The organism is Acidovorax soli (assembly GCF_900107605.1).
Lineage (GTDB): Bacteria > Pseudomonadota > Gammaproteobacteria > Burkholderiales > Burkholderiaceae_C > Acidovorax > Acidovorax soli.
In genome coordinates this window covers 114,901-225,128 of record NZ_FNQJ01000002.1, presented here as the reverse complement: position 1 = coordinate 225,128, position 110,228 = coordinate 114,901, and the positions used below count along the sequence as shown (strand labels likewise).

The 110,228-nt window shown below is 67.0% G+C and carries 112 protein-coding genes, 1 tRNA gene and 1 pseudogene (2 of these 114 only partly in view); 63 read left to right on the top strand and 51 right to left on the bottom strand.

All coding sequences use genetic code 11. The features are described 5' to 3' along the window. On the bottom strand, positions 1–1,029 hold the 5' portion of the coding sequence (locus BLW02_RS02840) for a cryptochrome/photolyase family protein (protein WP_092696917.1). The gene continues 450 nt to the left of window position 1, outside the view; 1,029 of the gene's 1,479 nt are visible here — the first part of the coding sequence; its start codon is at positions 1,027–1,029; the stop codon falls past the left edge of the window. A 21-nt stretch (positions 1,030–1,050) separates the two neighbouring features. Between BLW02_RS02840 and BLW02_RS02835 the strand changes: the two genes are divergently transcribed. The 6 genes from BLW02_RS02835 to BLW02_RS02810 all read left to right on the top strand — a co-directional run bounded on the left by BLW02_RS02835 (position 1,051) and on the right by BLW02_RS02810 (position 5,668). Further along, the gene (locus BLW02_RS02835; RefSeq protein WP_092696916.1) at positions 1,051–1,650 is read left to right on the top strand and encodes a YqgE/AlgH family protein; all 600 of its coding nucleotides are present in this window, start codon (positions 1,051–1,053) and stop codon (positions 1,648–1,650) included. Continuing rightward, a complete protein-coding gene (ruvX, locus tag BLW02_RS02830; RefSeq protein ID WP_092696915.1) occupies positions 1,647–2,066 on the top strand; it encodes a Holliday junction resolvase RuvX in 420 nt (139 codons plus the stop codon). Before BLW02_RS02835 ends, ruvX begins: the two co-directional genes overlap by 4 nt. Continuing rightward, complete coding sequence (pyrR, locus tag BLW02_RS02825) at positions 2,063–2,584, top strand: bifunctional pyr operon transcriptional regulator/uracil phosphoribosyltransferase PyrR (protein WP_092696914.1); 522 nt, start codon at positions 2,063–2,065, stop codon at positions 2,582–2,584. Before ruvX ends, pyrR begins: the two co-directional genes overlap by 4 nt. Before the next feature lie 2 nt (positions 2,585–2,586). Continuing rightward, positions 2,587–3,549: an aspartate carbamoyltransferase catalytic subunit gene (locus tag BLW02_RS02820; RefSeq protein WP_026437869.1), complete on the top strand. Its 963-nt coding sequence runs from the start codon at positions 2,587–2,589 to the stop codon at positions 3,547–3,549. Positions 3,550–3,628: 79 nt separating this feature from the next. Then, entirely contained in the window at positions 3,629–4,924 is a 1,296-nt protein-coding gene (locus BLW02_RS02815; protein ID WP_092696913.1) for a dihydroorotase, read from the top strand. 6 nt (positions 4,925–4,930) lie between these two features. Beyond that, entirely contained in the window at positions 4,931–5,668 is a 738-nt protein-coding gene (locus tag BLW02_RS02810) for a lysophospholipid acyltransferase family protein (protein ID WP_092696912.1), read from the top strand. Positions 5,669–5,783: 115 nt separating this feature from the next. On the opposite strand, the gene BLW02_RS02805 is transcribed toward BLW02_RS02810, so the two are convergent. After that, positions 5,784–6,848 (bottom strand): ABC transporter ATP-binding protein, encoded by a 1,065-nt coding sequence (locus tag BLW02_RS02805; protein WP_092696911.1) that lies wholly within the window; start codon positions 6,846–6,848, stop codon positions 5,784–5,786. A gap of 105 nt (positions 6,849–6,953) precedes the next feature. Between BLW02_RS02805 and BLW02_RS02800 the strand changes: the two genes are divergently transcribed. Both BLW02_RS02800 and BLW02_RS02795 read left to right on the top strand, forming a co-directional pair. Beyond that, entirely contained in the window at positions 6,954–8,582 is a 1,629-nt protein-coding gene (locus BLW02_RS02800; protein WP_092696910.1) for an ABC transporter permease, read from the top strand. Between the two features lie 162 nt (positions 8,583–8,744). Beyond that, positions 8,745–10,157: a phospholipase D-like domain-containing protein gene (locus BLW02_RS02795; RefSeq protein ID WP_092696909.1), complete on the top strand. Its 1,413-nt coding sequence runs from the start codon at positions 8,745–8,747 to the stop codon at positions 10,155–10,157. 78 nt (positions 10,158–10,235) lie between these two features. Here the strand turns inward: BLW02_RS02795 and BLW02_RS02790 are convergent, their stop codons facing one another. Further along, complete coding sequence (locus tag BLW02_RS02790) at positions 10,236–11,099, bottom strand: patatin-like phospholipase family protein (protein WP_092696908.1); 864 nt, start codon at positions 11,097–11,099, stop codon at positions 10,236–10,238. A 135-nt stretch (positions 11,100–11,234) separates the two neighbouring features. Here BLW02_RS02790 and BLW02_RS20360 point away from each other — a divergent pair. Both BLW02_RS20360 and BLW02_RS20355 read left to right on the top strand, forming a co-directional pair. Then, a pseudogene (locus BLW02_RS20360) lies at positions 11,235–11,471 on the top strand (CDGSH iron-sulfur domain-containing protein); the annotation flags it as partial. Between the two features lie 63 nt (positions 11,472–11,534). Continuing rightward, positions 11,535–11,933, top strand: a complete 399-nt coding sequence (locus BLW02_RS20355; protein WP_342029659.1) for a CDGSH iron-sulfur domain-containing protein — start codon at positions 11,535–11,537, stop codon at positions 11,931–11,933. Between the two features lie 95 nt (positions 11,934–12,028). Here the strand turns inward: BLW02_RS20355 and BLW02_RS02780 are convergent. From BLW02_RS02780 to BLW02_RS02750, 7 genes are all read right to left on the bottom strand, one after another. After that, positions 12,029–12,103, bottom strand: a tRNA-Arg gene (locus BLW02_RS02780). A 106-nt stretch (positions 12,104–12,209) separates the two neighbouring features. Continuing rightward, positions 12,210–16,376: a translocation/assembly module TamB domain-containing protein gene (locus BLW02_RS02775; protein ID WP_092696906.1), complete on the bottom strand. Its 4,167-nt coding sequence runs from the start codon at positions 16,374–16,376 to the stop codon at positions 12,210–12,212. Continuing rightward, positions 16,376–18,214, bottom strand: a complete 1,839-nt coding sequence (locus BLW02_RS02770; RefSeq protein ID WP_092696905.1) for an autotransporter assembly complex protein TamA — start codon at positions 18,212–18,214, stop codon at positions 16,376–16,378. Before BLW02_RS02770 ends, BLW02_RS02775 begins: the two co-directional genes overlap by 1 nt. 4 nt (positions 18,215–18,218) lie before the next feature. Then, positions 18,219–19,406: a vWA domain-containing protein gene (locus BLW02_RS02765; RefSeq protein ID WP_092697003.1), complete on the bottom strand. Its 1,188-nt coding sequence runs from the start codon at positions 19,404–19,406 to the stop codon at positions 18,219–18,221. An 18-nt stretch (positions 19,407–19,424) separates the two neighbouring features. Next, on the bottom strand, positions 19,425–20,027 hold the full coding sequence (locus tag BLW02_RS02760; protein WP_092696904.1) for a GNAT family N-acetyltransferase: 603 nt from the start codon (positions 20,025–20,027) through the stop codon (positions 19,425–19,427). Between the two features lie 2 nt (positions 20,028–20,029). Next, complete coding sequence (locus BLW02_RS02755) at positions 20,030–20,260, bottom strand: hypothetical protein (RefSeq protein ID WP_092696903.1); 231 nt, start codon at positions 20,258–20,260, stop codon at positions 20,030–20,032. 39 nt (positions 20,261–20,299) lie between these two features. After that, complete coding sequence (locus BLW02_RS02750) at positions 20,300–21,154, bottom strand: AAA family ATPase (protein ID WP_026437852.1); 855 nt, start codon at positions 21,152–21,154, stop codon at positions 20,300–20,302. A gap of 104 nt (positions 21,155–21,258) precedes the next feature. Here BLW02_RS02750 and BLW02_RS02745 point away from each other — a divergent pair, with 104 nt between their 5' ends. Together BLW02_RS02745 and BLW02_RS02740 are read left to right on the top strand one after the other, a co-directional pair. Then, positions 21,259–21,921 carry a c-type cytochrome gene (locus BLW02_RS02745; RefSeq protein WP_092696902.1) on the top strand — a complete coding sequence of 221 codons (663 nt, stop codon included), beginning with the start codon at positions 21,259–21,261 and terminating at the stop codon, positions 21,919–21,921. 512 nt (positions 21,922–22,433) lie between these two features. Then, a complete protein-coding gene (locus tag BLW02_RS02740) occupies positions 22,434–23,327 on the top strand; it encodes a universal stress protein (protein ID WP_092696901.1) in 894 nt (297 codons plus the stop codon). 17 nt (positions 23,328–23,344) lie between these two features. Here the strand turns inward: BLW02_RS02740 and BLW02_RS02735 are convergent, their stop codons facing one another. Continuing rightward, a complete protein-coding gene (locus BLW02_RS02735; protein WP_092696900.1) occupies positions 23,345–23,779 on the bottom strand; it encodes a DUF1841 family protein in 435 nt (144 codons plus the stop codon). A gap of 175 nt (positions 23,780–23,954) precedes the next feature. On the opposite strand from BLW02_RS02735, the gene BLW02_RS02730 reads away from it, so the two are divergent. Then, positions 23,955–24,176, top strand: a complete 222-nt coding sequence (locus BLW02_RS02730; RefSeq protein ID WP_208859676.1) for a hypothetical protein — start codon at positions 23,955–23,957, stop codon at positions 24,174–24,176. Positions 24,177–24,224: 48 nt separating this feature from the next. On the opposite strand, the gene BLW02_RS02725 is transcribed toward BLW02_RS02730, so the two are convergent. Then, on the bottom strand, positions 24,225–25,022 hold the full coding sequence (locus BLW02_RS02725; RefSeq protein WP_092696899.1) for an IclR family transcriptional regulator domain-containing protein: 798 nt from the start codon (positions 25,020–25,022) through the stop codon (positions 24,225–24,227). A 92-nt stretch (positions 25,023–25,114) separates the two neighbouring features. Between BLW02_RS02725 and BLW02_RS02720 the strand changes: the two genes are divergently transcribed. The 6 genes from BLW02_RS02720 to BLW02_RS02695 all read left to right on the top strand — a co-directional run bounded on the left by BLW02_RS02720 (position 25,115) and on the right by BLW02_RS02695 (position 30,509). Beyond that, complete coding sequence (locus BLW02_RS02720) at positions 25,115–25,816, top strand: 3-oxoacid CoA-transferase subunit A (RefSeq protein WP_092696898.1); 702 nt, start codon at positions 25,115–25,117, stop codon at positions 25,814–25,816. Positions 25,817–25,845: 29 nt separating this feature from the next. After that, a complete protein-coding gene (locus tag BLW02_RS02715) occupies positions 25,846–26,490 on the top strand; it encodes a 3-oxoacid CoA-transferase subunit B (RefSeq protein WP_092696897.1) in 645 nt (214 codons plus the stop codon). Positions 26,491–26,519: 29 nt separating this feature from the next. Then, positions 26,520–27,722, top strand: a complete 1,203-nt coding sequence (gene pcaF, locus BLW02_RS02710) for a 3-oxoadipyl-CoA thiolase (protein WP_092696896.1) — start codon at positions 26,520–26,522, stop codon at positions 27,720–27,722. Between the two features lie 10 nt (positions 27,723–27,732). Continuing rightward, a complete protein-coding gene (gene pcaD, locus BLW02_RS02705; RefSeq protein WP_425285637.1) occupies positions 27,733–28,527 on the top strand; it encodes a 3-oxoadipate enol-lactonase in 795 nt (264 codons plus the stop codon). A 34-nt stretch (positions 28,528–28,561) separates the two neighbouring features. Further along, positions 28,562–29,302: an SDR family oxidoreductase gene (locus BLW02_RS02700; RefSeq protein WP_092696894.1), complete on the top strand. Its 741-nt coding sequence runs from the start codon at positions 28,562–28,564 to the stop codon at positions 29,300–29,302. A 196-nt stretch (positions 29,303–29,498) separates the two neighbouring features. Continuing rightward, the gene (locus BLW02_RS02695; protein WP_092696893.1) at positions 29,499–30,509 is read left to right on the top strand and encodes a Bug family tripartite tricarboxylate transporter substrate binding protein; all 1,011 of its coding nucleotides are present in this window, start codon (positions 29,499–29,501) and stop codon (positions 30,507–30,509) included. 100 nt (positions 30,510–30,609) lie between these two features. On the opposite strand, the gene BLW02_RS02690 is transcribed toward BLW02_RS02695, so the two are convergent. Both BLW02_RS02690 and kefC read right to left on the bottom strand, forming a co-directional pair. Continuing rightward, entirely contained in the window at positions 30,610–31,251 is a 642-nt protein-coding gene (locus BLW02_RS02690; protein WP_092696892.1) for a trimeric intracellular cation channel family protein, read from the bottom strand. A gap of 75 nt (positions 31,252–31,326) precedes the next feature. After that, entirely contained in the window at positions 31,327–33,198 is a 1,872-nt protein-coding gene (gene kefC / locus BLW02_RS02685; RefSeq protein ID WP_092696891.1) for a glutathione-regulated potassium-efflux system protein KefC, read from the bottom strand. A gap of 186 nt (positions 33,199–33,384) precedes the next feature. Between kefC and BLW02_RS02680 the strand changes: the two genes are divergently transcribed. The 3 genes from BLW02_RS02680 to BLW02_RS02670 all read left to right on the top strand — a co-directional run bounded on the left by BLW02_RS02680 (position 33,385) and on the right by BLW02_RS02670 (position 35,292). Further along, the gene (locus tag BLW02_RS02680) at positions 33,385–34,023 is read left to right on the top strand and encodes a LysE family transporter (protein WP_092696890.1); all 639 of its coding nucleotides are present in this window, start codon (positions 33,385–33,387) and stop codon (positions 34,021–34,023) included. Positions 34,024–34,131: 108 nt separating this feature from the next. Beyond that, positions 34,132–34,749: a ParA family protein gene (locus BLW02_RS02675; protein ID WP_092696889.1), complete on the top strand. Its 618-nt coding sequence runs from the start codon at positions 34,132–34,134 to the stop codon at positions 34,747–34,749. A gap of 78 nt (positions 34,750–34,827) precedes the next feature. Next, the gene (locus BLW02_RS02670; protein ID WP_092696888.1) at positions 34,828–35,292 is read left to right on the top strand and encodes a MaoC family dehydratase; all 465 of its coding nucleotides are present in this window, start codon (positions 34,828–34,830) and stop codon (positions 35,290–35,292) included. A gap of 398 nt (positions 35,293–35,690) precedes the next feature. Here BLW02_RS02670 and BLW02_RS02665 read toward each other — a convergent pair whose 3' ends face one another. Then, a complete protein-coding gene (locus tag BLW02_RS02665) occupies positions 35,691–35,990 on the bottom strand; it encodes a DUF4148 domain-containing protein (protein ID WP_092696887.1) in 300 nt (99 codons plus the stop codon). A 10-nt stretch (positions 35,991–36,000) separates the two neighbouring features. Continuing rightward, positions 36,001–36,219, bottom strand: a complete 219-nt coding sequence (locus BLW02_RS20000; protein ID WP_167544055.1) for a hypothetical protein — start codon at positions 36,217–36,219, stop codon at positions 36,001–36,003. On the opposite strand from BLW02_RS20000, the gene BLW02_RS02660 reads away from it, so the two are divergent. After that, a complete protein-coding gene (locus BLW02_RS02660) occupies positions 36,218–37,153 on the top strand; it encodes a LysR family transcriptional regulator (protein ID WP_425285636.1) in 936 nt (311 codons plus the stop codon). The genes BLW02_RS20000 and BLW02_RS02660 overlap by 2 nt on opposite strands. Here BLW02_RS02660 and trmL read toward each other — a convergent pair. Both trmL and BLW02_RS02650 read right to left on the bottom strand, forming a co-directional pair. Continuing rightward, on the bottom strand, positions 37,142–37,645 hold the full coding sequence (gene trmL, locus BLW02_RS02655) for a tRNA (uridine(34)/cytosine(34)/5-carboxymethylaminomethyluridine(34)-2'-O)-methyltransferase TrmL (RefSeq protein WP_092696885.1): 504 nt from the start codon (positions 37,643–37,645) through the stop codon (positions 37,142–37,144). The genes BLW02_RS02660 and trmL overlap by 12 nt on opposite strands. Positions 37,646–37,702: 57 nt before the next feature. Continuing rightward, the gene (locus tag BLW02_RS02650) at positions 37,703–38,425 is read right to left on the bottom strand and encodes a ComF family protein (protein ID WP_092696884.1); all 723 of its coding nucleotides are present in this window, start codon (positions 38,423–38,425) and stop codon (positions 37,703–37,705) included. A gap of 35 nt (positions 38,426–38,460) precedes the next feature. Between BLW02_RS02650 and BLW02_RS02645 the strand changes: the two genes are divergently transcribed. The 8 genes from BLW02_RS02645 to BLW02_RS02615 all read left to right on the top strand — a co-directional run bounded on the left by BLW02_RS02645 (position 38,461) and on the right by BLW02_RS02615 (position 44,718). Then, positions 38,461–39,363 carry a class I SAM-dependent methyltransferase gene (locus tag BLW02_RS02645; RefSeq protein WP_092696883.1) on the top strand — a complete coding sequence of 301 codons (903 nt, stop codon included), beginning with the start codon at positions 38,461–38,463 and terminating at the stop codon, positions 39,361–39,363. A 69-nt stretch (positions 39,364–39,432) separates the two neighbouring features. Then, positions 39,433–39,939, top strand: a complete 507-nt coding sequence (locus BLW02_RS02640) for a DUF2244 domain-containing protein (protein WP_244273599.1) — start codon at positions 39,433–39,435, stop codon at positions 39,937–39,939. A gap of 58 nt (positions 39,940–39,997) precedes the next feature. Beyond that, entirely contained in the window at positions 39,998–41,167 is a 1,170-nt protein-coding gene (gene coxB, locus BLW02_RS02635) for a cytochrome c oxidase subunit II (protein WP_092696882.1), read from the top strand. Between the two features lie 30 nt (positions 41,168–41,197). Next, complete coding sequence (gene ctaD / locus BLW02_RS02630) at positions 41,198–42,817, top strand: cytochrome c oxidase subunit I (protein ID WP_092696881.1); 1,620 nt, start codon at positions 41,198–41,200, stop codon at positions 42,815–42,817. Positions 42,818–42,828: 11 nt separating this feature from the next. Beyond that, entirely contained in the window at positions 42,829–42,939 is a 111-nt protein-coding gene (locus BLW02_RS20080; RefSeq protein WP_208859679.1) for a cytochrome oxidase small assembly protein, read from the top strand. A 10-nt stretch (positions 42,940–42,949) separates the two neighbouring features. Continuing rightward, a complete protein-coding gene (locus BLW02_RS02625; RefSeq protein ID WP_026434743.1) occupies positions 42,950–43,567 on the top strand; it encodes a cytochrome c oxidase assembly protein in 618 nt (205 codons plus the stop codon). Further along, positions 43,564–43,782, top strand: a complete 219-nt coding sequence (locus BLW02_RS02620; RefSeq protein ID WP_092696880.1) for a DUF2970 domain-containing protein — start codon at positions 43,564–43,566, stop codon at positions 43,780–43,782. The genes BLW02_RS02625 and BLW02_RS02620 overlap by 4 nt, the downstream gene beginning before the upstream one ends. Before the next feature lie 54 nt (positions 43,783–43,836). Further along, positions 43,837–44,718, top strand: coding sequence for a cytochrome c oxidase subunit 3 (locus tag BLW02_RS02615; RefSeq protein WP_092696879.1), 882 nt, complete (start codon positions 43,837–43,839; stop codon positions 44,716–44,718). A gap of 66 nt (positions 44,719–44,784) precedes the next feature. On the opposite strand, the gene BLW02_RS02610 is transcribed toward BLW02_RS02615, so the two are convergent. Further along, positions 44,785–45,006: a twin transmembrane helix small protein gene (locus BLW02_RS02610; protein WP_092696878.1), complete on the bottom strand. Its 222-nt coding sequence runs from the start codon at positions 45,004–45,006 to the stop codon at positions 44,785–44,787. 15 nt (positions 45,007–45,021) lie between these two features. On the opposite strand from BLW02_RS02610, the gene BLW02_RS02605 reads away from it, so the two are divergent. From BLW02_RS02605 to BLW02_RS02585, 5 genes are read left to right on the top strand one after another with little or no spacing between them, the layout of a single operon-like run. Next, on the top strand, positions 45,022–45,792 hold the full coding sequence (locus BLW02_RS02605) for an SURF1 family protein (RefSeq protein ID WP_092696877.1): 771 nt from the start codon (positions 45,022–45,024) through the stop codon (positions 45,790–45,792). Further along, positions 45,734–46,477: a hypothetical protein gene (locus BLW02_RS02600; RefSeq protein ID WP_092696876.1), complete on the top strand. Its 744-nt coding sequence runs from the start codon at positions 45,734–45,736 to the stop codon at positions 46,475–46,477. Before BLW02_RS02605 ends, BLW02_RS02600 begins: the two co-directional genes overlap by 59 nt. After that, the gene (locus BLW02_RS02595) at positions 46,474–47,658 is read left to right on the top strand and encodes a COX15/CtaA family protein (protein ID WP_092696875.1); all 1,185 of its coding nucleotides are present in this window, start codon (positions 46,474–46,476) and stop codon (positions 47,656–47,658) included. The genes BLW02_RS02600 and BLW02_RS02595 overlap by 4 nt, the downstream gene beginning before the upstream one ends. Beyond that, complete coding sequence (gene cyoE / locus BLW02_RS02590; RefSeq protein ID WP_092696874.1) at positions 47,655–48,551, top strand: heme o synthase; 897 nt, start codon at positions 47,655–47,657, stop codon at positions 48,549–48,551. Before BLW02_RS02595 ends, cyoE begins: the two co-directional genes overlap by 4 nt. Before the next feature lie 5 nt (positions 48,552–48,556). Beyond that, the gene (locus tag BLW02_RS02585; protein WP_167544057.1) at positions 48,557–49,168 is read left to right on the top strand and encodes an SCO family protein; all 612 of its coding nucleotides are present in this window, start codon (positions 48,557–48,559) and stop codon (positions 49,166–49,168) included. Between the two features lie 46 nt (positions 49,169–49,214). Here the strand turns inward: BLW02_RS02585 and BLW02_RS02580 are convergent, their stop codons facing one another. Together BLW02_RS02580 and rpoH are read right to left on the bottom strand one after the other, a co-directional pair. Beyond that, a complete protein-coding gene (locus tag BLW02_RS02580) occupies positions 49,215–50,210 on the bottom strand; it encodes a Bug family tripartite tricarboxylate transporter substrate binding protein (protein ID WP_092696873.1) in 996 nt (331 codons plus the stop codon). A gap of 224 nt (positions 50,211–50,434) precedes the next feature. Then, entirely contained in the window at positions 50,435–51,376 is a 942-nt protein-coding gene (rpoH, locus tag BLW02_RS02575) for an RNA polymerase sigma factor RpoH (RefSeq protein ID WP_092696872.1), read from the bottom strand. A 219-nt stretch (positions 51,377–51,595) separates the two neighbouring features. Between rpoH and cutA the strand changes: the two genes are divergently transcribed. Continuing rightward, on the top strand, positions 51,596–51,934 hold the full coding sequence (gene cutA / locus BLW02_RS02570; RefSeq protein ID WP_092696871.1) for a divalent-cation tolerance protein CutA: 339 nt from the start codon (positions 51,596–51,598) through the stop codon (positions 51,932–51,934). A 3-nt stretch (positions 51,935–51,937) separates the two neighbouring features. Here cutA and ftsY read toward each other — a convergent pair whose 3' ends face one another. Further along, positions 51,938–53,266, bottom strand: coding sequence for a signal recognition particle-docking protein FtsY (ftsY, locus tag BLW02_RS02565; protein WP_092696870.1), 1,329 nt, complete (start codon positions 53,264–53,266; stop codon positions 51,938–51,940). A 28-nt stretch (positions 53,267–53,294) separates the two neighbouring features. On the opposite strand from ftsY, the gene BLW02_RS02560 reads away from it, so the two are divergent. From BLW02_RS02560 to coaD, 4 genes are all read left to right on the top strand, one after another. Then, complete coding sequence (locus tag BLW02_RS02560; RefSeq protein WP_092696869.1) at positions 53,295–54,731, top strand: M16 family metallopeptidase; 1,437 nt, start codon at positions 53,295–53,297, stop codon at positions 54,729–54,731. A gap of 21 nt (positions 54,732–54,752) precedes the next feature. Further along, complete coding sequence (locus BLW02_RS02555; RefSeq protein WP_092696868.1) at positions 54,753–56,120, top strand: M16 family metallopeptidase; 1,368 nt, start codon at positions 54,753–54,755, stop codon at positions 56,118–56,120. Further along, positions 56,117–56,830 carry a 16S rRNA (guanine(966)-N(2))-methyltransferase RsmD gene (gene rsmD, locus BLW02_RS02550; protein ID WP_092696867.1) on the top strand — a complete coding sequence of 238 codons (714 nt, stop codon included), beginning with the start codon at positions 56,117–56,119 and terminating at the stop codon, positions 56,828–56,830. Before BLW02_RS02555 ends, rsmD begins: the two co-directional genes overlap by 4 nt. A 202-nt stretch (positions 56,831–57,032) precedes the next feature. Continuing rightward, positions 57,033–57,533 (top strand): pantetheine-phosphate adenylyltransferase, encoded by a 501-nt coding sequence (coaD, locus tag BLW02_RS02545; RefSeq protein ID WP_092696866.1) that lies wholly within the window; start codon positions 57,033–57,035, stop codon positions 57,531–57,533. A 13-nt stretch (positions 57,534–57,546) separates the two neighbouring features. On the opposite strand, the gene BLW02_RS02540 is transcribed toward coaD, so the two are convergent. From BLW02_RS02540 to BLW02_RS02515, 6 genes are all read right to left on the bottom strand, one after another. Then, the gene (locus BLW02_RS02540; RefSeq protein ID WP_092696865.1) at positions 57,547–58,629 is read right to left on the bottom strand and encodes a zinc-binding metallopeptidase family protein; all 1,083 of its coding nucleotides are present in this window, start codon (positions 58,627–58,629) and stop codon (positions 57,547–57,549) included. A 279-nt stretch (positions 58,630–58,908) separates the two neighbouring features. Beyond that, positions 58,909–59,226 (bottom strand): BON domain-containing protein, encoded by a 318-nt coding sequence (locus BLW02_RS02535; protein WP_092696999.1) that lies wholly within the window; start codon positions 59,224–59,226, stop codon positions 58,909–58,911. Positions 59,227–59,331: 105 nt separating this feature from the next. After that, positions 59,332–59,886 (bottom strand): ferritin-like domain-containing protein, encoded by a 555-nt coding sequence (locus BLW02_RS02530; RefSeq protein ID WP_092696864.1) that lies wholly within the window; start codon positions 59,884–59,886, stop codon positions 59,332–59,334. Between the two features lie 38 nt (positions 59,887–59,924). Further along, the gene (locus BLW02_RS02525) at positions 59,925–60,314 is read right to left on the bottom strand and encodes a hypothetical protein (protein ID WP_092696863.1); all 390 of its coding nucleotides are present in this window, start codon (positions 60,312–60,314) and stop codon (positions 59,925–59,927) included. A gap of 68 nt (positions 60,315–60,382) precedes the next feature. Then, positions 60,383–60,547: a DUF1328 domain-containing protein gene (locus BLW02_RS02520; protein ID WP_092696998.1), complete on the bottom strand. Its 165-nt coding sequence runs from the start codon at positions 60,545–60,547 to the stop codon at positions 60,383–60,385. 238 nt (positions 60,548–60,785) lie between these two features. After that, positions 60,786–62,150 carry a sensor histidine kinase gene (locus tag BLW02_RS02515; protein WP_092696862.1) on the bottom strand — a complete coding sequence of 455 codons (1,365 nt, stop codon included), beginning with the start codon at positions 62,148–62,150 and terminating at the stop codon, positions 60,786–60,788. Between the two features lie 120 nt (positions 62,151–62,270). Here BLW02_RS02515 and BLW02_RS02510 point away from each other — a divergent pair, with 120 nt between their 5' ends. Further along, entirely contained in the window at positions 62,271–62,903 is a 633-nt protein-coding gene (locus BLW02_RS02510) for a response regulator (protein WP_092696861.1), read from the top strand. A gap of 104 nt (positions 62,904–63,007) precedes the next feature. Here BLW02_RS02510 and BLW02_RS02505 read toward each other — a convergent pair whose 3' ends face one another. The 4 genes from BLW02_RS02505 to gpmA all read right to left on the bottom strand — a co-directional run bounded on the left by BLW02_RS02505 (position 63,008) and on the right by gpmA (position 66,667). Next, positions 63,008–63,424 carry a response regulator gene (locus BLW02_RS02505; protein ID WP_092696997.1) on the bottom strand — a complete coding sequence of 139 codons (417 nt, stop codon included), beginning with the start codon at positions 63,422–63,424 and terminating at the stop codon, positions 63,008–63,010. 113 nt (positions 63,425–63,537) lie between these two features. Continuing rightward, positions 63,538–64,290 (bottom strand): HesA/MoeB/ThiF family protein, encoded by a 753-nt coding sequence (locus BLW02_RS02500; RefSeq protein ID WP_092696860.1) that lies wholly within the window; start codon positions 64,288–64,290, stop codon positions 63,538–63,540. Between the two features lie 76 nt (positions 64,291–64,366). After that, positions 64,367–65,803 carry a S41 family peptidase gene (locus tag BLW02_RS02495; protein ID WP_092696859.1) on the bottom strand — a complete coding sequence of 479 codons (1,437 nt, stop codon included), beginning with the start codon at positions 65,801–65,803 and terminating at the stop codon, positions 64,367–64,369. A 120-nt stretch (positions 65,804–65,923) separates the two neighbouring features. Further along, entirely contained in the window at positions 65,924–66,667 is a 744-nt protein-coding gene (gene gpmA, locus BLW02_RS02490; RefSeq protein ID WP_092696858.1) for a 2,3-diphosphoglycerate-dependent phosphoglycerate mutase, read from the bottom strand. A 72-nt stretch (positions 66,668–66,739) separates the two neighbouring features. On the opposite strand from gpmA, the gene BLW02_RS02485 reads away from it, so the two are divergent. The 4 genes from BLW02_RS02485 (at position 66,740) to BLW02_RS02470 (ending at position 69,121) form a co-directional block, all read left to right on the top strand. Beyond that, complete coding sequence (locus BLW02_RS02485) at positions 66,740–67,147, top strand: rhodanese-like domain-containing protein (protein ID WP_092696857.1); 408 nt, start codon at positions 66,740–66,742, stop codon at positions 67,145–67,147. A 78-nt stretch (positions 67,148–67,225) separates the two neighbouring features. Next, complete coding sequence (gene grxC, locus BLW02_RS02480) at positions 67,226–67,486, top strand: glutaredoxin 3 (protein ID WP_092696856.1); 261 nt, start codon at positions 67,226–67,228, stop codon at positions 67,484–67,486. Positions 67,487–67,593: 107 nt separating this feature from the next. Beyond that, entirely contained in the window at positions 67,594–68,052 is a 459-nt protein-coding gene (gene secB, locus BLW02_RS02475; RefSeq protein WP_026434713.1) for a protein-export chaperone SecB, read from the top strand. Between the two features lie 55 nt (positions 68,053–68,107). Then, positions 68,108–69,121 carry an NAD(P)H-dependent glycerol-3-phosphate dehydrogenase gene (locus BLW02_RS02470; protein ID WP_092696855.1) on the top strand — a complete coding sequence of 338 codons (1,014 nt, stop codon included), beginning with the start codon at positions 68,108–68,110 and terminating at the stop codon, positions 69,119–69,121. A gap of 245 nt (positions 69,122–69,366) precedes the next feature. On the opposite strand, the gene lysA is transcribed toward BLW02_RS02470, so the two are convergent. The 3 genes from lysA to panB form a co-directional block, all read right to left on the bottom strand. Next, positions 69,367–70,620 (bottom strand): diaminopimelate decarboxylase, encoded by a 1,254-nt coding sequence (gene lysA / locus BLW02_RS02465; protein ID WP_092696854.1) that lies wholly within the window; start codon positions 70,618–70,620, stop codon positions 69,367–69,369. Positions 70,621–70,875: 255 nt separating this feature from the next. Continuing rightward, positions 70,876–71,730 (bottom strand): pantoate--beta-alanine ligase, encoded by an 855-nt coding sequence (gene panC / locus BLW02_RS02460; RefSeq protein ID WP_092696853.1) that lies wholly within the window; start codon positions 71,728–71,730, stop codon positions 70,876–70,878. A gap of 27 nt (positions 71,731–71,757) precedes the next feature. Further along, positions 71,758–72,651: a 3-methyl-2-oxobutanoate hydroxymethyltransferase gene (panB, locus tag BLW02_RS02455; RefSeq protein WP_092696852.1), complete on the bottom strand. Its 894-nt coding sequence runs from the start codon at positions 72,649–72,651 to the stop codon at positions 71,758–71,760. Positions 72,652–72,962: 311 nt separating this feature from the next. Between panB and BLW02_RS02450 the strand changes: the two genes are divergently transcribed. The 9 genes from BLW02_RS02450 (at position 72,963) to pabB (ending at position 82,506) form a co-directional block, all read left to right on the top strand. Further along, complete coding sequence (locus BLW02_RS02450; protein ID WP_092696851.1) at positions 72,963–73,937, top strand: Bug family tripartite tricarboxylate transporter substrate binding protein; 975 nt, start codon at positions 72,963–72,965, stop codon at positions 73,935–73,937. A gap of 4 nt (positions 73,938–73,941) precedes the next feature. Then, positions 73,942–74,430 carry a MarR family winged helix-turn-helix transcriptional regulator gene (locus tag BLW02_RS02445; RefSeq protein WP_092696850.1) on the top strand — a complete coding sequence of 163 codons (489 nt, stop codon included), beginning with the start codon at positions 73,942–73,944 and terminating at the stop codon, positions 74,428–74,430. 36 nt (positions 74,431–74,466) lie between these two features. Then, the gene (locus BLW02_RS02440) at positions 74,467–76,158 is read left to right on the top strand and encodes an FAD-dependent monooxygenase (RefSeq protein ID WP_092696849.1); all 1,692 of its coding nucleotides are present in this window, start codon (positions 74,467–74,469) and stop codon (positions 76,156–76,158) included. A 12-nt stretch (positions 76,159–76,170) separates the two neighbouring features. Continuing rightward, positions 76,171–76,401 carry a DUF2783 domain-containing protein gene (locus BLW02_RS02435; RefSeq protein WP_244273598.1) on the top strand — a complete coding sequence of 77 codons (231 nt, stop codon included), beginning with the start codon at positions 76,171–76,173 and terminating at the stop codon, positions 76,399–76,401. Between the two features lie 44 nt (positions 76,402–76,445). Then, a complete protein-coding gene (locus BLW02_RS02430) occupies positions 76,446–76,982 on the top strand; it encodes a VOC family protein (RefSeq protein WP_092696848.1) in 537 nt (178 codons plus the stop codon). 147 nt (positions 76,983–77,129) lie between these two features. Beyond that, entirely contained in the window at positions 77,130–78,443 is a 1,314-nt protein-coding gene (gene fahA, locus BLW02_RS02425; protein WP_092696847.1) for a fumarylacetoacetase, read from the top strand. A gap of 193 nt (positions 78,444–78,636) precedes the next feature. Next, complete coding sequence (nadC, locus tag BLW02_RS02420) at positions 78,637–79,506, top strand: carboxylating nicotinate-nucleotide diphosphorylase (RefSeq protein ID WP_092696846.1); 870 nt, start codon at positions 78,637–78,639, stop codon at positions 79,504–79,506. Then, positions 79,503–80,621: a quinolinate synthase NadA gene (nadA, locus tag BLW02_RS02415; RefSeq protein WP_092696845.1), complete on the top strand. Its 1,119-nt coding sequence runs from the start codon at positions 79,503–79,505 to the stop codon at positions 80,619–80,621. Before nadC ends, nadA begins: the two co-directional genes overlap by 4 nt. Before the next feature lie 82 nt (positions 80,622–80,703). Next, entirely contained in the window at positions 80,704–82,506 is a 1,803-nt protein-coding gene (gene pabB / locus BLW02_RS02410) for an aminodeoxychorismate synthase component I (protein ID WP_092696844.1), read from the top strand. A gap of 99 nt (positions 82,507–82,605) precedes the next feature. Here pabB and BLW02_RS02405 read toward each other — a convergent pair whose 3' ends face one another. From BLW02_RS02405 to BLW02_RS02370, 8 genes are all read right to left on the bottom strand, one after another. Continuing rightward, the gene (locus tag BLW02_RS02405) at positions 82,606–83,256 is read right to left on the bottom strand and encodes a tRNA-uridine aminocarboxypropyltransferase (protein WP_425285639.1); all 651 of its coding nucleotides are present in this window, start codon (positions 83,254–83,256) and stop codon (positions 82,606–82,608) included. A gap of 176 nt (positions 83,257–83,432) precedes the next feature. Beyond that, positions 83,433–83,792 (bottom strand): 5-carboxymethyl-2-hydroxymuconate Delta-isomerase, encoded by a 360-nt coding sequence (locus BLW02_RS02400; protein WP_092696842.1) that lies wholly within the window; start codon positions 83,790–83,792, stop codon positions 83,433–83,435. A 96-nt stretch (positions 83,793–83,888) separates the two neighbouring features. Beyond that, complete coding sequence (gene panD / locus BLW02_RS02395; protein WP_026434697.1) at positions 83,889–84,269, bottom strand: aspartate 1-decarboxylase; 381 nt, start codon at positions 84,267–84,269, stop codon at positions 83,889–83,891. An 86-nt stretch (positions 84,270–84,355) separates the two neighbouring features. After that, positions 84,356–84,730 (bottom strand): 6-carboxytetrahydropterin synthase, encoded by a 375-nt coding sequence (locus BLW02_RS02390; RefSeq protein ID WP_092696841.1) that lies wholly within the window; start codon positions 84,728–84,730, stop codon positions 84,356–84,358. Positions 84,731–84,755: 25 nt separating this feature from the next. Further along, positions 84,756–85,391, bottom strand: coding sequence for a 7-carboxy-7-deazaguanine synthase (gene queE / locus BLW02_RS02385; protein WP_092696840.1), 636 nt, complete (start codon positions 85,389–85,391; stop codon positions 84,756–84,758). Beyond that, positions 85,388–86,977: an L-aspartate oxidase gene (nadB, locus tag BLW02_RS02380; protein ID WP_092696995.1), complete on the bottom strand. Its 1,590-nt coding sequence runs from the start codon at positions 86,975–86,977 to the stop codon at positions 85,388–85,390. The genes queE and nadB overlap by 4 nt, the downstream gene beginning before the upstream one ends. Before the next feature lie 120 nt (positions 86,978–87,097). After that, complete coding sequence (locus tag BLW02_RS02375) at positions 87,098–87,943, bottom strand: segregation and condensation protein A (protein WP_092696839.1); 846 nt, start codon at positions 87,941–87,943, stop codon at positions 87,098–87,100. A gap of 64 nt (positions 87,944–88,007) precedes the next feature. Next, a complete protein-coding gene (locus tag BLW02_RS02370) occupies positions 88,008–88,214 on the bottom strand; it encodes a DUF3460 family protein (protein ID WP_092696838.1) in 207 nt (68 codons plus the stop codon). 42 nt (positions 88,215–88,256) lie between these two features. Here BLW02_RS02370 and BLW02_RS02365 point away from each other — a divergent pair, with 42 nt between their 5' ends. Beyond that, entirely contained in the window at positions 88,257–88,769 is a 513-nt protein-coding gene (locus BLW02_RS02365; protein ID WP_092696837.1) for an outer membrane protein assembly factor BamE, read from the top strand. Between the two features lie 788 nt (positions 88,770–89,557). Here BLW02_RS02365 and BLW02_RS02350 read toward each other — a convergent pair. Genes BLW02_RS02350 through BLW02_RS02340 form a run of 3 tightly spaced genes read right to left on the bottom strand, consistent with a single transcriptional unit; the run spans position 89,558 to position 94,582 of the window. After that, entirely contained in the window at positions 89,558–91,216 is a 1,659-nt protein-coding gene (locus tag BLW02_RS02350) for an acetolactate synthase large subunit (protein ID WP_092696835.1), read from the bottom strand. A 20-nt stretch (positions 91,217–91,236) separates the two neighbouring features. Continuing rightward, positions 91,237–92,862, bottom strand: a complete 1,626-nt coding sequence (locus tag BLW02_RS02345; RefSeq protein ID WP_092696834.1) for an FAD-dependent oxidoreductase — start codon at positions 92,860–92,862, stop codon at positions 91,237–91,239. Next, positions 92,843–94,582 (bottom strand): SulP family inorganic anion transporter, encoded by a 1,740-nt coding sequence (locus tag BLW02_RS02340; RefSeq protein WP_092696833.1) that lies wholly within the window; start codon positions 94,580–94,582, stop codon positions 92,843–92,845. The genes BLW02_RS02345 and BLW02_RS02340 overlap by 20 nt, the downstream gene beginning before the upstream one ends. 263 nt (positions 94,583–94,845) lie before the next feature. Between BLW02_RS02340 and BLW02_RS02335 the strand changes: the two genes are divergently transcribed. Beyond that, the gene (locus BLW02_RS02335) at positions 94,846–95,466 is read left to right on the top strand and encodes a YitT family protein (RefSeq protein WP_092696832.1); all 621 of its coding nucleotides are present in this window, start codon (positions 94,846–94,848) and stop codon (positions 95,464–95,466) included. Here the strand turns inward: BLW02_RS02335 and BLW02_RS02330 are convergent. From BLW02_RS02330 to BLW02_RS02315, 4 genes are all read right to left on the bottom strand, one after another. After that, positions 95,432–95,782, bottom strand: a complete 351-nt coding sequence (locus tag BLW02_RS02330; RefSeq protein ID WP_244273597.1) for a hypothetical protein — start codon at positions 95,780–95,782, stop codon at positions 95,432–95,434. The two genes, BLW02_RS02335 and BLW02_RS02330, sit on opposite strands and share 35 nt — an antisense overlap. Before the next feature lie 14 nt (positions 95,783–95,796). Further along, positions 95,797–97,890 (bottom strand): methionine--tRNA ligase, encoded by a 2,094-nt coding sequence (gene metG, locus BLW02_RS02325; RefSeq protein WP_092696831.1) that lies wholly within the window; start codon positions 97,888–97,890, stop codon positions 95,797–95,799. Positions 97,891–97,956: 66 nt separating this feature from the next. Next, the gene (locus tag BLW02_RS02320; protein ID WP_092696830.1) at positions 97,957–99,192 is read right to left on the bottom strand and encodes a patatin-like phospholipase family protein; all 1,236 of its coding nucleotides are present in this window, start codon (positions 99,190–99,192) and stop codon (positions 97,957–97,959) included. Positions 99,193–99,225: 33 nt separating this feature from the next. After that, a complete protein-coding gene (locus tag BLW02_RS02315; protein ID WP_244273596.1) occupies positions 99,226–99,819 on the bottom strand; it encodes a restriction endonuclease in 594 nt (197 codons plus the stop codon). A 104-nt stretch (positions 99,820–99,923) separates the two neighbouring features. Between BLW02_RS02315 and apbC the strand changes: the two genes are divergently transcribed. Next, positions 99,924–101,015, top strand: coding sequence for an iron-sulfur cluster carrier protein ApbC (gene apbC / locus BLW02_RS02310; protein ID WP_092696829.1), 1,092 nt, complete (start codon positions 99,924–99,926; stop codon positions 101,013–101,015). A gap of 13 nt (positions 101,016–101,028) precedes the next feature. Here apbC and BLW02_RS02305 read toward each other — a convergent pair whose 3' ends face one another. After that, on the bottom strand, positions 101,029–102,246 hold the full coding sequence (locus tag BLW02_RS02305) for a cyanophycinase (RefSeq protein ID WP_139285322.1): 1,218 nt from the start codon (positions 102,244–102,246) through the stop codon (positions 101,029–101,031). A 195-nt stretch (positions 102,247–102,441) separates the two neighbouring features. On the opposite strand from BLW02_RS02305, the gene BLW02_RS02300 reads away from it, so the two are divergent. The 5 genes from BLW02_RS02300 to BLW02_RS02280 all read left to right on the top strand — a co-directional run. Further along, complete coding sequence (locus tag BLW02_RS02300; protein ID WP_092696827.1) at positions 102,442–104,352, top strand: NAD(P)H-dependent oxidoreductase subunit E; 1,911 nt, start codon at positions 102,442–102,444, stop codon at positions 104,350–104,352. After that, positions 104,349–107,246 (top strand): formate dehydrogenase subunit alpha, encoded by a 2,898-nt coding sequence (gene fdhF / locus BLW02_RS02295; protein WP_208859674.1) that lies wholly within the window; start codon positions 104,349–104,351, stop codon positions 107,244–107,246. The genes BLW02_RS02300 and fdhF overlap by 4 nt, the downstream gene beginning before the upstream one ends. Positions 107,247–107,473: 227 nt before the next feature. Then, entirely contained in the window at positions 107,474–108,031 is a 558-nt protein-coding gene (locus BLW02_RS02290; protein ID WP_092696826.1) for a DUF3305 domain-containing protein, read from the top strand. Further along, positions 108,024–108,782, top strand: a complete 759-nt coding sequence (locus tag BLW02_RS02285; protein ID WP_092696992.1) for a DUF3306 domain-containing protein — start codon at positions 108,024–108,026, stop codon at positions 108,780–108,782. Before BLW02_RS02290 ends, BLW02_RS02285 begins: the two co-directional genes overlap by 8 nt. Further along, positions 108,742–110,228, top strand: partial view of a 4Fe-4S binding protein gene (locus BLW02_RS02280; RefSeq protein WP_092696825.1) — the 5' portion only. 583 nt of this gene lie beyond the right edge of the window; the window shows 1,487 of its 2,070 coding nt (coding positions 1–1,487); the start codon lies at positions 108,742–108,744; its stop codon lies beyond the right edge, outside the window. Before BLW02_RS02285 ends, BLW02_RS02280 begins: the two co-directional genes overlap by 41 nt.

Below are 110,228 nucleotides of genomic sequence, written 5' to 3'. Positions count from 1 at the left end.
ATCCACCAGCGGGTAGCCGGTGCGGCCCTCGCACCAGGCGGCAAACAGGGTGTCTGCCTCGGGGCCTGATTCCCACTGGATGGCGTCGTAGGCCGGCTTGAAGCTGTGGCCCGCCACATGGGGATGGTGGTGCAGGATCTGAAAGTAGAAGTCGCGCCAGATCAGCTCACTCAGCCAGGTGGTGGCGCCCGGGTTGCCTTCCTGCATCAAGCGGTGCGCGGTGCGCGCCAGCAGCCGGGGCGAGATGGTTCCAAAACGCAGGTGCACGCTGAGATAGCTGGGGCCCTTGATGGCCGGGAAGTTGCGCGTGTCGTCGTACCGCTCCATGCGCTCCAGAAAGTCGTCGAACAACTGCTGCGCGCCGCTGGCACCCGGGGGCAGTTGGCGCTGTGACAAGGCGGTGGTCTCGAACCCCAGTGACGCCAGCGTGGGGACAGGTTGGCCGTGTTCCAGCGGGCGAGCTGCCAGGCGGTGCGCATGGCGCTCCACAGGGTAGCTTTTCAGCTGGAAAGCGTCGATTTTCTTGAGCCAGGCATTTTTGTAGGGCGTGAACACGCTGTACGGCTTGCCGGTCTGTGTCAGCACCTCGCTGCGCTCCAGCAGGGTGTGGTCCTTGAAGGTGTGGAAAGCCCGTCCGGCAGCGGCCAGCCGCGTGCGTACGAGGCTGTCGCGTTCCAGGGCCTGGGGCTCGTCATCGTGGTTCGCAAACACGGCCTGCACGCCCAGGCTTTCGGCCAAGGCCGGAATGGCGTCACTGGCCACTGCGTGCAGCACGATCAGGCCCCCCTGCGTGTGGCCAGAGAGCGCGCGCAGTGATGCATCGAGTTCGACCAGTGACGCGCGGATGAACTCGACCCGCCGGTCCGCCCGCGGGAGGGTATCCAGGATCTCGCGGTCAAAAACAAAGGTGCAATACACCTGCTGGCACTGCGTGAGAGCGCGGTACAGTGCCGCCTGGTCGTGCGCGCGCAGGTCGCGCCGGAACCAGACAAGACCGCTGGGGTAAGAAGGCTCGGAGGAGGGCGCCATGTTCGCCGTTAAAATTGGAATATGTCTTTCGATTCTGCGCCCATCAACCTGACGCATCACTTCCTGATCGCGATGCCCGGTCTGGAGGATGAGTCTTTCTCGCGCAGCGTCATTTACCTGTGCGAGCACAGCGCACGCGGTGCGCTGGGCCTCATCATCAACAAGCCCTCGGACATCACGCTCAAGAGCCTTTTTGACAAGGTGGATCTGTCGCTGCGGCGCGAAGATCTCACCCGGGAACCGGTGTTCCAGGGCGGGCCGGTGCAGACCGAGCGCGGCTTTGTGCTGCATGAGCCCATGCTCATGGACAAGGCCGAAACCGACGAGTCGGCCTATGCCTCCACCATGACCATTCCTGGCGGCCTGGAGATGACCACTTCCAAGGATGTGCTAGAAGCCTTGTCCACCGGCGCAGGCCCCCGCCGCGTGCTCATCACGCTCGGCTATTCGTCGTGGGGTGAGGGCCAGCTCGAGTCGGAGTTGGCCGAAAACGCCTGGCTCACCGTGGCGGCCGATCTGTCGGTGATCTTCGACACCCCCGTGCCCGAGCGCTACGACCGGGCCCTGTCGCTGCTGGGCCTGCAGGCCTGGATGCTGTCGCCCGAGGCGGGGCACGCATGACCGGCTTGCCCGTTCAGCCCGCTGTTCCTGCGCATTTTCAGACCTTTCTTGCTTTCGATTTCGGCCTCAAGCGCACGGGCGTGGCCACGGGCAACCGGATGCTCAAGAGCGCCACGCCGCAGGCCACCATCAAGGCCGAGGGCGATGCCCGCTTTGTGCAGGTGGCGCAGCGCATCAAGGAATGGCAACCCGACGCCCTGGTGATCGGCGTGCCGTACCACCCTGATGGCGCGAGCCACGAAAACACCGAGCGCGCGCTCAAGTTCGGCCGCCAGCTGCGCGGGCGATTCGGTTTGCAGGTGTTCGAGGTGGACGAGCGCTACAGCACCACCGAGGCCATCGCGGGCGGTGCCAAGGACGCCGACGCTGCTTCGGCCTGCATCATCCTGGAACAGTTTTTGAGGAATCTTCCATGACCACTCCCTCCCAAGCCAGCGGGGGCAGCCTCGTGCTCGACGCCGAGGCGCTGTACCGCGAGCTGCTGCGCGGCGTGCGCAGCATGCTCACTCCCACCACGCGCCTGGCAGGCATCGCATCGGGCGGTGCCTGGCTGGCCGAGCGTCTGCAGAAAGACCTGGGCCTGGAAGGCCCGCACGGCGTGCTGTCCTCGGTCATGCACCGCGACGACTTTGCCCAGCGCGGCCTGTCGGCCAGTGCGCAGACCGCGCTGCCCTTCGACGTGAACGGCTCTGATGTGCTGGTGCTCGACGACGTGCTCTACACCGGCCGCACCATCCGCGCTGTCCTCAACGAGCTGTTCGACTACGGCCGCCCTGCCAGCGTGCGCCTGGCCGTGCTGGTGGACCGGGGCGGACGCGAGCTGCCCGTGCAGGCCGACTTTGCTGCCGCGCGCGTGGCCCTGCCCGCAGCCCAGTCGCTGGCCCTGGCGCGCGACGACAGCGGCACCTTCCAATTCCAAGTCAAAGAGGCCTGACCGTGCTGCACAAGCGCAACCCCCAACTCAACGACAACGGCGAACTCATCCACCTGCTGTCCATCGAAGGCCTGCCGCGCGACATCGTCACGCACATCCTCGATACGGCCGCCAACTTCGTCAGCGTGAACGACCGCGAGGTCAAGAAGGTGCCGCTATTGCGCGGCAAGAGCGTGTTCAACCTGTTCTTCGAGAACAGCACGCGCACGCGCACCACCTTCGAGATCGCGGCCAAGCGCCTGTCGGCCGACGTGCTCAACCTCGACATCGCGCGCAGCTCGGCAGCCAAGGGCGAGTCGCTGCTCGACACCATCGCCAACCTCTCGGCCATGGCGGCCGACCTGTTTGTGGTGCGGCACAGCGAATCGGGCGCGCCCTACCTCATTGCCCAGCATGTGGCGCCCCATGTGCATGTGATCAATGCGGGCGATGGCCGGCATGCCCACCCCACGCAGGGGCTGCTGGACATGTACACCATCCGCCACTACAAAAAGGATTTCAGCAACCTCACCGTGGCCATTGTTGGCGATGTGCTGCACTCGCGCGTGGCGCGCTCGGACATCCATGGCCTGACCACGCTGGGCTGCCCCGAGGTGCGCGTGGTGGGCCCGCGCACGCTGGTGCCGTCCGACATGGCGCAGATGGGCGTGCGCGTATGCCACACGCTCGAAGAAGGCATCAAGGACGCCGACGTGGTCATCATGCTGCGCCTGCAGAACGAGCGCATGAGCGGCGCGATGCTGCCCTCCAGCCAGGAGTATTTCAAGAGCTTCGGCCTCACGCCCGAAAAGCTGCAACTGGCCAAGCCCGATGCCATCGTGATGCACCCCGGCCCCATCAACCGGGGCGTCGAGATCGACTCCGCCGTGGTCGATGGCAAGCAGAGCGTGATCCTGCCGCAGGTCACCTTCGGCATTGCGGTGCGCATGGCGGTCATGTCCATCGTCGCGGGGAACGAAGCGTGACGCGTGGAATGAATACTCCTGTTTTCATAGCTGCTAGCGCTTACCCTCTAAGAACTAGCAGCCAATTTGGCTTGAAATCATGAAAATCCTGATCCAGAACGGCCGGGTGATCGACCCCGCCTCGGGCTTCGACCAGACCTGCGACATCGCGCTGGCAGCGGGCCGCATCGTCGGGGTGAACCGCGTGCCACCCGACTTTGCGCCCAACCGCACCATCCATGCCGCAGGCTGCATCGTCTTGCCCGGCCTGGTGGACTTGGCCGCGCGCCTGCGCGAGCCCGGCCACGAGCACGAAGGCATGCTCGAATCCGAAATGGCGGCGGCCGTGGCCGGTGGCGTGACCAGCCTGGTCTGCCCGCCCGACACCGACCCCGTGCTCGACGAGCCCGGCCTGGTGGAAATGCTCAAGTTCCGCGCCGAGAAGCTGCACCAGTCGCGCCTGTTCCCGCTGGGCGCGCTCACGCGCGGCCTGGCGGGCGAGGTGCTGACCGAGATGGCCGAGCTCACCGAATCGGGCTGCGTGGGCTTTGGCCAGGCCGAGGTGCCGCTGGCCAGCACGCAGGTGCTGCAGCGCGCGCTGCAATACGCCGCCACCTTTGGCTACACCGTGTGGCTGCGCCCGCAAGAGATGCACCTGGGCAAGGGCGTGGCCGCCAGCGGCCCACTGGCCACGCGCCTGGGCCTGTCGGGTGTGCCCGTGGCGGCCGAGACCATTGCGCTGCACACCATCTTCGAGCTGCTCAAGACCACCGGCGCCCGCGTGCACCTGTGCCGCATCAGCAGCGCCGCCGGCGTGGAACTGCTGCGCCGCGCCAAGGCCGAGGGCCTCAAGGTCACGGCCGATGTGAGCATCAACTCGCTGCACCTCACGGATGTGGACATCGGCTTCTTCGACAGCCGCGCCCGCCTGTCGCCTCCGCTGCGCCAGCAGCGCGACCGCGATGCGCTCAACGCGGCGCTGGCCGACGGCACCATCGATGCGCTGGTGTCCGACCACACGCCCGTCGATGAAGACGCCAAGACCCTGCCGTTTGCCGAGGCGGAGCCCGGCGCCACTGGACTGGAGCTGCTGCTCTCGCTGGCGCTCAAGTGGTCGCAGGACAGCGGCGTGCCGTTCGTGCGCGCCCTGGCCACGGTCACCTCCGAGCCGGCGCGGGTGCTGGGCAGCGCTTTAGGCACCTTGCAGGCCAGCGTGGGCCAGATCGTCGAAGGTGGCGTGGGTGACCTGTGCATCTTCGATCCCCAGGCCGCGTGGACGGTGCAGGACGACGCGCTGCGCAGCCAGGGCAAGCACACGCCGTTCTCCGGCTACGAGCTGCCGGGCCAGGTGCGCGCCACGCTGGTGGGCGGGCAAGTCGCATTTGAACGGAGCTGAGGTGACATGAGGGATCTGCGCGCCTGCTGGCGCCTGCTGCGTGTGCTGGGCCACATTCTCAAGGGCCTGGTGATCGTGGCGGTGCGCTTTCCGGCGCTGTCGCCCGACCAGCAGCATGCCCGGGTGCAGGCCTGGTCCATGCAGTTGCTGGCCCGTGCGGGCGTGTCGCTGCGCATTCTGGGCACACCGCCCGTGGGCGGGCCGGTGATGCTGGTGGCCAATCACCTCTCATGGCTCGACATCCCGGTCATGCACGCGGCGCGGCATTGCCGTTTTGTCTCCAAATCGGATGTGCAGGCCTGGCCGCTGGTCGGCACGCTGGCCACCGCCGCGGGCACCCTGTACATCGAACGCAACTCGCGCCGCGATGCGCTGCGCATGGTGCGCTCCATGCACGAGGCGCTGGGGCGCGGGGAGGTGCTGGCGGTGTTTCCGGAAGGCACCACGGGCGACGGGCGGGCCATGCTGCCGTTCCATGCCAATCTGCTGCAGGCGGCGGTGACGGCCAACGCCTTCGTGCAGCCGGTGGGCCTGCGCTTTGTCGACAAGGTGCGGGGTGCGACCAGTTTCGCGCCCAGCTACATCGGCGATGAAACCCTGGTGGGTTCCATCTGGCGCACCCTGCGTGCGCCCGCGATCGAGGCGGTGGTGCACTACGGCGTGCCCGAGCAGGCCGGCGGCCGGGACCGGCGCGAGTGGACGCAGCACCTGCACGACACCGTGGACCGCCTGCGCCAGGCTTGAGGCGGATTCACCATTCTCGCGCTCGCCGTGTTGTCGCGGTGTAATTTGCTGCTATTTTGATAGCTGCTGACGCTTTCCAGATAGGCGCTATCTGCCTATTTGATCCAAAAGCTCATCAGTCGCGCGCAAACGTGACCACGTGATCGACCTGCGCCCGGATGCCAATCCACTCGCCCACGGCGTGGTTGTGGTGGCTGGGCACATGGGCCATCAGGGTCTGGCCGCTGGCCAGGCGCAGCGTGTACAGAAACTCCGAGCCGCGAAACGATTTGCGCAGAATCTGCGCCTGCACGGGCGCATGGTCGTCGTGCACCACGTCATCGGCGCGCAGCAGCACATCGCACTCGCCGCCGGGGTAGCTGGCGGGCAGGGGGCATTCGGCCAGATCGGTCAGGTCGCCCAGCGGGGTCTGCGCCACCACGTTGTTGCCGCGCTGCACCAGCCTGGCGGGGGTAAAGACGCCGTGGCCGATGAAGTCGGCCACAAAGCGGGTGGCCGGCCGGTGGTAGAGGGTGTAGGCGTCGTCCCACTGGTGCAGGTGGCCTTCGTGCATGACGCCAATCACATCGCCGATCGCAAAGGCCTCGAACTGGTCGTGCGTGACGAACAGCGCCGTGGCCCCGGCGGCCTTGAGGATGTCGCGCACCTCGTGCGCCAGGCGCTCGCGCAGATCGACATCGAGGTTGGAAAACGGCTCGTCCAGCAGCATGAGCTGTGGGCGCGGGGCCAGGGCCCGCGCCAGGGCCACGCGCTGCTGCTGTCCGCCCGAAAGCTCGTGCGGAAAGCGCGCGCCGCTGCCTTCCAGCCCCACCAGTTGCAGGGCCTCGGCCACGCGGGCGGCCTGCTCGGCCCGGGGCAGCTGGTGGATGCCGAAGGCCACGTTGCGCTCCACGCTCAGGTGCGGAAACAGGGCGTAGTCCTGGAACACCATGCCGATGCGCCGCGATTCGGGCGGCACGTTCAGGTGCGCGCTGCCCACCAGCTGTTGCTTCAGGCGGATCTCGCCGGCCGATACCGGCTCCAGCCCCGCCACGGCGCGCAGCAGCGTGGTCTTGCCGCAGCCCGAGGGGCCGATCAGCACGCCGATATCGCCCGCATGCAGCCCCAGCGTGACGCCCTGGACAGCCGCCTGGGAACGGCCTGCGTAACGCACTTCCAGTTGGGAAACCTCAAGAAACATCGCTTGATTCTAGTGGGGCGGAGCGAATGCTTAAAATTCGCATTTGCATTCCTGGACGCCCCTGTGGGTCGGTAGTGCCATTCCCTCATTTGCCGAGCCCCTGCCTTGCCCCGCACCCGCTTTTCTTTATCGACCCTGCCGCTGATCCTGCTGGTGGGCCTGCTGGCCTTGCCCGTCTTGGCGCTGCTGGCGTCGTGGCTGCCCTGGGGCGGGGTGCAGGCCGATACCGGCGCCATCCTGCGCGAGATGGCCAGCACCGTGCTGCCCCGCTACCTGTGGACCACGCTGTGGCTGGGCCTGTGGGTGGGGGTGGGCGCTGCCGTGGTGGGCACCGCGGCAGCGGCGGCTGTCACGCTGTTTGATTTTCCGGGCCGGCGCACGTTCGAGTGGCTGCTGCTGCTGCCGCTGGCCATGCCGGCCTATGTCACGGCCTATGCCTACACCGACTTTCTGCAGTTCAGCGGGCCGTTGCAGGTGGCGCTGCGCGAGACCTTCGGGCTGGAGGGGCGCCTGCTGCCAGAGGTGCGCAGCCTGTGGGGCGCCATCTGGGTCTTCACCTTCTCGCTCTATCCCTATGTCTATCTGCTGGCGCGCACGGCGCTGGGCGAGCGCGCGGCGCACCTGATGGAGGCGGCACGCCTGCTGGGCGCGCCGCTGTCCCGGCGCATCGCCACCATTGCGCTGCCGCTGGCCCGCCCGGCCGTGGCGGCTGGCGTGGCACTGGCGCTGATGGAAACCCTGGCCGATTTTGGCGTGACCAGCTACTTCGGCATCCAGACCTTCACCACCGGCATCATCAAGGCCTGGCTGTCCATGGACAACCGCATTGCCGCTGCCCAGCTGTCCACCATGCTGCTGGCCCTGGTGCTGCTGCTGCTGTGGCTGGAGCACCGCGCCGAGCGGCGCATGCGCTTCACCGCCAAGGGCACCGGCCACGCGGGCGCCACCGAGGCCCAGCCCGTGCCACTGCGCGGCCTGGCGCGCGGCCTGGCCTGGGGCGTGTGCACGCTGCCCGTGTTCATGGGCTTCGTGGCACCGGTGGCCTTCATGCTGCGACCACTGGCGTCCGACTGGTCGGTGCTGCCCTGGGACCGCTTTCTCGAATGGGCCTGGAACAGCGTGTGGCTGGGGGGCATCACCGCCGGTCTGGCCGTGGCCGTGGCCCTGGCGCTGGCCTTTGCCGTGCGCCGCAAGCCCGATCTGCTGACACGCGGCGTGGTGCGGCTGGCCAGCGTGGGCTACGCCGTGCCGGGCGCGGTCATCGTGGTGGGCCTGCTGCTGCCGGTGGGCTGGCTGCAGGCGCGCGTGCCGCAGTGGGGCGTGGGCGCGCTGGTCACCACCACGGCGGTGGGCATTGTGTGGGCGTATCTGGTGCGCTTTTGCGCGGTGGCGCTGCAGTCGGTGCAAAGCGGCTATGCGCGCATTCCCCCCAGCCTGGACGACTCTGCGCGCATGCTGGGCGCGGGCAGCGCCCGCCTGATGGCCCGCGTGCACTGGCCGCTGCTGCGGCGCTCCACCGCCGCTGCGGCGCTGCTGGTGTTCGTGGACGTGATGAAAGAGCTGCCCGCCACCATGGTGCTGCGCCCCTTCAACAGCGACACCCTGGCCGTGGTGGCTTACCAGCTGGCGCGCGATGAACGCCTGGGCGAGGCGGCCCTGCCTTCGCTGGCGCTGGTGGCCGTGGGGCTGGTACCGGTGATTCTGCTCAGCCGCACGCTGCGCGCCCGCACCTGAAGCACGCCGGGAGCCGGGGCATGGCGCCCGCCCTGCGCGCCCGCTATGCTCGGGTGCCATGGGATTGCTTGCATCCGATGATTTTTCGCGCAGCGTCGCAAGGGGCCACTGGCTGCGTTTCGCCTGCGTTGCCACATGGGCCCGCGGGCTCCTGGGTGTTGCATGACCGGCCTGGTGCTGCTGTCGGGTCTGGGGCACGCCATCGTGGTGGCTGCGGGCCTGCTGGTGTATGTGATGCTGACCCGCATCGACCACCAGCGGCGCCATCCTTCGGCGGCGCTGGCGTGGGTGGTGGGCATCGTGGCTTTTCCCTATGTGGCGCTGCCCCTGTTCCTGCTGGTGGGTTCGCGCAAGTTTGCGCGGCCCTTGCGCCTGCCCCATCGGCCTGGCGATGGGGCGGTGGCCGGCCCTGCGGCGACGGGTGAGGGCCCGGCCTGGGCCACGCGCCTGCTGGCGGGCATGGACCTGGCGCCCGCCGTGCGCAATGCCCGTGTCCACTTCCACGAAGATGGCCCCGAGGCGCTGCAAGCCCTGCTGGCGCTCATCGATTCCGCCCAGCACAGCCTGGATGTGTGCACCTTTGTCTTCGGCCACGATGCGGTGGGCGCGCGCGTGGCCCAGGCCCTGACGCGGTGCGCCCAGCGCGGCGTGGCCACGCGGCTGCTGCTGGATGCCGTGGGCAGCTGGCGCACCCCGGCCGCCATGCTGCGCCAGCTCAGCCGCCAGGGCGTGCAGGTGCGCCGCTTCATGCCCATGCTGCACAACCCCATGCGCGGGCGCACCAACTTGCGCAACCACCGCAAGATGGCTGTGGCCGACGGGGCACGCCTGTGGAGCGGTGGGCGCAACCTGGCCAGCGAATACTTTGTGGACCGCCCGGACAGGCCCGCCTGGCTGGACCTGAGCTTCGATGTCGAAGGCCCGCTGGCCGCGCTGGCCCAGGCGCAGTTCCGGGCCGACTGGCGCGCGGCCACGGGCCGCGTGCGCTTTACCCGCCACCTGCCGCCTCCGCGCCATGCGCTGGTCGGCCCGCCCGGCGGTGCGCTGGCCCAGTGGGTGCCCAGCGGCCCCGACCAGCCCGACGACACTGCCTATGCCCTGCTGCTCACGGCGGCCTACCACGCGCAGCGGCGCATCGTGGCGATCACCCCGTATTTCGTGCCCGACGAGGCCTTGCTCGACGCCTGGTGCATTGCCTGCCGGCGCGGGGTGCAGGTGCACCTGATCGTGCCCGCCCGCTCCAACCACCGCCTGGCCGATTGGGCCCGCGAACGCGCCCTGCGCCAGCTGGCCGCCGCGGGCGCGCAGGTGTGGCTGGCCCCCGGCATGGTGCATGCCAAGGCGGTGCTCATCGACGACAGCATGGCGCTCACCGGTTCGCTGAACCTGGATGCGCGCAGCCTGTTCCTCAACTACGAAAGCATGACGGCCTTTTACGAGCGTGCGCAGGTGCAATGGCTGTCTGACTGGTGCGCCCGCCAGATCGCCACGGCCCAGCCGCACCATGCGCGCCAGCCGTCGTGGCTGCGCGACATCGCCGAGGGCGTGGTGCGGGCGGTGGGATTTCAGCTGTAGAAACTCCTGAAAGAAGAGCAGCCGGCGCTGGGTGGGAAAGCAGTAGGTGGCGAAATGCCCTGGATTTCTCTTGATCGCTCAATGCCCGTGCGCCAGCAATGCAGGCGCGAACTGCGAACGTTGCAGCCCACCGGTTTCCAGCCAGCGCCGGGTCTGCGCGGTGGCGCGTTCGATCAATGTGGCGGCCTGGGAAAAATCGTAGGGCGAGGCCGACAACGGGCACAGCGGTGGCACGACGATGATCTCTGCCTGCGTGTGGTACTGCTCGAATTCGTCGGCCAGCTGGTGTGCAATGACCAGGGTGACGGCATGCAAGGCATTGGCGATGGCGCTGCGCGGCGGCGTCTGGAGCGCGCAGGCAAAGCCCGTGGGCAGCACGATCACGCGCCGCGCGCCCAGTCCGACGGCCACGCTGATCGGCGTATTGCTGGCAATTGCGCCGTCGATAAGAAACTGCCCCTCGATGCGCACCGCGGGGAATACGGCGGGGATCGCACTGCTGGCCAGTACGGCTGCGACAGCCGGGCCGCGCGAAAGCGCTACCGTTCCACCGCCTAGCTGGTCGGTGGCGACCACATGCACCGGCACGCGCGCCTGCTCCAGCAACCGAAAAGGCAGGCATTGTTCGAGCAGGCCGCTCAGCCCCGACGGATCGACCGCGAACCCGCCGCTGCCGGTGCGGGCCAGCAGATTGCGCCACGCGATCGGAAACACCATGCTGCGGCGCAGCCCGCACCAGATGGCGGCCAGTCGCTGCAGGCCGGCCCCATCGGGCGCTCCGGCAAAGTAGGCGCCATTGATCGCGCCGACCGACGAGCCCACCACCAGATCGGGCCTCAGCCCATGCGCGACGAGCGCGTGCAGCATGCCGACCTGGATCGCGCCGAAGCTGCCGCCGCCGGCAAGCACCCAGGCAGTCGTGGGGGTGGATGAATCAGCCATGGCGACCTCCAGGATGGCGTCGGCCCGGCCCGTAACAGGGGCACGACTTGTGCTGGCGCCGCGAATGGCTACAGTAGCAGCACGGCGCCGATCCGTCATCCTCTGCCGGACGCACATGCCACAAGGAGGCCACCGATGGATTCCGAAAAACCCGCGGGCGCGCAGGTGCGCATCACCAGCAATGGTCCCTATCTCGTCGCGGGCAAGCTGCCGTTGCGCAAGCAGACCATAGGCACTAATACCGAAGGCGAGTCGGTCGAATGGGTCGCGGCGGTGCCCTACCCCGAACAGATGCAATACGCGCTGTGCCGCTGCGGGCACAGCGGCAACAAGCCGTTTTGCGACGGCAGCCATGCCAGGGTGGGCTTCGACGGCACGGAAACCGCCAGCCGCCGCCCCTATCTGGAACAGGCCCAGCGCATACCAGGCCCGGCCATGTCGCTGACCGATGTCGAGGCGCTGTGTGCATCGGCCCGCTTTTGTGATCCCCATGGCAAGGTATGGCACCTGGTCCGCGAATCACAGGTCCCGGCAGCGCGCGCGCATTTTGCGCGCCAGTGCGGTGATTGCCCCTCGGGGCGCCTTGTGGCCTGGGCCAATGCCACCGGCCAGCCGGTGGAGCCGCAGTACGCGCCTTCGGTGGTGTTGATCGAGGACCCGGCCATGGCTTGCTCGGGGCCCATAGGGCTGCGTGGCGGCGTTCAGCTGATCGGCGCTGACGGTTTTGAATACGAGGTGCGCAACCGCATGACGCTTTGCCGCTGCGGTGCGTCCAGGAACAAACCATTTTGCGACGGCAGCCATGTCAGCACCGGCTTCAGCGACGAGCGCTGAATGTGCGGGCGAGGTCGCGGCAGGTGGGGGAATGCCCGCAAGCCAGAGCACACGCGGATTCTGGATGTTTTGGGATGCCGTGTGAGGCGATCCGCTGGTCCCCTCAGCAGGAATCGAACCTGCATCTAGCGCTTAGGAGGCACTCGTTCTATCCATTGAACTATGAGGAGCAAGCAGGCGCGGATTGTACGCGTTCCGGTGCTTCTGTATTGATAGCTGGTAGCGCTTTTCGCAAGGGCGTCAAGAGCGTATTTGGCTTGTAAAGCGGCGCCCGGATCAGTCGTAACGCACGGTGTAGATGATGTCCACCGCGCTTTTTTCGCCCGTCTGGCCGCGCAGGGTGAGGCGGCGCGAGAGGTCGTAGAAGATGTACAGCGTGCCCAGCGTGCCCGACAGGCTGCGCTCGTAGGTCACGTACATGTCCTTGGACAGGCGCTTGCCGAAGGTCAGCGCGGCGCTGGCGGCGTCTTCGCCGGCGCCGGAGCCCTTGAAACCGATCTCGTCCAGCCCCAGGCGGCTGGCCACCTGGGCGGTGGGGTTGCCGCTACCTCCGCCGCGGCCCAGCAGGGCGAGGGCCGCCTGCTGCAGCACGGCGGCCTCGGCACCGCCGTTGGCCGCGTCGCGGCCCAGCACCACCCAGGAGAGCTTTTCGGCGTCGGGCAGTTCGGGGTCGGAATACAGCCGCACGCGTGGCGCCAGGGCCGTGCCGGTGACCTGCACCCCGGCGCGCACGCTGATGTTGGGGCGCAGCGCCAGGATGTCGAGCGCGGGGTTGTTGTAGGGGCCGTTGAAGCGGATCAGGCCCGTCTCCACGTCCAGCATCTGGCCCCAGGCGCGGTAGCGGCCTGCGTCGGTGCGCACCTCGCCGGTCACGCGGGGCGGGGCGCCGGGCACGGTGCTGCTGCGGATGTCCAGCTCGCCGGTGAGGCGGGTGGTGATGCCCTGGCCCTGCAGTGCGAAGTCGCGGCCCAGGTTGAGGGTGATGGCCACGGCGGGCGGCCGGGTGGTTTCGGCCTGCGCCGCTTTCTGGTGGGCGCGGCCGGCTGCCTGGGCCTTGGCCTGGGCTTCGCGGTCTTTCGCGGCCGAGCGCACCACCACGTCCGAGCCCAGGCGGGGCGCCGATTCGTCGGGCAGGATGACGGTCGCGCGGTCGGTGGTGAGCTTGCCGCGCAGGCTGAACTGGCCTTGCTGCAACTGCGCCTGCACCTGGCCTGACACGCTGACCTGGCGGTCGGCGCGCACCAGCACCTGCAGCGCGCGGGCCTCGGCGGTGATGTCCATGGCCATGCCCGACAGGCCTGCGCCGGGCTCACCCCAGGTAAGGCGGCCCGAGCCGGTGAGGGTGCCGCCGTCTTGCGGCGCGGGCGTGCGGTTGCCGCTGAAACCCGCAATGCGCGCGTTGCTGCCGCGCCCGCCCTGCAGGCGCAATTCGGTCAGCTCCAGCTGGTTGCCCCGCAGCGTGGCGCGCAACTGGCCGTTTTGCAGATCCACCCCATCGACGACGGAGCGCACGGCCAGGCCATCGGCGCCCAGCGTGCCAGCCCAGTGGGGGGCGTTGCGCGTGCCCGACAGGGTGGCGTTGGCATCCAGGGTGCCGCGCACGCGCCAGCCTGGCGGGGCCAGGGCCGACCACACGCCCACGTCGGGCAGTCGGGCGCGCACGCTGGCGGCCAGCGGTGCGTCGGGCGCCCAGGTGGCATCCGCCAGTGACTCGCCCAGGGTGAGGCGGGTGCTGGCGCTGGCGTCGATCTCGCCGGCGCGCTCGCTGGCCCAGAGCAGGCGTGCGCGCAGGGCCTGGTCCTCGGCCTCCAGCGTCAGCTCGGCCTGGTACACGCCAGCGCGGTTGCCGGGCGGGGGGGCGGTGATGGCAGTGGGGCTGCCCGCGCCGGTACCCTGGCCGCTGCTTTGCAGCACCGTGACCGGGGTGGCTTCGCCCGTGAGGATGTGCAGGTCGCCGCTGGTGCGCCGCAGGCTGGCCTGGGCGCGCAGGGCGGCGCCGGCATCCACCTTCCACTGGCCTTCCAGCAGCATGTCGCCGCCCAGGCCCAGGCGGGCCAGCAGCGGCTGCACCGGCTGGCCGGCCACGGCCGGCGCGCCTTCCAGCCCGAGGGCATCCAGCCAGGCAAAGGGCAGGCCCTGCAGGCGGCCCTGGCTTTGCAGGCGCATTGCCGTGCCGGGCCCCGATTGGTAGCGCAGGGGCTGCCATTGCAGCGCCACGCTGCCGGGCAGCGGGCCGGTGAGGCGGGCCTGACCGGCCGCCGCCTGCAGCACCACCCCGCCGGGTGCACTGGTGGCAGGGCCGACCTGCGCCGAAATGGCCAGGGGCTCGGCAAGCGCCAGGGTCCAGGGGCCGGGGCGTTGGGTGTCTTGCACCTGGACCCGCAGCGTGTTCACCTGCACCTTCCACAGCGCAGCGGATGCCAGCCCGCCCGCCACGCGGGTGTGCAGCGTGGTCTGCAGCGGGCCCGTGCGCAGCTGGCCGTCCAGTGCCAGCGTGGCCTGCACCAGCGAGCCCGACAGCTGCGCCTGCAGCGATTGCACCTGCACGGAGGTGGGCACTGCGGTGGTGCCGTCGCCTGGCGGCAGGGTCAGGTCGAATTGCGGGGCCGACAGCGTGGCCTGGAGCGTGAACGGGGCCTTGTCCGCCGGCGGCGCCTTGCGCTCCCGGGCGGCCTGCAGTTGCTCTGCCAGGCTTTGCCAGCCGCCCGTCCAGCGGCCGGCCAGTTGCGCCTGGCCCTTGAGCGCAACGCCTGGCAGCGCGGCGGCCAGGCCCGGCAACTGGGCCAGCCAGCGCTGGGTGCGGTCGGCGTCGGTCCACTGCAGCTGCAGCTCGCCGGCGCCGGTGCGGGGTGCGAGAGCCCCCTGGGCGTGGGCGCTGGCGCCGGGCACCGTGAGCTGCATTTGCCCTTGCACGGCGATGGCGCCCAGCGCCACCTGCAACCCGGTGGCTTGCAGCCGCGCCTGCATGGCATCGACCAGCAGGCGATCCAGCCGCACGGTGCCGCCGCCTTCCTGTGCCTGCCATTGCCCCCTGGCCTGCAGGGTGTTGATGCGCAGCGCAGGGCCACGCGGCGCGCGGGCCTGGCCGGCCCCGATGTCGGCCGTGAAGGCCACGCTGCCGTTGCCCTGGGTTTGCGCCACCACGCTGCCGGACAGGTGCGCGGCGGCCAGTGCCGAGTGCAGTGCCTCGGGGGGCAGTTGGCGCAGCTGGGCTTGAGCGTCGATGGCGCCGGTGGCGGGCGTGTAGTGGCCCTGCAGGGTGGCCGTGCCCTGGCCCACGCTGGCCGTGGCGCCGGGAACACTCCAGCGTGTGCCATCCCAGGTGGCGCTGGCCGCGAGGGCGGTGAGCGGCAGGCGTGATTGGTCCCACGGGCCTGCCAGTGCATTCTGGATCTGCGCCTGCACGGCCCAGCCCGGCGCTGCCGTGGGGCCGGCCTGCAGCGTGCCGTGCAGCAGCGTGGCGGGGGCCTGGGGCCACAGCGTGGCCAGGTTGACGGCACGCAGCGCGGCTTGCACTTGCTGCACGGGCTGGGGCACCCACGGGGCCAGGGTGGCCTGCAGGTCGGCCTGCATGGCTTCGGGCGTGGCGGCTTCGGCGGACTGCGGGGTCTGGGCGGTCTGCGCGACAGGGCGCAAACGGGCCTCCAGCTGCAATTGCGCCGCCGCGCCGGACAGCGTGCCCTGGAGCGTGGCGTGGGCCTGCACCTGCACGCTGGTGCCGCTGCCGGGTACGGCTTGGTGCAGATTGCCGTCCACCGTGGCGTCGAGCGCCATGGGGGCCTGGGCGTCCAGGGTGGCGCGGGCGATGTAGCGGCCCTGGGCCAGCGCTACATCGCTGATCGACAGATGGTGCTGGTGCCCGTCAAAGCGGTAGTCGCCCACCAGCGCTGTTGTTTCGACGGCCGGTGTGCCAGCCCACTGCAGGCGATCGATGCGAAAGGGCAGGCCGATCTGCAGCGGCAGCACCAGTGTGTCGAGCGGGGTCGGGGATTCAGCGCTCGGCGGGCCCAGCGGGGTGATCGCCAGGCGGGCGGCATGCACCTCGCCCAGTTCCAGGCGCCGCTGCAGCAAGGGCGCCAGCTGCCAGCCCACACGGGCATCGCTGACTTCCACGCGCAGCGTGGGGCTGCTCCAGCGCAGCCAGCCAATGCGGCCACCGCTGCGCAGCGAGCCGCTCACCTCGCGGCTTTCCAGCGTCTGGCCGGCAGGCAGGTACAGGGCTGCGCGTGCCAGCAGGGTCGCCAGGGAACTGTCGCGGCCCGACCACCACCAGGCCAGCGTGCCGGCTGCCAGCACCAGGGCGCACAGGCACACCAGCAGCCAGCCCGTGAGGCGCAGTGCCTGGTGCGTCCGCAGGCCACGCGCGGGCGCAGTGGAGGGCGTGGCACCGCCCGCCGAAAAGTCTGCCGGGGGTGCGCGCCGGGCTGGTGGCTTGTGGCGCATCAGAAGCTGAACCCCAGGCGCAGATGCAGCCGCAGCTGTTTTGCCTGCACGCCATAGGCCAGGTCGGCCTGCAGCGGGCCCACTGGGCTGCGCCAGCGCACACCGGCGCCCACGCCAACGCGGGGGGCCATGTCGCCCACGCGGTCGGCCACGGCGCCGGCATCGACGAACAGCGCGCTCTCCCAGTCGGTCAGGGCGCCGTTGTAAACAATGGGGCGTTGCCATTCGGCGCTGGCCAGGGCCAGGTAGCGGCCGCCAAAGAGCTGGTTGTTTTCGGTGCGGGCGCCGATGGCGCGGTAGCCATAGCCGCGCACGGTGGTGTCGCCGCCGGTCAGGAAAAGCTGGGTCACCGGGATTTGCGCGGCCTGGCGTGCCAGCACGGCCCCGGCTTCGGCCCGCAGGGCAACGCGGGCATTGCGTGCGCCGCCGGTTTCGGCCTGCACGCGGCCTGCCGCCAGGAACGCTTGCCAGCGCAGCAGCGCGCGCACAAACGGGTCGCGCTCGGGGGTGAAGGTGGTGCCTGCTCCCAGTTCCACCGCCAGCCCGTGCCCGCGCGTGGGCGCCACGGTGCTGTTGAAATAGCGGCCCGTCCAGCCGTAGTTCAGGGTCAGCGCCGTGGCCGAGGACGGAGCGTTCAGGCCCTGGCTGTTGGCGTAGTCGTATTGCAGAAAATAGTTGCGGTCGATGCGCGTGCTGCTTTTGCTGCGGCCGGTGCGCAGGCGCGCGCTGTTGACCTCGTAGTCGCCCGTGGTTTCGCGCTGCCCCTGGGCCGAGGCAAACCAGCGCCAGCCGTTCTCGTCGGGCAGATCGGTCCACTCGGTGCCTGCCAGCTTGGTCTTGCGGTCCAGCGACAGCTTGCTGACCGCACGCCAGCCCACGCCGGGCAGCTGGTTGTGGATGTGGTCCATCGAAAGGCGCGGGCCGCTGTCGGTGGACAGGCCGGCGCCAAACACCAGCTTTTGCAGCCGCGCCTCGCGCACCTGCGCCACCACGGGGGCTGATTGCGGGTCGGTGCCTTCGGTGTCGAGGGTGAGGAACACTGCGTCGTAATAACCGCTGCTGGCCAGGCGCAACTGCGTGTCCATCAGCGCGGCCTCGTCATAGAAAGCGCCGGTGGGCAGGCGGGCCAGGCGCCGTGCGCCATCGGGGTCGTAGCGTTCGCTGCCCTCAACCACCAGCGGGCCGAAGCGGTAGGCCGGGCCGGTGTCGTAGGTCACGCTCAGCGCCGCCTGGTGGGTGTCGGCATCCACCTCGGCCCGGCTTTGTGCAATGCGGGCCGTGGGGTAGCGCCGCACCTGCAGCTGGCGCAGGCCGTCGGTCTTGGCGCTGTCCCAGGCCGACTGGGTGAAGGGCTCGCCGGGCTGGAGCGACCAGTTGCGCTGCAACCTCTCTTGCCGGCGTGCGCGGTTGTCGGTGTCTTCGTCGGTGCGCTCGGCCACGGTGATGCGGGTGCTGGCAATGCGGGTCTGCGGGCCGGGCTCTACCGTTACCGCCACGGCGTGCAAGGCGGCGCTGCTGGCCGGGGTGTCGGTCATCACCACCGTGATGGTGGGCGCAAAGTAGCCCAGCGTGCCCAGCAGTTCGCGCGCGTTGGCGTCGGCGGCGGCCAGCAGGCGCTGCAGCTCCAGATGGCGCTCCAGGGTCTCGCGCACACCATCGGGTGCGTTCACTTCGAGCGTGAAGGCAGACAAGGCGGAGCTGTCAGTGACCGGAATGGCGGCAGCATCTGCGGCGGCATCTGGTTCGCCCCGGGGCAGGAGACTGCAGCCTTGCAGGCACACCACGCAGAAAAACAGCAACGCCGGCCATCGGGCCGGCGTTGGAGGCGCAATGGGCATGTGCTTATTTTGACAGCAGCCGCATGGTTTCTTCCAGCCCCTTGAGTGACAAAGGGTACATGCGGTTGCCGATGAGCTGCTGGATGATGCTGATGCTCTGGCGGTACTGCCACACACCCTGGGGTTCGGGGTTGATCCAGGCAAACTTGGGGAAAGCGTGCGTGAGGCGCTGGATCCACTCGGCGCCGGCTTCCTCGTTGTTGTATTCCACGCTGCCGCCGGGCTGCAGGATCTCGTAGGGGCTCATGGTCGCGTCGCCCACGAAGATCAGCTTGTAGTCCTTGTTGTACTTGCGGATGATGTCCCAGGTCGGGAATTTTTCGGCAAACCTGCGGCGGTTGTTCTTCCACATGAAGTCGTACACGCAGTTGTGGAAGTAATAGAACTCCAGGTGCTTGAACTCGGTCTTCACGGCACTGAACAGTTCTTCCACGCGCTGGATATGTTCGTCCATGGTGCCGCCCACGTCCATGAGCAGCAGCACCTTCACGTTGTTATGGCGCTCGGGCACCATCTTGATGTCCAGGTATCCGGCGTTGGCTGCCGTGCTGCGGATGGTGTCGGGCAGGTCCAGCTCCAGCTCATGCCCCTCGCGCGCGAACTTGCGCAGGCGGCGCAGGGCCACCTTGATGTTGCGCGTACCCAGTTCCTGCTGGTCGTCGTAGTCCTTGTAGGCGCGCTGCTCCCATACCTTCACGGCGCTCTTGTTCTTGCCAGCACCGCCAATCCGGATGCCCTGGGGGTTGTAGCCGCCGTGGCCAAAGGGCGAGGTGCCACCCGTGCCGATCCATTTGCTGCCGCCCTCGTGGCGCTCTTTCTGTTCTTCGAGGCGCTTCTTGAGCGTCTCCATGAGTTCGTCCCAGCCCATCTTTTCGATGGCGGCCTTTTGCTCGGGCGTGAGTTCGTTCTCCAGGATCTTGCGCAGCCAATCGGCGGGGATCTCCTTGGTGAAGTCGGCCACCATTTCGACGCCCTTGAAGTAGGCGCCGAACGCCCGGTCGAACTTGTCGTAGTGCTTCTCGTCCTTGACCAGCGTGAGGCGCGAGAGGTTGTAGAAGTCGTCCAGGCTCCACGCATCGTCCGACTTGGGGCCCACCACGCCGGCCTGCAGGGCTTCGAGCAGGGTGAGGTATTCCTTGACCGAAACCGGCAGCTTGGCAGCGCGCAGGGTGTAGAAGAAGTCGATCAGCATGATTCTGGCCTCCGGCACTTACCGGGTAAGCGCATGACGCTCTAAAAGATATAGCAACTGTGCCCGGGCCTCGGGCCACTCGCCCGCGCGCATGCTGTACATCACCGTGTCGCGGATGGTGCCGTCGCGGCGCAGCGCGTGGCCGCGCAGCACGCCATCCTTTCTGGCGCCCAGGCGCTCGATGGCGCGTTGCGAGGCAAAGTTGTAGTTGTCGGTGCGCCAGCCCACCACATGGCAGCCCAGCGTGTCGAAGGCGTGGCCCATCATGAGCAGTTTGCAGGTGGTGTTGACATGGGTGCGCTGCACGCTTTGGCAGTACCAAGTCCAGCCGATCTCCACGCGGCGCACCGCAGGCACGATGTCGTGGTAGCTGGTGGAGCCCAGGACCTTGCCCGTGGCGTCTTCGACCACGGCAAAGGCAAAACGGTTGCCCTGCTCGCGCATGGCGAGCGCGCTTTCGATGTAGGCGCGCGTGCCCTCGGGCTCGGGCACCGAGGTGATGCGCAGCTTCCACAGCTCGCCATCGGCCGCCGCAGCGGCCAGGCCCGCTGCGTGGACGAGTGCCAGCGGCTCCAGGCGCACGCCACGGTCGCGCAGGATGACGGGTTCCACCAGCGCCATGGTCACTGCTCCGATTTCGTGCGGCGGCTGGCGCGCCAGCGCCGCGCCGCATGCAGGCCCAGGCCCCCGCCCAGGCCCACCAGCGCGATGCCCGCCAGGCTGGCGGTGCCGTAGCCTGCGGCAAAGATGTCGAAACCCAGCCACCGGCCCAGCCAGAAGCCTGCCAGCGCGCCGCCGACAAAGCCCACGGCGTCGGATGCGCCTTCCATCAGCAGTCGTTTGGTGTCAGTCATGCAATAAATTGAGTAGGGGGTGGCTGTGGTGCGCGAAGCTCATCGGTTTCGCTGGTTCATGAACACCAGCTTCTCGAACAGGCTCACGTCCTGCTCGTTCTTGAGCAGCGCGCCCACCAGCGGGGGCACAGCCACCTTGTTGTCGGCGCTTTGCAGCGCCGACAGCGGTATGTCTTCGGCCACCAGCAGCTTGAGCCAGTCGAGCAGCTCGCTGGTGGAGGGTTTCTTTTTCAGGCCCGGCAGATTGCGCACGTCGTAGAACGTCTTCATCGCCACGCCGAGCAACTCGCTCTTGAGCGTGGGGAAGTGCACGTTGACGATCTGGCGCATCGTGTCGGCTTCGGGGAACTTGATGAAGTGGAAGAAGCAGCGGCGCAAAAACGCGTCGGGCAGCTCCTTTTCGTTGTTGGAGGTGATGAACACCAGCGGGCGGTGCTTGGCCTTGATGAGCTCGCGCGTTTCGTAGCAGTAGAACTCCATGCGGTCGATTTCGCGCAGCAGGTCGTTCGGAAACTCGATGTCGGCCTTGTCGATCTCGTCGATCAGCAGCGCCACGGGCCGGTCGGCCGTGAAGGCCTGCCAGAGCACGCCCTGCACGATGTAGTTGCGGATGTTCTTCACGCGCTCGGCGCTGTCGCCATCATTGAGCTGGCTGTCGCGCAGGCGGCTCACGGCGTCGTATTCATACAGGCCCTGCTGCGCCTTGGTGGTGGACTTGATGTGCCACTGCAGCAGCGGCATGTCGAGCGCCTGGGCCACCTCCTCGGCCAGCATGGTCTTGCCGGTGCCGGGCTCGCCCTTGATGAGCAGGGGGCGCTGCAGCGTGATGGCGGCGTTCACCGCGAGCATCAGGTCCTGGGTGGCGACGTAGTTCTGGGAGCCTTGAAATTTCATGAACGAAACACCGGAATGTTGATGGATGGGCTTGACAAGCGCTGGCTATAATCGCCGACTGATCAGAGCCCCGAGCTGAACCTTCACACGATTGTGCGCGCAAAATGAACAAGACGTTGACCACGATATTCGCCCTGGCTGTCGCTTCCGTGACGGCGATTGCCCAAGCCCAGGAAACCAAAGGCGATGTCGAAGCCGGCAAGCAGAAAATTGCGATGTGTATCGGGTGCCACGGCATTCCGGGTTACCAGTCCAGCTTTCCCGAAGTGCACAAGGTGCCCATGATCTCGGGCCAGAGCGGCAAGTACATTGCTGCCGCGCTCACCGCCTACAAGAAGGGCGAGCGCAAGCACCCCACCATGCGCGGCATTGCCGATTCGCTGACCGAGCAGGACATTGCCGATGTGTCGGCCTACTATGAGCAGCACGGCAAGACCGGCGCCGAAGTGGCCGCCAAGCCAGGCCGCGAACCCAGCGTGCAAGTGGCCGAGCTGCTGAAAAAGGGCGCCTGCGTGTCCTGCCACGGCGACAACTTCGCCAAGCCCATCGACCCGTCCTATCCCAAGATCGCGGGCCAGCATGCCGACTATCTGTTTGTGGCGCTCAAGTCGTACAAGGTGGAAAAGAACGCCCATGTGGGCCGTGGCAACGCCATCATGGGCGGCATCGCCAAGCAGTTCACCAACGCCGAACTGAAGGCGCTGGCAAGCTATGTGGGTTCGCTGGATGGCGACCTGCACACCGTGCCGCAATCGCGCTTCCGTTGAGCTGAGCACCTCAGGGTCTGGCTCCGCCGACCCACGCCATTCGCCAAGAGCCCGCAGCCAGCGGGCTCTTTTGTTTCTGCCGGCAGGCAGGGTGCCGGCAATCGCAGCTGCCGGTTTATCTGGCACGCTGCGCAGGGGCTTGGTTGCCCATTGGGGGTCTCGTTGGTAAAGTGACCCTATGCATATTCTGGTTTTTCCCGCCTGTGTCCGTGCCGCCGAGTCGTCCAAGACGGCTGCGCTGCCCGCACGCGCCGTGCAAAGGACGGGTGTTCAGAAACCAGCTTCGCCGGCCGCAGATTCCTAGGCCCGGCGGTTTCTTCTTCCCAAGAGCGTCATCGAACCACCGCCGGGCAGTGTTGCCGGACCAGCGCGCGCGCATGTCGTGCTGCCGCGATGGAGCTTCCGGCTTCCCTCCGCTCACGTTCCGTGGCTTTTCGTGGCGTGGGCGCATGGATGGCGCAACCCAGCGCGGCGCCCTGCGCCGGCCGTTCGTACGCTTACCGGGAAGTTTCATGCACCTCCGATCCATTGTCGCCCTCACCGATTTTTCTGCCGCCGCCGAGCAGGCGATGGACCGTGCCGCCATGGTCGCAGCCAGCCACCATGCGCGCTTGCGCATCCTCTACGGCACCGACATGCCCGACCCCAAGTTCACCGATCCGCACGCGCGGCTGGAGCAGCGGGCGCGCCAACTGGCCCGGCGCCATGGCATTGCCGTCGTTGCAGGAGGGCGGGGCACCGGCGACGTGGTGATCGATGCGCTGGCCGCAGCGGCGGGCGCTGACTTGCTGGTGATGGACCGGCGTGCGCATTGCAGCTGGATGCACCTGCTGCGGAGCTCGCCATGGGTGCGGGTGCTGCGCGGCAGCCGCTGTCCGGTGCTGATCGTGCAGAACACGCCCAAGGGTGCCTACCAGCATGTGCTGGTTGCGGTGGATTTCTCCGAGGCCGCAGGGGCGTTGGTGCGGTATGCCGGGGGGGTGCAAGCCGAGGCGCGGCTGGAGCTCTACCACGCCATTGACCGCCGCGACGAGGCCAGGCTGCGCAGCGCCGAGGCATCGATGCAAGCCATTCAGAGCTATCGCGCAGAAGTGCGGGAGCACGCACGCCGCAAGATGCTGCCGCTGGCCACCGCTTTTGACACCCGCCGCAACCGGGTCGCCACGGTCATCGGGGCTGGCGATCCTGCGTGCCAGCTGGCGGTGCAGCACCAGGCTTCTGGTGCCGATCTGATTGCCGTCGGCCATACACGCCGCTGGGCAGCCTTTGCGTGGTTGATGGGCAGCGTTGCGGTGCGGCTGGTGGGCGGCGTGCAATGCGATGTCCTGGTGTTTCCCCGCGACTATGCGCTGCAGCAAGGGCGCATGGCGGCGCCCAGGCGCGCGGTTTCCGGTGTGTCTGCCTGACGCCTTCGCTGGCGCGCTCAGTCCCGTGTGGCGCGGCGCTGCACGCAGGCGATGTAGGCATCGCCGTCCGGCGGGCGGCCTGCGCGCTGGCTCTCCCACAGCATCTGGCCCAGGCAGTCCATGGTGGCGTGGTGGGCGTCGTGCAGGGAGTCCAGCCGTGCCGTGAGCAGCTCGACCGCCTGGCGGATGCCGCGCGGCTGGTCGATGCTGCACTGCTCGCTGATCGACAGGTGCATCGACAGGTGCAGGAAAGGGTTGGTCTGCTCTGGTGTTTCGTCGTAGTTGCGCGCCGCGGCGGCGTCGGCATCGGCCAGCTCGGCGTGGTATTCGGGGTGCTCGGCGATCCACAGGCTGGCCAGGGTTTCGATGGCCTCCATGGGCTGGCCGCTCAGGGTCTTGGCGTGCACCGCGCAGAGGAAGCGGCGCACGTCGGCTTGGGACGGGTTGAACATGGCGCTGAGCGTAGCACGCAGATACGCCGGCAGCAGCAGGGCACCGGCGCGCGCCCTTGCGGTGGCGTCCTACACGCGCCGCTGCTGCGCGGGCCTACAGTGGCCGGGCACAGGCGGGGAAACCGGGGGCAATGCCGTGCCTTTGTCCAACAGCCCCGGATGTGGGAGATAGGCCATGAATGCACTGCGCCTGACCGGAGTGGTCCTGATCGTGCTGGGGCTGGCCGGCTTTTTTACCGGCGGTTTCAGCTTTACCAAAGAGACCACCCAGGCCAAGCTCGGCCCGCTGGAACTGACCGTGAAGGACAAAGAGACGGTGAACGTGCCCCAGTGGCTGAGCCTGGGCGCGATTGCGCTGGGCGCGGTGGTGCTGGTGCTGGGCTTTCGCAAGCCTTGAGCGGGCGTTCTGCGGGCCTGTCTCGTGCTCCCGCTGCACGCAGGGCGGTCAGCCGTGCTGGGTGCCCAGCATGCGCGAGATGGACTGCGCGGCCCGCAGCAGGGCGGGCAGCATGGTGGCCTGCATGACCTCGGCACTGGAGCGGTTGGCCTGGCCGCTGATATTGAGGGCGGCCACGGTCTGGCCCGCGCGGTTGGTCAGCGGTGCGGCAATCGAAATCAACCCTTCTTCGAGTTCCTGATTGATCAGGCACCAGCCCTGCGTGCGTGCCTGGCGGATGCGCTCCAGCAGGGTGGGCATGTCCATCACGGTGTGCTGGGTGAAGCGCTGCGGGATCAGGCCCTGCAGCCGCGCCTGCAATGCGTCGTCGGGCAGGCCGGCCAGCAGCACCCGCCCCATCGATGTCCAGGCGGCAGGCAGGCGCGAACCCACGCCCAGGTTGGTGCGCATGATCTTGTGGGTGGGCAGTCGCAGCACATAGACGATGTCGAGGCCGTCGAGCACGGCCGCCGAGCACGACTCGCGTACCTGCTCCACCAGTTCTTCCATCACCGGCTCGGCCAGGTCCCAGATGGGCATGGACGACAGGTAGGCAAACCCGAGATCGAGGATGCGCGGGGTGAGGCGAAACAGCCGGCCATCGCTTTCCACATAACCCAGCGTCTGCAGCGTGAGCAGGATGCGCCGGGCGCCCGCGCGGGTCAGCCCGGTCTGTGCGGCCACCTCGCTCAGGGTCTGCTGCGGCGCGCTAGCGCTGAACGAGCGGATCACTTCCAGTCCGCGCGCGAAGGACTGCACGTAGCTGTCGCCTGGTCTGGGGCTGGCAGGAGGGGTATTGGTGTTCATGGAGTGCCCGGCATATAATTCTTTATGCGAACATTTGTTCATTATAAGAACAAATGCGGGCGATTTTTTTGCTACTTCCCGGAAGACTTTCCATGATCAACAAGATAGCGGACTCGGTGGCGCAAGCCCTCTCGGGTGTGAAGGACGGGGCCACCGTGCTGATTGGCGGCTTTGGCACGGCGGGCATTCCCGACGAGCTGATCGAGGGGCTGATTGCCCATGGCGCACGCGACCTGACCATCGTCAACAACAACGCCGGCAACGCCGAACAGGGCGTGGCGGCGCTGCTCAAGGCGGGCCAGGTGCGCAAGGTCATCTGCAGCTTTCCGCGCCAGGCCGACAGCTATGTGTTCGATGGCCTCTACCGCAGCGGCAAGCTCGAACTGGAGCTGGTGCCGCAGGGCAACCTGGCTGAGCGCATTCGCGCCGCCGGTGCTGGCATTGGTGCATTTTTCTGCCCCACGGCCTATGGCACGGAATTGGCCAAGGGCAAGGAAACCCGCGAAATCAACGGCAAGCACTACGTGCTGGAGTACCCCATTTACGGCGACGTGGCCCTGATCAAGGCCGAAAGAGGCGACCGCTGGGGCAACCTCACCTACCGCATGTCGGCACGCAACTTCGGCCCGGTGATGGCCACCGCCGCCAAGACCACGATCGCCACGGTGCACGAGGTGGTGGAGCTGGGCGCGCTCGACCCCGAAGCCATCGTCACGCCGGGCATCTATGTGAGCCACGTCGTGAAGATCGCCCGCGTTGCCACGCAGGCCGGTGGTTTCAAGAAATCTGCATGAATCAGGCCTCTGGCGCAAAAGGAGCGAGCGTGAGCAGCTATCAAAAACGTAGTAAAGAAGAGTTGGCCCAACGGGTGGCGCAAGACATCCACGACGGCGCCTATGTCAACCTGGGCATCGGCCAGCCGACCCTGGTGGCCAACCACATCCCCGAGGGCCGCGAGGTCATCCTGCAAAGCGAGAACGGTATCCTGGGCATGGGCCCGGCGCCGGCAGCGGGCAGTGAAGACTACGACCTCATCAACGCCGGCAAGCAGCCCGTCACCCTGCTGTCGGGCGGAGCGTTCTTCCACCATGCCGACAGCTTTGCCATGATGCGCGGCGGCCACCTCGACATCTGTGTGCTGGGCGCCTTCCAGGTGTCAGCCACGGGCGACCTGGCCAATTGGAGCACGGGCGAGCCCGGCGCCATTCCCGCCGTGGGCGGCGCCATGGACCTGGCCATCGGCGCCAAGCAGACCTGGGTCATGATGGACCTGCTCACCAAGCAGGGCGCCAGCAAGATCGTCGAGCGCTGCACCTACCCGCTCACCGGCATCGGCTGCGTCAAGCGCATCTATTCCGACCTGGCCACGCTGGCCTGCACGCCGCAGGGGCTCCAGCTCATCGACAAGGTCGAGGGGCTGGAACACGCCGAACTCGAACGCCTGGTCGGTCTGCCCATCCAGGCCTGAATCTTCCCTCCACACCACCGAACACACCCATGACCCAAGCCTTCATCTGTGACGCCATCCGCACCCCCTTTGGCCGCTACGGCGGCGCGCTGTCGAGCGTGCGCACCGACGACCTCGGCGCCATCCCCCTCAAGGCGCTGATGGAGCGCAACCCCGACGTGGACTGGGCCGCCGTGACCGATGTGCTCTATGGCAACGCCAACCAGGCCGGCGAGGACAACCGCAACGTCGCCCGCATGTCCAGCCTGCTGGCGGGCCTGCCCATTGAGGTGCCGGGCGCCACCATCAACCGCCTGTGCGGTTCGGGCCTGGATGCCGTGGGCACGGCCGCGCGCGCCATCAAGTCGGGCGAAGCCGGCCTGATGATTGCAGGTGGCGTGGAAAGCATGAGCCGCGCCCCGTTCGTGATGCCCAAGGCCGAGACCGCCTTCAGCCGCAACAACGCGGTGTATGACACCACGATCGGCTGGCGCTTCGTCAACAAGCTGATGAAGGCGCAGTACGGCGTGGATTCCATGCCCGAAACCGCCGAGAACGTGGCCACCGACTTCGGCATCGAGCGCGAGGCGCAGGACCGCATGGCGCTGCGCAGCCAGCTCAACGCCGTGGCTGCCATCCAGGCCGGCCACCTGGCGCGCGAGATCGTGTCCGTGACCATTCCCCAGAAGAAGGGCGACGCCATCGTCGTCAGCCAGGACGAGCACCCGCGCGAGACCAGCCTGGAAGCGCTGGCCAGGCTCAAGGGTGTGGTGCGGCCTGACGGCACCGTCACCGCCGGCAACGCATCGGGTGTGAACGACGGTGCCTGCGCGCTGCTGCTGGCCGATGAAGCCAATGCCGCCAAGTATGGCCTCAAGCCCCGCGCCCGCGTGGTGGGCATGGCCACGGCCGGCGTGGCGCCGCGCATCATGGGCTTCGGCCCCACGCCCGCCACGCAGAAGGTGCTGGCCCAGACCGGCCTGACCATCGACCACATGGACGTCATCGAGCTCAACGAAGCCTTTGCCGCCCAGGGCCTGGCCGTGCTGCGCGCCCTCGGCCTGAAGGACGAAGACGCCCGCGTGAACGCCTGGGGCGGCGCCATTGCGCTGGGCCACCCGCTGGGTGCCAGCGGCGCCCGCCTGGTGACCACCGCCGTGAACCGCCTGCACGAGCACGGCGGCAAATACGCGCTGTGCACCATGTGCATTGGCGTGGGGCAGGGCATTGCCGTCATCCTCGAGCGGGTCTGAAGCCATGTCGATGCAAACCATTGACACTGCGGCTGGCCGCTTTCGCGTTGCCCTGGACGGCCCGGCCGATGCACCCGTGCTGGTGTTTTCCAACTCGCTGGGCACCACGCTGGAGATGTGGGATGCACAGGCACAGCGCTTTGCCCAGACGCACCGCGTGCTGCGCTATGACACGCGCGGCCACGGTGGCAGCGTGGTATCGCCCGGCCCCTACAGCTTCGACCAGCTCGGCGGCGATGTGGTGGCGCTGCTGGATGCGCTGGGCATTGCCAAGGCCAGCTTTTGTGGCATCTCCATGGGCGGCCTCACCGGCCTGTGGCTGGGCGTGCATGCAGGCGAGCGCCTGAGCCATCTGGTGGTGTGCAACAGCGCCGCCAAGATTGGCACGGCCGAAGGCTGGCAAACCCGCGCCGCGCTGGTGCGCGACCAGGGCAAGGCGGCCATGGCCGAGCTGGCCGCCTCGTCGCCCGGCCGCTGGTTCACCGAGCCCTTCATCGCGGCCCAGCCCGCGCTGGTGGCCCGTGCGCAAGGCTGGATTGCCGGCATCGCGCCCGAGGGCTACGCCGCCTGCTGCGAAGCCCTGGCGCAGGCCGATCTGCGGGGTGCCATCAGCGCCATCCGCGTGCCCACCCTGCTGATTGCCGGCGCCAGCGACCCGGTCACCACCGTGGCCGACGCCCAGGCCATGCAGCGCGCCATCGCCGGCGCGCACCTGGCTGAGCTGCCTGCCTCGCACCTGTCCAACCTGGAAGCTCCCGCCGCGTTCGCAGATGCGCTGGCGGCCTTTCTGGCCACGGGGGCCTGAGCCACCCGCGCGCGCGCAACGTACCGGAACCCGCATGAGCTACCCCCACACCAGCCCCGCAGGCGCGCCTGAGCGCGTGCTGATCACCGGTGGCGCCGCCGGCATCGGCGCCGCCATTGCCGAGCGCTGCCGCGCCGAAGGCTACCTGCCGGTTGTCATCGACCGCATGGTGGATGGCGTGCACGGCGGCTTGCGCGCCGACCTGTCGGATGCGGCAGACACCGCGCGGGCCTTGCAAGAGGCACTGGCCGGCGGCCCCATCACCCGCCTGGTCAACAACGTGGGCGTGGTGGTGCCAGCCGATGCCGAGCACCAGACCATGGCCGAGTTCGACCTGGCCGTGTCGCTGAACCTGCGCTGCGCCTTCCAGTGCATGCAGGCACTGCTGCCGGGCATGAAAGCGGCCGGCTTCGGGCGCATCGTCAACATGTCCTCGCGCGCTGCGCTGGGCAAGGAGCTGCGCACCGCCTACGCCGCCACCAAGGCCGGCCTGATCGGCATGACCCGCGTGTGGGCGCTGGAGCTGGGCCAGCATGGCATCACGGCCAACGCCATCGGTCCCGGCCCCATCCGCACCGAACTGTTCGATCGCGCCAATCCGCCCGACGCACCGCGCACCCGCGCCATCGTCGAATCCGTGCCCGTCAGGCGCATCGGCACGCCCGACGATGTGGCCCATGCCGCCAGCTACCTGCTGGACGCGCGCAGCGGCTTCGTCACGGGGCAGGTCCTGTACGTCTGCGGTGGCATGACCGTCGGCGTGGCAGGGGTCTGACCGCATGGCAGCGCCTGCTGTCGAAGAACACCATGGGCTGCACCCTGGTGAACCCGTTCCTGGTGGACGCGATCTGCATCGCGGCCATCCTGATCCGGCCCCATCTGTGAGGCCTTGACCCTGCCTGTTGCGCCGGGGCGCGCACACGCCCTTTGCAGCAGGCCCCATTCTCCCGAGCAAGACAGAGGAAATCACCATGACCCATTCCACCCGCCGCACCTTCCTGGCCGGCCGCCGCCAGGCCCTGGCTGTCCTGGCCAGCCTGGCCGCCGGCACGGCCGCCCTGCCGGGCGCCGCCCTGGCACAGGCCTACCCCACCAAGCCCATCTCTATCGTTGTGCCTTTCTCGGCCGGCGGCACGACCGACATCCTGGCACGACTGGTGGGTCAATACCTTTCGACTGAGCTGGGCCAGCCAGTGGTGGTGGAAAACAAGGCCGGTGCAGGTGGCAACATCGGCGGACAATATGCTGCCAAGGCCGCAGCCGATGGCTACACCCTGTTCATGGGCACCGTGGGCACGCACGCCATCAACGCCAGCCTGTACAAGAAGATGCCCTTTGATCCCATCAAGGACTTCGCACCGCTGACGCGCGTGGCCAATGTGCCCAACCTGCTGGTGGTCAACCCCAAGCAACCGTTCAAGACGGTGCCCGAAATGATCGCCTATGCCAAGGCCAACCCCGGCAAGATCAACTTCGGCTCCCCCGGAAACGGCGCTTCGCCACACCTCTCGGGTGAGCTGTTCAAGTCGTTGGCCAAGGTGGATCTCACGCACATCCCCTACAAGGGCAGCGCACCGGCTGTGACCGATCTGCTGGGTAACCAGATCGCCATCATGTTTGACAACATGCCATCGGTGATCCCTCATGTGCGTTCGGGCAAGCTGCGCGCCATTGCCATCACCACTTCCAAGCGCTCGGCGGAGTTGCCCGATGTACCGACCATCGCCGAAGCCGGTGTGCCAGGCTATGAGGCCATGTCGTGGTTTGGCATGTTTGCGCCAGCCGCCACGCCCAAGCCGGTGCTGGACAAGCTCACCGGCGCGCTGGCCAAGGTGCTGGCCAACCCCGAGGTGAAGAAAAAGATTGCTGACCAGGGTGGCGAGCCCGTCAATGAGACCCCGGCCCAGTTTGCCACCTTCATCAAGTCGGAATCGGCGAAGTGGGGCAAGGTGGTCAAGGAGTCGGGCGCAAGTCTGGACTGACCGCAACCCGGTTGCTTTGAAATGGATAGCTGCTGGCGCACATGCATGGTGCGCCAGCAGCTATTCTTGTTTCAAAACGCCTGGCGCACGCGCCGCGCGCTCATACCCGCCACGCCGGCAGCTGCCAGTTGCGCCACAGCGCCAGCCCGCGCAGCCCGGCCGTCACCAGCACGCAGGCCAAGAGCGCGGCCCATTCGGGCGCCTGGAACTGGCGCAGCACCACATCGACCCAGCCGCCGGCAAAGGCGCACAGCGCATAGGGGCGGTGGTCGCTGAAGGCCTGGGGCACCTTGTTGCACAGCACGTCACGCAGCACGCCGCCGAACACCCCGGTGATCAGGCCCATCATGACGGCAATGAGCGGCGGCATGCCCAACGCCATGGCCGCATCCACACCGATGGCAGCAAACAGGCCCAGGCCAATCGCGTCGGGCAGCAGCATGGCGCGCTCGGTGGGCTGGAAGTGGCGCTGGCGCATGAACAGCATGGTGCCCACGCACAGTGCCAGGATGCCCCAGACATAGCCCGTGTGGCGCACCCAGAAGAAGGGCCGCTGGTCCAGCAGCAGGTCGCGCAGCGTGCCGCCGCCAAAGGCGGCCACGAAGGCCACCACGCACACCCCTACCGCATCCATGCGCTGGCGCGCGGCGGCGATCATGCCCGACAGCGCAAAAGCGACGGTGGCCGCGACTTCCAGCACAAAGCGCAGGGTGTGTATCCACGGGGTTTCTGGCAGGTCCATGGGGGGATGGTGCGGTGGCGGTTCTGAATGAATTAGCTATTGAATATATAGCTGTCGGCGCTTTTTTCTAAAGCGTCAGAGGCCATCCTGGCTTGACTCCCGTGGCAAGCCCTCGGGGGCGGGGCCTTTGGCCGGGGCGGCATCGGGCGTGCGGTGCTCCTGGCGCTCCTTGGCCATCTGATCGGCCAGCTGGCTGCGCCCTTCGCGGGCCACGGCGATGTATTTGGTGCGGTCCTTGTGGTGGGGGTACATGCGGTCGACCAGGGCGATGTTGTGGGTGCGAAAGCGCTGGGTGATGGCCGTGGCCTCTGCGGGCGGCAGGCCCATCAGCTCCAGCACCGTGTGGGCGCTTTGCAGGCTCGACTCGAACAGCTCGCGCTGCACCAGCGTCACGCCTGCGTCGCGCAGATTGTTCCAATGGGTGATGTCGCGTGCGCGGGCCACGATTTGAAGGTGTGGGAAGTGCCCGCGTGCCAGCTTGGCGATCTTGAGGGATTGCTCGGGGTCGTCCACCGCCACCACCAGGATGCGTGCGTGCTCGGCGCCGGCAATGCGCAGCAAATCAAGGCGTGTGGCGTCGCCATAGAACACGCGGTAGCCAAAGGTGCGTGCCACTTCCAGCATCTCCACGCTGTGGTCCAGCACGGTGGTGGGAATGCCCTGGGCCAGCAGCACGCGCGAGACGATCTGCCCGTAGCGGCCAAAGCCCGCGATGATGATGGGCGCTTCCTGCGGTTCGGAGATTTCCTCTGCCGCCGGGGCCTTGACATGTGCATGGCGGCGCAGCAGCGCGCGGTCCAGCAGCACCAGCAGCAGCGGGCTGATCAACATCGACAGCGCCACGGCGCCAATGAGCAGCGAGGCGGTTTCGGCCGCGAAGACCTTGGCACCCGCAGCGGCCTGGAACACCACGAACGCAAACTCGCCGCCCTGCGCCAGCAGCAGCGTGAACACCGGGCGCTCCTGGTAGGGAATGTTGACGAGCTTGGCCAGCGTGTAGATGACGATGGCCTTGGCCGCCAGAAAGCCGGCCAGGATGGCCGCCATGAGCCCGGGTGAGCGCAGGATCACGCCGAAGTCGATGCCCATGCCCACGGCGATGAAGAACAGCCCCAGCAGCAGGCCCTTGAAGGGCTTGATGTCGGCCTCCAGCTCGCGCCGGTATTCGCTGTCGGCCAGCAGCACGCCCGCCAGAAATGCGCCCAGCGCCATCGACAAGCCCACCAGCACCATCAGGTAGGCCATGCCCACCACCAGCAGCAGCGCGGCGGCGGTGAAGATCTCGGGCGTCTTGCTCTTGGCGATCCAGCGCAGCACGGGGCGCAGCAGCAGGCGCCCGCCGAGGATGATGGCGCCGATCACGCCGACGATCTTGAGGGCCTCCAGCGCCAGATCGCCGGGAGAGTGTGTGGCGCCGGCAGCCCCGGCCGCGCCCAGCAGCGGCAGCAGGGCCAGGATGGGGATGGCCGCCACGTCCTGGAACAGCAGGATGGAAAACCCTGCCTGCCCTCCGGGTGTGCGCAACAGGTTGCGTTCGGCCAGCGACTGCAGCGCAATCGCCGTGGACGACAGCGCCAGGCCCAAGGCGCCCACCAGGCTCACGCGCCAGGGCAGGCCGGCCAGCGCACCCAGCGCAAACAGCAAGGCCGCACAGCCCAGCACCTGCGCGCTGCCCATGCCAAAGATGGGGCGGCGCAGCGCCCACAGCCGGCTGGGTTGCAGCTCCAGACCCACCAGAAAGAGCATCAGCACCACGCCGAACTCGGCAAAGTGCAGGATGTCCTGCACATTGCTGACCAGCGCCAGGCCCCAGGGGCCGATGGCGATGCCCGCCGCCAGGTAGCCAATGATGGTGCCCAGCCCGAGCGCCTTGGCGATGGGAACGGCCAGCACCGCAGCGCCCAGGTACAGAAAGCCGTAGGTGAGCCAGGTGGGTGCGTGTTCCATGGGGTGTGTGCGGTGGCGGCCTGTCAGCGCAGAGTCTGGCACTGATTCTGGCACCTGTGTTGATTGCTATTTTTATAGTAGCTTGTAGCGCTTGTGGGGTAAGCTTTGGTGGGTATTTTCGTTCATATCCATGGGGCCGTGCAGCCGGTTGCTAAGATGCTTGCCATTCTTGTGTAGGGCTTCTTCATGGACTTGCAGATCTGGTTGGCATTTTTTGCGGCATCGTGCCTGATTGCGGTGTCCCCGGGCTCGGGGGCTGTGCTGTCGATGAGCCATGGCCTGTCGTATGGCGTGCGCAAGACGGGCGCCACCATCGCCGGGCTGCAGGCCGGACTGCTGATGATCTTGCTGATTGCCGGTGCGGGCGTGGGCTCGCTGCTGCTGGCGTCCGAGCTGGCTTTCAGCGTGGTGAAGGTGCTGGGCGCCTGCTATCTGATCTATGTGGGCTGGAGCCAGTGGCGCGCGGGCGAGGCCTCGCCACTGCACGGGGACGAGGCGGCACCTGCCGGCCCGTGGCAAAAGCGTTTTCTGACGGGTTTTCTGACCAACGCCACCAACCCCAAGGGCATCATCTTCATGGTGGCCGTGCTGCCCCAGTTCATGACCGATGGCCGCCCGCTGTGGATGCAGCTGCTGGTCATGGCCGCCACCACCGTGGCGGTGGACGTGACGGTGATGCACGGCTACGCTGCCGGGGCCAGCGCGCTGCGCCGCCTGATGCGCAGCGCCAGCGCGGTGCGCACCCAGAACCGCGTGTTTGGCGGGCTGCTGATGGCGGTGGGTGCGGGGCTGTTCTTCGTCAAGCGCGGCGGACAGCATGCCTGAGCGGAGCGGTTGCTTTTATTTGGATCGCTGTGCGCGCTGGATGCATGAGCGCCAGAGGAATTTTTCGCTCCAATTGTTTTTCAACCTGTGATCCCGGGAGGATGTGCCATGCCAGTGGTCGTTGTCGCCAATCCCAAGGGCGGCGTGGGCAAGTCCACGCTGTCCACCAATGTGGCCGGCTATTACGCCCGACAGGGGCATCCGGTGATCCTGGGCGACACCGATCGCCAGCAGTCCGCCCGCCTGTGGCTGGGCCTGCGCCCGCCCGCCGCACGCCCCATAGGCGCCTGGGACGCCAGCGCCGACGAGATCACCAAGCCGCCCAAGGGCAGCACGCACGCGGTGCTCGACACCCCGGCGGGCCTGCATGGCCGGCGGCTGAGCGATGTGCTCAAGCTGGCCGACCGCATCATTGTGCCGCTGCAGCCCAGCGTGTTCGACATCTTCGCCACGCGCGCTTTCCTGGACCAGCTGGCCGAGCACCGCCATGGCGCGGGCGTGCAGGTGGGCATTGTCGGCATGCGGGTGGACGCCCGCACCAAGGCCGCGGAGCAGTTGCACCACTTTGTCGACAGCCTGGGCTTTCCCGTGCTGGGCTATCTGCGCGACACGCAGAACTATGTGCACCTGGCGGCGCACGGGCTCACGCTGTTCGATGTGGCGCCCGCACGCGTGGCGCGCGACCTGGAGCAGTGGCAAGGGATTTGTTCCTGGCTGGACGCCTGAAAGCCAGCCCGCAGCGGCGGTGCCTTGCTGTCGCTTGCCCGACACGCCCTGCGCGGGCCGCAGCGCTACATTGGCTGCATGAAAACCTTTCGCTCCTACTCTGAAGTCAGCGCCTGCGTGGGCCAGGAGGTCGCCGTGACCGACTGGATCACCATCACGCAGGAACAGGTCAACCTGTTTGCCCAGGCCACGGGCGACCACCAGTGGATCCATGTGGACCCCGAGCGTGCCCGGGCCGGGCCGTTTGGCGCGCCGATCGCACATGGTTTTCTCACGCTGTCGCTGATTCCGCGTTTTTTTGAGCAGGGGCTGCGCATCGAAGGTGCACGCATGGGGGTGAACTACGGGCTGAACCGGGTACGCTTCACGGCGCCCGTGCCTGTGGGCAGCCGCCTGCGTGCGCGCCTGGTGCTGCGGGCCACCGAAGCCCTGGCGCCCGACGGGCTGCAGATGACCTGGCTGGTGACCGTGGAGCGCGAGGGCGGGGACAAGCCGGCGTGCGTGGCCGAATCATTGGCGCGCAGTTACGGCGCAGCGCCTTGAGGTGGTTTCACCTCCGGTCATTTGGAGCGGCCCTCAGAGCCTGTTCACGATCTCCCAGGGGTCGCGCAGCGGTCTTTGCGCGATGGGATGCAAGGCGCGGTGTGCAGTGGATAGCCCGGCTATCCACAAGCGCCGCAACGCCGCAGACCGCCCGCAAAGACCACTGCCCGATGGGTTGGAGCGAAATCGGGCGACAAGGCCGCCCCGGCCGCTTGCATGGGCACGAGCCCATGCGGCGCACCCGAAGCATCCACTCATCCCGATTGCGCTCCAACGCGATCCCCTGCGAGATCGTGAACAGGCTCTCAAAGCACAAGGCCTGCCGGTGCGCGCCGGCAGGCCTTGTCGTTGCGGGGTGCAGCGCGGCAGACGGCCGGCAGTCTTGCCGCGCCATGGCGTCACTGGTTACCGGTGACAACGGAGTTGGTCGTCGCTGCGGGCATCGCCTCTGCCTGCACGGGGCCCGGGGTGTTGCCCAGTGGCGCCGGTATGTTGTACCACTCGCGGTCGCTGGGCATCGTGCCTGCCTTGCGGGCTGCCACCAGCTCGGCAATCACGGTCTCACGGGTCAGCGTGCTCGTGGTGGTCAAGGGATAGTTGGACCATTCGCTATCGCCGGGCAGTGCGGAGTCCGCCTGGGCGGCCAGCGCGCCGACGGCCAGGGCGGCGGCGATGGGCAGGGTGGGGTATGCATTCATGACGTTTCCTTCAAAAATGGAGCCATTTGCTGCGGGCCAGGCCGGGTTTTGCCCCGGTCTTGTCCGGCCTCGGTGAGCGCCCGCGCATGTGCAACCCATCGATGAAAGCCACTGTATAGAGGGGTATCCCTTGGTGAAATGGCAATGCGGGCAATGAATGGTTCTTAAAAATGAAATAATCAATGCTCGAATAACACTTTGTTGCCAAAATGGACAGATTGTTGACCATGCGTGTGTTTCAGGCCGTCGTCGAAGAGGGGGGCTTTGCTGCTGCGGCACGGTTGATGGAGTTGTCGCCCCCCGTCGTGACCAGGCTGGTGGCCGATCTGGAGCACCACCTGGGCACACGGCTGTTGCAGCGCACCACCCGCAAGCTGGCCTTGACCGATGCCGGCGAGGCCTATCTGCAGCGGGTGCGCGCCATCCTGCACGAAATCGACGACGCCGAGGCCGCCGCCGCGTCGAGCACCCGCGACTTGCGCGGCACCATTCGCGTGCTGGCGGCCCCCTTGCTGGCCACGCACTTTCTTGCACCGCTGCTGGCGTCGTGGCATGTGCTGTATCCCACGCTCATGCTCGATATCCTGGTGGATGCGTTGCCTGCGTCGCGGGTGGACGAGTTTGATGTCACTTTCATGGTGGCTGGGGAGGACTACGATGGCAATATCGTGGCCCGGCCCATGGCCCATTGGGAGGCCATCGTCATTGCTGCACCTGCCTATCTGCAGCGCATGGGTGTGCCTGCCGAGCCCGGCGATCTGCAGCACCACGAATACCTGCGTTATTCAGGCCAGCTGGTTCGCTCCCGGAGCGGCATCGCGCAACGGTTGCGGTTGCGGCCCGTGCAGGGCGCGGGCGCGGCGCAGGAGGTGAAGGTGCCGGTGGTGCTGCAGTCCGTCAGTGCAGGCGTGCTGCTGCGCGCCGCGGTGGACGGCATGGGCGTGGCCGTGATGTCGCGGTTGCTGGCGGGCCCCCATCTGGCCAGCGGTGCGCTCGTGCATGTGTTGCCTGACTGGATTTTTTCCCGCTACGCCGTGTATGCCGCGCTGCCGTCGCGCCGCATGGTGCCAGCCCGCACCAAGGTGTTTCTTGATTTTGTCAGCGAGCACGCGCAGCATCTGGCGTCCTCGCGCCCTGAAGGCGGCAGGGTGTCAGAGCAATGATTCCAGCGCGGCTGCGGCCGTCACGCGGGGCATGCCGAAGCTGTTCTGGCGCCAGGCTTCGAACACGGTCACTGCGACGGCGTTGGAGAGATTCAGGCTGCGTTGCCCGGCCACCATGGGCAGACGCACGCGCTGCGCGGGCGGGAAGGTTTCGCGCAACGCGGTGGGTAGGCCCCGCGTTTCCGCACCGAACACCAGCCAGTCGCCGGGGAGAAAGCAGGTGTCAAAGGCGCTCTGGCTGCCGTGCGTGGTCAGGGCGAACATGCGCGTGGGGTCGGGCTGTGCGCTGCGCAGGAAGGCGGTCCACCCCGGATGCCGTTGCACCTGGGTGTATTCATGGTAATCCAGCCCGGCGCGGCGCATCAGCCGGTCTTCCATCGAAAAACCCAGGGGCTCGATCAGATGCAGCGTGCAACCCGTGTTGGCCGCCAGGCGAATCACATTGCCGGTATTGGGCGGTATCTCGGGTTCGACCAGGACGATATGGAACATGGCCTGTATTGTCCTGCGGACGCACGGATCTGCGCAGCGCCCTCGTAAACAAAGGTTTCAGGCCTGTTCGGTGCGCGCCACCACCAGGGCCGTGATGTGTGCCGCACCCGCCTGGCGCAGTGCGTGGGTGGCCGCATTCAGCGTGGCACCGGTCGTCATCACATCGTCGAGCAGAACAATGCGCTGTCCTTGCAGGGTGGCCGCGCGGGTGGGCTCGACGGCAAACGCGCCCTGCAGGTTGCGCAGACGCTGGCTGCGTGGCAGGCCACTTTGCGCCTCGGTGGCGCGCAGCCGCAGCAGCAGCGTGGCGTCCACCTTGGGGGCGGCGAGGTGATGGGCCAGCAGGGCGGCCTGGTTGAAGCCACGTTCTTGCAGGCGCGCTCGCGACAGGGGCACCGGCAGTACCCGGTCGGCAGCTTCCAGCGCCGGCTCCACCCAGGGCGTGCTGCGCAGCAGCGTGGCCAGCGCCGCAGCCCAGCTGGGATCGCCGCGGAACTTGAATTCGGCGATGGCGCCGGCCCAGGGGTAGGCATAGTCCACTGCGGCCAAACAGGCATCCAGCGCTGGTGGCTCGCGCAGGCAGGCACCGCATTCCGACACGCCATCGGGCACCGGCAAGGCGCAGCGCGTGCAGCGTGCGCGGGGCTGCGCAAACCGGGCGGCACAGTCATCGCACACGCGCCGGGCCGGCCAGGCGTGGCACACGGCGCACTGGCTGGGCAGGTGCCCGACCAGCGCGCCGATACGCCGTGATGTCCCTGCCAGCATCTTGTGAAGCATGGGGTCAATATACTCGTCTGCCCATCTTTGCCACCATGTCCACCGAGCATCCTCCCACCATCGATCCCGTTGCGGCCGCCCGCTGGCACGCCGCAGCGCCGGCCCAATCTCCCTGGCTGCATGAAGAGGTGGCCCGGCGCATGGACGACCGCTTGCAGTGGATTCGCCTGGCTCCCGCCGCCTGGTGCCATTGGGATGCGGTGCGCGGGGGGCTGCAAGGCCATGCCTTGGTCAGTGCCCGTTATCCCCAGGCGCTTTGCCAGGTGACGGAAACATCGCCGCACTGCGTTCCTGCCGCAATGCAGGCACTGGCCCGGCCCTGGTGGAGTCCGACGCGATGGAGTGCGGGGCGCCCGCGTTTCGGCCTGCCGCAGGAGGGGAGCGTGCAGATGCTCTGGGCCAACATGGCACTGCACATGGCGAGCGATCCGCAGGCCCTCATCGCCCAATGGCATCGCGCGCTGGCCGTGGACGGCTATCTGATGTTCTCGTGCCTGGGACCGGACACGGCCAAGGAGCTGCACGCGGTGTATGCCGCTCTCGGCTGGCCGCCCGCCGGCCATGCCTTCACCGACATGCACGACTGGGGGGACATGCTGATGCAGGCCGGCTTTGCCGAGCCGGTGATGGACATGGAACGCATCCGGCTGACCTTTGCGACGCCGCAGCGCCTGTTGCAGGAGCTGGCGGACCTGGGGTGCAACCTGCATCCTCAGCGTTTCCCTGCGTTGCGCGGACGCCACTGGCGCAGCCGCCTGCATGAAGTCTTGCAGGACCAGTTGGGGGATGCGGAACACGACGGGCAACTGGCGCTGACGTTCGAAATCATCTATGGCCATGCCTACAAACCCAGGCCCCGGGTGCGGGTGAGTGCCAGCAGCGCAGTCTCCCTGGAGGACATGCGCTCCATGCTGCGTGAAGGCGGCATGAGGAGTTGATTCGTCGCGTCTTGTCAATGATCTGGCGCAAGGGGCGCTACAATTCTCGACGTTTGAGGATTGATGTCCTTGGCGCGCCGTATCGGTGCAGTGGCCATTTGCGAGGCAGTTGCGTTGACAAGTCTGATTTTTCGTTTTGCTACGGTGTCTGGTCAACGAATTGACTGGCAACTGGCCCGCAATGGCTTGGCGGAACGTGAACGGATGTGGCAGGGCACCTTGCTGCTGGCAATGGTCCTGCTTTTCTGGATGGTTGGCAACCGGTGGGACATGCCTTTGGGTTGGTTGGCCGCTGTTGCGGCAGGGGCGGTGTTCGTCCGGTACGGCCGCCATGCAGCGGATGGCGACAGAATTTGGCTGCAAGGCTCGCGCCTGGTGGTGGAGAGGGAGACAGCAGGCAGGCTGGAGCGCGCCGAGTTTGACCGGAGCCGGGTTCGGGTCGAGCCCAAAACCGCAGACCGTTCGCTGATCAGGCTGTCTGCGCAGGGTCGGTCGGTCGATGTGGGGCGCTTCGTGCGCCCCGAGCTTCGCCAGGCCCTGGCATCGGAGATCCGCATGGCCTTGCGCGCTGCCTGACCTCAAGCAGGTGCGCCAAGTGATTGGTTAAATTGAGGCTTAGAAGTAAGTGAGAACTATGAAGAGCATTTCCAACAAGCTGGCTTCTCTGCTGCTGACTGCCGGTGCATGGATGGGCACCGCTGCCCATGCCGTTCAAGACCTGCCCGGCGGCCCTGCGGTCAATCAGCTGAACCTGCATCCTCCTGTCACCAAGATCGCCGAAGAGCAGCATTTCCTGCACTGGATGATGCTGATCATCTGCACGGTGATCTTCATTGCGGTGTTTGCCGTGATGTTCTATTCGATCTGGAAGCACCGCAAATCCCGGGGCGCCAAGTCGGCCAATTTCCACGAGTCCGTCACGGTGGAAGTGGTCTGGACCGTCATCCCTTTCATCATCGTGATCCTCATGGCCCTGCCGGCCACGAAGGTCCTGGTGGCGCAGAAGGACACCACCAATGCCGACCTGACCATCAAGGCCACCGGATACCAGTGGAAATGGGGCTACGACTACATCACGGGCGAAGGTGAGGGCCTGGCTTTCATCTCCACGCTGGACAGCAGCCACCGCGCCATGTCCGACAGCGGCAACGTGAGCGAAGCACCTGCCAACTACCTGTTCAAGGTGGATAACCCGATGGTGGTGCCGGTGGGCAAGAAGATCCGCATCATCACCACCGCCAACGATGTGATCCATGCCTTCATGGTCCCGGCTTTCGGTATCAAGCAGGATGCGATCCCCGGTTTCGTGCGCGACACCTGGTTCCGCGCCGAGAAGGTGGGGGACTACTACGGCCAGTGCGCCGAGCTGTGTGGCAAGGAGCATGCCTACATGCCCATTCATGTGAAGGTGTTGTCTACTGAGGACTACAGCCAGTGGGTGGCCGACCAGAAGAAGAAGGCGGCCTCCAAGCTGGACGACCCCGCGAAGGTGTGGGCACTGGACGACATGCTCAAGCGTGGTGAAAAGATCTATGCCGCCAACTGCGCAGCCTGCCACCAGGCCAACGGCAAGGGCGCTGGCGCCATCAAGCCGCTGGATGGTTCCGCCATCGTGCTGGATGCCGACCATGCCAAACAGATCCAGGTGCTGCTCAAGGGGGCGAACAACGGTGCCATGCCCTCATGGGCGCAACTGAGCGACACCGATATCGCTGCAGTGGTCACCTACACCAAGAACAACTGGTCCAACAAGACCGGACAGCTGGTGCAGCCAGCGGAAATCGTGGCCCAGCGTGGCAAGTAATCACCGCCCCAGAGCATTGAGGAATTCAAAATGAGCGCAGTTCTCGACAACCACGGGCACGCACACGACAGCCACGACCACCATGCACCGTCCGGCTGGCGCCGGTGGGTGTATGCCACCAACCACAAGGACATCGGTACGCTGTACCTGCTGTTCTCGTTCACCATGCTGATGATCGGTGGCGTTCTCGCGCTGCTGATCCGTGCCGAGCTGTTCCAGCCAGGCCTGCAGCTGGTCAACCCCGAGCTGTTCAACCAGCTCACCACCATGCATGGCCTGATCATGGTGTTCGGCGCCATCATGCCGGCCTTCGTGGGCTTCGCGAACTGGATGATCCCGCTGCAGATCGGAGCGTCGGACATGGCCTTCGCGCGCATGAACAACTTCAGCTTCTGGCTGATGATTCCTGCCGCGCTGATGCTGGTCAGCTCTTTCTTCATGCCCGGCGGCGCACCCGCTGCCGGCTGGACGCTGTATGCGCCGCTGACGCTGCAGATGGGCCCCTCCATGGACGCCGGCATTTTCGCCATGCACATCCTGGGCGCCAGCTCCATCATGGGCTCGATCAACATCATCGTGACCATCCTCAACATGCGCGCCCCCGGCATGACACTGATGAAGATGCCCATGTTTGCCTGGACCTGGCTCATCACCGCCTACCTGCTGATCGCCGTGATGCCCGTGCTCGCTGGCGCCATCACCATGACGCTGACCGACCGCCACTTCGGCACCAGCTTCTTCAACCCCGCCGGCGGCGGCGACCCGGTGATGTACCAGCACATCTTCTGGTTCTTCGGCCATCCCGAGGTGTACATCATGATCTTGCCGGCCTTCGGCATCATCAGCCAGATCGTGCCCGCTTTTGCGCGCAAGAAGCTGTTTGGTTACGCCTCCATGGTGTATGCCACCTCGTCGATTGCCATCCTGTCGTTCATCGTCTGGGCGCACCACATGTTCACGACCGGCATGCCCGTGACCGGCCAGCTGTTCTTCATGTACGCCACCATGCTGATCTCCGTGCCCACGGCCGTGAAGATCTTCAACTGGGTGGCCACCATGTGGCGCGGTTCCATGACGTTTGAAACCCCCATGCTGTTTGCCGTGGGTTTCATCTTCGTGTTCACCATGGGCGGTTTCACCGGCCTCATCCTGGCCATGGCGCCTATCGACATCCAGCTGCAGGACACCTACTACGTGGTGGCCCACTTCCACTATGTGCTGGTGGCCGGTTCGCTGTTCTCCATGTTTGCCGGCGTGTACTACTGGCTGCCCAAGTGGACTGGCGTGATGTATTCCGAAACCCGTGGCCAGATCCACTTCTGGGCTTCGCTGATTTTCTTCAACATCACTTTCTTCCCCATGCACTTCCTGGGCCTGGCCGGCATGCCACGCCGTTACGCCGACTACCCCATGCAGTTTGCTGATTTCAACGCCATCGCATCGGTGGGTGCCCTGGGTTTCGGCCTGGCGCAGGTGTATTTCTTCCTCGCGGTGGTCGTTCCTGCGATGCGTGGCAAGGGTGCCAAGGCGCCGCAAAAACCCTGGGACGGCGCGGAAGGTCTGGAGTGGGAAGTTCCTTCGCCAGCACCGTTCCACACCTTTGAAAATCCGCCCAAGCTGGACGCCACGGCAACCCGCGTGATCGGCTGAAAGGCATGTCCATGACACCCGAGCAAAAAAAGAGCAATCTGCGCATGGCGCTGATCCTGGCGTCCGTGGTTGCCGTCTTCTTCGTCGGGTTCATGGTCAAAGTCGTTCTGCTGTCCCGCTGAGCACCACGCCATGAGCATTCACCGCGAAAACGCCAAGATGGTGGGCAAGCTGGCCGTGATAGCGGCGGGCATGTTCGCCTTCGGCTACGCGCTGATTCCGATCTACAAGCACATCTGCGAGCTGACCGGCATCAATATCCTGTCGCTGTCCGAGCGGCAGGTGCCGGGCAACGGCGTGGCTGGCAAGGACGTGAAGGTGCCCGCCAACACGCAGGTGGACACGAGTCGCACCATCACCGTGGAGTTCGACGCCAATGCACGCGGGCCTTGGGATTTCAAGCCGGCCCAGCGTTCGGTGAAAGTGCATCCCGGCGAGCTGACGACGGTGATGTACGAGTTCCAGAACGTGCAGAACCGCCGCATGGCCGCGCAGGCGATTCCCAGCTATGCGCCTCGGCAGGCGGCGGCGCACTTCAACAAGCTCGAGTGCTTCTGCTTCAACCAGTACATCCTGGAACCGGGCGAGAAGAAACAGTGGCCTGTGGCCTTCGTGATCGATCCGCGGCTGTCCAAGGATGTGACGACCATCACGCTGTCCTATACCTTCTTCGAGGTGGGCGGAAAAACCCCGCAGGCTCCCGAGTCCACGGCTGCCGTCTCCCTTCAATCCGTGCAGGAGGGTTCATGAGTTCCGTCCATCCCTCGGATTCCGGCGTGCAGCGCAAGGGTTCCCTGTTGCGCACGGTGCGTGCGGTGGCCTGGTCACTGATCGGTCTGCGCAAAGGCAGTGAATACCAGCAGGACCTGCAAAAGATCAACCCCCTGCACATCATCGTGGTGGGGTTGGTGGCGATCTTCCTGCTGGTGCTGTCGCTGATCGCGGTGGTGAACTGGGTGGTCTGAGCCATCGCCTGCCTGCCAACCCCATAACAAAGATTTTGAGATTCAGGAGCTGAAATGAGTGCATCAACCCACGGCACAACACCGTACTACTATGTGCCCGCAGAGTCGCGCCATCCCGTGATGGCGGCCGCAGGCCTGTTTTTTGTGATCCTGGGCGCAGCCCAGTGGATCAACGGCCACAACTGGGGCAAGTATTCCCTGGCCGCTGGCCTGGTGTGGTGGCTGTTTGTGCTCTACCAATGGTTCCGCGATGCCGCCCGTGAAAGCGAAGGCGGCCTCTACGGGCACAAGATCGACCTGTCGTACCGCTGGAGCATGAGCTGGTTCATCTTTTCGGAGGTGATGTTCTTCGGCGCCTTCTTCACGGCCCTGTGGTGGGCGCGTTCGCACTCGGTGCCGGCGCTGGGCAGCCTGGACAATGCCATGCTGTGGCCCGACTTCAAGGCGGTGTGGCCCAGCATTGCGGCAGGTGCTACGGCATCCCCTGCCGGCATCGTGGAGCCCTTCCAGACCGTGGGACCTTTCTGGCTGCCCACGATCAACACGGCATTGCTGCTGAGTTCGGGTGTGACACTGACGATTGCCCACCATGCACTGCGTGAAAACCACCGCGGCAAGACCATTGCGTTCATGTGGGCCACCGTGCTGCTGGGCTTTGTCTTCCTGTGCGTGCAGGGTTATGAGTATTTCCACCTCTACACCGACCTGAACCTCAAACTCAGTTCGGGCGTGTTCGGCTCCACGTTCTTCATGCTGACCGGTTTCCATGGTTTCCACGTGTTCCTGGGCATGCTGATGCTGCTGGTCATCACCTTGCGCCTGCAAAAGGGGCACTTCACGGCCGACAAGCATTTCGGCTTTGAGGGCGCTGCCTGGTACTGGCACTTTGTCGATGTGGTGTGGCTGGGCTTGTACATCCTGGTGTACTGGATGTAAGACGGCCATGCAGTATCCAAGAAAGCGCCGCAAGGCGCTTTTTTGTTGAATGCAATGGTGTCTGTCTTACCGCGTGGCGGGCAGTCCTGTCGGCTGGATGTAGCCCAGTTGCCATGCGAGCAGGATGCAGATGAACAGAACGATAGAGAGCCCCACCCGAAATGCGAGGGCCTTGGCCATGTGGTTGTCCTTGGCCTTGTCGTTGCGCCCGTTGCGCATCATGAAAAAAAGGGCAGAGGCCAGACTGGCGAGAATGGCAAGAAACGCCACAGCGACAAGATATTTCATGGAGCACATTATCCCGTGACACCCGTTCCACGCACCTGGGGCCTGCGTTTCTGGCTGATCACCGTGGCTGCCGTGGCCGCCATCCTGGTGACCGCCTCCTTGGGGCGCTGGCAGCTGTCGCGCGCCGCGCAAAAACAGGAACTGCAGTCGCTGCTGGACCAGCGGGCCGCCTTGCCCCCCATCGACAACCAGCAATTGCGTGGGCATGCTGGCGAGGCGGATGGCGTGCAGGACCTGATCCATCGGGCGGTGCTGCTGCAGGGGCGCTGGGTGCCGGAGCACACGGTGTACCTCGACAACCGGCAGATGCAGGGCCGTCCCGGTTTTTTTGTGCTGACACCGCTGCGGCTGGAGGGCAGCGATGCGGTGGTGCTGGTCCAGCGCGGCTGGGTGCCTCGCAACTTCCAGGACCGCCAGCAGCTGCCCCTGGTCCAGACAGCGCCAGGTGTGGTGCAGTTGGCCGGGCGCATCGCACCGCCGCCGTCGCGCCTGTACGAGTTCCAGGGTGCCGACAGTTCGCAGGGGTCTTCCCGCATCCGGCAAAATCTCGACCTCACCGCCTTTCGCACCGAGACAGGCCTTGCGCTGATGAATCTGTCGGTGCTGCAGGCTGGCCCCGCCAGCGAGGGCCTGCAGCGGGACTGGCCCGTGATCGGTGCCGGCGTCGATAAACACTACGGTTACGCATTCCAATGGTTCGGGCTCAGCGGCCTGATTGCAATTCTCTATGTCTGGTTCCAACTCGTCCGACGCTTCCTTCGCCCGCGCCCCCGGCCTCTCGCCTGAGGCAGGAGGGGACCATCCCCTGGGTCTCACGGTGCACAACCTGCCCGAGGCCGGCAGCGCCGTGGCCCATGCCCAGAACACCCGCCACGGGCGCTGGAAGATGCTGGCGGTGCTGCTGGTCTGCGCCGCCCCGGTGATCGCCTCGTACTTCACGTACTACGTGGTGCGCCCCGACGGCCGCCGCAATTACGGAGAACTGGTGCAACCGCAACGCCCCTTGCCCGACCTGGCCACGGCCACGCTCGATGGCGCGCTCGGCCAGCTGCCGGCGCTCAAGGGCCAATGGCTGCTGGTGAGCGTGGCAGGCGGGGCCTGCGATGCCCAGTGCCAGCAGCACCTGTATCTGCAGCGGCAACTGCGCGAAAGCGTGGGCAAGGAGAAAGACCGTGTGGACTGGGTCTGGCTGGTGACCGATGCCGCCCCCCTGCCGGCGGACCTTTCTGCGGCCCTGCAAAAAGCCACGGTGCTGCGGGTCGATGGCGGGGCGCTGGCCCAGTGGCTCGAACCCGCAGCGGGACATGCGCTGGCCGAGCACCTCTACCTCGTGGACCCCATGGGCAACTGGATGATGCGTTTTCCGGCCGGCATGGATGCTGCCGGGGCCGCCAAGGCCAAGCGCGACCTGGAGCGCCTGCTGCGCGCGTCGTCCTCCTGGGATGAGGCCGGACGGCCAGGGCAACCCTGATGGATTCCCAACCGCTCTACGACCTGGCGCCGCTGGCGCAGGTGATGCTGCTGGGCACCATGATCGCGCTCGGACCCCTGGCATGGGTGGCCTGGCGCAACCGGGGTGGCAATCGGGGGCGCCGTCTGCAGGCCTTGACGGTGCTGACGCTGTTCCTGACCTTTGATCTGGTGCTGTTTGGCGCCTTCACCCGGCTCACCGACTCCGGCCTCGGCTGCCCTGACTGGCCGGGTTGCTATGGCAGTGCCAGCCCGGTGGGTGCGCGGGCGGACATCGCGGCCGCACAGCAGGCCATGCCCACCGGACCGGTGACGCACGGCAAGGCATGGGTCGAAATGATCCACCGCTACCTCGCCACGGGCGTCGGGGTCTTGATCATCGTGCTCACCGTATCTGCCTGGGTGCAGTGGCGGCGGGCCAGGGCCGGTGGCGGTGCGCAACGGCCCGTGATGGGGCCGTGGTTGCCCACCTTCACCCTGGTGTGGGTCTGCCTGCAGGGCGCGTTTGGCGCGCTCACGGTCACCATGAAGCTGTTTCCAGCCATCGTCACGCTGCATCTGGTGGGAGGCCTCGTGCTGCTGGCATTGTTGTGCGTGCAGGCGGTGCGCCACACGCAGGCGGCCAGGGGCGTGCAGCCTGCCGTGCTGGCGGCGCCGATGCGCATGGGTGTGTTCGTCACCGGCGCCCTGGTGGCGCTGCAGATCGTGCTGGGCGGCTGGGTCAGCACCAACTATGCGGTGCTGGCCTGCACGGCCTTTCCCACCTGCCAGGGCAGCTGGTGGCCGGTGATGGATTTCGCGCAAGGGTTCCAGATCTGGCGGCCGCTGGGGCTGCTGCAGGACGGCAGCCACATCAGCTTTGCCGGCCTCACGGCCATCCACTATGCGCACCGCCTGATGGCCTATGCGGTGCTGCTGGCGCTGGCCTGGCTGGCCTGGCGCCTGCACCGGGCCGCGGCGCTGCGCGTGCAGGCGCGGTGGCTGGCGGGCCTGGCCCTGCTGCAGCTGGCCACGGGCCTGAGCAACGTGGTGCTGGGCTGGCCCCTGCTGGCGGCCGTGCTGCACACGGGGGGCGCTGCGGCCCTGGTGGTGGTGTTGACCTGGACGGCCGCGTCCAGCCGGACGGCCCGCACACCCCTTGAGTCTTTGGCACCCTCGCGTGCATCGAGAGTTTCCGCATGAGCATCGCCTCCACCCTTTCAGCGCCCTCGCGCTTTTCTCAGTTCTACGCGCTGACCAAGCCGCGCGTGGTGCAACTCATCGTGTTCTGCGCGCTGATCGGCATGGTGCTGGCCGTGCCGGGCCTGCCCACGCTGCGGCAGCTCTCGCAGATGGCGCTGGCCTGTGCCGGCGTGTGGCTGGTGGCGGGCGCTGCCGCGGCCTTCAACTGCATCGTCGAGCAGGGCATCGATGCCCGGATGAAGCGCACCTCCTGGCGGCCCACGGCCAAGGGCGAGCTGTCCAACACGCAGACCCTGCTGTTCTCGGCCTTGCTGTGTGGGGCCGGCTCGGCCTTGCTGTATTTCTGGGTCAACCCGCTGACCATGTGGCTCACCTTCGCCACCTTCGTGGGCTATGCGGTGGTGTACACGGTGATCCTCAAGCCGCTGACGCCGCAAAACATCGTGATCGGCGGTGCATCGGGCGCCATGCCTCCCGTGCTGGGCTGGGCGGCCATGACGGGCGATGTGGGCCCCGAGGCTTTGATCCTGTTCCTCATCATCTTCCTGTGGACGCCGCCGCATTTTTGGGCGCTGGCCCTGTACCGGGTGGAGGACTACCGCAAGTCGGGCCTGCCCATGCTGCCGGTGACGCACGGCAACGAGTTCACGCGTCTGCAGGTGTTTCTGTACACGCTGATCCTCTTTGCGGGCTGCCTGATGCCTTTCATCTACGGCATGAGTTCGTGGATCTACCTCGTTGCCGCCGTGCTGCTGAGCGCCGGATTCTGTGGCTACGGCTTTGCCCTGTGGCGCCATTACTCGGACGCCCTGGCGCGCAAGACCTTTCGTTTTTCCCTCATCCACCTGAGCGTGCTGTTTGCCGCGCTGCTGGTGGACCACTATGCGCTGTGAACACCATGCACAAAAGAAATGCCCTTCAATTCATCGCTATCAGCGCTTTATCCATAGGCGCTGGTGCCCTGTTGACTGCCTGTTCTGAAAAGAAGACGGAGTTTCGCGGGGTGGACATCACCGGGGCTGACTACGCACGCGATATTCCGCTCACCGACCACAACGGCCAAAAGCGCAGCCTGCAGGACTTCCGGGGCAAGGTGGTGGTGGTGTTCTTTGGCTACACCCAATGCCCTGATGTGTGCCCCACCTCCATGCAGGAGCTGGCCGAGGTCAAGCAGATGCTGGGCAAGGACGGCGACCGCCTGCAGGGCATCTTCGTCACCGTGGACCCCGAGCGCGACACGCCCGCGGTGCTGAAGGCCTACATGGCCAACTTTGATCCGACCTTCCTGGCGCTGTCGGGCACGCCCGAGCAGATCGCCGCCGTGGCCAAGGACTTCAAGATCTACTTCAAGAAGGTCGATGGCAAGACCCCCACCAGCTACACCATGGACCATTCGGCTGGCAGCTACGTGTACGACACGGTCGGCCGCCTGCGCGTTTACAACCGCTATGGCAGCGGTGCGCAGGCCCTGGGCGCCGACGTGCGCGCCCTGCTGCAGGAAGCCGGTTAACGGGGCGACCAAGCAGGCCGACTGCGCCAGCCCCTGGTCCGGCGCCTTATTCGGCCTTGATGCCTTGTGATTTGATCACTGCGCCCAGCACGCGTGCATCGGTCTGGATGCGTTGGGCCAGCCCCTCGGCGGCGGTGCCGGTCACCTGCCAGCCTTGCTGGAACAGCTTGGCGCGCACGTCCGGGCTGCGGGCGATGTCGCTGAACAGCGCCGACAGGCGCGCCACCACCGGCGGAGGCAGCGAGCGGGGGGCGGCTACCGCGTTCCAGATTTCGAGGTTGAAGTCCTTCACCCCTGCTTCGGCCAGGCTGGGAACTTCAGGCACCAGCGTGCTGCGCCCGCTGGAGGTGATGCCAATCACACGCAGCTTGCCCGCGCGGGCCTGCGCGGCCGCCATGGCCGGGGGCAGCAGGGCCAGCTGGATCTGGCCGCCGATGATCGCGTTGATGACCTGCGGATTGCCCGCATAAGGCACATGCACGGGGTGGAGGGCAGCCTTGCCTTTGAGCAGCTCCATGCCGATGTGGGCCACCGTGCCAACGCCTGGAGTGCCATAGCTCCAGCGATCGCCGCTGGCGCGTGCGGCCGCAAAAAACTCCTGCGCGGTGGCACCCGGCGCGTTGACCGGCGCGGCCAGGGCCAGCGGGGCCGTGGCAATCAGGCTGATGGGCGCCAGGTCCTTGAGCGGGTCGTAGTTGACCCTGGGGTTGATGAGTTTGGCAATCGTCAGGTTGCCATTGATCATGACGCCCAGGGTGTGGCCATCCGTGGCCTTGGCCACGGCATCGGCGGCGATGTTGCCGCCCGCGCCCACCTTGTTATCCACAATCACCGGCTGCCCCAGGGCCTTGGCCAGCGGCTCGGCCAGGGTACGCGCCACCAGGTCGGGGGATGATCCGCCCGGAAAACCTACCACCAGCTTGACGGGCTTGCTGGGCCAGCCCGGTGTCACCGGAGCCGCGCTGGATTGTGCAAGGGCGGGGCTGCAGGCCGCGGCAAGGGCCAGTGCCAGCGCGGCGCGGCGCAGGGGGGACGGGGTCATCGAGAAATCTCCGGTCAGGGGCGGGTATCAAGCGCGTTGCCAACACCTCAAAAAAAAACGCGCAACCAGGTTGCGCGTCCAATTATCCTTGCCGCCTGCATCTGCGAACAGCCACCGCTCATACGGTCTTGCATTCAAGCGGATAACTAGGCGGGAAGCCGCAGACAGTGCTCTGGCACGGCAAGGCGAACCAACTATCGTTTACGTTTGAAGGCAAAAATGTATCAGGCGTATTCGGCCAGCGCGGCCTTCATCTTCTTCATGGCGGCCACTTCGATCTGGCGGATGCGCTCGGCGCTCACGCCATACACGGCGGCCAGCTCGTGCAGCGTCATGCCGCCCGAACCATCGTCGTTGACCTTGAGCCAGCGCTCTTCCACGATGCGGCGGCTGCGCTCGTCCAGGCTGGCCAGTGCCGTGGCAATACCGTCGGTGGCCAGCGCATCGCGCTGGCGCGACTCGATCATGGCGGTGGGCTCATGCGAGGCATCGGCCAGGTAGGCAATGGGGCCAAAGGCCTGCTCGCCATCGTCCGACGGCGCGGGGTCCAGCAGCACATCGCCACCCGACAGGCGGGTTTCCATCTCGATGACTTCTTCGCGCTTGACATTGAGCTGCGCCGCCACCGAGTCGATTTCGCGGTCCGACAGGGTGTCGCGGTGCGTGCTGGCATCGGTTGCCGCCGCGTCGGCCTTGAAACCCTGCTTCATGGACCGCAGATTGAAGAACAGCTTGCGCTGCGCCTTGGTGGTGGCCACCTTCACCATGCGCCAGTTCTTCAGGATGTATTCGTGGATCTCGGCCTTGATCCAGTGCATGGCGTAGCTCACCAGGCGCACGCCCTGGTCGGGGTCGAAGCGCTTGACGGCCTTCATCAGGCCCACGTTGCCTTCCTGGATCAGATCGCCATGGGGCAGGCCGTAGCCGAGGTACTGGCGTGCAATCGACACCACCAGGCGCAGGTGCGACATCACCAGCCGGCCAGCGGCGTCCACATCGTTGTGATCGCGCAGCTGGCGGGCGTAGATTTGCTCTTCTTCATGGGTAAGCAGGGGCAGGCGGTTGACGGCCGAAATATAGGCGTCCAGGTTGCCCAAGGGCGGCACCAGCGCCCAGGGATTGGCGGGCGCCAGGGTCGTCGTTGCGGTTCCAGATGGCAGTGTCATTCCGGGAATCCTTTCCTCTAGGCCTTCATGTTAGCACTCTGTTGGAGGGAGTGCTAAGTCCGGAGTTCCCGTCCGGTTGTTCCAAAGTGCCTGGTTCTAGGTGTTTCTATCAAATTTGCCTTGAGTGAAATGCCAGAAAGATTTTGTAGCTATTAATAGATGAGCATTTGAAGGCCTGTTTACACTGCCCTTTGTTCCTTTTGCAGGCAGGAGAGTTCCATGGCGACAGGCGTTGATCCGGCGGATATCAGCATGGTCACCACCACGGTGGCCAGCGCGGCAGATGCGCGCCGGCTGGCGCAGGCGGTCATGCAGGCGCGGCTGGCGGCCTGTGTGCAGGTGCAGGCCATCACCTCGCACTACCACTGGCAGGGCGCCCTGCAGGAAGAATCGGAGTGGCGGCTGGACTGCAAGACCATGCCGCGCGCCACCGCCGCATTGCTGGCGCTGCTGCAGGCGCTGCACCCCTATGCGCTGCCGCAGCTGGTGGTGCAGACGCTGCAGGCCACGCCGGCCTATGTGCGCTGGGTGGATTGCGAGGTGGCCGCCGGGGTGTGAGGTTCAGGTCAGCAGAGCCTGCGCGAATTCGCGCGCGTTGAAGGTTTCCAGGTCTTCGAGCTTTTCGCCCACACCGATGAAGTACACGGGAATGGGGCGCTCCTGCGCGATGGCGGCCAGCACACCGCCCTTGGCCGTGCCGTCGAGCTTGGTCACGACGAGGCCGGTGAGCTGCAGCGCATCGTCGAACGAGCGCACCTGGGCCAGCGCGTTCTGGCCGGTGTTGCCGTCTATCACCAGCAGCACCTCGTGGGGCGCCGTGGCGTCGGCCTTGGTGACCACGCGGCGGATCTTCTTCAGCTCTTCCATCAGGTGCAGTTGCGTGGGCAGGCGGCCGGCCGTATCCACCAGCACCACGTCCTTGCCGCGCGCCTTGCCGGCGGTGACGGCATCAAAGCTCACGGCGGCCGGGTCGCCGCCTTCCTGGCTGACGATCTCGACGGTGTTGCGGTCGGCCCATACCCCGAGCTGTTCGCGCGCGGCGGCGCGGAAGGTGTCGGCCGCCGCCAGCAGCACGCTGGCCCCTTCGCTGGCCAGGTGCTTGGTGAGCTTGCCGATCGAGGTGGTCTTGCCCGCGCCGTTGACACCCGCCACCATGATCACGGTGGGCTGGTGCTCGCCAATCACCAGGGCCTTTTCGAGCGGGCGCAGCAGATCGGCTAGCGCATCGGCCAGCAGGCCCTTGACGGCGGCGGGGTCGGTGGTCTTGCTGTCTTTCACGCGGCGCTTGAGGTCTTCCAGCAGGTGCTGCGTGGCCTTGACGCCGGTGTCGGCCATCAGCAGGGCTTCTTCCAGCTCTTCATACAGGGCATCGTCGATCTGGGTGCCGGTGAAAACGGTGGCGATGCTGGAGCCGGTCTTGCGCAGGCCGGCCTTGAGGCGGTCGAGCCAGCCCTTGCGTTCGGCGGGCGTGGGCGGCGGCTCGGTGGCCATGGGCGCCAAAGGCAGGGGCGGCACGGCGACGGCGATGGGTGCGGCCGCCACCATGGGCGAAACGGGGGTGGACACGGGCGCCGGCACCGGCAGCTCGGCCGGCGGCGGTGCGGCCACAGGGGCTGCTTTCGTTGCGGGGGCAGGTGGTTTGGCGGCAAACGGGTTGCGCAGCCAGCCAAGGCCACCGCTGGCCGCCGGCGGGGCCGGTGGGGGCAGGGTGGTTGCGGAGGGCGTTGGCAATGGCGCGGACTGCGTGACCGGGGCGGCGGGTGCCTGTCCGGCGGGTGGCATCACCGGCGGTGGCGCGGGCACGGCAGCCGGTGCAGCAGGGGTTGCAGGCGCAGCCGCAGCGGGCTGCGCGGGCGTGGGGGCGGGTTTTTTCTTGAAAAAACTGAACATTGGCGGGTACTTAGAATCACTCCATTCTATGAAACGTGCTTTCACCCTTCTGGGCCTGCTGGCCTGCCTGAGTGCCGGGGCGCAATCCCCGGTATCCACCACCCCTGCCGCGCACTTGCCAGCGGCCCCCACGGCCACGGCTTCCGGGGCGCAGCAATTCACGCTGGCCAACGGCATGCAGCTCATCGTGCAGCCCGACCGGCGGGCGCCCACGGCGATGCACATGGTGTGGCTGCGCGTGGGTTCCATGGACGAGGTCGATGGCACCTCGGGCGTGGCCCATGTGCTCGAACACATGATGTTCAAGGGCAGCAAGACCGTGCCGCCGGGCGAATTTTCGCGCCGCGTGGCGGCCTTGGGGGGACAGGAAAACGCCTTCACCAGCCGCGACTACACGGGCTACTACCAGCAGATTCCCTCCAGCCGGCTCGAAGACGTGATGCGCCTGGAGGCCGACCGCTTCGCCCACAACCAGTGGCCCGACGCCGAGTTCAAGAAAGAGATCGAGGTGGTCAAGGAAGAGCGCCGCATGCGCACCGAAGACCAGCCCCGCGCCGTGCTGGCCGAGCAGCTTTTTGCGACCACTTTCATCGCCTCGCCCTACCGCCGCCCGGTGGTGGGCTGGATGAGCGACCTCGATGCCCTGACGCCCGAGGATGTGCGCAATTTCCACCGCCAGTGGTATGTGCCCGGCAACGCGGCCGTGGTGGTGGCCGGTGATGTGGACGTGGCCCGGGTGCGTGCCCTGGCCGAAAAATACTATGGCCGCCTGCCCGCCCGCGCCGTGCCGGCGCGCAAGCCGCGCGTCGAGCCCGTGCAGCAGGGGCTTCGCCGCATTGCCGTCAAGGCACCTGCCGAGCAGGCCTACGTGGCCCTGGCGTTTCGCGTGCCCGGCATGGAGCGCGTCGAGGCGCTCACCGACGGCGACCGCGATGCCCTGGCGCTGATGGTGTTGTCGGCCGTGCTCAGTGGCTACGACGGCGCCCGCCTGGAGCGCGCCCTCAGCCAGGGCCCGCAGCGCGTGGCCGACAGCGCCAGCAGCTCGGCCATGGTGACCGGGCGCGGCCCCAGCCTGTTCCTGCTCAGCGGCGTGCCAGCCGAGGACAAGACGGCGCAGCAGGTCGAAGACGCCCTGCGCGCCGAAGTCGCCCGCGTGGCCCGCGAGGGCGTGAGCGAGGCCGAGCTGTCACGCGTCAAGACCCAGTGGATTGCCTCGACCGTGTACCAGCGCGACTCGGTGCACGGGCAGGCCCAGGACCTGGGCAGCAACTGGGTGCAGGGGCTGCCGCTTGATGCGGAAGAGCGCCTGCTGGCCCTGCTGCGCACCGTGACACCCGAGCAGGTGCAGCAGGTGGCGGCCCGGTATTTTGGTGACGACCAGCTCACGGTGGCTACGCTGCTGCCGCAGCCGCTGGATACCAAGCCCCGGCGCGCCGCACCGGCCGCGGGTGCCCCACGCCACTGAATCCGCACCCCGAGGCATTGCATGATGACTATGAAAAAAATAGCTGCCCGCGCTTTAATGAGCGCGGGAGCCCTTCTTGTGGCCAATTCAGCCTGGGCGCTGCTGCCCATCCAGCACTGGACCGAGGCCAGCGGCGCACAGGTCTGGCTGGTGGAAAGCCCCGTCATCCCCATGGTGGATGTGCAGCTCGACTTTGATGGTGGCAGCCGCCGCGACCCGGCCGATCAGGCGGGCCTGGCCGGTGCCGTGGCTTCCATGGCCTCCAAAGGCGTTCTGGGCATGGCCGCAGGTTCCGGTGTTGCCGAGGGTGCGCCGCTGGATGAAAACGCGCTGGGTGAGGCCTGGGCCGACCTGGGAGCCAGCTTTGACGCCAGCGCCGGCAGCGATGGACTGCATTATTCGCTGCGCTCGCTGACCGACCCCGCGCTGCTGCAGCGCGCCGCTTTGCTGGCCGCCCGCCAGATGGGCGAGCCCAGCTGGCCGGCCGATATCTGGCAGCGCGAACGCGCCCGCTGGAGCGCCAGCATCAAGGAATCCCGCACCCGCCCCGCCACCGTGGCGGGCGAAGCCTTTGCCGCCGCCGTGTATGGCAGCCACCCCTACGGCTACCGCGCCACCGAAGACACGCTGGCGCGCATCGAGGTGGCCGACATGCAGGCCTTCCATGCGCGCACCGTGGCCGCCTGCCGCGCGCGCGTGAGCATCGTGGGCGCCGTCAACCGCGCGCAGGCGCAGACCCTGGTGGCCACGCTGCTGTCGCGCCTGCCGGCGCGCACGGCTGCAGAATGCGCGCCGCTGCCGGACGTGCCCGAGGTGGCCGCGCTCAGCGCGCCGGCCGAGCAGCGCATTCCCTTTGCCTCGGCCCAGGCCCATGTGCTGATCGGCCAGCCCGGCTTTGCGCGCCGCGACCCCGACTTTCTGGCGCTGCTGGTGGGCAACCACATCCTGGGCGGCGGGGGCTTCACTTCGCGCCTGACCAACGAGGTGCGCGAGAAGCGCGGCCTGAGCTACAGCGTGTACAGCAGCTTTGCGCCCGGCCTGCATGCGGGCGCGTTCAGCATCGGCCTGCAGACCCGGCCCGACCAGGCAGCGCAGGCCGTTCAGGTCTCGCGCGATGTGCTGGCGCGCTTCGTGCGCGAAGGCCCCACCGAGACCGAGCTGCGCGCCGCCAAGGACAACCTGATCGGCGGCTTTGCGCTGCGCATCGACAGCAACAAGAAGCTGCTGGGCAACGTGGCCAACATCGCCTGGAACGGGCTGCCGCTCGACTACCTGGAGCACTGGACGGCACGCGTCGAGGCGCTCACCGTGGCCGATATCCGCGCCGCCATGGCACGCAAGCTGCAACCCGAGCGCATGGTCACCGTGGTCGTGGGAGGCCAGCCATGAGCCGCTCCAGCCTGCGCCTGGAAACCCTGCCCGGCGGCCGCCTGGCCCGTCCGGCCAGGAACGTCCCCGCGGCCGAGCCCGACGACGCCAAGGAGTCCAAGAACACCAAGGCAGCCAAGAGCAGCGCCCGGAAAGACGCAGCCCCCCAGGCTGCGGGCGAAATCCGCATCATCGGCGGCCAGTGGAAGCGCACCCGCCTGCCCGTGGCCCAGCGCCCGGGCCTGCGTCCCACGCCCGATCGCGTGCGCGAAACCCTGTTCAACTGGCTGGGCCAGGACCTGACCGGCTGGCATTGCCTGGATGCATTTGCCGGCACTGGCGCGCTGGGGCTGGAGGCGGCTTCGCGCGGCGCTGCCGCCGTGCAGCTGGTGGAAAACGACGCCACCCTGGTGGCCCAGCTGCACAAGCTGCAGGCCCGCCTGGCGGCCACGGCCGTGCGTGTGCAGCGCGGCGACGGCATTGCCGCGCTACGGCAGGTAGCGCCGGCCAGTCTGCACCTGGTGCTGCTCGACCCGCCGTTTGACAGCGCCTGGTTCGAGCCGGCCCTGCAGGCCGCCGCCAAGGCCGTGGCGGCAGACGGCTTCGTTTACCTGGAGGCGCCGCAGGCCTGGACCGACGAGGCACTGGCCCCGTTCGGGCTGGTGGTGCACCGCCACCTGAAGGCGGGTGCGGTGCATGCGCACCTGCTTCAGCGGCGCCTGGCGGGCTGACGGTACAGTACTCGGTAGCTATAAAAATAGTAGCTTATTGCGCTTTCTATATAAACGCCAGAGTCGTATTTTCTTGAAAAAAAAGGGGGCATGCACTGCGCCTCCTGCGCGTTGCAGTGCGCTGCATAATCCGCCCACGCGGCCCGGCCGGCCCCTGTGGGCCGGGCCCCAAATCCATCTGCCCACCAGGAGACCCCAGCCCATGGCACCCAACGTGCTCGCCATCTACCCCGGAACCTTCGATCCCATCACGCTGGGCCATGAAGACCTGGTGCGCCGCGCTGCGAAACTGTTCGACCGGGTGATCGTTGCCGTGGCCATTGCCCACCACAAAAAGACCCTGTTCAGCCTGGACGAGCGCATGGACATGGCGCGCGAGGCGCTGCGCGACTGCCCGCAGGTGAGCGTCGAGCCTTTTGATGGCCTGGTGACCGAGTTCACCGCTGCGCGCGGCGGCACGGCCATGCTGCGCGGCCTGCGCTCGGGCACCGATTTCGACTACGAATTCCAGCTGGCAGGCATGAACCGCGCACTGGTGCCGCACATCGAGACGGTGTTCCTCACCCCCAGCAGCCAGCACCAGTTCATCAGCAGCACGCTGGTGCGCGAAATTGCCCCGCTGGGCGGCGACGTGGCGCAGTTCGTCTCGCCCGGGGTGCATGCGCAACTGATGCGCAAGCTGAACCGTGCAGCGTCGGCCTGAGAGGCTGAGACTTTCAGCCTGCGGGGGGCTGCATCAGCAAGTCGTGCGCAAAGCGCAGTTTGCGCAGCGCGCCGGGCGACAGGGCAAAGGGGTAGGCGTCGCTCTGCCCCAGGCTGCGGTTCAGGCTGTTGAGCAGCAGGGTCAGGGGCACCCACTGGCGCACCATGTCGTCAAACGCGGGTCGCGGGCTGGCAAAGGGGTCGCTCACCTGGTGGCGCTGGGCGGCATGCGGGTCGGGCACGGACAGGCTGGTCTGGTAGCTGGCCGCCGTTTCGAGCAGGTCCACCATGTGCAGGTAATGCGCCCAGGTTTCGGCCCAGTCCTCCCAGGGGTGTGAGGCCGCGTAGCTGCTCACATGGTGCGGGCGCCAGTCGCCCGTGTCGCTGCCTTTGGCGTAGTGGGCACGCAGGGCGGCGGCGTAATCGAGGCGCTCATCGCCAAACAGGCTGCGAAAGGCCTCCAGGCAATGGCCGTCGCGCACCAGCTGGTCCCAGTAGAAATGGCCCGATTCATGGCGCAGGTGGCCAATCAGGGTGCGGTAGGGCTCGCCCAGCGCTACGCGCCGCCGCGCGCGCTCGCCGTCGTCGGCTTCGGCCACGTTGAGGGTGATGGTGCCGCCATGGTGGCCGGTGAGGACGGGTGGCCCGCCGGGCCAGTCCGCCAGAAACTCGAACACCGGTCCGGACCGGCCCGGCGCGGGCTCCAGCCCCAGGCGGGCCAGCGTGTAGAAAAGCTGGCGCTTGGCCGCTTCGATCTGCTTCCATCGGCCCAGGTTGGCGGGTTCGGAGAGATCGGGCAGCACGCGCGTCTGGCGGCACGACACACACAGCGGGGAGAAATCGTGCGCCGGCAGGGCGAAATTGCAGGCGTCGTAGGCGGCGTGGTTGGCGCACAGGCGATAGAGCCGCCCGCTGCAGTCCGCACTGCCGCGCAGCCCCATGCGGCGCCACAGGTCCGGCCCGTCCTGCGGGGCCGGGGCCAACGCCGCCATGCAGAGCAGCTCGGGCACAAAGGCGAGCGTGCTGCCGCAATGCATGCATTGCACGCTGTCAAAAAAAACCAGATGACCGCAATGGTCGCAATTGAATACCCGCATGGTGTTGCAGCTTAACCCCCGGCGGTCGGGCGCGCCGCGGGCAGACGAGAAAGCGCGGCGGCCAGTCAAAAAGGGCACCAGCACCGAACCAGATGGTTCGGTGCTGGTGCCCTTTTTCTGCCACGCCCCGCCGCACGGCTTGCGCCGCTACCGACAGGATCGTGCGCGAACGCTCATACGGTTTTGCCTTCAAACGTATAACTTCGTTGGTTCGCCTTGCCGTGCCAGAGCACTGTCTGCGGCTTCCCGCCTAGTTATCCGCTTGAATGCGAGACCTTATCAGGGGCGCACAACAATGCTGTTGCGCACTTCCTTGACGTTCCTGGTGTTGCGGGCAATGGCTTCCGCCTGGTTCTTCTCGGCTTGCGACTTGGCAAAACCCGACAGCTGAACCGTGCCGTTGAGCGTTTCGACGCTGATGGCGGTAGCGGACACCGTTTTGTCTTCCGCCATCTTGGCCTTGACGGCGGTGGTGATGCCCGCATCGTCGATGTAGGCGCCAGCGGTTTGCTGGTTGCGCGCCACTGCGCAGCCCGTGGCGGTGACGACGGTGATGGCTGTGGCTGCGGCAAAGGCGAGGGCACGTGCGTATTTCATGGTGTATTCCTTCAAAGAGTGGAGACGCGGGTGCGAGGGAAAATCACAGCTTGCCGGCTTGTTGCACCCTCCGTGACCGGCTGGCTGTCGTGGCGCTGGAACGGGCTAGGTTCCCAGCAAATCCTTGAGTTCGTCGGCATGTTCTTCTTCGTCGGCCAGTATGCCTTCGAGCATGCGTTTGGTGGTGGGGTCTTTGTCACCAATCAATGCAATCATCTGGCGGTAGGCCTCCACGGCAATGCGTTCAGCCACCAGGTTGGCTTTCACCATGGCCTGGAGGTCCGACGAGGTGTCGTAGTCGGCATGACTGCGGGCGAGCAGGGTGTCGGGCGCAAAGTCGGGCTTGCCCCCCAGCTGCACGATGCGCCGGGCGAGCAGGTCGGCGTGGGCCGCTTCTTCGGTGGCGTGCACCATGAGCTCCGCCGCAATGGCGGGCGAGGTCATGCCGTGGGCGGTGAAGTGGTGGCGCTTGTAGCGCAGCACGCAGACCAGCTCGGTTGCCAGGGCGTCGTTGAGCAGGCGCACGATGTCGTCGCGATGCTGGCTGAAGGCGGGTGTGACCGCACCCTCATCCAGATGGCTGGTGGCCGCGGCTTTCAGGGCTGTTTCGTCCAGTTCCATGCCGGCCGCATGGGAGGGCAGAGGGCTGAGTTTGTTCATGGAGACACTTTCAATGGGGCGAAAAGCTCCGTGGTCGTTCAGGGGTTGCGGCGGCGTGACATCAGCAGCACAGCGGCTGTCACGGCGGCGCCAGCAGCGGCGGCAATGGCCACGGACTTGCCCGGCTGCTGCGTGACATAGCGTGTGGTGGCGTCAGCAGCCTGCTGGACCTGGTGGCGTGCGCGGGCACTGCTCTCGGCGCAGAAGTCGATGCTGCGCGTGGCCAGGTCGTGGGCGCGGGCGGCCAGATCATTGATGACCGGGCTGGCTTCACGGCGCAGTTCGCGCACACCGGATTCGGCCTTGTCCAGGGATTCCCTGGCTTTGTCGCGTGTCGTCTGTGCTGCGTCCTGGGCGCTTTGCAGCACGTTATCGGCGAGACTGCGCGCCCCGTCCGCAACTTTGGTCGTGGTGGATTCGGTATTCATGGGTACTCTCCGAAGATGTAAAGGGTTGGGGAACGCAATGGCTGTCGCAGGACGGTGGAGTGCGGGGATCAGCCCTTTTTCAGCAGGCCCAGCACGAACGTCACGATGGCCATGATCACGAACACAAAGAACAGGATCTTGGCGATGCCTACGGCGCCTGCCGCAATGCCGCCAAAGCCGAACACAGCGGCGATGAGCGCGATAACCAGAAAGACAACGGCGTAGTGCAGCATTTCCATCTCCTTGAAGCTCGGTGTTGCCGTAAGTGAGGTGGCGCCAGGAATTGAGCGCCTGAGATGTACTGTAGGCAGAGCGGGCCGCCGCGCATGCCGGTGGCTGGCGCTCGCCCTTGTCGGCACCTGGAGGGCTGCCTTGTAGGACGCAGCCGACGGTGCCATCCCGCCTGAACGCCCAGCGCAGGCCGCAGCATGCCGTGGTGCCGTGGTGCCGTGGTGCCGGGGTGCGGGTAATTCAGCGGGGCTTGGGCAGAACGGCCGACACCAGGGTGCCGTTGCCCGGGCGGGAGGTGATGGTCAGCCGCCCGCCGGCGGCCTCCACCCGGTGGCGCATGCCGGCCAGTCCATGCGACGCAATGCCCACGCTGGCCGGGTCGAAGCCTGCGCCATCGTCGCGCACCTGCACCGTCACATGGGTAGGGTGGTTGTGCACGGTCACCAGCACCTTGGTGGCCTTGGCGTACTTGCTGATGTTGGTGAGGGCTTCCTGCACCAGCCGGTAGACCGTCAGCTGGGTGGCCTCTGTCAGCTGCACGGACTCCAGACTGGTCTCGATCTCGATCCCGGCGGTCTCGGCATGTTCGCGGGTCAGGATTTCAAGGGCCGTCGCCAGCCCCAGGTTGGACAGCGAGGAGGGGCGCAGGTCCTCGATGATGCGGCGCTTGAGGGCAATGCCGCTGTTGAGCGTTTCGGTCAGGTGCCGGAGGCGTTCGGCAACTTCGGGGGCCTGGTGGTCGATCTTCGACTTGAGCCGGGCGACGTCGAGCTTGGCGGCGGTCAGCAAGGCGCCCAGTTCGTCGTGCAGTTCGCGCGCCAGGTAGCCACGTTCGTCCTCGCGCACCTGCTGCAGGTGGCTGGCCAGCTCGGACAGCGAGGCGGTGCGCGCGCGGACCAGGCCTTCGAGCCGCTCGCGCTCACGCTCCAGCACTTCCTGTTCGCGCTGGTTCACCTCTTGCAGGGTGCTGGCCTGGCGCAGGTACATGTAGAACGCCAGCAGGCCGACGGCTGTCACGGTCGCAATGCCGATGCGCGACAGCATCAGCGATTGCACAATCTGGCGGCGGCTCTCCTGCACCCTCTGGGCACTGCGATCGATCAGCACATGGGCCTGTTTGCGGATCGACTCCATGTGCTCCTTGCCCACGTCGGTGAACAGGATGAATTTCCAGGCATCCTCGTTGCCCTGCCGGCGCAGGCGCAGGCTCAGCTCCATCTCGGCCAGCTTGCGCGAAACCTCGCGCGACAGATGGGCAAACTGCTGCAGTTCATCGGGCGACTTCAGATACCGGTTGCGCAACTCGTCCAGATTGGTCTGCACCGTGACAACTGCCTTGTCGTAGGGTTCGAGGTAGGTTTCGTTGCCGGTCAGCAGGTAGCCGCGCTGGCCGGTTTCGGCGTCCAGCATGCTTTGCAGCAGGCGGTTGACCGCATTGCGGGTCTGCTGTCCCTCGTTCATGGCTTCCACGGCTTCCTGCGAGCGCATGTGCCCGGCTTCGTTGATGCCGATCAGCACCAGCGCAGCCAGCAAGGCAAAAGGCAGGCTGAAGGCCATCGTGCGGCTTTTTCTGAGCCAGTGCCGGGAGTTTTCTTTAAACGTCATGCGGGGTGCTCGGATAATCGCGGGGAACTGCTACGCTGTCGCCTGCGGTGCAGGTGGCGGCGCAAGCCTGTGCAACAACAACGACCTGGACGTGGCATGGCCGCTCCCTGAAAGAAGCTCATGATCAAGATCGGTATTGTGGATGACCACGCGATTGTTCGTACCGGGCTGCGGCAGTTTCTGTCGGAGCATGTCGACTTTCGCGTGGAGGGCGAGGCGGGCAACGGCCGCGAAGCCATCGATCTCGTGCGCAACCATGAAATAGACGTGTTGCTGATGGACCTGTCCATGCCGGGCCAGAGCGGGCTGGATGCGCTGGCCATGCTGCGTGCGAAGGCGCCCGACATGGGCATTCTCATCCTGAGTGGCTATCCCGAAGAGCATTACGCCATCAACCTGATCCGCCAGGGTGCCAGCGGTTACCTCAACAAGGAGTGCGAGCCTTCCGAGATCGTCGAGGCCATTCGCACCATTGCGCTGGGGCGGCGCTATCTCACGCCCGCCGTTGCCGAGCTGCTGGCGCAGCAACTGAACCGCAAGGACGATGCGCCGCCGCATGAGCAGTTGTCGGAGCGGGAATTCCAGGTGTTCCTGAAACTGGCCAAGGGCGAAACCGCCGGAGACATCGCCAAGGACTTGTCGCTGAGCGTGAAGACCGTGAGCACCTACCGCACGCGGCTCATGGAAAAGATGGCGCTCTCGTCCAACAGCGATCTGACCTATTACGCGCTGAAAAACCGGCTGATCGACTGAAGGGCGGGTCCCCCGGCCCCGTTGGCTGCGCGGGCAGCGCTGGTCCCGCGGTGGCCGTGCCTTGTCAACGCCGCCCCGGCACGGTTTGCGCAGGGCAAGGGGCTTCACGGCATGTCCGGCCGGGGCTGCTGATCCGCTGCGCTGTGTGCCTTGCTGCTGTGCTCGATGCAGTAGTCCACCAGGGCGTCGATTTCGTTGGACTTGTCGAACACCGCATCCACGCCAAGCTGCGCGCAGCGCATGCGCACATCGGGGGTGGCATAGTTGCTCAGGACCACCATTTTCTGGCCCGGCTGGCGGGCCCGGCATGCCGCCAGCACACCGAGGCCACTGCCCTGGCGCAGGAACAGATCCACGATCGCCAGATCCCACTGAGCGCTGTGGGCGGTCAGCCACTCCTTGCCTTCGTCTTCGGTGGCGCTGGCGCCGACCGCCTCCACGCAGGCGAGTTCCTCCAGCGTTCCGATCAGATTTTCCCGAATCGTGGCGTTGTCTTCAACAATGTAGGTACGCAGTTTCACAGCCTGATCCATGGGTGCGACCGGTGCGGATGTGCTGGGGTCGAGCCGTTAATTTAACGGGGGCGGTGCGGCAATTCTGCCAGCCACCACAGGCTGAGGGCGTAGGACGTTTCTTACTTCAACGCCGCGCACACCGGGCAGTGGGGGTGCCGGTTCAGGTGCATGGTGCTCCACTCCATGGCGCGACCATCGAGCATGAGCAGGCGCCCCGCCAGCGAGGGCCCCGCGCCGGACAGCAGTTTCAGCGCCTCGGCGGCCTGCATGGCACCCACCACGCCAACCAGCGGTGCAAACACCCCCATGGTAGAGCACTGCACCTCTTCGAAAGCGGCATCGGGCGGGAACACGCAGGCATAGCACGGCGAGACCGCATCGCGCGGGTCCACCACGGTGATCTGCCCGTCAAAGCGGATCACGGCCCCGGCCACCAGGGGCTTGCCATGCCGCACACAGGCGGCGTTGATCGCGTGGCGCGTGGCGTAGTTGTCGCTGCAGTCCAGCACCACGGTGGCCTGGGGCACCAGCGTGTCGAGCAGGGCGGCATCCGCGCGCGCCTGCAGCGCCGTGACCCGAACCTCCGGGTTGATGGCCGTGATGGCCTGCGCCGCCGACGCCACCTTGGGCTGCCCCACACGGGCGGTGGTGTGGGCAATCTGCCGCTGCAGGTTGGTCAGGTCCACCACGTCGTTATCGACCAGCGTGATCTGCCCGACACCGGCCGACCCCAGGAACAGCACCGCCGGCGAGCCCAGGCCCCCCGCGCCGATGATCAGGGCATGGCTGGCCAGGATGCGCTCCTGCCCTTCGATGCCAACCTCGTCGAGCAGGATGTGGCGGGAGTAGCGCAGGAGCTGGTCGTCGGTCATGGTGTGTGCGGGAGCGTGGCGCGTGAAAAAGGCCGGGCTTCGCTGGAAGCCCGGCCTCGGTGGCAGCAGAACTGTCTCAGTTCTCTTTCTTTTCTTCCTTGCGTTCGGTCAGCGTCTTGCTGACCAGCACGGGGCGGCCCTTGAACTGGTTCAGGGCCTGCGTCAGCTGGAAGTCCTTGTCGGAGCCGAACTCGGGGATCTTGCGTTCCGCCACCGGCTTCTTGGCTTCTTCCTCCAGGCGCTTGCGGGCTTCTTCGCGGGCTTTTTCGCGGGCCTCGTCCTTTTGTTCCGCGCCTTGGCCGCTGCCCAGGTGCTTGTCGAGGTCAGCCTCGCGCATGCGCAGTGCGGCAAACACATTGCCTTCTTCCGACTCGTCGATCATCACGTCGGGCACGATGCCCTTGGCCTGGATCGACTTGCCGCTGGGCGTGTAGTAGCGGGCCGTGGTGAGCTTGAGGCCGGTGTCCGGACCCAGGGGGCGCACGGTCTGCACCGAGCCCTTGCCAAACGTCTGGCTGCCCATGATGGTGGCGCGCTTGTGATCCTGCAGGGCACCGGCCACGATCTCGCTGGCCGAGGCGGAGCCTTCGTTCACCAGCACGATCAGCGGCACTGTCTTGAGCGCTGCAGGCAGCCGCTTGAGCGGGTCGCCGCTGCTGCGGCGCTGGTAGAACTCGGGCGCGGCCTTGTAGGTGGCCTTGCTTTCGGCCAGCTGGCCGTCGGTACTGACCACGGTGACGTTGGCCGGCAGGAATGCCGCCGAGATCGCGACGGCCGCATCGAGCAGGCCACCGGGGTCGTTGCGCAGATCGAGCACCAGGCCCTTGAGCTGCGGGTCCTGCTTGTAGATTTCCTCGACCTTGCGCACGAAGTCATCCACCGTGCGTTCCTGGAACTGCGACAGCCGTACCCAGCCATAGCCCGGCTCCAGGAGCTTGCCCTTGACCGACTGGGTCTTGATCTCTTCCCGCGTGATGGTGACGGGGAAGGTGCGGCTTTCGTCCTTGCGGAAGATGGTGAGCGTGACCTTGGTGGCGGGCTCGCCGCGCATCTTCTTGACTGCGTCGTTGAGCGACAGGCCCTTGACGGCGGTTTCGTCGATCTTGGTGATCAGGTCGTTGGTCTTGAGCCCGGCGCGAAAGGCGGGAGAGCCCTCGATGGGCGAGACGATCTTGATCAGTCCGTCTTCCTGCGTGATCTCGATGCCCACGCCCACAAAGCGGCCCGAGGTGCCTTCGCGGAATTCCTTGAAGGACTTCTTGTCGAAATACTGCGAGTGCGGGTCCAGGCTGGCGACCATGCCCGAGATGGCGTCGGTGATGAGCTTTTTGTCATCCACCGGTTCGACGTAATCGGTCTTGACCAGGCCGAACACAGCGGACAGCTGCTGGATTTCTTCCAGCGGCAAAGGCGCCATGGCGCCGCGCGCCACCGTCTGCAGGGACACCGTGGTCAGCGCTCCAGCCACCACGCCGATCGACACCCACCCTGCAATTTTGAGTTTGTGGCCCATAGAACACCTTTACCGCTTCGTTTCAATATACAACTTTGGAAGGGCCGCGCCCGCTGCAGTTCCGCGCGGGTACTTGCTTTCGCAGGATTTTTCGGGTTTTTGCCCGGCTTTACGCCGACTTCACGCCTTGCCCTGTGAAGCCACGGCGGCCGCAGCCCTGGCAGCGGCCTCGGCATCGCCCAGATAGTAGTGGCGGATGGGCTTGAGGTCGGCGTCCAGCTCATATACCAGCGGAATCCCGTTGGGAATGTTCAGGCCCACGATATCGGTCTCGGAGATGTTGTCCAGGTACTTCACCAGCGCGCGGATGGAGTTGCCGTGCGCCGCCACCACCACCCGTTTGCCCGAGCGGATGGCGGGTGCCATGGCCTCGTTCCAGAACGGCAGCACGCGGGCCACGGTGTCTTTCAGGCACTCGGTCAGGGGTACGTTCTCGGCCGCCACGCCGGCATAGCGGCGGTCGCTGCGCTCGCTGCGGGGGTCGGTGGCTTCCAGTGCTGGCGGGGGCGTGTCATAGCTGCGGCGCCACACCAGCACCTGCTCGTCGCCGTACTGCTTGGCCATGTCGGCCTTGTTCAGGCCCTGCAGGGCGCCATAGTGGCGCTCGTTCAGGCGCCAGTCCTTCACCACGGGCAGCCAGGTGCAGTTCATTTCATCGAGCGCGTACCACAGGGTGTGGATGGCGCGCTTGAGCACGCTGGTGAAAGCCAGGTCGAATTCGTAGCCTTCGGCCTTGAGCAGTTTGCCGGCCGACATGGCCTGCGACACCCCGGTGGGCGTCAGGTCAACGTCTGTCCAGCCGGTGAAGCGGTTTTCAAGGTTCCAGGTGGATTCGCCGTGTCGGATCAGAACGAGTTTGTGCATGGTGTCCCTAGGGAAAGCGGGTCAAAACCATACATTTTAGAATTACGCGGTTTGCCAACCCAAGGAATCTTCGTGAAATTCGTTATCGACAACTGGTATCTGGTCCTCGTGGCACTCGCTTCGGGCAGCATGTTGCTGTGGCCGCTGCTCAAGAACGCCAGTGGTGGATCGCTCACGCCCGCGCGGGCCGTGCAGCTCATCAACCGGGAGAAAGCCGTGGTCATCGACGTGTGCGAGACCGAAGAGTTCGCTGCCGGCCATGTGGGCGGCGCCAAGAATGTGCCGCTGGGCCAGCTCGAAGAGCGCCTGCCCACGCTGGTGAAGAACAAGGCCCTGCCGCTGGTGCTGGTGTGTGCCAGCGGCGCCCGCGCCAACCGTGCCGTGGCCATGGCCAAGAAGCTCGGCTACGACAACGCCCAGGCCATGGCCGGTGGCCTCAAGGCCTGGCGCGAGGCCAGCCTGCCGGTAGAAAAATCCTGAATTGCCCCCAGTTATGCGATAGCCGACAGGCTTTTGACTGGTTTTGTTGCCCTACAGGAAAAAACAGGAAGGACCGCCATGCAACCCGTAAAGATGTACACCACCGCCGTCTGCCCCTATTGCGTCCGCGCCAAGCAGATACTCAAGGCCAAGGGCGTCGAGCAGATCGAAGAGGTCCGCATCGACACCGACCCCGCAGCACGCAGCCACATGATGGAGATCACCGGCCGCCGCACGGTGCCCCAGATCTTCATCGGTGACACCCATGTGGGTGGGCACGACGATCTGGTGGCGCTCGACGGCCGCGGCGGGCTGATGCCCCTGCTGGGCGCCGCCTGATCGGTTACCCGGGCGCTGCATAATGCAAGCCCATGTGCCCGCTGCGGGAGCTGCTCCCCGGCGGGTTTTGTTTTGCTGAAATTTTGTTAGAGCAGAGAGACTTCACCATGGCCGATCAAGAAAACCCCGTGTTCCAGATCCAGCGCGTCTACCTCAAGGACATGTCCCTGGAGCAGCCCAATTCGCCCGGCATCCTGCTCGAACAGGAGCAGCCCAGCGTGGACATCCAGCTCGGCGTGGAAGCCACCCCCGTGGCCGAAGGCATCTTTGAAGTCGCCGTCACCGCCACGGTGCAGACCAAGGTCAAGGACAAGACCGTGTTCCTGGTCGAGGCCAAGCAGGCCGGAATTTTCGAGATCCGCAACATCCCCGAAGACCAGATGGGCCCCATCATGGGCATCGCCTGCCCGCAGATCGTGTACCCCTACCTGCGCGGCAACGTGGCCGACATCGTGAACCGCGCGGGCTTCCCGCCCGTGCACCTGGCAGAAATCAACTTCCAGGCCATGTACGAGCAGCAGCAGGCCCAGGCCGCCGGCGAACCTTCGCCCATCATCACCCAGTGATGCGGTTCAGAGGCCATTTTGGCCTCTGGCGCTTGATGCATAAGCGCAAGCAGCTATGAACATAGTCGTACTTGGTGCAGGTGCCTGGGGCACGGCACTGGCCATGGGGGCTGCCCGGCAACCGGGCGGCCATGCCGTCACGCTGTGGGCGCGCGATGGCCAGCAGGTGGCCGACATGCAGGCGCAGCGCCAGAATGCACGCTACCTGCCGGGCATTGCTTTTCCCCCCGCGCTCGCGGTATCGGGTGCCGACCCGCTGGCGCTGGCGTGCTCGGCCGATCTGGTCATCGTGGCCACGCCCATGGCGGCGCTGCGCGCCATGCTGCGTGCCCTGCGCGGCTGCACGGCCCCCGTGGCCTGGCTGTGCAAGGGTTTCGAAGCGGTGGCATCCGCCGATGCAGGGTCTTTTGGGCTGCTGGCGCACGAGGTGTGTGCGCAGGTTGCTCCTGATTTGATAGCTGGCGTGCTCAGCGGCCCCAGCTTTGCACAAGAGGTGGCGCGCGGCCAGCCCACGGCGCTGGTGGCGGCCAGCCGGCACGCCGTGGTGCGCGATGCGCTGGTGGCCGCCTTTCACAGCCCCAGCCTGCGGGTGTATGCCAACGACGACATCGTGGGCGTGGAGGTGGGCGGTGCGGTGAAAAACGTGCTGGCCATTGCCACCGGCCTGTGCGATGGGCTGAACCTGGGGCTGAATGCGCGCGCGGCCCTCATCACGCGCGGCCTGGCCGAAATGACCCGCCTGGGCGTGGCGCTGGGCGCGCGGCCCGACACCTTCATGGGGCTGTCGGGCATGGGCGACCTGGTACTCACTGCCACGGGCGACCTGTCGCGCAACCGCCGTGTGGGCTTGCTGCTGGCGCAGGGCCAGAGCCTGCAGCAGGCGGTGGATTCACTGGGCCATGTGGCCGAGGGCGTGTACTGCGCCCGCACCGTGGCCCAGCGTGCTGCCGGGCTCGGTGTGGACATGCCCATCACCCAGGCGGTGGTGGCGCTGCTCGATGGCCGCCTGGCCCCGGCCGATGCCGTAGGCCTGCTGATGGGGCGCGATCCGGGTTCCGAACTGCGCTGATCGGGCGGGGCGCTGCCGACCGGCGCCCCCGGTGCGTGTTCAGAACACGCCAAACAGCATCAGCAACAGCAGCACAGACAGCGGCACTCCGAGCAACCACAGAATGACAGGCATCACCATCTCCTCGACAAAGTGATGCCTTGACCTTACCGGCGTGCGCCCGCGCCCCGTGTGCGCCTGGGTTGCGCCGTGGCGTAGGGCTTGGCCTACCCGCTGGCTGACCGGCGGTCAGCGCGCCGGCGGACTTACAGCCCCAACTCCAGCGCCAGCAGTTCTTCCACCGTCTGGCGACGGCGGATCAGGCGGGCCTGGCCGCCATCGACCAGCACCTCGGCGGTCAAAGGCCGGGTGTTGTAGTTGGAGGACATCGAGGCGCCATAGGCGCCCGCGTCGTGGATGACCAGCAGATCGCCCACCTGGGCATCCGGCAGGTTGCGCGGCAGCACCACGCCGCCGTCGCCCTGCGTGAACACGTCGCCTGACTCGCACAGCGGCCCTGCCACCACGCTGGGGCGGTGCGCAACCGTGCTGCCGTCGCGGCGCAGCACGTTCATGGTGTGGTAGCTGCCGTACATGCTGGGGCGCATCAGCTCGTTGAAGCCGGTGTCTAGCAGCATGAAATGGTTGTTGCCGGCATCCTTGGTGGCACGCACCTCGCCCAGCAGCACGCCCGACTCGGCCACCAGAAAGCGGCCGGGCTCGATCTCCAGGCCCAGCGGGTGGCGCACGATGGCTTCGGCCTGCTGGCGTGCGGCATCCCACAGGCCGTGGTAGTGCTGGGTGTCGATCACCGGATCGCCATCGCGGTAAGGGATGGACAGGCCGCCGCCGGCCGAGATGGCGTGCAGGTCGTGCCCCGCGGAGTGCGTGGTGCGCACCAGCTCCACCATGGCGCCGCACACCTGTTCGAGGTGGCGGTAGTCCACGCCCGAGCCGATGTGCATGTGCAGCCCCGCCAGCTTCAGGCCATGTTGGCGGATGGCGGCCAGCGCGTCCGGCAGGTCGGTGTGCCAGATGCCGTGCTTGCTGTGCTCGCCGCCGGTGTTGGTCTTGTTGCTGTGGCCATGGCCAAAGCCGGGGTTGATGCGCAGCCACACGGCATGCCCTGGCGATGCCGCGCCCAGCTGGTGCAGCATGTCGATGGAGCCGGCGTTCACCGGCACGCCATGCTCGACCACGCAGGCCAGCGTGGCCGCATCGAACAGGTCGGCGGTGAACACGATCTCCGACGGCCCGTCGCCTTGCTGGCCGGCCTGGTAGCCGGCGGCCAGCGCGCGCAGGATCTCACCGCGCGAGACCGCGTCCACCTTCACGCCCTGCGCGCGCATCAGCGCCAGGATGTGGATGTTGGAGCAGGCCTTCTGCGCAAAGCGGATGGTGTCGAAGTTGGACAGCTGCGCAATGCGCTGGCGGATGGTGGCCGCGTCATACACCCACAGCGGGGTGCCAAACTGGTCGGCCAGGGACCACAGTTGTGCAGGCGAGAAGGGGTTGGACATGGGGTGATCCGGGTGCAGGGAAAAGGCGCAGGGGTGCGGTGGATCAGGCAATTGATCCGGGTCGTGGAAGTTTACCGGGCATTCGTGGTGGCCGGCGCCCCATGCCCTGATGGCCGACGGCGCCCGCACCACCTGCCGCAGGTGCTGGCTGGCAAGGTTGGATGTCTTGACTCCAGTCTGTTTCTATCCCTTGTTCTGTCAGCGCCAGCAGCGGCGCCCGCTGGGCGGTGTGCCACCCCAAGGGCCGGGCGTTGTTTAGAACTCCCGGTTGTCGATCAGCCGCGTGGCCCCCAGCCGGGCGGCGCCCAGGGCCACCAGCGTCCCGGGTGCATCACCTGGCGTGGCCGGCTGCAGGTCCAGGCGGCGGCGCACCGCCAGGTAGTCGGGCAGCCAGCCGCGCGCGCGCAGCTGGTCCAGCGCCTGCTGCTCCAGCTCGGCCGGGTGCAGCGTTCCGGCGGCCTGCGCCGCGACCCAGCGGTCGCACAGCTGGTGCAGCGCCTGCGACAGCGCCACGGCTTCCTGGCGCTCCTGCGGGCTGAGGTAGCCGTTGCGCGAACTCAGGGCCAGGCCGTCAGGGGCGCGGCTGGTCTCGCCCGCCACCACCTCGATGGGCAGTGCAAACTGGCGCACCATCTGGCGGATCACCATGAGCTGCTGGTAGTCCTTGCGACCAAACACCGCCGTGCCACCGCCGGTGGCGCCAAAAACGCAGCTGAAAAGCTTCATCACCACCGTGGCCACCCCGGTGAAGAAGCCGGGGCGGAACTGGCCTTCGAGCGGGTCGGCCAGCTGCGGATCGGGCTGCACCTTGAAGGTCTGCGGTTCGGGGTAGAGGTCGGTTTCGCGGGGCGCAAACAGCACATCGCAGCCGGCGGCCTGCAGCTGGGCGCAGTCGGCATCCCAGGTGCGCGGGTAGCTGTCGAAGTCTTCGTGCGGCAGAAACTGCAGGCGGTTCACAAAGATGCTGACCACGGTGCAGTCGCCCAGCGGCCGGGCCTGGTGTACCAGCGCCAGGTGCCCCGCGTGCAGGTTGCCCATGGTGGGCACGAAGGCGGGGCGGCGGCCGGCCAGGGCGGCGCGCAGTTCGGGAATGGAGCGGGCGATGAGCATTTTGGGGATCTGGGTGGGAGAGGGGCCTTACCAGGCGTGCAAGGCGTTGTCGGGGAAGCGGCCCTGCTTGACGGCCTGCACATAGGCCTCCATGGCGCCCCGCACGCTGTCGGCGTCCTGCATGAAGTTGTGTACGAATTTGGCCATCTTGCCCAGGTTCATGCCCAGCATGTCATGCAGCACCAGCACCTGTCCGGCCGTGCCGTTGCCCGCACCGATGCCTATGGTGTGGCAGTGGCGCAGCTCGGCGGTGATCTCGGCAGACAGTGCGGCGGGCACCATCTCCAGCACCAGCATGGCGGCGCCGGCGTCCTGCAGTTCCAGCGCCTCCTTGCGCAGGGTGCGGGCGGCGTCTTCGGTCTTGCCCTGCACGCGGTAGCCGCCCAGGGCGTGCACGGTTTGCGGCGTCAGGCCCAGGTGGGCGCACACGGGCACGCCGCGCTGCACCAGAAACTCCACCGTGGGCGCCGTCCAGCCGCCGCCTTCGAGCTTGACCATGTGCGCGCCGGCCTGCATCAGCACGCAGGCGTTGCGCAGGGCCTGTTCGCGGGACTCGTGGTAGCTGCCATAGGGCAGGTCGGCCACCAGCCAGGCCGTGCCCTGCACGCGGTGCAGGCCGCGTGCCACGCTGGCCGTGTGGTAGGCCATGGTGTCGAGCGAGACGCCCACCGTGCTGGGCAGGCCCTGGCAGACCATGCCCAGCGAGTCGCCCACCAGAATGCACTCGATGCCGGCCGCATCGGCCACCGCGGCAAAGGTGGCGTCGTAGGCCGTGAGCATGGTGATTTTTTCTCCAGCCTCGCGCATCTGCGCCAGGCGCGGCAGGCTGATGGGCCGGCGCAGGGGCAACGGTGATGCGGGCGGCAGCGTGCCATACGGCGTGGCGTGCGGGGGCGCCTGGAGCTGGGCAGGATCAGTCATGAAGGTCCCATGGCAAAAAAGTGCCGCGAGTCTATGCCATGTCCACGCCGCCAGGCGCCTGGCCGGTCTTGTCCGGCCGACAGAGCCCGTCATTCACCTGCCCGCCCCAACGCACCGGGTCCCGCACCTGTAAGGGATGGTCGCTTGATGTAACAGGTTGCATTTGCAACCATTAGGGTAAATATCTAGTTGCGCGCGCAACCAAATTGAATACATTTGTTGCGCCAGATCAAAGCCGCGTGCGTTTACCCGGTGGCGGTTTTGGTGTCGTTGTTCCAGCTCAACCCATCCTGCCCGATTCCGAGGTTTTCATGCGCAACTTTTTGCCCACCACCCGCCGACTTTTTGCCCTGGCTGTGCTCACGGCCTGCGCGGCTGCGGCGGCCCAGACCTATCCCTCCAAGACCGTCGAGTGGGTGGTTCCGTACCCTGCTGGCGGCGGCACCGATGTGGTGGCCCGCACGCTGGCCGAGTCCATGGGCAAGTGGCTGGGCCAGCCCATCATCATCAACAACAAGCCCGGCGCGGCCACCAACATCGGTGCGGAGTACGTCGCCCGCGCCAAGGCGGATGGCTATGTGCTGATGTCCGCCGACACCGCCACGCTGGCGGCCAACCCGTCGCTGTACACCAGGCTGGGCTACAGCGCAGAAAAGGACCTGGCCCCGGTCGGCCTCACGGTGCGGTTCCCGATGATCCTCGTGGTCAACCCGCAGGTGCCCGCCAAGACGCTGCCCGAATTTCTGGCCTGGGCCAAAGCCCAGAACGCCGCCAACTACGCATCGCCCGGTCCGGGCAGCCCGCACCATCTGGCGGCCGAGCTGTTCCGCGAGAAAACCGGCAACCGCTTCACCCATGTGCCTTATCGTGGCGCGGCCCCTGCGGTGCAGGATGTGGTGGCGGGCCAGGTGCCCTTCATGTTTGTGGACACGGCCAGCGGCTACCAGTTCGTGACGACCGGCAAGCTGCGTGCCATCGGCATCGCCAGCGCCAAGCGGGTCAAGAACTTCGAGGACATCCCGACGCTGCAGGAGCAGGGTCTCCAGGGCTTCGAGGCCTACGCCTGGCAAGGCCTGGTGGTGCCTGCCGGCACCCCCAAGGACGTGATCGCCAAGCTCAATGCGGCCTTGCTGGCCGCCATGGACAGCACGGCCGTGAAGGCTCGCCTGCAGGCGCTGGGCCTGGAGTCCATCCCCAGCTCGCCCGAGCAGATGGCCCGCTATTGGGCCGATGAGCGCGCCAAGTGGGGCCAGGTCATCAAGGTCGGCAGCATCAAGCTGGACTGATCCCATGGCCCGGTCCTCCCGTTCCACCGCCCCCCAGGCCGAAGTGGCCGCCGACCCGTTCGAGGTGCCGCTCAACCGCTCGTTCACCTACCGGTTCCACCACCTGGGCAAGCTGTCCGACCCGGTCAGCCACCAGGCTTATCTGGACGAGGCAGGCCTGTCGCTCAGCGATGGCCGGTGCCTGACCACCATCGGCACCTTCGAGCCGCTGTCGGTCAAGGACCTGGCGCGCCTGTCCAACCTGAACAAGAGCCAGGCCAGCCGGGCTGCCCAGGCGCTGGTGGACCAGGGCCTGGTGTTCAAGCAGGGCAGCGAGGCCGATGGCCGTGGCGTGGTGCTGATGCTCTCGCCGCAGGGCCGCGAGCGCTGGCAGGCCGCCAACCAGCTCGTGGTGCGGCGCAACCGCGAGATCTTTGGCTGCCTGAAGCCCCGCGAGCTGGCCCAGCTGGGCCAGCTGCTCGACCGCCTGGTCGCGCACAACGAGCGCGGCTGACCGGCCGCCCCTTCCTTTTCTGATTCACGACCGACCATGCACCAGCCCACCACGCAAGCGCGCTCTTCCATCTACTACCCCTACCAGGTCCACGCTCCGTGGCTGGCCTCGCAGCATCCGGCCCAGGGCAACCACCCGGTGGCGATCGTCGGCTCGGGTCCCTCGGGCATGGTCACGGCGCTGGAGCTGGCACGCCACGGCGTGGCCAGCGTGGTGCTGGAGTCCGAGCTGCAGGTCTCGCAGGGCAGCCGTGCCATCGTGTTCACCCGCCGTTCGCTGGAGATCCTGCAGCAGGTCGGCGTGGCCCAGCGCATGGTGGACAATGGCCTGCCCTGGCGCTTTGGCAACTCGCACTACCGGGGCCAGCGCGTGTTCCGCATGGAAGCGCCGCACGACGCGGACGACCGGTTTTTCCCCATGCTGAACATCCAGCAGCAGTACATGGAGGAATACCTGCATGACGCCTGCCAGGCCGAGCCGCTGGTCGATTTCCGCTGGGGCAACAAGGTCACGCAGGTGGCGCAGGATGCCAGCGGCGCCACACTGGAGGTCGATACCCCCGAAGGCCCCTACACGCTGTGCGCCGACTGGGTGGTGGCCGCGGACGGCGGCCGGTCGGGCATCCGGACCGCGCTGGGGCTGCAGATGGAGGGCGCCTCGTACGAAGGCCGCTTCGTGATTGCCGACATCCGCATCGACCTGCCGCTGCCCACCGAGCGCCTGGCCTTTTTCGACCCCGACTGGAACCCCGGCAACACCGTGCTGATGCACCGCGAGCCGCACGGCATCTGGCGCGTGGACTACCAGCTGCCCGAGAACGAAACCCCCGAAGACGCGCTGCAACCCGCCGCGCTGGCCGCCCGCATCAACGCCTTGCTGGCGCAGATCGGCCACGGCGACAAGGCCTGGGAGATGGACTGGAGCTCGGTCTATTCGGCCCGCACGCTGACGCTGCCCGACTACCGCCATGGCCGCGTGCTGTTCACCGGCGACGCGGCCCACCTGCTGCCGATTTTTGGCGTGCGTGGTGCCAACACCGCGTTTCAGGATGCGCAGTCGCTGGGCTGGCACCTGGCCTTTGCCATCAAGGGCGTCGCCAGCGACGCCTTGGTGGACAACTACAGCCGCGAACGCGTGGGCGCCGCCCGGGAGATCATCGAAGAGTCGGGCAAGAGCACGCGCTTCATGACGCCGCCCACGCGGGGCTTTCGGCTGCTGCGCGATGCCGTGCTGTCGCTGTCGCTGTCGCAGGCGTTCGTGCGCCCCCTCTACCACTGGCGCACCTCGCGGCCGCACGAGTACACGCATTCGGCGCTCAACAGCCCCGGCGACGACAACGCCCTGTTCAGGGCCGGCCCGGCCCATGGCGCACCGCCGCAGAACATCCGCCTGTCGGCCAGCGACTTCCTGCTGGACCACCTCGGCGGCGGCTTTGACCTGCTGTATTTCACCGAGGCTGCCGCCGTGCCCGAGGCCCTGCTGGATGTCGTGAACAGCGCCCGCGCCCGGGGCGTGCCGCTGCGGCTGACCGCCGTGGGGGCCAGCGCCCCCGTGGCCGGCGCCGACCAGACCCTGGCCGATGCCGATGGCCATTTCCGTGCGCGCTACGGCGTGCCCGCCAGCGGGGCCGCCTACCTGCTGCGCCCCGACCAGCATGTGTGCGCCCGCTGGCTCACGCTCGATGCCACCCGCCTGCAGGCGGCCCTGAACCACGCACTGCCCCAGTAAGGAGACCGCACCGTGTCCCAGTCCCAGCCTTCCACATCGTTTCCAACGCCCGTACCGGGCCAGCCTGCCCTGGGCATCGCCGGGCTGGAGCAGGTCTATGACCAGCTCGCCACCGCCATCGACCAGGCCGGCCCCGACAAGGCCGAGCTGTTCCTGGTCAAGCTCGCACTGCTCAACGCCCAGGCGCTGGGCGACGCCGAGACGTTTGGCCGCCATCTGCAGGCGGCCTTGCAAGACCTGTAAATCCCGAAATTTTTGTTTCCCCCACGCCCCCCAAGGAGACCGCCATGCTGGTTCAGAAAATTCACCACGTCGCCTACCGCTGCAAGGATGCCAAGCAGACCGTGGACTGGTACGTCAAGCACCTCGACATGCAATTCGTGCTGGCCATCGCAGAAAACGAAGTGCCCTCGACCAAGGCCCCCGATCCGTACATGCATGTGTTTCTGGATGCCGGCAACGGCAACGTGCTGGCGTTTTTCGAGCTGCCCGGCCAGCCGCCCATGGACCGCGACCACAACACCCCCAGCTGGGTGCAGCACCTGGCGCTCCGGGTCGATTCGATGGACACGCTGCTCGCCACCAAGGCCCGCCTGGAAGCAGCCGGCATTGAAGTCGTCGGCCCCACCGACCACACCATCTTCAAGAGCATCTATTTCTTTGACCCCAACGGCCACCGCCTGGAGCTGGCCTGCGACATCGGCACGCCCGAGATGTACGCCAAGCTCGATGCCGTGAAGTGGGAGATGCTGCAGGAGTGGAGCGAAACCCGACGCGCCCCCAAGCACGCCGCCTGGATGCACGACGGCAGCATGGCGCAATAAGAGCGGCTAACAAAGCCCTTCTGGCGTCGTTGCCGCGTCTTGCCGTACGACTCGTACTGCCTGCGACACAGCGCCTAGCCAGAACCGCTGCGCTGGGTTGTGTTACCCGCTCTCAACCCCGTCCCACCGAACCTGCTTGCCCCACCCATGACCTTTCTGAACGAAACCCACGACCCGCAGCTGCGCTGCTGGCTGCCCTCGGCCCATGCGCCCGGTACCGACTTCCCCATCCAGAACCTGCCGTTCGCGGTGTTTCGCCGCCAGGGGCGCTCCGAGCCCTGGCGTGGCGGCGTGGCCATTGGCGACCAGATCATCGACATGGCGGCGCTGGCCTCTGCGGGCGTGCTTTCGGGCGAGGCCCAGGTTGCGGCCCAGGCCGCAGCCAGCGACAAGCTCAACGCCCTGATGGCCTTGGGCCACAAAGCCTGGAGCGCGCTGCGCCTGGCACTGTCGCGCGCCTTGCGCGAAGGCGCGCCGCAGCAGGCCGCTCTGGCCGCCTGCCTGGTGCCCCAGGCCGGGGCCGAATACGACGTGCCCGCCCGCATTGGCGACTACACCGACTTCTACACCTCGGTGCACCATGCCACCAACATCGGCAAACAGTTTCGCCCCGACAACCCGCTGCTGCCCAATTACCACTGGGTGCCCATCGGCTACCACGGGCGGGTGTCCAGCATTGGCGTGTCGGGCCAGGCCTTTCCCCGGCCCAAGGGCCAGACCCTGCCGCCGGGTGCGCAGACACCCTCGGTCGTGCCCAGCAAACGCCTGGATATCGAGCTGGAGCTGGGCATCTTCGTGGGCGAGGGCAACGCCCAGGGCGACGCCGTTCCCATCACCGAAGCCGAGCAGCATGTGTTTGGCATCTGCCTGCTCAACGACTGGTCGGCCCGCGACATCCAGGCCTGGGAATACCAGCCCCTGGGCCCGTTCCTGTCCAAGAACTTCGCCACCACCATCTCGCCCTGGATCGTGACGCTGGAGGCCCTGGCACCGCACCGCGTGGCCTTTGCCCGCTCCGAGGGCGACCCCGCGCCGCTGCCCTACCTCGACAGCCCCGCCAACCGCGCGGGGGGCGCGTTCGACATCCAGCTGCAGGTGGGCCTGCGCACGCCGCGCATGGCTGCGGCCGGGCAGGGCGATGCCAGCATCTGCCGCACCAGCTACCGCCACGCCCACTGGACCGTGGCGCAGATGCTCGCGCACCACACCGTCAACGGCTGCAACCTGCAGCCCGGCGACCTGCTGGGCAGCGGCACCCTGTCGGGCCCCACGCTCGATCAGGCGGGCGCGCTGATCGAACTGACCACCGGCGGCAAGAACCCGCTGCAGCTGCCCGGCGGAGAGCAGCGCGTGTACCTGGAAGACGGTGACGCGGTCGTGCTGCGCGGCTGGTGCGAAAAGCCCGGTGCAGCGCGCATCGGCTTTGGCGAATGCTGGGGCACGGTGCTGCCCGCGCGCTGATACGGTTTTGCCTTCAAACGTAAACGATAGTTGGTTCGCCTTGCCGTGCTAGAGCACTGTCTGCGGCTTCCCGCCCAGTTATCCGCTTGAATGCAAGACCGTATGAAGCGGCGCGAGGGCGCACGCCATGCCCGGGGCATGGGGAAGCCCGGGCAGCCGTGCGGCGCGTGCCAATGCCGCTATGCTCCCGCCCATGACAATTCCGATCGACGATTTCAGCAACGCGGCCGTGGCCGCCCTGGCCCGTGCCGATGTGGCACGCGCCCTTGACGAAGACGTGGGCAGCGGCGACCTGACCGCTGGCCTGATAGCGCCCGCCCGCCGCACCCGCGCGCGCATCCTGGCACGCGAAGCCGCCGTGATCTGCGGCGCGCCCTGGGCCGAGGCCGCCCTGCGCGCGCTCGACCCTTCCGTGCAGCTGACCTGGCGCGTGGCCGAGGGCCAGCGCTGCGCCCCCGACCAGGTGGTGCTCGAAATCGAGGGCAATGCCCGCGCACTGCTCAGCGCCGAGCGTACGGCGCTCAATTTTCTGCAACTGCTCAGTGCCGTGGCCACCAAGACTGCCACCTATGTGGAGGCGGTGGCTGGCACCAAGGCCCGCATCGTGGACACGCGCAAAACCCTGCCCGGCCTGCGCCTGGCGCAAAAATATGCCGTGCGCGTGGGCGGCGGCACCAACCATCGCATCGGCCTGCACGATGCCGTGCTGATCAAAGAGAACCACATTGCCGCCGCCGGCGGCGTCACCGCCGTGCTGCGCGCCGCCGAGCAGGTGGCCGCACAGGCGAAGTTCATCGAGATCGAGGTCGAAACGCTGGCGCAGCTGGCCGAGGCGCTGGACGCCGGCGCCACCATGGTGCTGCTGGACAACATGCCGCTGCCCCTGCTGCGCGAGGCCGTGCGCATCAACGCCGGGCGCGCCATTCTGGAGATTTCGGGCGGCGTCACGCTGGCGGGCCTGCGCGAACTGGCCGAAACCGGCGTGGACCGCATCTCGATTGGCACCCTCACCAAGGACGTGAAGGCCACCGATTTCTCGATGCGCCTGCAGGAGCTGGCATGAACACCACCATCACCCTCAAGGAAGTCGATTACGAGCAGCCTGCCGAAGGCGGCGTGTGCACTACCCGCCACGCCTGGGCGCGAGTCCCCGCCGAGCTGTCGCAGGCAGAGCGCGCGGCCACCAAGGACAGGATCCGCCGCCTGCTCAAGGAAAAGAACGCGGTGATGGTGTCGCACTACTACGTGCACCCCGACCTGCAGGACCTGGCCGAGGAAACCGGCGGCATCGTCAGCGACTCGCTGGAGATGGCGCGCTTTGGCCGCGACCACGCCGCGCAGACGCTGGTGGTGAGCGGCGTGCGCTTCATGGGCGAGACGGCCAAGATCCTCTCGCCCGAGAAAACCATCCTCATGCCCGACCTCGATGCCACCTGCTCGCTGGATCTGGGCTGCCCCATCGAGGAGTTCAGCGCCTTTTGTGATGCGCACCCCGATCGCACCGTGGTGGTCTATGCCAACACCAGCGCCGCCGTGAAGGCCCGCGCCGACTGGCTGGTGACCAGCAGCTGCGCACTCGACATCGTGCGCGCCCTCAAAGGCCAGGGCCAGAAGATCCTGTGGGCACCCGACCGGCACCTGGGCGACTACATCCGCCGCGAAACCGGCGCCGACATGGTGATGTGGAACGGCGCCTGCATCGTGCACGACGAGTTCAAGGCCTTCGAGCTGGAATCGCTCAAAAAAGAGCACCCGCTTGCCAAGGTGCTGGTGCACCCCGAAAGCCCCCCCGACGTGATCGCCTTGGCCGACGCCGTGGGTTCGACCTCGGGCATCCTGAAGGCGGCACGGGAGATGGATGCGCGCGAATTCATCGTCGCCACCGACAACGGCATGATGCACAAGCTGCGCACCCTGAACCCCGGCAAGCTGTTCTACGAGGCGCCCACCGCCGGCAACAGCGCCACCTGCAAAAGCTGTGCCCACTGCCCCTGGATGGCCATGAACGGTCTGGCCGGTGTGGCCCAGGTGCTGGAAACCGGCGCCAACGCCATCCAGGTGGACCCGGCCATCATCCCGCGCGCGCGCCTGCCGATTGACCGCATGCTGGCCTTCACGGCGGCGCTGAAAAGCGGCCAGCCCACCCCTGGCCTGGTGCCGAACATCGGCGCGGCCTGATGCCCGTGTCCGTGGTGCCGGGGCGCGAATGCTCTGTGGGTAATAGCTGTCAGTGAAATACCTGTAAGCGCTGGAGGCCGATTTGACTCCCACTGCGCTCATCGACTTCACCCATCCGCATGACCGCGGCGCGCCGCGCCTGCGCCACGCCTTTGGCGCGCCGCGCCAGGTGCTGCAGACCCATGCCCTGCATGAAGTGCGTGGCGTGCTCGATGCCGTGCATGCCGCCGCGCAGCGCGGCCAATGGTGCGTGGGCCATGTGCGCTACGAGGCTGCCGCCGCCTTCGACGCCGCCCTGCAAACCCAAGCCGCCGACGGCCCGCTGGCCTGGTTTGCCGTGTACGACGCGCCCATGCCCTGGCCCGCCGAGGATGCGACCGAGGAGGCTGCCGCCGCGCACATCGCGTGGACCGGTGCCCCCGACCGCGCCGGTTTTGACGCCGCCATCGCCCGCATCCAGCAGGCCATTGCTGCGGGTGAGTTCTACCAGGTCAACTACACCGCGCCGCTCACCGGTGCCTTCCAGGGCAGCCCCGCTGCACTGTTTGCGGCGCTGCAGCGTGCCCAGCCCGGCGGCTACGCGGCGCATATCGACGCGGGCGGCGAGCAGGTGCTGTCGGTCTCGCCCGAATTGTTTTTTGACTGGCAGGACGCGCCCGGTGGCGGCCACATCCTCACGCGCCCCATGAAGGGCACGGCAGCGCGCGGCGCCACACCCGCAGAAGACGCCGCCCAGGCCGCCCACCTGCGCGCCTCGCCCAAGGAGCGCGCCGAGAACGTGATGATCGTGGACCTGCTGCGCAACGACCTCTCGCGCATCGCCCAGCCCCACAGCGTGCGCGTGCCCGCGCTGTTCCACACCGAGGCCCTGCCCACCGTGTGGCAGATGACGTCGGATGTGCAGGCGCGCACCCGGCCCGGCACCACCTTGGGGGATGTGTTTGCCGCGCTGTTCCCCTGCGGCTCGGTCACCGGTGCGCCCAAGGTACGCGCCATGCAGATGATCCGGGCGCTGGAGGCCGCGCCGCGCGGCATCTACTGCGGCGCCATTGGCGTGGTGCGGCCTGCGGGCGCGGCTGGTGCGGATGGCTGCCACGGCGTGGCCGCCACCTTCAACGTGCCGATCCGCACCGTGGTGCTGCGCACCGGGGCCGACGGCACCACCACCGCCACCTGCGGTATCGGCAGCGGCATCACCTCGGGCGCCACGGCCGATGCCGAATGGGCCGAATGGCGCCACAAGCGCGCTTTTGCCCTGCGCGCCAGCGCGCCGTTCGACCTGCTCGAAACCCTGGCGCTGCAAGCAGGCCGGTTCCGCCATCTGGGCGATCACCTGGCCCGCCTGCAAAGTGCGGCCGAGCATTTCAACCGCCCGTTCGATGCCGCCGCCGTGCAGCACTGCCTAGATGCGCTGGCCGCCAGCCACCCCGCCGGCGCATGGCGCGTGCGCCTGCTGTTGGGCGAGCGTGGCCAGCCCCGCGCCGAGGCCTTTGCCCTGCAGCCCACGCCCGAGCCCGTGCGCCTGCAGCTGGCGCAGCATCCGCTGGCCGAGGCGCAGGGCGAATTCGTGCGCTACAAAACCACGCGCCGTGCGCACTACGCGGCATTTGCGCCCACCACGCCCGGTGTGTTCGACACCGTGCTGTACAACGAGGCGGGCGAGATCACCGAAAGCACCTTCGGCAGCATTGCCATGCTGATCGATGGCCGTTGGGTCACGCCACCGCTGGCCTGTGGCCTGCTGCCCGGCGTGGGCCGCGCCGTGGCACTGCGCGAGGGGCGGCTGACCGAGGCCGTGGTGCGCCTGGCCGATGTGCCGTGCGTGCAGGCCTGGGCTTTCATCAACAGCCTGCGCGGCTGGCTGGCGGCCGAGCTGGTGCCCTGATGTGGCGCGTGTTTTCTGGCTCTGGCGCTTATCTGTAAAGCGCTGATAGCGCTTGTCTTTGTAGTATTCGGGTCAATCAGATGCGTTCGTCGCCCGCAGCTACCGGCCCTGCCAGGCCGCCTGCTGCGCTACAAATCCATCGAACGAGGCCAGCAAGGGCGCAAACCGTTCGGCGTCGGCTTCCAGTTGCGCCAGCGCTGCGCAGGTGGCTTCCAGGGTGGAGAGCTGGTGCGGCTGGCGTGCGGTGCGGATGCGGTAGCGCGAGGCGGGCAGTGTCTGCAGCGGCAGGCGCGGCAGCTGCTGCAGCAAGGGGTTCCGGTGCAGCATCTTGCGGCTTTTGCGCCAGGTGCCGTCGAGCACCACCAGGCGCAGCCGCTGTGGCCTTGGCAGCCAGGCGGGGTCCAGCGGCGGTGGGGTGGCCAGGCCGAGGGCGGCGTCTTGGGGCGCCTCGGGGTAGAGCAGCAGGGTGCGGCGCGAGGGGGCTGACGCGTCCGGTGCACCCCAGGGCGCGGCCAGCAGCGGCTGCAGCACGCCGGGGTCCCACTGTTCGCCGGTCTCCATGCGGCTGTGCGGCAGGCTCAGGTGCAGCAACCGGGCCGTGCCTTTGGCTTCGTGCACCTCCAGCGGGTGCTGCAGGATCAGCACCTCGGTGCGGTGCTCCACGGGCGTGACCCACCGGCAGATGCAGGCGCTGTGCGGGCGCAGGCAGGCGGGGCAGCGCGGGCGGCTGGCGGGATGCTGGTGCACTATCAAAAAAAGAGCCGCAGGCGCTTTATCAATAAGCGCTGCAGCCTTGGCTGATCAAAAAATAGTGGTGAAGTGGCTTATTCCGTTGCCAAACCATTCGTGTCTAGGCGCGAAGCCGCAGACAGTGCTGTAGCACGGCAAGGCGAAGCAACAACGACACGGATGGTTTGGCAATGGAATTACAGCCGCTCTTTGACGTAGGAGCCCCGGTCCATGTCCACGATTTCCACGCTGAGCTGCACCATCACGCCGGCCGGCTTGGGCGTGAGGCGGCGCAGCACCTCGGCCACGCGCTCGGACAGGTCTTTCTTGGCCTCGGGCGTGCGGCCAGAGAGCAGGCGCAACTGGGCGTGCACAAAGGCGCGGTTGGCGGGGGCGGTGCCCACGGCAAAGCTGTCCACCAGCACGAAGCGGCTTTTGAGGTCGGCCTCGTCCAGCACTTCGGGGCTGCTGGTGACGGCCTGGTTCAGTTCGGTGAGGGCCTGCGCTTCGGGGAAGCCGGCGAGGTTTTGCGAGTATTCAACGATCAGGTGGGGCATGGCGTGTTCTCGGGTTGGGGGTAGGGCAAGGAAGGATCGGAGCGCGGGCCATTCTGCGTGGTCTGGGCCAAACCAGGGGATTCTTTCAGATTGTTGTCAGAGCGCCTGCGTGGGCACGGCGTGGCGCAGGGCGGTCTGGCGGTTGCGGTCATCGACGAACACGAGCTGCGGTTCGTGCGTGGCCACCTTGTCTTCGGGCACCTGGGCAAACGCCGCAATGATGAGCAGGTCGCCCACGGCGGCGCGGCGCGCGGCCGAACCGTTGACGGAGATCATGCCGCTGCCGCGCTGGCCCTTGATGGCGTAGGTGATGAAGCGTTCGCCGTTGTTGATGTTCCAGATGTGGACCTGTTCGTTTTCCACGAGGTTGGCGGCATCCAGCAGGTCTTCGTCGATGGCGCACGAGCCTTCGTAGTGCAATTCGCAGTGCGTGGTGGTGGCGCGGTGGATCTTGGATTTGAGCAAGGTGCGGAACATGGGGGTTTCCTGGCAATGAAGTCGGTGAAAGCGAAAAGAACGGGGCCTGGCGGGACGGATGCGCTGCTGCGACGGCGGTTGGTGCGTCAGTGCGTGGAGAAGTCCAGCACGCAGCTGTCGCCCAGCGCCTCGCGCCACACGCGCACGCGGCTTACGCTGGCGCGCAGGACGGCGGGCAGCGCCTGGGCGATGAAGACGCACAGGTTTTCGAGCGTGGGCGTGCCCAGGCCGGGCACGTCGTCGAGCATGTGGTGGTCGAGCTGCTCGCGCACCACGGCCAGGCCCTGCCGCAGCAGGCCCAGGTCCAGCACCATGCCCGTGGCGGGGTCGCGCGCTCCGGTCAGGAACACTTCGGCATGGTAGGTGTGGCCGTGCACGCGGCGGCTGCCTTCGGCCTCGATCTCGCGGCGCAGGGTGTGGGCGGCGTCGAAAAAGAAGCGCTGGGAGATGGTGAACAACATACGGGAACCAGAAAAGAAAACCGCGTCACCGGATGCCGGTGAGCTTGTGGGTCTGCAGGCTCAATCGCCATGCAGGGTGGGCCAGGCAGGCGTCAATGCAGGCGGCGGTGTTCTGGCGCTGCAGCAGGCCGTCCATGGGCTGCAGAAAGCGGTGGGTGAAATGCGTGTCCTGCTCCAGCGCCTGCAGGTCAAAGCCGGGCTGGGGCCAGACGAGTTTCAGCTCCTGCCCGCTGCGCTGCACCCAGGGGGCGCCTGCCTTGGGACTGATGCACAGCCAGTCGATGCCATTCGGTGCAGCCACGGTGCCGTTGCTTTCGACCGCGATGCGGAATTGCTGCGCATGCAGTGCGTCGATGAGTTCGCTGTCCACCTGCAGCAGGGGCTCGCCGCCCGTCAGCACGACCAGGCGGTGGCCCGCGCCTGCGGGCCATTGGGCGGCGATCAGCCCGGCCAGTGCGGTGGCCGTCTCGAATTTGCCACCCAGCGTGCCATCGGTGCCCACAAAGTCGGTATCGCAGAACTGGCAGACGGCCTGCGCCCGGTCCTGCTCGCGGCCCGTCCAGAGGTTGCAGCCTGCAAAGCGGCAGAACACGGCGGGCGTGCCCGCCTGGCCGCCTTCGCCTTGCAGGGTATAGAAGATTTCCTTGACGCTGTAAGTCATCGGGGCACCGGTGGTACGAGGAGCGTAGGCGCGGCTGGCGCGGCCACCTCGGGGTAATCGCGGCTGAAATGCAGGCCCCGGCTTTCGCGGCGCAGCTGGGCGCTTTTCACGATCAGGTCGGCCACCTGCACCAGGTTGCGCAGCTCCAGCAGGTCGCGCGTGACATGGAAGTGCGCGTAGAACTCCTGGATCTCGCCCTGCAGCATGGCAATGCGGTGGGCGGCGCGCTCCAGGCGCTTGTTGGTGCGCACGATGCCCACATAGTCCCACATGAAGCGGCGCAGCTCGTCCCAGTTGTGGGAGATGACGACGGACTCGTCGGCGTCGGTCACGCGGCTGTCGTCCCATGCGGGCACGGCGGGCAGCGCGGCGGTGGGGGCTGCGGCAATGGCATGGGCGGCGGCGCGGGCAAACACCATGCATTCCAGCAGCGAGTTGCTGGCCAGGCGGTTGGCGCCGTGCAGGCCGGTGCAGGCGACCTCGCCCACGGCGTACAGGCCGGGCAGGTCGGTGCGGCCGGCCAGGTCGGTCAGCACGCCGCCGCAGGTGAAGTGCGCCGTGGGCACCACGGGGATGGGCTCCTTGGTGATGTCGATGCCGAGCGATGCGCAGTGGGCCAGGATGTTGGGAAAGTGCTCTTGCAGGAACGCCGGGCTCTGGTGCGAGATATCGAGGTGCACGCAATCGAGGCCGTGTTTTTTCATCTCGAAGTCGATGGCTCGGGCCACCACGTCGCGCGGGGCCAGTTCGGCGCGCGGGTCGTGGTCCAGCATGAAGCGCGTGCCACCCGCCGAGGGGGGCAGCAGCAGCCTGCCGCCCTCGCCACGCACGGCTTCGCTGATGAGGAAGGACTTTTCGTGCGGGTGGTACAGCCCCGTGGGGTGGAACTGGATGAACTCCATGTTGGCCACGCGGCAGCCCGCGCGCCAGGCGGCGGCAATGCCGTCGCCGGTGGCGGTGTCGGGGTTGGTGGTGTACAGGTACACCTTGCCCGCGCCGCCCGTGGCCAGGATGGTCTGTGGTGCGCGGAAAGTGACGACATCGTCCGTGCCACTGTCCAGCGCATACAGGCCCAGGCAGCGGTTGCCGGGCAGGCCGAGCTTGCGCGTGGTGATCAGGTCCACCAGCGTGTGCTGCTCGAACAGGGTGATGCCGGGCGTGGCGCGCACCACGTCGATGAGGGTGCGCTGCACCGCCGCACCGGTGGCGTCGGTCACATGGGCGATGCGGCGCGCGCTGTGGCCGCCCTCGCGGGTCAGGTGCAGCTGGTCGCCTTCGAGCGTGAAGGGCACGCCCAGACGGCGCAGCCAGGCAATGGATTCGGGCGCGTTCTCCACCACGAAGCGCGTGGTGGCCAGGTCGCACAGGCCCGCGCCGGCCACCAGCGTGTCTTCGATGTGGGCGGCAAAGCTGTCATCGTCGGCCAGCACGGCGGCAATGCCGCCCTGGGCCCAGGCGCTGGAGCCGTCCTGCAGCTGGCGCTTGGTGATGACGGCCACGCGGTGCGTGGGCGCCAGGTGCAGGGCCGCCGAAAGACCGGCGAGGCCGCTGCCTACGATGAGAACGTCGAATTCATGGGACTGCATGGTGGTTTTCTGGGGGCTGCGCAATGGGCGCTGCACTACGCCAGTGCCACCGTGGAACTGGCTTTGCCAGGCCACGGGTGGCGTCCCCCTGGGGGGAAGACGCGGAGCGGCGCAGAGGGGTCATGCCGGTGTATAGGCCAGCCGGACGTAAATGGGGGCAAAGGCCTCGGCCTGGGTGATCTCGATCAGGGTCTCCTTGGCCAGCTCCAGCAAGGCGATGAAGGTCACCACCAGCACGGTGCTGCCGCTGGCGGGCTCGAACAGTTCTTCAAACTCGACAAAGCGGCGCCCCTGCAGGGTTCTGAGCACCATGCTCATGTACTCGCGCACGCTCAGCTCTTCGCGGGTGATCTTGTGGTGCTGCACCAGCCGGGCGCGTTTGAGGATGTCGTGCCAGGCTTCCTGCAAATCCACCACATGCACATCCGGAAAGCGCGGTTGCATGCTTTGCTCGATGTACACCTGCGCCTTCACAAAGTCACGTCCGTATTGCGGCAGTTGCGCCAGGCGCATGGCCGCCGTCTTCATCTGTTCGTATTCAAGCAGGCGGCGCACCAGCTCGGCGCGCGGGTCTTCAGCCTCTTCACCGCCCTCCTGCTTCTTGGGTGGCAGCAGCATGCGCGACTTGATCTCGATGAGCATGGCCGCCATCAGCAGGTATTCGGCGGCCAGCTCCAGATTGCGGCTGCGGATCTCGTCCACATACACCAGGTACTGGCGGGTGAGGCCGGCCATGGGAATGTCGAGGATGTTGAAGTTCTGCTTGCGGATCAGGTACAGCAGCAGATCGAGCGGGCCTTCAAAGGCTTCGAGGAAGACTTCAAGCGCGTCGGGCGGGATGTACAGGTCTTGCGGCAGCGCAAACAGCGGCTCGCCATACAGGCGGGCCAGCGCCACCTGGTCCACCACGTCGGGCATGGCGCCCGGTGCGACGGCAGTGGCTTCTGCGGGGCTGGCGCTGTGCATGAATTGCTATGCAATCAATAGCTTTTAACGCTTGATGGTAAAGCGTTGAAAGCCATTGTGATGCTCAATCCGCGTTGGTCTGGTAGACGTAGGGCTTTTGCGCCACCTGGGCTTCGCGGTACTCGCCCCAGATCTTGCGGTCCACCTGCTTGTCCCACAGCAGGGCACGGCCGGCGCTTTGCTGCGCATCGAGCTCGGGCTTTTGCACCTTGAGCTGGTTGATGAACTGGGTGGCTTCGGACTGGTAGTCGGGGCGGCGGAAAATGGACATGAACTGATAACCTCTCTTCCTTGATTTTACCGGGAGCCTTTCATGTCCTTTCATTTCAGTGCCCTGGCCGTTGCGGCGGCAGCCCTCGGCCTGGTGGCCCTTGCCGGATGCGATGCCCAGCGCATCAGTGAGTTGCAGCCCGGTGTTTCCACCGAGGCCGACGTGCGCGACCGCTTCGGCGCACCCGAAACCATCTGGGACGAGGCCGATGGCGCACGCACCCTCGAATACAACCGCCAGCCCGCCGGCCAGATCAATTACATGATCACCGTGGGCGCCGACGGCCGGCTGGTGGCCGTGCGCCAGGTGCTCACGCCAGAGAACTTTGCCCGCATCACCCCCGGCATGGACATGGCGCTGGTGCGCCGCAGCCTAGGCAAGCCGGCCAAGGTCACGCCGTACCGGTTGAGCGGTGAAACCCACCACGACTGGCGCTTTGCCGAGCCGCCCAATATTCCCAAGGTGTTTACGGTGGTGACCAAGGATGGCAGCACGGTGCTGCGCACGATGGTGGGGCCGGATATGGATGCGCCGGAGAACAAGGGGGGGAGTTGAGTTTTTTGGGTTTTTGCGCTTATTTAGTGGGCGCTGGTAGCTATTGTTTTTATAGTTGATGATTTGCTTGGGTTGAAGGCGGAGGCCGGGTCTCGGCCCGGCGGCCGACTTACTTTTCTTTGCTTCGCCAAAAGAAAGTAAGCAAAGAAAAGGCGACCCTGCTGTCTGCGACCCTGCGCTGCGCTTCGGGCAGCCTGCGGTGCTCGGTGCTGGCGGGGTCTCGCTCGAACTCGCGCCTGCGGCGCTCAGACAATCGCGAGCCCTGATCCACCATCCCCTGCGCGCCGCAGGCGCAGCCAGAAGGGAAGGGAAAGCGAAACATCCATTCGGGCCATCGCTGCGCTCGGCCCAGCCTGTGCAGCGCGTGGCGCTTACGCCCGCGAGATGGGGCCGAGCAACGCGATGGCCCGAATGGATGTTCGGCTGTTGGGCCGTTCCACCTCATCTGGCTGCGCCTGCGGCGGGGCGGTTGCGGGGTGGCATGCGCGCTAGTGCGCGCATGCTTCGTCCACTGACTCGCCGTGGCTGTCCGAGCGCAGCGCGCCAGCGCGTAGCGAGTTCCACGGCGCACCCCACAACCGCCCCGCCGCAGGTCTGCCCCGAAGGGGTCGCAGACTGTGGGTCGCCTTTCTTTTGGGTACGTTTCTTTGGCGAAGCAAAGAAAAGTACCTCGCCCGCCGGGGCGAGACCCGGCCTCTGCCCTCAGCCCAAGCAAGCCAAGCAAGCCATAAACTACAAAAACAATAGCCGCTACCGCAATCCCACAAAGCGCCAGAGCCCAAAAACCGTCAAGGCGCAATCTTCCGTTTCAGCGCCCGCGCCACCGCCGGCGGCAAGCTCGGCAGCGAGCGCAGCAGCCACGGCAGCAGCCTGCGCTTGAGGCCGCTGAGCGACTGCGGCACCATGGCCTCGATCAGGTGCGGCCCCGGCGTGGCCAGGGCCTGCTCCAGCGCCCGCACAAACTCCTCGGCCGTGGTGGTGCGCACGCTGTGCACGCCCATGCCCTGGGCGAGCTGGGCGAAGTTCAGCACCGGTCCGGCCAGGTCCAGCTGGGATCTGGCCTTGGCGCCCACTTCCTCGGCGCCCACGCGCTCCAGCTCCACGTTGAGCACCGAGTAGGAGGCGTTGTTGAAGATGATGGAAACGACCTTGAGCTGCTCGCGCGCCATGGTCCACAACGCCTGGACGGTGTACATCGCGCTGCCATCGCCAATCAGTGCCAGCACCTGGCGATCGGGGCAGGCGATGGCCGCGCCGACGGCGCCCGGCAGGCCCTGGCCGATGGCGCCGCCCGTGAGCGTGATGAGGTCGTGGCGCGGCGCGCCGGCGGTGAAGGGGGCGAGCATCAGCCCCGAGGTGATGGCCTCGTCGATGACGATGGCGTTCTCGGGCAACATGTGGCCCACGGCCTTGCACACCTTCTCGGCGGTGAGCTTGCCGCGCGGGCGGCCCGGGCGGCTGGCGGTCTGCAGCGCGGGTGGGGCCTGTGCGGCGCCCAGCGCATCGACCAGCTGGCCCAGGCTGGCGGCCGCATCCTGCGCCGGGGTGGAGAGCGTGTGCACGGTGCAGCTGTCGGGCACGAGGTCGCTCTTTTTGCCCGGGTAGGCGAAGAAGGACACCGGTGCCTTGGCGTCCACCAGCACCAGGTGCTCGATACCGGCGAGCTGCACCCCGGCCAGCTCGGCCAGGTAGGCGATGCGCTCCACGGGGGGCAGGCCCGCGCCGCGCTCCAGCCGGGTCGGAAACACCTCGGCGAACACCTTCACGCCGCTGTGCGCGGCGATGCGCGCGGCCGCCAGCAGGCCGGGCGCACGCAGTGCCTGGCCGCCCAGCAGCAGCGCGGCCTTGGGGCCCGCGCGCAGCGTCTGGGCGATGGCCTGCACCGTGGCGTCGTCTGCCGCTGCGGGGCGCGGCGGCGGCGGGGGCGCGCAGGGCACGCCACCCTCGCCCCACGACACGTCTGCGGGCAGGATCAGCGTGGCCACCTGGCCGGGCAGGCCACGCGCGGCGGCGACGGCGTCCACGGCGTCCTGGCAGAGCTGCGCCGTACTCTGCGATGTGCGCACGAAGCCGGGCGAGACATTGCGCGCCACGGTCTCGATGTCGGACTGCAGCTGCGCGTCGTAGGGCACGTGGTAGCTGGCATGGTCGCCCACGATGTTGACCACCGGCACCTTGCCCTTGCGCGCGTTGTGCAGGTTGGCCAGGCCGTTGCCCAGGCCACAGCCCAGGTGCAGGAGCGTGGCGGCGGGCTTGCCGGCCATGCGCGCGTAGCCGTCGGCCGCGCCCGTGGCCACGCCCTCGAACAGGGCCAGCACGGCGCGCATGCGCGGTTCGCTGTCGAGGGCGGCGACGAAGTGCATTTCGCTGGTGCCGGGGTTGGTGAAGCAGACCTCGACGCCGGCATCGGCCAGGGTCTTCATCAGGGCTTGGGCGCCGTTGGGCATGGAAGTCTCCTGGGGTTGGGTCAGCAGAGGCCGTGGCCCGTGGTGATGGAACGCGCGGCGGCGCGGCCGGTGAGGATGCAGCCGGGCAAAAAAGTGCCGTCGAGCGAGCGCTTGCCACTGGCGCCACCGCCGCCAAAGCCCGCGGCCTCGCCCACGCCGTACAGGCCGTCGATGGGCTGGCCGGAACCATCCAGCACGCGGCTGAGCAGATCGGTCTGCAGGCCCCCCAGGCTCTTGCGCGTGATGAGCTGCATCTGCACGGCGATGTAGGGCCCCGCGCCGGGTTTTTGCAGCGGCGCGGGCGCGCAGGTACGCAGCTTGTCCGGCCCCCACTGGCGCGCGTGCAGGATGCGGCGGATCTGGTCGTCGTTGTGCAGCCTGGCGCCCCTGGAAAAGTTGGCGTCGAAGGCGTCGGCCGTGGCCTGCAGCACGCCGGGCTGCACGTCCTGGGTGCCGGTCAGCGCGTTCATCTTGGCGGCCAGGCCGGCCAGCGTGTCGTCCACCAGGAAGTGCCGGCTCTCGGCGGCCATCTGTTTCACCAGCCGGTGGTTGCCCCGCAGCGTTTCCTTGAGGAACTGGGGGAACTGCATGTCGCGGATGCGCTGGTTGTGCTCGGCGCCCGAGATGGCGAACTCCTTGGCCGCGATGCGCCAGTTCAGCAGGTGCCAGGTCCAGGGTTTCTCTTGCTGCGCCACGCGCTGGCACAGCCAGTGGGTGTCAAAGCCCGTCACCAGCGGCTCGGGGCCGATGCGCCGGCCGCTGTGGTCGAGCCACAGCGCCGATTTGCACGGAATGGCGGACAGGCCATGCCCCTCGAAATGCGGGAAGGGGTGCGGAAAGCCGGCGGCGTAGTTCCACATCTCGCCCGCATGGGTGATGCGCGCACCCAGGCTGTCTGCCACCCAGTGGTGCATCTGGCCGTCAGCGAACGGGTGGGCGCCGTTGAGCATCGTGGCGGGCAGGGGGCGGTCCTTGGGCCAGTTGGCGCGGGTCTGCGCGTGGCCGCCGTTGATGCCGCCCATGGCCAGCACCACCACGGGGGCCTGGAGCAGCCGCTCGGCGCCGGTGTCCTCGTTCACCGCCAGCACGCCGGTGGGCCGGCCCTGCTGCAGGTCGAGCGCGGTGGCGCGGTGGCGGTGCAGCAAGGTGAGCCGCCCTTTGCCCGATTCGCCCGCCGCTTGCATCGCGGCAATCATGCGGCGGGTGAGCTCGCGCGACGTGCCCCAGACGATGTGGTAGCGCGGCACGCTGTTGCCGTCGCCGTGCATGCCGCGCTCCACCCAGTTCACGGCGGGCATGAACTTCAGGCCCTTGGCCAGCAGCCAGTCATAGACCTCGGTGCGCGAATGCTGCACGTAATGCGCGGCCCACTGGCGGGGGAACACCTCTTCGGTGCCCAGTTCGCCAAAGCGCAGCCAGTCGGCCAGCGCGCGTTCGGGCGTGTCGGGGATCTTCATGCGCGCCTGCAGTGGCGTGCCCACCAGCGCCATGCCGCCAAAGGCCCACAGGGCCAGGCCACCCAGGCGCTCGGGCGTGTCGCGGTCGATCAGGGCGACCGACTGGCCGGCACGCAGGCACTCCAGTGCGGTGACGATGCCGGCCAGCCCGCCGCCGACGATCACCACATCATGGTGCCGTGCCTGCATGGGGTGTCTCCTCCCGGTCCTTGTGGTGGGCATCGGTGCCGGCCGCCTGCGCCGCATTCTGCTCGGCCAGCCGGGCGCTGAAGCCCGATCGCTCCATCAGCGAGCGCGGCTGCTCCTGCGCATCCAGCACGCTCAGCACGCCGCCGCGCTGGCCCACGGCCTTGAGGATCTGTTCCAGGCCTTCGAGGCCGGTGGTGTCGAGCGCGAACAGGTTGCGTGCGTCCAGCAGCACTTCGGGGTTGTCGGGGCCGGCTTCGATGGCCTGCACGATGGGGTCGATCTTGGCCGCTGCGCCAAAGAACAGCGCGCCGTGCAGGCGCCAGGCCATGCGGGGGCGGGGGCCAGCCTCCAGTGCGAGGCCATCGGTACCGGGGGTGGACGCGGACTCGGGTTCGGCGCGGAACAGCGCGCTCATGCGCCGCACAAACAGCACGCAGGCCAGCCCCAGCCCCACCTCCACGGCCACCGTGAGGTCGAACACCACAGTGAGGAAAAACGTGCCCAGCATCAGCAAGCGGTAGTGGTTGCTGAAATGCCGCAGGCGCACAAACTCGTGCCATTCGCCCATGTTCCACGCTACATGCAGCAGGATGCCGGCCAGCACCGCCAGCGGAATATGCAGCGCCAGCGGCGCAGCCACCAGCACGATCACCGCCAGCGTGGCTGCATGCACCATGCCGGCAATGGGGCTGCTGGCGCCCGCCCGCAGGTTGGTGACGGTGCGGGCAATGGTGCCGGTGGCCGGCATGCCGCCGAAGAACGGCACCACGAAATTGGCCACGCCCTGGGCCATGAGTTCCTGATTGGGGTCGTGCTTGCGGTAGTGCGGGTCAGTGGCCACCTGGTCGGCCACGCGCGCGCACAGCAGCGATTCGATGGCGCCCAGCAGCGCAATGGTGACGGTGGGCGTGACCAGCAGGCGCACCGTCTCCCACGAAAAATCGGGCAGCGCAAAGGCCGGCGGCTGCTGCGGAATGCCACCGAACCGGCTGCCGATGGTCTCCACCGGCATCTCCAGCCAGCGCGCCAGCGCCGTGAGCGTGACCAGCGCCACCACGGGCGCCGGAATGCGGGCAAAGCGGCGCACGGTGTGGCCCTCGGCCACGCGCAGCACCGGTGAGCCGTGCGCGAACAGGCGCGGCCACACAAACAGCCCGCTCAGGCAGGCAGCGCCCAGCGCCAGCGCGTAGGGGTTGATGCTGCCCATGTGCAGGGCCAGTGTGTGCACCTGCGAGAAGAAGTTGCCGGGCATCTTGTCGATGGCCAGTCCCAGCCAGTCCTTGAGCTGCGACAGCGCAATCAGCACCGCGATGCCGTTGGTGAAGCCGATGACGATGCTCACCGGCACGAAGCGCACCAGGCTGCCCATCTTGAACATCCCGAGCAGGAACAGCAGCACGCCCGCGCAGGCCGTGGAGATCAGCAGGTTGGCCACGCCGTAACGCTCGACGATGCCATAGACGATGACGATGAAGGCACCAGCCGGCCCGCCGATCTGCACGTTGGTGCCGCCCAGCAGCGCAATCAGAAAGCCGCCAATGATGGCCGTCCACAGCCCGGCTTCGGGCTTGAGCCCGCTGGCGATCGCAAACGCCATGGCCAGCGGCAGTGCCACGATGCCCACGGTAACGCCCGCACCCAGGTCGGCCAGCCAGCGGCTGCGGCTGTAACCGCGCAGGGCATCGAGCAGGCGGGGGCGAAAGGCGGGCGAGAAACGCATGGATGGACAGGGCGCGGGTGGCCAGCGAAGGCAAAAGCCGGTGGCCCAGTGTAGTGAGCCGGTAACAAAGCACAACCGCTGCGGTCGTACCCTGCTGGCGCGTGTTTTTTGTTGATGCTATTTAATTAATAGCATAATACGATCTTTGCATAAGCGATACAGGCATTTTTTCCAAGATGCCATGGCGGGCTTTGCCAGCGCCGCGGTCAGCCGCTCCATGGCCTGGCGCGTTGCTTGCTTGCACTTCTCTCGTGAACTCTTCCATGCCTGACAACTCCCCTTCGCCTTCCTCCCTGCGCCACGGCACGTTCGAAGACGTGCAGGCACTGTTTGCCGGCACGCTGTTCGTGGCCATGGCGCTCATGCTGTTCAACCAGGCAGGCCTGCTGGTGGGCGGCACGGCGGGGGTGGCGTTCTTGCTGCACTACGTCACGGGCATCTCGTTCGGCAAACTATTCTTTGTGGTGAACCTGCCGTTTTACTGGTTCGCCTGGACGCGCATGGGGCGCGAATTCACGATCAAGACTTTTGTCTGCGTGGCCCTGCTGTCGCTGCTGGCCGAGCTGTTTCCGCATGTGATGCATGTGGACTACCTGAACCCACTGTTTGCATCGTTGCTGGGCGGGCTGCTGCTGGGTACGGGCTGCCTGTTTCTGGCGCGCCACCGCTCCAGCCTGGGTGGGGCCACGGTGGTGTCGCTGTACCTGCAAAGCCGCTACGGCATGCGCGCCGGCAAGGTGCAGATGATGATCGACGGCACCGTGGTGCTGCTGGCGCTGTTCGTCGTACCGGTGGAGCGGGTGGCGTATTCGGTGCTGGCGGTGCTGGTGATGAGCGGTTTTTTGTGGATCAGCCACCGGCCGGGGCGCTATACGGGGGAGTGAGCGGGGGTGGATTTGACGGGGGCTGTGGGCCCGGCAGCGCGGGTGGTGCGGATTGCGCTCCGGGCGCCGGGTGGATGGATTCCCTGATCTGGATGCCGCTGTTGTCTGCCGCTGCCTCGTCACTGGACATGGCATCGACGGCCATTCCCACGCCCTTGCCCACCACCTTGGCCGTGCCCACGGCCGCATCCGCTGCCAAGCCCACGGCGGTGGCCGTGACGCTGACGGCCGTGGTGGTTACCGCCACCACTGTGCAGCCGGTCAGCAACTGCGGCAGCAGCAAGGTGCCCACCAGGGTACAGGCCAGACTGCGCATAAGACGGGCCGCTTTCAGCGCACGCGCATGCCGGGCGTGGCGCCGGGCCAGGGATTGAGCACGTAGATGCCGGGGTTGGCCTTTTCGTCGCCATGGCTGGCGGCCAGCACCATGCCTTCCGACACGCCAAACTTCATCTTGCGCGGCGCCAGGTTGGCCACCATCACGGTGTGCTTGCCGATCAGGTCGGCGGGCTGGTAGGCGCTGGCAATGCCGCTGAAGACATTGCGCGTGACGGGATTGCCCTGCGGGTCAGTGCCTTCGCCCACGTCCAGCGTCAGGCGCAGCAGCTTGGTCGAGCCCTCCACGGCCTCGCAGTTCACGATCAGCGCAATGCGCAGGTCGATCTTCGTGAAATCGTCGATGGTGATGGTGGGGGCCAGCTCCTCGCCGCCGGGGGCTGCGGTTTCAATCGTTGCCTGTGCTGGAGGCTCAAACAATGCTTCCAGCTGCTTGGCATCCACGCGCTGCATCAGGTGCTTGTACTCGCCGATCGCATGGCCCTTGCCCAGCATGGTGGTGGCGTCGGCAAAGGAGAAGGGCGGCACCTTGAGGAAGGCCTCGACCTGCGCGGCCAGCGCGGGCAGCACGGGCTTGAGCAGGATGGTGAGCAGGCGGAAGGCCTCGATGCAGGTGGTGCACACGTCCTGCAGGCGGCCTTCCATGCCGTCCTGCTTGGCCAGCTCCCAGGGCTTGTTCTGGTCCACGTAGGCATTGACGCGATCGGTCAGCAGCATGGTCTCGCGCAGGGCCTTGCCGTATTCGCGCTCGGCCAGCAGCTCGATGATGGACGGGGCCAAGGTGCGCAGGTGGTCCAGCAGCGCATCGCCGTCGGCCGACACTTCGCCGAGCTGGCCGCCAAAGCGCTTGGCGATGAAGCCGGCCGCCCGGCTGGCGATGTTGATGTACTTGCCGATCAGGTCGCTGTTGACGCGGGCCATGAAGTCGTCGGCGTTGAAGTCGATGTCTTCGTTGCGGCTGCTCAGCTTGGTGGCCAGGTAGTAGCGTAGCCATTCGGCGTTCATGCCCAGGCCCAGGTACTTGAGCGGGTCCAGGCCGGTGCCGCGGCTTTTGCTCATCTTCTCGCCGTTGTTCACCGTGAGGAATCCGTGCACGAACACCGAGTCGGGCACCTTGCGGCCGCTGAACTTCAGCGTGGCGGGCCAGAACAGGGTGTGGAAGGTGACGATGTCCTTGCCGATGAAGTGGTACTGCTCCAGCGCCGGGTCGGCCATGTAGGCCTCGTAGTCCTGGCCGCGCTTATCGAGCAGGTTCTTCAGCGAGGCCAGATAGCCGATGGGGGCGTCGAGCCATACGTAGAAGTATTTGCCCGGTGCATCGGGGATCTCGATGCCGAAGTAGGGCGCATCGCGCGAGATGTCCCAGTCGCCCAGGCCCTCGCTGGTCGTGCCGTCGGGGTTGGTGCGCACGGTGAACCATTCGCGCACCTTGTTGGCCACTTCGGGTTGCAGGCGGCCGTTTTGCGTCCAGTCTTCCAGAAAGGCCACGCAGCGCGGGTCGGATAGCTTGAAGAAGAAATGCTCCGAGCTTTTGAGCACCGGCTTGGCGCCCGACAGTGCCGAGTAGGGGTTGATCAGATCGGTGGGCGCATACACGGCGCCGCAGACCTCGCAGTTGTCGCCGTACTGGTCCTTGGCGTGGCACTTGGGGCATTCGCCCTTGATGAAGCGGTCGGGCAGGAACATGTTCTTCTCGGGGTCGAAGAACTGCTCGATGGTGCGCGTCTCGATCAGGCCGTTGGACTTGAGGTCGCGGTAGATGTCTTGCGCGAGCTGGTGGTTTTCGGGTGCGTCCGTGCTGTGCCAGTTGTCGAATTCGATGTGAAAACCGTCCAGGTACTGCTGGCGCCCGGCGGCGATGTCGGCCACGAATTGCTGCGGCGACTTGCCGGCCTTCTCGGCGGCGATCATGATGGGCGCGCCGTGGGTGTCGTCGGCGCCGACGAAGTTGACCGCGTTGCCCAGCAGCCGCTGCGTGCGCACCCAGATGTCGGCCTGGATGTATTCCATGATGTGGCCGATGTGGAAGTTGCCGTTGGCATAAGGCAGGGCGGTGGTGACGAAGAGTTTGCGTGCGGAGGACGTCATGGAAGCGGCTTTCTCGGGCGGAACCCGCAATTTTAGGCGCTCTGCGGTGGGGGTGCAGACCCGGCGTCAGGTGTATGGCCGGGTGCGCAGTTCGGCGCCCGTGTCCTTCCAGCCAAAGAAGTGGCACACCTCGGCCCGCCGGGCCAGGGTGTCCTTGCGGCCCAGGGCCATCAGTTCCTGGGTGTAGCCCCGTTCGAACAGCAGGTAGCTGGCCAGCGCCGCGCCGCGCACATCGGCCATGTTCGATGTCACGCCCAGGGCGCCCAGCATGGCGCGCACGGGGCCGGGCAGGTCGCCCACATGGCGGGCCGCTATGGCGTCGAGCCGCTGCGAGGGGGCGATCACCAGCAGCTCGATGGGCCGCAGCGCACTGTGGGAGCGTTTGTCCTCGGAGATGAGCGACAGCGTCTGGTTGATGCGTTTGACCCGCTCCACATCGACCGACAGCGCATCCAGAAAGATGTTGGACAGCGCATGCCCGGCAATCTGCGCCAGCGATGGGTACCCGGGCGAGGGCGTGGCGGCGCTGTCGCCTTGGGGCTCGTGCATGCGGCCCGCGCCGATGACCAGCACGCGCTCGGCCCCCAGGTGGATCGCTGCGGCGATGGGGGCCGACTGGCGCATGGAGCCGTCGCCAAAGTATTCGGTGTGGCCATCGATGGCGAGCCCCTTGGCCGGAAAGACGAAGGGAATGGCCGAAGACGCCAGCAGGTGCTCGTGCGTGATGCGGGCGCGCACCGCCTTGCGCTGCGAGCGCACCCAGGGCTGTTCACCGTCGGCCACCTCGAAAAAAGTGACATGCTCGCCCGAGCTGTAGCTCGATGCCGTGACCGCCAGTGCCGTGAGGTGGCCTTTGTGCATCAGCCGGGGCAGGCGCATGAGCGGCACCATCTTGCCCAGCAGTTTTTCGAGCGGTGCATTGTCCAGCAGCGAGCGCGGGCGCAGGCGGCGCCAGCGGGCCAGCGCCCAGCCCAGCGACACCAGGGTGAGCCAGCGGGCACCGCTGCGCATCACGCTGAACGGATCCGCGCCGTATACCTGGCCAGCGTGGAACTGGCGCCACACGCGGGCGATGCGGCGCACGGTGCGGTCGAAATCGTCGGCGCCGCAGGCCAGTGCGGCGGCGTTGATGGCCCCCGCCGAGGTGCCCGTGATGATGGGAAACGGATTGGGCTGGCGGCTGGCGCCGCAGGCGTGGCGCAGGTCGGCAATGGCTTCGAGCACGCCCATCTGGTAAGCGGCCCGGGCGCCGCCCCCGGTGAGGAGCAGGCCTGTGCGGGGCGATGGGGTGGCGGTCGGCATGGTGCGGCGGGCCGGCTTGTGCGGGGCGCTGGATCAGGCCTTGGCGAGCAGCAGCGCGGCCAGGGCGGCGTCCTGCACGATGGTGATGCCGTTGTCGCGCGCATACAGCCGGGCGTTGTCGCTCAGGCCGCCCTGTGCCAGCACATACAGGCCCGTGGGAGCGCCGCGCTGGTCCATGGCGGCGCGCAGTTCGCGCAGCGGCTCCACGCCATGGGTGACGGCTTTCCAGCGGCGGGCGCTGGCCAGCGTGGTGCTGCCGTTCTTCGCCAGGCAGAAATCGGCAGCACCGTTGCCCGGCAGGCGCTCCACGGTGTAGCCCGCGCGCGTCCAGGCGGCCACGAGCGCACTGGCAAAGTCACGCCAGGGCATGCGGGCCGCTGTGTCGAGCATTCCGGACAGGTGGGCGGGGCTGGGTGCGCGCAGCTGCTTCCAGGCGGCAATGCAGCCCACCACGAAGATGGGAAATCCGGCCAGCGCACCCACCACGAAATACTCCCTGGGCAGCAGCGCACCTGCCGCCAGGACGATGACGCCCACCACCACGAAGCTGACCCACCACGGCGAGCGCAGCAGCATGGCAAACAGGGATTTCTCGGCCATCTTGAATTTCACGGAGGTCCTTTTCATTCGGTTTCACGGGATGTCGCCTGCGGTGGGGCGTGCGCATTGTCCTTCAGACAACGGGGGAACAGCGCTTGGATAGACTACCGGCCTCTTCTGGAGTTTATTGAATGGCAGTCACCGAACAGGGCCTCTTGGCCGCACTTTCCAGCGTGCTGGACCCCCACACAGCCCAGGATTTCGTCAGCACCCGCGCCCTGCGCAATGTGCAGATCACTGGCGGCGATGTGGCCTTTGATGTGGAGCTGGGTTACCCCGCCAAGAGCCTGGTGCCCGAGTTGCGCCGCAGCCTGGTGGCCGCCGCCAAGGGCGTGGCCGGGGTCGAAAACGTGTCGGTCAACATCACCACCAAAGTGGTGGCCCATGCGGTGCAGCGCGGTGTGCAGCTGCTGCCGCAGGTCAAGAACATCATTGCCGTGGCTTCGGGCAAGGGCGGCGTGGGCAAGAGCACCACGGCCGCCAACCTGGCCCTGGCCCTGGCCGCCGAGGGCGCCAGCGTGGGCGTGCTCGACGCCGACATCTACGGCCCCAGCCAGCCCATGATGCTGGGCATCAACCGCCGCCCCGAAAGCGACGATGGCAAGACCATGGAACCGCTGGAGAACTACGGCGTGCAGGTCATGTCCATCGGCTTCCTGGTGGACCAGGATGAGGCCATGATCTGGCGCGGCCCCATGGCCACGCAGGCGCTGGAGCAGCTGCTGCGGCAGACCAACTGGAAAGACCTCGACTACCTCATCATCGACATGCCCCCCGGCACCGGCGACATCCAGCTCACGCTCTCCCAGCGCGTGCCCATGACAGGCGCCGTGATCGTGACCACGCCGCAGGACATCGCGCTGCTCGATGCCAAGAAGGGCATCAAGATGTTCGAGAAGGTGGGTGTGCCCATCCTGGGCATCGTCGAGAACATGGCCGTGCATGTGTGCAGCAACTGCGGCCAGGTCGAGCACATCTTTGGCGCCGACGGCGGCAAGAAGATGGCGGCCGAGTACGGCATGGATTACCTGGGCGCGCTGCCGCTCGACATGAGCATCCGCCTGCAGGCCGACAGTGGCAAGCCCACGGTGGTGGCCGATCCCGATGGCGACGTGGCCAGGATCTACAAGAAGGTGGCGCGCGATGTGGCGGTGAAGATCGCCCGGCAGGCGAAAGACTTCTCCAGCAAGTTCCCAACGATCTCGATCAGCAAGAACACCTGATCGCCATGGTGCATCAGTAGGGGTTGGCCGGCAGCAATGTGCCGTTCATCACGCCCACCGACTGGTAGATGGGGAAGCCCGACCAGTCGGTCAGGTTGATTGACGCAGCGGAATTGGCGAGTTTGCGAATCACCACCGATGACGTGGGCACTTCCAGGGGCTTGCCCGCAGCGCACACGGTCGGCCCCAGCGTTACGTTGATGAAGTACACCGCGCTTTCCGTGGTGGTGGAGATATTGGTCACCCGACTGCCGCTGTAGGTGAGGTCAGGGTTGCGCTGCACCAGCAGGGCGGCTTCCACGCCAATGCCGATGCCCCGGGCTGTGTTGTTGCCCAGCACGCCGCCAGGGCAGCCAAATTCTTGCAGGCCCGCACCGGGGTACGTGCCGATCAGCCGGGAGACAAAGGTGACCAGGCGGCCCATGCGATCGCGTGAATCCAGGTGCGAATCGGTGATGGTATTGGCCAGCGCCGGCGGTGCGATGAAGCCGCCCACCGTGCTCAAGGGGTTGGGGTCCAGCGTCACGTAGCTGTTGTAAGGGTTGCTCAGCGCTTGCGTGGAGGTGACGGTGCCATTGAGCGCGGCAAAGTCAAACCCGCCCAGCACGGCCAGTCCCGCACTGGTGCCACCAATGGGCACGTTCTTTTGCATCAGGCCGTTCAAGGTCGCCTCCAGCGCCTGGCCTTTCCAGTAGCGGATGTAGTTGGCCTGGTCACCGCCGGCAATCCACACTGCATTGGCCCGGGCCAGCACGGTGTTGACAAAAGGGTCGTTGGCCGCCGCGGTGCTGGGAATCACCAGCGTTTCGACCGAACTCAGGCCCAGCGAAGCCCCGCCAACCCAGCCGTCCCGGACCACGGAGTCCATGGCCGACTTGCGGCCGCTGTAGTAGATGTAAGGGTTGTAGCCGTCATCGCCCGAGGCACGGATCACCACAAGGCGGCCACCAGTGCCCGGCGCCACCCCGGCGCGCTGGATCATCCACCGAAAGGCATCGTCCACATCGGGCCCACCGCCCATCAGTACATACGACGGGTGGGGTTGTGACTGGCTGACCGTGGGCACCACATCGGGGTTGCCCTCGGCGTAGTACTCATAAGCCGTTTTGACTGGCTTGGCCTGCGCGGCGCCGAAGCTTGCGCCGAACACCAGGGTCAGCAGGGTGAGGGCGAGCTTGCACCAGGACGCACTGCGCCGCGAAGCGGCCTTCTGCAACGGGAATCGAGCCATGGCATCTTCCTGTCAAAAGTGTGAGAAACCCACTCTACGGTGCCGGGGCATGTTTATTGTTAATTGATGTCATTGTTGTGACCATATGTTTCATGTGGCTATGATCTGTGGCCTGTCCCGGTACCCTGCCATCCATTTTGAAATTCTGAAAGATGGGGCCCCTTTGCCGAGGCCTGTTCAACCGAGACAACACCCATGCCGCCATCACCTGTTCCGCCTGCCGTAGCCTCGGTCGCAACGCTCGCCACCCCCGATGACCTGCGCGCCAGCCTTCGTCGCGCCAGCCAGCTCAAGGGCCGCCAGCCTGAAGGCGCCGCGATGGCCGAGTTGACCGCGTTGCTGGGTGATCCACCGGCCGAGGGCTTTCGGCGCGACCTGCTGATCGAACATCTGCACCGCCTCAACGACCACTTTGGCGTTCTGCACGACCGGCACCTGGTAGCGCTGGCCAAGCAGATGCATCTGCCCATGGCCGAGGTGTACGAGGTGGCCAGCTTCTACCACCACTTCGAGATCGTGCGCGGCGACCAGGCCCAGGCACCGCGCCTGGTGCTGCGCGTGTGCGACAGTCTGAGCTGCGGCATGGCCGGCGCGCGCGCGCTGCTGGCCGCGCTGCCCGAGCGCCTGCGTACGGCCGGGCAGGGCGATGTGCAGGTGCAGGCCGTGCCCTGCGTGGGCCGCTGCGAACAGGCGCCCGTGGCCGTGGTGCACCAGTGCCCGGTGCCACACGCCACGGTCGATGGGGTGTTGGAAACCATCGATTTGAAGCCCTATCGGTCGGTAGCGCTACATCCCTATGCACAGGGGGCTGTCAATTTTGATGTTGCAGCGCTGGCCGGGCGCAGCGTGCCTGCGCCGCCAGAAGGCGTCAGCCCCGCCCATACCGACCTCGCCACCTACCGCGCGCACGGCGGTTACCAGACGGCCGCTGCACTGGTGAATGGCGAAATGGACGCCGAGGCCGTGCTTTCAGCCATGGAAGACTCGGGCCTGCGTGGCCTGGGCGGCGCGGGTTTTCCGGCGGGCCGCAAGTGGCGCATCGTGCGCGAGCAAGCTGCTCCTCGCCTGATGGCGGTGAACATCGACGAAGGTGAGCCCGGCACCTTCAAGGACCGCACCTACCTGGAGCGCGACCCGCACCGCTTTCTGGAAGGCGTGCTCATCGCCGCTCAGGTGGTGGGCACCGAGTCCGTCTACATCTACCTGCGCGACGAATACCACGGCTGCCGCGCGCTGCTGCAGGCCGCGCTGGACGACCTGCGCGCGCAGCCCCCATGCCCGCTGCCGCACATCGAGCTGCGCCGGGGCGCGGGTGCCTACATCTGCGGCGAAGAGTCCGCGATGATCGAGAGCATCGAAGGCAAACGCGGCGAACCCCGCATGCGCCCGCCCTACATCGCGCAGGTGGGCCTGTTCGGCCGGCCCACGCTGGAGCACAACTTTGAAACCCTGTACTGGGTGCGTGACATCGTGGAGCGCGGCCCGCAGTGGTTTGCCAGCTTTGGCCGCCACGGCCGCAAGGGCCTGCGCAGTTTCAGCGTGAGCGGCCGCGTGAAGCACCCCGGCGTCAAGCTCGCGCCGGCGGGCATCACCGTGCAGGAACTCATCGACGAATACTGCGGCGGCATGTTGGATGGCCACCAGCTCTACGCCTATTTGCCGGGCGGCGCCTCGGGCGGCATCCTGCCCGCCCGCCTGAACCAGATACCGCTGGACTTCGACACGCTGCAGCCCTATGGCTGCTTCATCGGCTCGGCCGCCGTCATCGTGCTCAGCCAGCACGACAGCGCGCGCGAGGCGGCGCTGAACGTGATGCGCTTTTTTGAACACGAGAGCTGCGGCCAGTGCACGCCCTGCCGCGTAGGCACGGCCAAGGCGGCCACGCTGATGGAAGCGCCGCAGTGGGATGAAGAATTGCTGGACGACCTGGCGCAGGTCATGGCCGATGCGTCCATCTGCGGCCTGGGCCAGGCGGCGCCCAATCCCATCCGCTGCATCCACAAATACTTTGCGCACGAAGTGGGCGAGGGGCCGTGGCCGGGTGACCTGCCCAAGCCGCGCAACAGCCCGCTGGCCGAGCAACTGCCCGCAGGGGTGAAGCCATGAGCGCCGTGTTCACCTCTGCCGCTGCGCTGCCCGGCGTGGCGTTCGAGCTGGACGGCCGGCCCGTCACCGCCCAGCCCGGTGACACCATCCTCAAAGCCGCGCAGCGCCACGGCGTGGAGATCCCGCACCTCTGCTACACCGACGGCCTCCGCCCCGACGGCAACTGCCGCGCTTGCGTGGTGGAGATCGCGGGCGAGCGCACGCTGGCCCCCAGCTGTTGCCGAGCGCCGACCGAAGGGATGAAAGTGCAGGCCGCCAGCCCGCGCGCGCGCAAGAGCCAGCAGATGGTGGTGGAGATGCTGCTGTCCGACATGCCGGACGTGGGCTACCAATGGAATGATGACCAACCAGATACTCCTGAATTGATAGCTGGTAGCGCATGCGCATCTGGCGCTACAGGCGAATTGGATTCAAAAACTGCCCCAGCAGCAGGCCAGCACGGCGAACTGAGCGCCTGGGCCGACCGCCTGGGTGTGGCCGTGCGCCCCGCGCTCAAGGCGCTGCACCGCGAGCAGCCTGCGCCCGACTTGAGCCACCCGGCCATGGCCGTCCACCTCGACGCCTGCATCCAGTGCAACCGCTGCGTGCGCGCCTGCCGCGAGGAACAGGTCAACGACGTGATCGGCTACGCCCTGCGCGGAGCCCACAGCAAGATCATCTTCGACCTTGACGACCCCATGGCCGAGAGCACCTGCGTGGCCTGCGGCGAATGTGTGCAGGCCTGCCCCACGGGTGCGCTCAGCCCCAAGACGCACATCGGCTCGCAAAAAGTGGACCGCAAGGTCGATTCGGTCTGCCCGTTCTGCGGCGTGGGCTGCCTCATCACCTACAACGTGCGCAATGAAAAGATCATCAGCGTCGAAGGCCGCGACGGCCCCGCCAACCACGGCCGCCTGTGTGTGAAGGGACGCTTCGGCTTTGACTACGCCCACCACCCCGACCGCCTGACGGTGCCGTTGATCCGCAAGCCCGGCGTGCCCAAGGAGGTGCGGCCCTACGGTGCTGACTGGCGCGATACCTTCCGCGAAGCGACCTGGGACGAGGCGCTGGACCTCGCAGCAGGCCAGCTCAAGAGCCTGCGCGACACGCACGGCACCAAGGCCCTGGCGGGCTTTGGCTCGGCCAAGGGCAGCAACGAAGAGGCCTACCTGTTCCAGAAGCTGGTGCGCACCGGCTTTGGCAGCAATAACGTGGACCACTGCACGCGGCTGTGCCACGCCTCCAGCGTGGCCGCGCTGCTCGAAGGCGTGGGCTCGGGGGCGGTGAGCAACCCGGTGAACGACGTGGAGCATGCCGGGCTGATCTTCGTGATCGGCTCCAACCCCACGGCCAACCACCCGGTGGCGGCGACCTGGATGAAGAATGCGGCCAAGCGTGGCGCCAAGATTGTATTGGCCGACCCGCGCGTGACCGACATCGGCCGCCACGCGTGGCGCACGCTGCAGTTCAAGGCCGACACCGACGTGGCCATGCTCAACGCATTGATCCACACCGTGATCGACGAAGGTCTGGTGGATGAGGCCTTTGTCCACGACCGCACCACCGATTTCGAGGCGCTCAAGGCCAACGTGATGGGCTGCAGCCCCGAGGCCATGGCACCCGTGTGCGGCATCCCGGCCGAGACGCTGCGCGAGGTGGCGCGTGCCTTCGCGCGGGCCAAGGCCGCGATGATTCTGTGGGGCATGGGCGTGAGCCAGCATGTGCACGGCACCGACAACGCGCGTTGCCTGATTGCGCTGTGCGCCGTCACCGGCCAGATCGGCAAGCCAGGCTCGGGCCTGCATCCGCTGCGCGGCCAGAACAACGTGCAGGGTGCGAGCGACGCGGGGCTGATCCCCATGATGTTTCCCAACTACCAGCGCGTGGACAACGCCGAAGCGCACGCGTGGTTCGAGAATTTCTGGGGCACCCCGCTGGACGAGGCGCCGGGATACACCGTTGTCGAGATCATGCACAAGGCCCTGGCGCCTGACACCGACCCGCACAAGGTGCGCGGCATGTACATCATGGGCGAGAACCCCGCCATGAGCGATCCCGACCTGAACCACGCGCGCCACGCGCTGGCCAGCCTGCAGCACCTGGTGGTGCAGGACATCTTCCTGACCGAAACCGCCTGGCTGGCCGACGTGGTGCTGCCCGCCAGCGCCTGGCCAGAGAAGACCGGCACGGCCAGCAACACCGATCGCATGGTGCAGATGGGCCGCCGCGCGCTCAATCCGCCGGGCGATGCGCGGCCTGACCTGTGGATCATTCAGCAGATCGCCAAAAGGGTGGGCCTCGGCTGGAATTACGAAGGCGACGAATCCGGCGTGGCCGCCGTGTACGACGAAATGCGCCAGGCCATGCACGCGAGCATCGAGGGCATCACCTGGGGTCGGCTGGAGCGCGACTCCAGCGTGACCTACCCCTGCCTCACGCCGGATGACCCGGGCCAGCCCATTGTTTTCAAAGACCAGTTCCCCACGCCCACGGGGCGCCTCCAGCTCGTGCCAGCCAGCTTGATCCCGGCGGCCGAAACGCCCAACGCCGACTATCCCCTGGTGCTTATCACCGGCCGCCAGCTGGAGCATTGGCACACGGGCAGCATGACGCGGCGCAGCACCGTGCTCGATGCCATCGAGCCCATGGCCACCGCGTCGCTGCATGGCGACGAACTGGCGCGGCTGGGCGTGGCGCCGGGTGCGCTGGTGGGCATCCGATCGCGGCGCGGCATGGTGCAGGTGCGCGTGCGGCGCGACGACGGCACCCCGCGCGGCACGGTGTTCATGCCGTTCGCGTATGTGGAGGCGGCGGCCAATCTGCTGACCAACGCGGCGCTGGACCCGTTCGGCAAGATCCCGGAGTTCAAGTACTGCGCAGTGGCCGTGGAACGGCTGGAAGGGGCTGCAAGCTGAGAAGGTGTGAACGAACCCGCCATACCCGCTCATCCCGCCAAAACACACCCGCTCGTCGTTACAAATGCTCGCCATAGCCCGAGCTATGGCTGCGCTTTGCGTCTAGATCGGGCGCGTTTTGGCGGCCTGCTCGGGCACGCCGGATTCATTCACACCCTCTGAGGCCACTCAAGGGGCTTTGCAGGCCGTGCTGACCCAGGCCGCGCGCCGGGGTAAAGTCTGCGCCCATGACTGAGCGCCCCTACACCGACGTTGCCGTGATCATGCGGTGCGAGCACATAGCCAACCGCTGGCAGCCCTGGCGGTGGTCGCTGGCCGAGGTGGTGATCAATGAGCCCGCCTTTGGCACCGAGCCGCGCCAGATCCTTCAGGACGAGCGCGAGCAGCGCTGGCTGTTCCCGGGCTTTCGCGTGGAGCTGTTCCGCGACGACGCCGAGGGCTACCACCTGAATCTCACGTCGCCAGCCCCCTGCTGGTTTGTGATGTGGCGCCGCGATGAAGACCCCGGCAGCGGCGAGATTCCGCTGGCCCGCCCGGTTGCAGTGAGCCTGAGCTACCACGACGCGGGCCGCTGGCTGGACGCACAGGAAACGGTGGAACAGGTGCCTGCGGCACCCGAGGTGGTGGAGGCACTGCGCGCCTTCGTGGCCGAGCATTACCAGCCCGAGCCCAAGCGCCGCAAGCGCCCCGACAGCTTCCGTTCCTTGCAGGACCGGTTTGGTAATCCGGCCTCCGTGACCACCGAAAAGCAGCGTGGCGGCGGTGGAGGAGGAGGCCATGGCTGACGGATTTCTCGGACGCTGGTCGCGCCGCAAGCAGGATGTGCTGGCGGGCAAGCCCGTGCAGGACCCGCCGCCGCCCGCGCCAGCCTCGCAGGTGGCCAATCCCGCACCCGTGCCCGCTCCGGCTGCTGCTGGAGCAGCCACCGCCGTACCCGCAGCCCCCACCCCGGATGCGCCACCACCGCCCACCTTGTCGGATGCCGAGGCCCTCACCCCCGCCTCTGACTTCAAGCCCTTTGTGGACCGTGCCGTCTCGCCCGAAGTGCGCAACCTGGCCATGAAGAAGTTGTTTGCCGATCCGCACTTCAATGTGATGGATGGCCTCGATATTTACGTTGGCGATTACACACAGCCCGATCCGCTGCCTGCCGGGATGCTGCGCAAGTTGACCAGTGCCCATGCGATGGGCTTCTTTGACCATGAGAAGAAGGCCAACGCCGAGGCATCGCCCGATGCGTTGGTGGACGGCGCCACCGCAGAGGCAATCGCAGACACGCAAGCAGATGCAATAGCCCCTGCCATTGCTCAGCCTCGGGATGATGCGGAGGGGCAAACCTCTCCAGACGTGGCACAGTCCGGGGTCTGCAACGCTATTCCTAGCGGCCCCTCCAGCGAGCTTGCGCTGGCCACCGACTCCGCGCAGGATGCGGTGGCCATGCCAGCCAGCCACACAGAACATGACCACGACGCTCCTCTGCGACTGCAACCAGACGATGCCCCTCAACGCAAAGGCGTTGGGCGCGGCGCTGCATGAAGACCTGACCCTCCACTCCACCCTGTGCCGGCGCGATGCGGGTGCCTTCCAGAAGGCCATCCAGTCGGGTGACGATGTGGTGGTGGCCTGCACGCAAGAGCAGCGCCTGTTTGGCGACCTGGGCCAGCAGACCGAGGGGGCGGTGTCCCCCATCCGGTTTGTGAACATCCGCGAAACCGGTGGCTGGAGCCGCGATGCCGCCAAGGCCAGTCCCAAGATCGCAGCGCTGCTGGCGGCGGCCCGGTTGCCTGATCCACCGCCCGTGCCCACGGTCACCTACAAGAGCACGGGCCGCCTGCTCATCATCGGACCGCTCGACCAGGCCGAGCAGGCTGCAGCCCTGGTGTCGGACGTGCTGGATGTGACCCTGTTCACGCAGGGCCCTGGCAACGCCGGGGGCGCACAGGCACGGCGCTTTCCGGTGCTGGGCGGGCGCATCACGGGCCTCACGGGTTGGCTGGGCGCGTTCGAGCTGCAATGGAAGGCCGACAACCCCATCGACCTCGACCTGTGCACGCGCTGCAATGCCTGCGTGGCGGCCTGTCCCGAGAACGCCATTGGCCTCGACTATCAGATCGACATGGCCGCCTGCCAGTCGCACCGCGCCTGCGTGAAGGTGTGCCAGGTGGCCGGTGCCATCGACTTCACGCGCGACGCTGCCGTGCAGACCGAGCGTTTTGACCTGGTGCTGGACCTGCGCTCGGCCACTGCCACGCCCACCTTCCTGCAGCACGCGCTGCCGCAGGGCTATTTCCGTTGGGATGGGCGCGACCTGTCGGCCCTGCTCCAACTGCGCGAACTGGTGGGGGAATTCGAGAAGCCCCGATTCTTTGCCTACAAACAAAAGCTCTGCGCCCACAGCCGCAACGAAACCGTGGGCTGCAACGCCTGTGTGGACATCTGCTCGGCCGAGGCCATCAGCAGTGACAAGGGCCGCCAGCAAATCAAGGTGAACCCCAACCTGTGCGTGGGCTGCGGCGCCTGCACCACCGTCTGCCCCACGGGTGCGCTGACCTATGCCTACCCCAGTGCCACGGAGCAGGGCACCAAGCTCAAGACGCTGCTGTCCACCTACACCGCCGCAGGCGGCAAGGACGCCGTGCTGCTGCTGCACAGCCAGGAGCGCGGCCAGGCGCTGGTGGAAGAACTGGGCCGTGCGGCGCAACTGAAACTGGCGCAGGGCGTGCCCGCCCACGTGATCCCGGTGGCGCTGTGGCACACGGCCAGCACCGGCGTGGACCTGTGGCTCAGCGCCATTGCCTACGGTGCCTCGCAGGTGGTGGTGCTGACGACGCAGGAGGAGGCGCCGCAGTACCTCGATGGCCTTCAGGCACAGATGGATGTGGCGCAAGCCATTCTGCGTGGGCTGGGCTACACCGGCACGCACGTGCAGCTGCTGCGCGCCACGCACCCCACCGAGCTGGACGCCGCATTGCAGGCCCTGGG

Bases quoted from the DNA above. Each gene is read 5' to 3' on its own strand.
- BLW02_RS02835 (WP_092696916.1), top strand. From the start codon at position 1,051: ATGTCTTTCGATTCTGCGCCCATCAACCTGACGCATCACTTCCTGATC.
- ruvX (WP_092696915.1), top strand. From the start codon at position 1,647: ATGACCGGCTTGCCCGTTCAGCCCGCTGTTCCTGCGCATTTTCAGACC.
- pyrR (WP_092696914.1), top strand. From the start codon at position 2,063: ATGACCACTCCCTCCCAAGCCAGCGGGGGCAGCCTCGTGCTCGACGCC.
- BLW02_RS02815 (WP_092696913.1), top strand. From the start codon at position 3,629: ATGAAAATCCTGATCCAGAACGGCCGGGTGATCGACCCCGCCTCGGGC.
- BLW02_RS02810 (WP_092696912.1), top strand. From the start codon at position 4,931: ATGAGGGATCTGCGCGCCTGCTGGCGCCTGCTGCGTGTGCTGGGCCAC.
- BLW02_RS02805 (WP_092696911.1), bottom strand. From the start codon at position 6,848: ATGTTTCTTGAGGTTTCCCAACTGGAAGTGCGTTACGCAGGCCGTTCC.
- BLW02_RS02795 (WP_092696909.1), top strand. From the start codon at position 8,745: ATGACCGGCCTGGTGCTGCTGTCGGGTCTGGGGCACGCCATCGTGGTG.
- BLW02_RS02790 (WP_092696908.1), bottom strand. From the start codon at position 11,099: ATGGCTGATTCATCCACCCCCACGACTGCCTGGGTGCTTGCCGGCGGC.
- BLW02_RS20355 (WP_342029659.1), top strand. From the start codon at position 11,535: ATGTCGCTGACCGATGTCGAGGCGCTGTGTGCATCGGCCCGCTTTTGT.
- BLW02_RS02775 (WP_092696906.1), bottom strand. From the start codon at position 16,376: ATGCGCCACAAGCCACCAGCCCGGCGCGCACCCCCGGCAGACTTTTCG.
- BLW02_RS02770 (WP_092696905.1), bottom strand. From the start codon at position 18,214: ATGCCCATTGCGCCTCCAACGCCGGCCCGATGGCCGGCGTTGCTGTTT.
- BLW02_RS02765 (WP_092697003.1), bottom strand. From the start codon at position 19,406: ATGCTGATCGACTTCTTCTACACCCTGCGCGCTGCCAAGCTGCCGGTT.
- BLW02_RS02760 (WP_092696904.1), bottom strand. From the start codon at position 20,027: ATGGCGCTGGTGGAACCCGTCATCCTGCGCGACCGTGGCGTGCGCCTG.
- BLW02_RS02755 (WP_092696903.1), bottom strand. From the start codon at position 20,260: ATGACTGACACCAAACGACTGCTGATGGAAGGCGCATCCGACGCCGTG.
- BLW02_RS02750 (WP_026437852.1), bottom strand. From the start codon at position 21,154: ATGAAATTTCAAGGCTCCCAGAACTACGTCGCCACCCAGGACCTGATG.
- BLW02_RS02745 (WP_092696902.1), top strand. From the start codon at position 21,259: ATGAACAAGACGTTGACCACGATATTCGCCCTGGCTGTCGCTTCCGTG.
- BLW02_RS02740 (WP_092696901.1), top strand. From the start codon at position 22,434: ATGCACCTCCGATCCATTGTCGCCCTCACCGATTTTTCTGCCGCCGCC.
- BLW02_RS02735 (WP_092696900.1), bottom strand. From the start codon at position 23,779: ATGTTCAACCCGTCCCAAGCCGACGTGCGCCGCTTCCTCTGCGCGGTG.
- BLW02_RS02730 (WP_208859676.1), top strand. From the start codon at position 23,955: ATGAATGCACTGCGCCTGACCGGAGTGGTCCTGATCGTGCTGGGGCTG.
- BLW02_RS02725 (WP_092696899.1), bottom strand. From the start codon at position 25,022: ATGAACACCAATACCCCTCCTGCCAGCCCCAGACCAGGCGACAGCTAC.
- BLW02_RS02720 (WP_092696898.1), top strand. From the start codon at position 25,115: ATGATCAACAAGATAGCGGACTCGGTGGCGCAAGCCCTCTCGGGTGTG.
- pcaF (WP_092696896.1), top strand. From the start codon at position 26,520: ATGACCCAAGCCTTCATCTGTGACGCCATCCGCACCCCCTTTGGCCGC.
- pcaD (WP_425285637.1), top strand. From the start codon at position 27,733: ATGCAAACCATTGACACTGCGGCTGGCCGCTTTCGCGTTGCCCTGGAC.
- BLW02_RS02700 (WP_092696894.1), top strand. From the start codon at position 28,562: ATGAGCTACCCCCACACCAGCCCCGCAGGCGCGCCTGAGCGCGTGCTG.
- BLW02_RS02695 (WP_092696893.1), top strand. From the start codon at position 29,499: ATGACCCATTCCACCCGCCGCACCTTCCTGGCCGGCCGCCGCCAGGCC.
- BLW02_RS02690 (WP_092696892.1), bottom strand. From the start codon at position 31,251: ATGGACCTGCCAGAAACCCCGTGGATACACACCCTGCGCTTTGTGCTG.
- kefC (WP_092696891.1), bottom strand. From the start codon at position 33,198: ATGGAACACGCACCCACCTGGCTCACCTACGGCTTTCTGTACCTGGGC.
- BLW02_RS02680 (WP_092696890.1), top strand. From the start codon at position 33,385: ATGGACTTGCAGATCTGGTTGGCATTTTTTGCGGCATCGTGCCTGATT.
- BLW02_RS02675 (WP_092696889.1), top strand. From the start codon at position 34,132: ATGCCAGTGGTCGTTGTCGCCAATCCCAAGGGCGGCGTGGGCAAGTCC.
- BLW02_RS02670 (WP_092696888.1), top strand. From the start codon at position 34,828: ATGAAAACCTTTCGCTCCTACTCTGAAGTCAGCGCCTGCGTGGGCCAG.
- BLW02_RS02665 (WP_092696887.1), bottom strand. From the start codon at position 35,990: ATGAATGCATACCCCACCCTGCCCATCGCCGCCGCCCTGGCCGTCGGC.
- BLW02_RS02660 (WP_425285636.1), top strand. From the start codon at position 36,218: ATGCGTGTGTTTCAGGCCGTCGTCGAAGAGGGGGGCTTTGCTGCTGCG.
- BLW02_RS20000 (WP_167544055.1), bottom strand. From the start codon at position 36,219: ATGGTCAACAATCTGTCCATTTTGGCAACAAAGTGTTATTCGAGCATT.
- trmL (WP_092696885.1), bottom strand. From the start codon at position 37,645: ATGTTCCATATCGTCCTGGTCGAACCCGAGATACCGCCCAATACCGGC.
- BLW02_RS02650 (WP_092696884.1), bottom strand. From the start codon at position 38,425: ATGCTTCACAAGATGCTGGCAGGGACATCACGGCGTATCGGCGCGCTG.
- BLW02_RS02645 (WP_092696883.1), top strand. From the start codon at position 38,461: ATGTCCACCGAGCATCCTCCCACCATCGATCCCGTTGCGGCCGCCCGC.
- coxB (WP_092696882.1), top strand. From the start codon at position 39,998: ATGAAGAGCATTTCCAACAAGCTGGCTTCTCTGCTGCTGACTGCCGGT.
- ctaD (WP_092696881.1), top strand. From the start codon at position 41,198: ATGAGCGCAGTTCTCGACAACCACGGGCACGCACACGACAGCCACGAC.
- BLW02_RS20080 (WP_208859679.1), top strand. From the start codon at position 42,829: ATGACACCCGAGCAAAAAAAGAGCAATCTGCGCATGGCGCTGATCCTG.
- BLW02_RS02625 (WP_026434743.1), top strand. From the start codon at position 42,950: ATGAGCATTCACCGCGAAAACGCCAAGATGGTGGGCAAGCTGGCCGTG.
- BLW02_RS02620 (WP_092696880.1), top strand. From the start codon at position 43,564: ATGAGTTCCGTCCATCCCTCGGATTCCGGCGTGCAGCGCAAGGGTTCC.
- BLW02_RS02615 (WP_092696879.1), top strand. From the start codon at position 43,837: ATGAGTGCATCAACCCACGGCACAACACCGTACTACTATGTGCCCGCA.
- BLW02_RS02610 (WP_092696878.1), bottom strand. From the start codon at position 45,006: ATGAAATATCTTGTCGCTGTGGCGTTTCTTGCCATTCTCGCCAGTCTG.
- BLW02_RS02600 (WP_092696876.1), top strand. From the start codon at position 45,734: ATGTCTGGTTCCAACTCGTCCGACGCTTCCTTCGCCCGCGCCCCCGGC.
- cyoE (WP_092696874.1), top strand. From the start codon at position 47,655: ATGAGCATCGCCTCCACCCTTTCAGCGCCCTCGCGCTTTTCTCAGTTC.
- BLW02_RS02585 (WP_167544057.1), top strand. From the start codon at position 48,557: ATGCACAAAAGAAATGCCCTTCAATTCATCGCTATCAGCGCTTTATCC.
- BLW02_RS02580 (WP_092696873.1), bottom strand. From the start codon at position 50,210: ATGACCCCGTCCCCCCTGCGCCGCGCCGCGCTGGCACTGGCCCTTGCC.
- rpoH (WP_092696872.1), bottom strand. From the start codon at position 51,376: ATGACACTGCCATCTGGAACCGCAACGACGACCCTGGCGCCCGCCAAT.
- cutA (WP_092696871.1), top strand. From the start codon at position 51,596: ATGGCGACAGGCGTTGATCCGGCGGATATCAGCATGGTCACCACCACG.
- ftsY (WP_092696870.1), bottom strand. From the start codon at position 53,266: ATGTTCAGTTTTTTCAAGAAAAAACCCGCCCCCACGCCCGCGCAGCCC.
- BLW02_RS02560 (WP_092696869.1), top strand. From the start codon at position 53,295: ATGAAACGTGCTTTCACCCTTCTGGGCCTGCTGGCCTGCCTGAGTGCC.
- BLW02_RS02555 (WP_092696868.1), top strand. From the start codon at position 54,753: ATGATGACTATGAAAAAAATAGCTGCCCGCGCTTTAATGAGCGCGGGA.
- rsmD (WP_092696867.1), top strand. From the start codon at position 56,117: ATGAGCCGCTCCAGCCTGCGCCTGGAAACCCTGCCCGGCGGCCGCCTG.
- coaD (WP_092696866.1), top strand. From the start codon at position 57,033: ATGGCACCCAACGTGCTCGCCATCTACCCCGGAACCTTCGATCCCATC.
- BLW02_RS02540 (WP_092696865.1), bottom strand. From the start codon at position 58,629: ATGCGGGTATTCAATTGCGACCATTGCGGTCATCTGGTTTTTTTTGAC.
- BLW02_RS02535 (WP_092696999.1), bottom strand. From the start codon at position 59,226: ATGAAATACGCACGTGCCCTCGCCTTTGCCGCAGCCACAGCCATCACC.
- BLW02_RS02530 (WP_092696864.1), bottom strand. From the start codon at position 59,886: ATGAACAAACTCAGCCCTCTGCCCTCCCATGCGGCCGGCATGGAACTG.
- BLW02_RS02525 (WP_092696863.1), bottom strand. From the start codon at position 60,314: ATGAATACCGAATCCACCACGACCAAAGTTGCGGACGGGGCGCGCAGT.
- BLW02_RS02520 (WP_092696998.1), bottom strand. From the start codon at position 60,547: ATGCTGCACTACGCCGTTGTCTTTCTGGTTATCGCGCTCATCGCCGCT.
- BLW02_RS02515 (WP_092696862.1), bottom strand. From the start codon at position 62,150: ATGACGTTTAAAGAAAACTCCCGGCACTGGCTCAGAAAAAGCCGCACG.
- BLW02_RS02510 (WP_092696861.1), top strand. From the start codon at position 62,271: ATGATCAAGATCGGTATTGTGGATGACCACGCGATTGTTCGTACCGGG.
- BLW02_RS02500 (WP_092696860.1), bottom strand. From the start codon at position 64,290: ATGACCGACGACCAGCTCCTGCGCTACTCCCGCCACATCCTGCTCGAC.
- BLW02_RS02495 (WP_092696859.1), bottom strand. From the start codon at position 65,803: ATGGGCCACAAACTCAAAATTGCAGGGTGGGTGTCGATCGGCGTGGTG.
- gpmA (WP_092696858.1), bottom strand. From the start codon at position 66,667: ATGCACAAACTCGTTCTGATCCGACACGGCGAATCCACCTGGAACCTT.
- grxC (WP_092696856.1), top strand. From the start codon at position 67,226: ATGCAACCCGTAAAGATGTACACCACCGCCGTCTGCCCCTATTGCGTC.
- secB (WP_026434713.1), top strand. From the start codon at position 67,594: ATGGCCGATCAAGAAAACCCCGTGTTCCAGATCCAGCGCGTCTACCTC.
- BLW02_RS02470 (WP_092696855.1), top strand. From the start codon at position 68,108: ATGAACATAGTCGTACTTGGTGCAGGTGCCTGGGGCACGGCACTGGCC.
- lysA (WP_092696854.1), bottom strand. From the start codon at position 70,620: ATGTCCAACCCCTTCTCGCCTGCACAACTGTGGTCCCTGGCCGACCAG.
- panC (WP_092696853.1), bottom strand. From the start codon at position 71,730: ATGCTCATCGCCCGCTCCATTCCCGAACTGCGCGCCGCCCTGGCCGGC.
- panB (WP_092696852.1), bottom strand. From the start codon at position 72,651: ATGACTGATCCTGCCCAGCTCCAGGCGCCCCCGCACGCCACGCCGTAT.
- BLW02_RS02450 (WP_092696851.1), top strand. From the start codon at position 72,963: ATGCGCAACTTTTTGCCCACCACCCGCCGACTTTTTGCCCTGGCTGTG.
- BLW02_RS02445 (WP_092696850.1), top strand. From the start codon at position 73,942: ATGGCCCGGTCCTCCCGTTCCACCGCCCCCCAGGCCGAAGTGGCCGCC.
- BLW02_RS02440 (WP_092696849.1), top strand. From the start codon at position 74,467: ATGCACCAGCCCACCACGCAAGCGCGCTCTTCCATCTACTACCCCTAC.
- BLW02_RS02430 (WP_092696848.1), top strand. From the start codon at position 76,446: ATGCTGGTTCAGAAAATTCACCACGTCGCCTACCGCTGCAAGGATGCC.
- fahA (WP_092696847.1), top strand. From the start codon at position 77,130: ATGACCTTTCTGAACGAAACCCACGACCCGCAGCTGCGCTGCTGGCTG.
- nadC (WP_092696846.1), top strand. From the start codon at position 78,637: ATGACAATTCCGATCGACGATTTCAGCAACGCGGCCGTGGCCGCCCTG.
- nadA (WP_092696845.1), top strand. From the start codon at position 79,503: ATGAACACCACCATCACCCTCAAGGAAGTCGATTACGAGCAGCCTGCC.
- BLW02_RS02400 (WP_092696842.1), bottom strand. From the start codon at position 83,792: ATGCCCCACCTGATCGTTGAATACTCGCAAAACCTCGCCGGCTTCCCC.
- panD (WP_026434697.1), bottom strand. From the start codon at position 84,269: ATGTTCCGCACCTTGCTCAAATCCAAGATCCACCGCGCCACCACCACG.
- BLW02_RS02390 (WP_092696841.1), bottom strand. From the start codon at position 84,730: ATGTTGTTCACCATCTCCCAGCGCTTCTTTTTCGACGCCGCCCACACC.
- queE (WP_092696840.1), bottom strand. From the start codon at position 85,391: ATGACTTACAGCGTCAAGGAAATCTTCTATACCCTGCAAGGCGAAGGC.
- nadB (WP_092696995.1), bottom strand. From the start codon at position 86,977: ATGCAGTCCCATGAATTCGACGTTCTCATCGTAGGCAGCGGCCTCGCC.
- BLW02_RS02375 (WP_092696839.1), bottom strand. From the start codon at position 87,943: ATGCACAGCGCCAGCCCCGCAGAAGCCACTGCCGTCGCACCGGGCGCC.
- BLW02_RS02370 (WP_092696838.1), bottom strand. From the start codon at position 88,214: ATGTCCATTTTCCGCCGCCCCGACTACCAGTCCGAAGCCACCCAGTTC.
- BLW02_RS02365 (WP_092696837.1), top strand. From the start codon at position 88,257: ATGTCCTTTCATTTCAGTGCCCTGGCCGTTGCGGCGGCAGCCCTCGGC.
- BLW02_RS02350 (WP_092696835.1), bottom strand. From the start codon at position 91,216: ATGCCCAACGGCGCCCAAGCCCTGATGAAGACCCTGGCCGATGCCGGC.
- BLW02_RS02345 (WP_092696834.1), bottom strand. From the start codon at position 92,862: ATGCAGGCACGGCACCATGATGTGGTGATCGTCGGCGGCGGGCTGGCC.
- BLW02_RS02340 (WP_092696833.1), bottom strand. From the start codon at position 94,582: ATGCGTTTCTCGCCCGCCTTTCGCCCCCGCCTGCTCGATGCCCTGCGC.
- BLW02_RS02335 (WP_092696832.1), top strand. From the start codon at position 94,846: ATGCCTGACAACTCCCCTTCGCCTTCCTCCCTGCGCCACGGCACGTTC.
- BLW02_RS02330 (WP_244273597.1), bottom strand. From the start codon at position 95,782: ATGCGCAGTCTGGCCTGTACCCTGGTGGGCACCTTGCTGCTGCCGCAG.
- metG (WP_092696831.1), bottom strand. From the start codon at position 97,890: ATGACGTCCTCCGCACGCAAACTCTTCGTCACCACCGCCCTGCCTTAT.
- BLW02_RS02320 (WP_092696830.1), bottom strand. From the start codon at position 99,192: ATGCCGACCGCCACCCCATCGCCCCGCACAGGCCTGCTCCTCACCGGG.
- BLW02_RS02315 (WP_244273596.1), bottom strand. From the start codon at position 99,819: ATGAAAAGGACCTCCGTGAAATTCAAGATGGCCGAGAAATCCCTGTTT.
- apbC (WP_092696829.1), top strand. From the start codon at position 99,924: ATGGCAGTCACCGAACAGGGCCTCTTGGCCGCACTTTCCAGCGTGCTG.
- BLW02_RS02305 (WP_139285322.1), bottom strand. From the start codon at position 102,246: ATGGCTCGATTCCCGTTGCAGAAGGCCGCTTCGCGGCGCAGTGCGTCC.
- BLW02_RS02300 (WP_092696827.1), top strand. From the start codon at position 102,442: ATGCCGCCATCACCTGTTCCGCCTGCCGTAGCCTCGGTCGCAACGCTC.
- fdhF (WP_208859674.1), top strand. From the start codon at position 104,349: ATGAGCGCCGTGTTCACCTCTGCCGCTGCGCTGCCCGGCGTGGCGTTC.
- BLW02_RS02290 (WP_092696826.1), top strand. From the start codon at position 107,474: ATGACTGAGCGCCCCTACACCGACGTTGCCGTGATCATGCGGTGCGAG.
- BLW02_RS02285 (WP_092696992.1), top strand. From the start codon at position 108,024: ATGGCTGACGGATTTCTCGGACGCTGGTCGCGCCGCAAGCAGGATGTG.